The organism is Desulfosporosinus acidiphilus SJ4, from assembly GCF_000255115.2.
GTDB classification, from domain to species: Bacteria; Bacillota; Desulfitobacteriia; order Desulfitobacteriales; family Desulfitobacteriaceae; genus Desulfosporosinus; species Desulfosporosinus acidiphilus.
The window spans coordinates 1,727,251-1,842,593 of sequence record NC_018068.1 but is presented as its reverse complement, the minus strand read 5'-3'; the positions used below and the strand labels follow the sequence as shown (position 1 = coordinate 1,842,593).

The 115,343-nt window shown below is 41.8% G+C and carries 105 protein-coding genes, 1 tRNA gene, 1 pseudogene and 3 riboswitches (1 of these 110 running past the window's edge); of the genes and pseudogenes, 22 read left to right on the top strand and 85 right to left on the bottom strand.

The genetic code is table 11. The features are described 5' to 3' along the window. The 3 genes from DESACI_RS08475 to DESACI_RS08465 form a co-directional block, all read left to right on the top strand. Positions 1 to 357, top strand: the 3' portion of a protein-coding gene (locus DESACI_RS08475; RefSeq protein ID WP_242833144.1) for a YgaP family membrane protein. It extends 54 nt beyond the left edge of the window; 357 of the gene's 411 nt are visible here — the last part of the coding sequence; the start codon falls outside the window, past its left edge; it ends in the stop codon at positions 355 to 357. A 44-nt stretch (positions 358 to 401) separates the two neighbouring features. Next, positions 402 to 552: riboswitch (FMN riboswitch) on the top strand. A 147-nt stretch (positions 553 to 699) separates the two neighbouring features. After that, on the top strand, positions 700 to 1,677 hold the full coding sequence (locus tag DESACI_RS08470; protein ID WP_041276016.1) for a DMT family transporter: 978 nt from the start codon (positions 700 to 702) through the stop codon (positions 1,675 to 1,677). Between the two features lie 363 nt (positions 1,678 to 2,040). Beyond that, on the top strand, positions 2,041 to 2,829 hold the full coding sequence (locus tag DESACI_RS08465) for a C40 family peptidase (protein WP_014826772.1): 789 nt from the start codon (positions 2,041 to 2,043) through the stop codon (positions 2,827 to 2,829). 45 nt (positions 2,830 to 2,874) lie between these two features. Here DESACI_RS08465 and DESACI_RS08460 read toward each other — a convergent pair whose 3' ends face one another. The 20 genes from DESACI_RS08460 to DESACI_RS23570 all read right to left on the bottom strand — a co-directional run bounded on the left by DESACI_RS08460 (position 2,875) and on the right by DESACI_RS23570 (position 22,813). Next, on the bottom strand, positions 2,875 to 3,732 hold the full coding sequence (locus DESACI_RS08460) for a pentapeptide repeat-containing protein (protein ID WP_014826771.1): 858 nt from the start codon (positions 3,730 to 3,732) through the stop codon (positions 2,875 to 2,877). A gap of 184 nt (positions 3,733 to 3,916) precedes the next feature. Continuing rightward, positions 3,917 to 4,738, bottom strand: a complete 822-nt coding sequence (gene mutM / locus DESACI_RS08455; protein WP_014826770.1) for a bifunctional DNA-formamidopyrimidine glycosylase/DNA-(apurinic or apyrimidinic site) lyase — start codon at positions 4,736 to 4,738, stop codon at positions 3,917 to 3,919. Positions 4,739 to 4,740: 2 nt separating this feature from the next. Then, the gene (polA, locus tag DESACI_RS08450; RefSeq protein WP_014826769.1) at positions 4,741 to 7,374 is read right to left on the bottom strand and encodes a DNA polymerase I; all 2,634 of its coding nucleotides are present in this window, start codon (positions 7,372 to 7,374) and stop codon (positions 4,741 to 4,743) included. Positions 7,375 to 7,450: 76 nt separating this feature from the next. Beyond that, positions 7,451 to 8,983, bottom strand: a complete 1,533-nt coding sequence (locus DESACI_RS08445; RefSeq protein ID WP_014826768.1) for a sensor histidine kinase — start codon at positions 8,981 to 8,983, stop codon at positions 7,451 to 7,453. Beyond that, positions 8,980 to 9,663 carry a response regulator transcription factor gene (locus DESACI_RS08440; protein ID WP_014826767.1) on the bottom strand — a complete coding sequence of 228 codons (684 nt, stop codon included), beginning with the start codon at positions 9,661 to 9,663 and terminating at the stop codon, positions 8,980 to 8,982. Before DESACI_RS08440 ends, DESACI_RS08445 begins: the two co-directional genes overlap by 4 nt. 376 nt (positions 9,664 to 10,039) lie before the next feature. After that, a tRNA-Leu gene (locus DESACI_RS08435) sits at positions 10,040 to 10,125 on the bottom strand. 91 nt (positions 10,126 to 10,216) lie between these two features. After that, entirely contained in the window at positions 10,217 to 11,185 is a 969-nt protein-coding gene (locus tag DESACI_RS08430) for an acetyl-CoA carboxylase carboxyltransferase subunit alpha (RefSeq protein WP_014826766.1), read from the bottom strand. Continuing rightward, positions 11,169 to 12,083, bottom strand: coding sequence for an acetyl-CoA carboxylase, carboxyltransferase subunit beta (accD, locus tag DESACI_RS08425; protein WP_014826765.1), 915 nt, complete (start codon positions 12,081 to 12,083; stop codon positions 11,169 to 11,171). The genes DESACI_RS08430 and accD overlap by 17 nt, the downstream gene beginning before the upstream one ends. Positions 12,084 to 12,085: 2 nt before the next feature. Then, positions 12,086 to 12,286, bottom strand: coding sequence for a putative signal transducing protein (locus DESACI_RS08420; RefSeq protein WP_014826764.1), 201 nt, complete (start codon positions 12,284 to 12,286; stop codon positions 12,086 to 12,088). Positions 12,287 to 12,355: 69 nt separating this feature from the next. Then, positions 12,356 to 12,865: a pantetheine-phosphate adenylyltransferase gene (gene coaD / locus DESACI_RS08415; protein ID WP_014826763.1), complete on the bottom strand. Its 510-nt coding sequence runs from the start codon at positions 12,863 to 12,865 to the stop codon at positions 12,356 to 12,358. A gap of 76 nt (positions 12,866 to 12,941) precedes the next feature. Beyond that, positions 12,942 to 16,421, bottom strand: a complete 3,480-nt coding sequence (locus DESACI_RS08410) for a DNA polymerase III subunit alpha (protein ID WP_014826762.1) — start codon at positions 16,419 to 16,421, stop codon at positions 12,942 to 12,944. Between the two features lie 138 nt (positions 16,422 to 16,559). Continuing rightward, on the bottom strand, positions 16,560 to 17,882 hold the full coding sequence (locus DESACI_RS08405; RefSeq protein ID WP_014826761.1) for a DRTGG domain-containing protein: 1,323 nt from the start codon (positions 17,880 to 17,882) through the stop codon (positions 16,560 to 16,562). 69 nt (positions 17,883 to 17,951) lie between these two features. Continuing rightward, positions 17,952 to 18,158, bottom strand: a complete 207-nt coding sequence (locus tag DESACI_RS08400) for an alpha/beta-type small acid-soluble spore protein (RefSeq protein ID WP_014826760.1) — start codon at positions 18,156 to 18,158, stop codon at positions 17,952 to 17,954. Position 18,159: 1 nt separating this feature from the next. Further along, on the bottom strand, positions 18,160 to 18,300 hold the full coding sequence (locus DESACI_RS08395) for a hypothetical protein (protein ID WP_014826759.1): 141 nt from the start codon (positions 18,298 to 18,300) through the stop codon (positions 18,160 to 18,162). Positions 18,301 to 18,470: 170 nt separating this feature from the next. After that, positions 18,471 to 19,172 carry a metal-dependent hydrolase gene (locus DESACI_RS08390; RefSeq protein WP_014826758.1) on the bottom strand — a complete coding sequence of 234 codons (702 nt, stop codon included), beginning with the start codon at positions 19,170 to 19,172 and terminating at the stop codon, positions 18,471 to 18,473. A 21-nt stretch (positions 19,173 to 19,193) separates the two neighbouring features. After that, a complete protein-coding gene (locus DESACI_RS08385) occupies positions 19,194 to 20,150 on the bottom strand; it encodes a glycosyl hydrolase family 18 protein (RefSeq protein WP_014826757.1) in 957 nt (318 codons plus the stop codon). A 68-nt stretch (positions 20,151 to 20,218) separates the two neighbouring features. Next, complete coding sequence (locus DESACI_RS08380) at positions 20,219 to 21,259, bottom strand: glycosyltransferase family 4 protein (RefSeq protein ID WP_014826756.1); 1,041 nt, start codon at positions 21,257 to 21,259, stop codon at positions 20,219 to 20,221. 2 nt (positions 21,260 to 21,261) lie between these two features. After that, on the bottom strand, positions 21,262 to 22,104 hold the full coding sequence (locus DESACI_RS08375) for an MTAP family purine nucleoside phosphorylase (protein WP_014826755.1): 843 nt from the start codon (positions 22,102 to 22,104) through the stop codon (positions 21,262 to 21,264). A 16-nt stretch (positions 22,105 to 22,120) separates the two neighbouring features. After that, entirely contained in the window at positions 22,121 to 22,567 is a 447-nt protein-coding gene (locus DESACI_RS08370) for a tRNA (cytidine(34)-2'-O)-methyltransferase (RefSeq protein WP_041276387.1), read from the bottom strand. Between the two features lie 39 nt (positions 22,568 to 22,606). Then, entirely contained in the window at positions 22,607 to 22,813 is a 207-nt protein-coding gene (locus DESACI_RS23570) for an FmdB family zinc ribbon protein (protein WP_242833180.1), read from the bottom strand. 283 nt (positions 22,814 to 23,096) lie between these two features. On the opposite strand from DESACI_RS23570, the gene DESACI_RS08365 reads away from it, so the two are divergent. The 3 genes from DESACI_RS08365 to DESACI_RS08355 all read left to right on the top strand — a co-directional run bounded on the left by DESACI_RS08365 (position 23,097) and on the right by DESACI_RS08355 (position 26,814). Beyond that, a complete protein-coding gene (locus DESACI_RS08365; RefSeq protein WP_014826752.1) occupies positions 23,097 to 25,046 on the top strand; it encodes an aconitate hydratase in 1,950 nt (649 codons plus the stop codon). Positions 25,047 to 25,156: 110 nt separating this feature from the next. After that, a complete protein-coding gene (locus DESACI_RS08360; RefSeq protein ID WP_014826751.1) occupies positions 25,157 to 25,654 on the top strand; it encodes an Lrp/AsnC family transcriptional regulator in 498 nt (165 codons plus the stop codon). Continuing rightward, positions 25,651 to 26,814: an aminotransferase class I/II-fold pyridoxal phosphate-dependent enzyme gene (locus DESACI_RS08355; RefSeq protein WP_014826750.1), complete on the top strand. Its 1,164-nt coding sequence runs from the start codon at positions 25,651 to 25,653 to the stop codon at positions 26,812 to 26,814. Before DESACI_RS08360 ends, DESACI_RS08355 begins: the two co-directional genes overlap by 4 nt. Positions 26,815 to 27,015: 201 nt before the next feature. Here DESACI_RS08355 and queG read toward each other — a convergent pair whose 3' ends face one another. The 10 genes from queG to DESACI_RS08305 form a co-directional block, all read right to left on the bottom strand. Continuing rightward, the gene (gene queG / locus DESACI_RS08350) at positions 27,016 to 28,068 is read right to left on the bottom strand and encodes a tRNA epoxyqueuosine(34) reductase QueG (RefSeq protein ID WP_014826749.1); all 1,053 of its coding nucleotides are present in this window, start codon (positions 28,066 to 28,068) and stop codon (positions 27,016 to 27,018) included. Between the two features lie 277 nt (positions 28,069 to 28,345). After that, on the bottom strand, positions 28,346 to 29,335 hold the full coding sequence (locus DESACI_RS08345; protein WP_014826748.1) for an NADP-dependent oxidoreductase: 990 nt from the start codon (positions 29,333 to 29,335) through the stop codon (positions 28,346 to 28,348). A gap of 364 nt (positions 29,336 to 29,699) precedes the next feature. Continuing rightward, entirely contained in the window at positions 29,700 to 30,287 is a 588-nt protein-coding gene (locus tag DESACI_RS08340; protein WP_049804046.1) for a TetR/AcrR family transcriptional regulator, read from the bottom strand. 363 nt (positions 30,288 to 30,650) lie between these two features. Then, positions 30,651 to 31,196 (bottom strand): NADH peroxidase, encoded by a 546-nt coding sequence (locus DESACI_RS08335; protein WP_041276384.1) that lies wholly within the window; start codon positions 31,194 to 31,196, stop codon positions 30,651 to 30,653. Positions 31,197 to 31,317: 121 nt separating this feature from the next. After that, a complete protein-coding gene (locus tag DESACI_RS08330; RefSeq protein WP_014826745.1) occupies positions 31,318 to 33,321 on the bottom strand; it encodes a molybdopterin-dependent oxidoreductase in 2,004 nt (667 codons plus the stop codon). A gap of 315 nt (positions 33,322 to 33,636) precedes the next feature. Further along, positions 33,637 to 34,287 carry a flavin reductase gene (locus DESACI_RS08325; protein WP_014826744.1) on the bottom strand — a complete coding sequence of 217 codons (651 nt, stop codon included), beginning with the start codon at positions 34,285 to 34,287 and terminating at the stop codon, positions 33,637 to 33,639. Between the two features lie 139 nt (positions 34,288 to 34,426). Beyond that, the gene (locus DESACI_RS08320; protein ID WP_014826743.1) at positions 34,427 to 35,803 is read right to left on the bottom strand and encodes a tRNA nucleotidyltransferase/poly(A) polymerase-related protein; all 1,377 of its coding nucleotides are present in this window, start codon (positions 35,801 to 35,803) and stop codon (positions 34,427 to 34,429) included. Positions 35,804 to 35,851: 48 nt separating this feature from the next. Then, the gene (locus DESACI_RS08315) at positions 35,852 to 36,733 is read right to left on the bottom strand and encodes a diacylglycerol/lipid kinase family protein (RefSeq protein ID WP_014826742.1); all 882 of its coding nucleotides are present in this window, start codon (positions 36,731 to 36,733) and stop codon (positions 35,852 to 35,854) included. Positions 36,734 to 36,815: 82 nt separating this feature from the next. Further along, entirely contained in the window at positions 36,816 to 37,220 is a 405-nt protein-coding gene (locus DESACI_RS08310; protein WP_014826741.1) for a hypothetical protein, read from the bottom strand. A gap of 76 nt (positions 37,221 to 37,296) precedes the next feature. Continuing rightward, the gene (locus tag DESACI_RS08305; RefSeq protein ID WP_014826740.1) at positions 37,297 to 38,412 is read right to left on the bottom strand and encodes an aminopeptidase; all 1,116 of its coding nucleotides are present in this window, start codon (positions 38,410 to 38,412) and stop codon (positions 37,297 to 37,299) included. A 294-nt stretch (positions 38,413 to 38,706) separates the two neighbouring features. On the opposite strand from DESACI_RS08305, the gene DESACI_RS08300 reads away from it, so the two are divergent. Continuing rightward, on the top strand, positions 38,707 to 39,612 hold the full coding sequence (locus tag DESACI_RS08300; protein WP_014826739.1) for an RluA family pseudouridine synthase: 906 nt from the start codon (positions 38,707 to 38,709) through the stop codon (positions 39,610 to 39,612). Between the two features lie 32 nt (positions 39,613 to 39,644). Here the strand turns inward: DESACI_RS08300 and mscL are convergent, their stop codons facing one another. Then, a complete protein-coding gene (gene mscL / locus DESACI_RS08295) occupies positions 39,645 to 40,070 on the bottom strand; it encodes a large-conductance mechanosensitive channel protein MscL (protein ID WP_014826738.1) in 426 nt (141 codons plus the stop codon). A gap of 155 nt (positions 40,071 to 40,225) precedes the next feature. Between mscL and DESACI_RS08290 the strand changes: the two genes are divergently transcribed. After that, complete coding sequence (locus DESACI_RS08290; RefSeq protein WP_014826737.1) at positions 40,226 to 41,377, top strand: DUF2087 domain-containing protein; 1,152 nt, start codon at positions 40,226 to 40,228, stop codon at positions 41,375 to 41,377. 184 nt (positions 41,378 to 41,561) lie between these two features. Here the strand turns inward: DESACI_RS08290 and DESACI_RS08285 are convergent, their stop codons facing one another. The 21 genes from DESACI_RS08285 to DESACI_RS08185 all read right to left on the bottom strand — a co-directional run bounded on the left by DESACI_RS08285 (position 41,562) and on the right by DESACI_RS08185 (position 63,835). Beyond that, entirely contained in the window at positions 41,562 to 42,872 is a 1,311-nt protein-coding gene (locus DESACI_RS08285; RefSeq protein WP_014826736.1) for a cell wall-binding repeat-containing protein, read from the bottom strand. Positions 42,873 to 43,266: 394 nt separating this feature from the next. Then, the gene (locus DESACI_RS08280; RefSeq protein ID WP_014826735.1) at positions 43,267 to 44,121 is read right to left on the bottom strand and encodes a PHP domain-containing protein; all 855 of its coding nucleotides are present in this window, start codon (positions 44,119 to 44,121) and stop codon (positions 43,267 to 43,269) included. Positions 44,122 to 44,211: 90 nt separating this feature from the next. Further along, positions 44,212 to 44,442 (bottom strand): hypothetical protein, encoded by a 231-nt coding sequence (locus DESACI_RS08275; RefSeq protein ID WP_041276014.1) that lies wholly within the window; start codon positions 44,440 to 44,442, stop codon positions 44,212 to 44,214. A 135-nt stretch (positions 44,443 to 44,577) separates the two neighbouring features. Beyond that, entirely contained in the window at positions 44,578 to 45,015 is a 438-nt protein-coding gene (locus tag DESACI_RS08270) for a GNAT family N-acetyltransferase (RefSeq protein WP_014826734.1), read from the bottom strand. Then, on the bottom strand, positions 45,009 to 46,211 hold the full coding sequence (locus tag DESACI_RS08265; protein ID WP_041276013.1) for an alpha-D-ribose 1-methylphosphonate 5-triphosphate diphosphatase: 1,203 nt from the start codon (positions 46,209 to 46,211) through the stop codon (positions 45,009 to 45,011). The genes DESACI_RS08270 and DESACI_RS08265 overlap by 7 nt, the downstream gene beginning before the upstream one ends. 138 nt (positions 46,212 to 46,349) lie before the next feature. Beyond that, positions 46,350 to 47,168 carry a PhnE/PtxC family ABC transporter permease gene (locus DESACI_RS08260; RefSeq protein ID WP_014826732.1) on the bottom strand — a complete coding sequence of 273 codons (819 nt, stop codon included), beginning with the start codon at positions 47,166 to 47,168 and terminating at the stop codon, positions 46,350 to 46,352. Then, on the bottom strand, positions 47,168 to 47,953 hold the full coding sequence (locus DESACI_RS08255; RefSeq protein ID WP_014826731.1) for a PhnE/PtxC family ABC transporter permease: 786 nt from the start codon (positions 47,951 to 47,953) through the stop codon (positions 47,168 to 47,170). Before DESACI_RS08255 ends, DESACI_RS08260 begins: the two co-directional genes overlap by 1 nt. Beyond that, positions 47,943 to 48,728 (bottom strand): phosphonate ABC transporter ATP-binding protein, encoded by a 786-nt coding sequence (gene phnC / locus DESACI_RS08250; protein WP_041276381.1) that lies wholly within the window; start codon positions 48,726 to 48,728, stop codon positions 47,943 to 47,945. Before phnC ends, DESACI_RS08255 begins: the two co-directional genes overlap by 11 nt. Before the next feature lie 141 nt (positions 48,729 to 48,869). Continuing rightward, positions 48,870 to 49,937, bottom strand: coding sequence for a phosphate/phosphite/phosphonate ABC transporter substrate-binding protein (locus DESACI_RS08245; RefSeq protein WP_014826729.1), 1,068 nt, complete (start codon positions 49,935 to 49,937; stop codon positions 48,870 to 48,872). Between the two features lie 108 nt (positions 49,938 to 50,045). Beyond that, a complete protein-coding gene (locus DESACI_RS08240) occupies positions 50,046 to 50,753 on the bottom strand; it encodes a phosphonate C-P lyase system protein PhnL (RefSeq protein WP_014826728.1) in 708 nt (235 codons plus the stop codon). Further along, complete coding sequence (locus DESACI_RS08235) at positions 50,754 to 51,377, bottom strand: DapH/DapD/GlmU-related protein (RefSeq protein WP_014826727.1); 624 nt, start codon at positions 51,375 to 51,377, stop codon at positions 50,754 to 50,756. 149 nt (positions 51,378 to 51,526) lie between these two features. Further along, on the bottom strand, positions 51,527 to 52,744 hold the full coding sequence (gene phnM / locus DESACI_RS08230; protein WP_014826726.1) for a phosphonate metabolism protein PhnM: 1,218 nt from the start codon (positions 52,742 to 52,744) through the stop codon (positions 51,527 to 51,529). 188 nt (positions 52,745 to 52,932) lie between these two features. Then, positions 52,933 to 53,778, bottom strand: coding sequence for an ATP-binding cassette domain-containing protein (locus tag DESACI_RS08225; RefSeq protein ID WP_014826725.1), 846 nt, complete (start codon positions 53,776 to 53,778; stop codon positions 52,933 to 52,935). 13 nt (positions 53,779 to 53,791) lie between these two features. After that, complete coding sequence (locus DESACI_RS08220) at positions 53,792 to 54,637, bottom strand: alpha-D-ribose 1-methylphosphonate 5-phosphate C-P-lyase PhnJ (RefSeq protein ID WP_014826724.1); 846 nt, start codon at positions 54,635 to 54,637, stop codon at positions 53,792 to 53,794. A 5-nt stretch (positions 54,638 to 54,642) separates the two neighbouring features. Further along, positions 54,643 to 55,797, bottom strand: a complete 1,155-nt coding sequence (locus DESACI_RS08215) for a carbon-phosphorus lyase complex subunit PhnI (protein ID WP_014826723.1) — start codon at positions 55,795 to 55,797, stop codon at positions 54,643 to 54,645. After that, complete coding sequence (gene phnH / locus DESACI_RS08210) at positions 55,798 to 56,394, bottom strand: phosphonate C-P lyase system protein PhnH (RefSeq protein WP_014826722.1); 597 nt, start codon at positions 56,392 to 56,394, stop codon at positions 55,798 to 55,800. An 18-nt stretch (positions 56,395 to 56,412) separates the two neighbouring features. Next, entirely contained in the window at positions 56,413 to 56,835 is a 423-nt protein-coding gene (phnG, locus tag DESACI_RS08205; RefSeq protein ID WP_014826721.1) for a phosphonate C-P lyase system protein PhnG, read from the bottom strand. A gap of 489 nt (positions 56,836 to 57,324) precedes the next feature. Beyond that, a complete protein-coding gene (locus DESACI_RS08200) occupies positions 57,325 to 57,516 on the bottom strand; it encodes a hypothetical protein (protein ID WP_014826720.1) in 192 nt (63 codons plus the stop codon). Between the two features lie 18 nt (positions 57,517 to 57,534). Beyond that, on the bottom strand, positions 57,535 to 58,239 hold the full coding sequence (locus DESACI_RS08195) for a GntR family transcriptional regulator (RefSeq protein ID WP_014826719.1): 705 nt from the start codon (positions 58,237 to 58,239) through the stop codon (positions 57,535 to 57,537). A 268-nt stretch (positions 58,240 to 58,507) separates the two neighbouring features. Next, a complete protein-coding gene (locus DESACI_RS08190) occupies positions 58,508 to 61,180 on the bottom strand; it encodes a calcium-translocating P-type ATPase, PMCA-type (protein WP_014826718.1) in 2,673 nt (890 codons plus the stop codon). A 387-nt stretch (positions 61,181 to 61,567) separates the two neighbouring features. After that, on the bottom strand, positions 61,568 to 63,835 hold the full coding sequence (locus DESACI_RS08185; RefSeq protein WP_014826717.1) for a PAS domain S-box protein: 2,268 nt from the start codon (positions 63,833 to 63,835) through the stop codon (positions 61,568 to 61,570). A 250-nt stretch (positions 63,836 to 64,085) separates the two neighbouring features. Here DESACI_RS08185 and DESACI_RS08180 point away from each other — a divergent pair, with 250 nt between their 5' ends. Next, positions 64,086 to 64,820, top strand: a complete 735-nt coding sequence (locus tag DESACI_RS08180) for a lysophospholipid acyltransferase family protein (protein ID WP_014826716.1) — start codon at positions 64,086 to 64,088, stop codon at positions 64,818 to 64,820. Positions 64,821 to 65,040: 220 nt separating this feature from the next. Here the strand turns inward: DESACI_RS08180 and DESACI_RS08175 are convergent, their stop codons facing one another. Next, positions 65,041 to 65,469, bottom strand: coding sequence for an Hsp20/alpha crystallin family protein (locus DESACI_RS08175; RefSeq protein WP_014826715.1), 429 nt, complete (start codon positions 65,467 to 65,469; stop codon positions 65,041 to 65,043). 260 nt (positions 65,470 to 65,729) lie between these two features. Here DESACI_RS08175 and DESACI_RS08170 point away from each other — a divergent pair, with 260 nt between their 5' ends. After that, positions 65,730 to 66,407: a C40 family peptidase gene (locus tag DESACI_RS08170; RefSeq protein WP_014826714.1), complete on the top strand. Its 678-nt coding sequence runs from the start codon at positions 65,730 to 65,732 to the stop codon at positions 66,405 to 66,407. Between the two features lie 381 nt (positions 66,408 to 66,788). Here the strand turns inward: DESACI_RS08170 and DESACI_RS08165 are convergent, their stop codons facing one another. Continuing rightward, positions 66,789 to 67,418, bottom strand: a complete 630-nt coding sequence (locus tag DESACI_RS08165; RefSeq protein ID WP_014826713.1) for a hypothetical protein — start codon at positions 67,416 to 67,418, stop codon at positions 66,789 to 66,791. 320 nt (positions 67,419 to 67,738) lie between these two features. Here DESACI_RS08165 and DESACI_RS08160 point away from each other — a divergent pair, with 320 nt between their 5' ends. Both DESACI_RS08160 and DESACI_RS08155 read left to right on the top strand, forming a co-directional pair. Continuing rightward, positions 67,739 to 69,301 (top strand): ATP-binding protein, encoded by a 1,563-nt coding sequence (locus tag DESACI_RS08160; RefSeq protein ID WP_014826712.1) that lies wholly within the window; start codon positions 67,739 to 67,741, stop codon positions 69,299 to 69,301. Next, positions 69,276 to 70,622 carry a sigma-54-dependent transcriptional regulator gene (locus DESACI_RS08155; RefSeq protein WP_014826711.1) on the top strand — a complete coding sequence of 449 codons (1,347 nt, stop codon included), beginning with the start codon at positions 69,276 to 69,278 and terminating at the stop codon, positions 70,620 to 70,622. Before DESACI_RS08160 ends, DESACI_RS08155 begins: the two co-directional genes overlap by 26 nt. Before the next feature lie 22 nt (positions 70,623 to 70,644). Here the strand turns inward: DESACI_RS08155 and DESACI_RS08150 are convergent, their stop codons facing one another. Next, the gene (locus tag DESACI_RS08150; RefSeq protein ID WP_014826710.1) at positions 70,645 to 70,950 is read right to left on the bottom strand and encodes a hypothetical protein; all 306 of its coding nucleotides are present in this window, start codon (positions 70,948 to 70,950) and stop codon (positions 70,645 to 70,647) included. Between the two features lie 212 nt (positions 70,951 to 71,162). Continuing rightward, a riboswitch (cyclic di-AMP (ydaO/yuaA leader) is annotated at positions 71,163 to 71,297 on the top strand. Positions 71,298 to 71,300: 3 nt separating this feature from the next. Between DESACI_RS08150 and DESACI_RS08145 the strand changes: the two genes are divergently transcribed. After that, on the top strand, positions 71,301 to 72,746 hold the full coding sequence (locus DESACI_RS08145) for a C40 family peptidase (RefSeq protein WP_014826709.1): 1,446 nt from the start codon (positions 71,301 to 71,303) through the stop codon (positions 72,744 to 72,746). Between the two features lie 181 nt (positions 72,747 to 72,927). On the opposite strand, the gene DESACI_RS08140 is transcribed toward DESACI_RS08145, so the two are convergent. Both DESACI_RS08140 and DESACI_RS08135 read right to left on the bottom strand, forming a co-directional pair. Continuing rightward, the gene (locus DESACI_RS08140; RefSeq protein WP_014826708.1) at positions 72,928 to 73,779 is read right to left on the bottom strand and encodes a hypothetical protein; all 852 of its coding nucleotides are present in this window, start codon (positions 73,777 to 73,779) and stop codon (positions 72,928 to 72,930) included. Positions 73,780 to 73,949: 170 nt separating this feature from the next. After that, entirely contained in the window at positions 73,950 to 74,786 is an 837-nt protein-coding gene (locus DESACI_RS08135) for an ATP-binding protein (protein ID WP_014826707.1), read from the bottom strand. A gap of 189 nt (positions 74,787 to 74,975) precedes the next feature. Here DESACI_RS08135 and DESACI_RS25450 point away from each other — a divergent pair, with 189 nt between their 5' ends. Beyond that, a complete protein-coding gene (locus DESACI_RS25450; protein WP_282434162.1) occupies positions 74,976 to 75,107 on the top strand; it encodes a hypothetical protein in 132 nt (43 codons plus the stop codon). A 6-nt stretch (positions 75,108 to 75,113) separates the two neighbouring features. Here the strand turns inward: DESACI_RS25450 and dmpI are convergent, their stop codons facing one another. Next, complete coding sequence (gene dmpI, locus DESACI_RS08130) at positions 75,114 to 75,317, bottom strand: 4-oxalocrotonate tautomerase DmpI (protein ID WP_014826706.1); 204 nt, start codon at positions 75,315 to 75,317, stop codon at positions 75,114 to 75,116. A gap of 263 nt (positions 75,318 to 75,580) precedes the next feature. Between dmpI and DESACI_RS08125 the strand changes: the two genes are divergently transcribed. Next, positions 75,581 to 76,321, top strand: coding sequence for a zinc dependent phospholipase C family protein (locus tag DESACI_RS08125; protein WP_014826705.1), 741 nt, complete (start codon positions 75,581 to 75,583; stop codon positions 76,319 to 76,321). Positions 76,322 to 76,405: 84 nt separating this feature from the next. Here DESACI_RS08125 and DESACI_RS25755 read toward each other — a convergent pair whose 3' ends face one another. The 4 genes from DESACI_RS25755 to DESACI_RS08115 all read right to left on the bottom strand — a co-directional run bounded on the left by DESACI_RS25755 (position 76,406) and on the right by DESACI_RS08115 (position 78,454). Then, the gene (locus tag DESACI_RS25755; protein WP_427846742.1) at positions 76,406 to 76,534 is read right to left on the bottom strand and encodes a hypothetical protein; all 129 of its coding nucleotides are present in this window, start codon (positions 76,532 to 76,534) and stop codon (positions 76,406 to 76,408) included. 13 nt (positions 76,535 to 76,547) lie between these two features. Next, positions 76,548 to 77,015, bottom strand: coding sequence for a DUF7884 domain-containing protein (locus tag DESACI_RS08120; protein ID WP_049804044.1), 468 nt, complete (start codon positions 77,013 to 77,015; stop codon positions 76,548 to 76,550). A gap of 109 nt (positions 77,016 to 77,124) precedes the next feature. Beyond that, positions 77,125 to 77,277 carry a hypothetical protein gene (locus tag DESACI_RS24495; protein ID WP_014826704.1) on the bottom strand — a complete coding sequence of 51 codons (153 nt, stop codon included), beginning with the start codon at positions 77,275 to 77,277 and terminating at the stop codon, positions 77,125 to 77,127. A 28-nt stretch (positions 77,278 to 77,305) separates the two neighbouring features. Continuing rightward, positions 77,306 to 78,454 (bottom strand): methyl-accepting chemotaxis protein, encoded by a 1,149-nt coding sequence (locus DESACI_RS08115; RefSeq protein WP_014826703.1) that lies wholly within the window; start codon positions 78,452 to 78,454, stop codon positions 77,306 to 77,308. 118 nt (positions 78,455 to 78,572) lie between these two features. Further along, positions 78,573 to 78,655: riboswitch (cyclic di-GMP riboswitch) on the bottom strand. Between the two features lie 303 nt (positions 78,656 to 78,958). Between DESACI_RS08115 and DESACI_RS08110 the strand changes: the two genes are divergently transcribed. Continuing rightward, positions 78,959 to 79,831, top strand: coding sequence for a DMT family transporter (locus DESACI_RS08110; protein WP_014826702.1), 873 nt, complete (start codon positions 78,959 to 78,961; stop codon positions 79,829 to 79,831). 181 nt (positions 79,832 to 80,012) lie between these two features. Here the strand turns inward: DESACI_RS08110 and DESACI_RS08105 are convergent, their stop codons facing one another. The 6 genes from DESACI_RS08105 to DESACI_RS08080 form a co-directional block, all read right to left on the bottom strand. Further along, on the bottom strand, positions 80,013 to 81,842 hold the full coding sequence (locus tag DESACI_RS08105) for an ABC transporter ATP-binding protein (RefSeq protein WP_085939247.1): 1,830 nt from the start codon (positions 81,840 to 81,842) through the stop codon (positions 80,013 to 80,015). Positions 81,843 to 81,880: 38 nt separating this feature from the next. Beyond that, positions 81,881 to 84,106 (bottom strand): ABC transporter ATP-binding protein, encoded by a 2,226-nt coding sequence (locus tag DESACI_RS08100; protein ID WP_014826700.1) that lies wholly within the window; start codon positions 84,104 to 84,106, stop codon positions 81,881 to 81,883. A gap of 193 nt (positions 84,107 to 84,299) precedes the next feature. Continuing rightward, the gene (locus DESACI_RS08095) at positions 84,300 to 84,902 is read right to left on the bottom strand and encodes a DUF1003 domain-containing protein (RefSeq protein WP_014826699.1); all 603 of its coding nucleotides are present in this window, start codon (positions 84,900 to 84,902) and stop codon (positions 84,300 to 84,302) included. Positions 84,903 to 85,016: 114 nt separating this feature from the next. Then, complete coding sequence (locus tag DESACI_RS08090) at positions 85,017 to 85,481, bottom strand: ribonuclease H-like YkuK family protein (RefSeq protein ID WP_242833179.1); 465 nt, start codon at positions 85,479 to 85,481, stop codon at positions 85,017 to 85,019. 130 nt (positions 85,482 to 85,611) lie between these two features. Next, complete coding sequence (locus DESACI_RS08085; RefSeq protein ID WP_014826697.1) at positions 85,612 to 87,540, bottom strand: methyl-accepting chemotaxis protein; 1,929 nt, start codon at positions 87,538 to 87,540, stop codon at positions 85,612 to 85,614. A gap of 67 nt (positions 87,541 to 87,607) precedes the next feature. After that, a complete protein-coding gene (locus tag DESACI_RS08080; protein WP_014826696.1) occupies positions 87,608 to 89,767 on the bottom strand; it encodes a GGDEF domain-containing protein in 2,160 nt (719 codons plus the stop codon). A gap of 178 nt (positions 89,768 to 89,945) precedes the next feature. Between DESACI_RS08080 and DESACI_RS08075 the strand changes: the two are divergent. Next, positions 89,946 to 91,456: pseudogene (locus DESACI_RS08075) on the top strand (IS5 family transposase). 293 nt (positions 91,457 to 91,749) lie between these two features. Here the strand turns inward: DESACI_RS08075 and DESACI_RS23045 are convergent. The 4 genes from DESACI_RS23045 to DESACI_RS08055 all read right to left on the bottom strand — a co-directional run bounded on the left by DESACI_RS23045 (position 91,750) and on the right by DESACI_RS08055 (position 98,428). After that, a complete protein-coding gene (locus tag DESACI_RS23045; protein ID WP_014826695.1) occupies positions 91,750 to 94,182 on the bottom strand; it encodes a hybrid sensor histidine kinase/response regulator in 2,433 nt (810 codons plus the stop codon). Between the two features lie 402 nt (positions 94,183 to 94,584). Continuing rightward, the gene (locus tag DESACI_RS23565; RefSeq protein ID WP_014826694.1) at positions 94,585 to 97,302 is read right to left on the bottom strand and encodes an ATP-binding protein; all 2,718 of its coding nucleotides are present in this window, start codon (positions 97,300 to 97,302) and stop codon (positions 94,585 to 94,587) included. Between the two features lie 53 nt (positions 97,303 to 97,355). Then, positions 97,356 to 97,718, bottom strand: coding sequence for a response regulator (locus DESACI_RS08060; protein ID WP_014826693.1), 363 nt, complete (start codon positions 97,716 to 97,718; stop codon positions 97,356 to 97,358). A 446-nt stretch (positions 97,719 to 98,164) separates the two neighbouring features. Beyond that, positions 98,165 to 98,428 carry a hypothetical protein gene (locus DESACI_RS08055; RefSeq protein ID WP_148271284.1) on the bottom strand — a complete coding sequence of 88 codons (264 nt, stop codon included), beginning with the start codon at positions 98,426 to 98,428 and terminating at the stop codon, positions 98,165 to 98,167. 597 nt (positions 98,429 to 99,025) lie between these two features. On the opposite strand from DESACI_RS08055, the gene DESACI_RS08050 reads away from it, so the two are divergent. Beyond that, positions 99,026 to 99,343, top strand: a complete 318-nt coding sequence (locus DESACI_RS08050) for a hypothetical protein (protein WP_014826691.1) — start codon at positions 99,026 to 99,028, stop codon at positions 99,341 to 99,343. Positions 99,344 to 99,382: 39 nt separating this feature from the next. Here the strand turns inward: DESACI_RS08050 and DESACI_RS08045 are convergent, their stop codons facing one another. From DESACI_RS08045 to DESACI_RS08035, 3 genes are all read right to left on the bottom strand, one after another. Continuing rightward, the gene (locus DESACI_RS08045) at positions 99,383 to 100,792 is read right to left on the bottom strand and encodes an amino acid permease (RefSeq protein ID WP_014826690.1); all 1,410 of its coding nucleotides are present in this window, start codon (positions 100,790 to 100,792) and stop codon (positions 99,383 to 99,385) included. Between the two features lie 260 nt (positions 100,793 to 101,052). Next, positions 101,053 to 101,301: a hypothetical protein gene (locus tag DESACI_RS08040; protein WP_041276371.1), complete on the bottom strand. Its 249-nt coding sequence runs from the start codon at positions 101,299 to 101,301 to the stop codon at positions 101,053 to 101,055. Positions 101,302 to 101,737: 436 nt separating this feature from the next. Then, positions 101,738 to 102,346 carry an RraA family protein gene (locus DESACI_RS08035; protein ID WP_014826688.1) on the bottom strand — a complete coding sequence of 203 codons (609 nt, stop codon included), beginning with the start codon at positions 102,344 to 102,346 and terminating at the stop codon, positions 101,738 to 101,740. A gap of 92 nt (positions 102,347 to 102,438) precedes the next feature. Between DESACI_RS08035 and DESACI_RS08030 the strand changes: the two genes are divergently transcribed. Next, on the top strand, positions 102,439 to 103,347 hold the full coding sequence (locus tag DESACI_RS08030; RefSeq protein ID WP_014826687.1) for a phosphatidylserine decarboxylase: 909 nt from the start codon (positions 102,439 to 102,441) through the stop codon (positions 103,345 to 103,347). A gap of 300 nt (positions 103,348 to 103,647) precedes the next feature. Here DESACI_RS08030 and DESACI_RS08025 read toward each other — a convergent pair whose 3' ends face one another. Further along, positions 103,648 to 104,022, bottom strand: a complete 375-nt coding sequence (locus DESACI_RS08025; RefSeq protein ID WP_014826686.1) for a hypothetical protein — start codon at positions 104,020 to 104,022, stop codon at positions 103,648 to 103,650. Between the two features lie 262 nt (positions 104,023 to 104,284). Further along, complete coding sequence (locus tag DESACI_RS08020) at positions 104,285 to 104,860, bottom strand: nitroreductase family protein (RefSeq protein WP_014826685.1); 576 nt, start codon at positions 104,858 to 104,860, stop codon at positions 104,285 to 104,287. Positions 104,861 to 105,343: 483 nt separating this feature from the next. Between DESACI_RS08020 and DESACI_RS08015 the strand changes: the two genes are divergently transcribed. Continuing rightward, the gene (locus DESACI_RS08015) at positions 105,344 to 106,306 is read left to right on the top strand and encodes a DMT family transporter (protein ID WP_014826684.1); all 963 of its coding nucleotides are present in this window, start codon (positions 105,344 to 105,346) and stop codon (positions 106,304 to 106,306) included. 24 nt (positions 106,307 to 106,330) lie between these two features. Here the strand turns inward: DESACI_RS08015 and DESACI_RS08010 are convergent, their stop codons facing one another. The 7 genes from DESACI_RS08010 to DESACI_RS07980 form a co-directional block, all read right to left on the bottom strand. Further along, entirely contained in the window at positions 106,331 to 106,669 is a 339-nt protein-coding gene (locus DESACI_RS08010) for a P-II family nitrogen regulator (RefSeq protein ID WP_014826683.1), read from the bottom strand. Positions 106,670 to 107,072: 403 nt separating this feature from the next. Continuing rightward, on the bottom strand, positions 107,073 to 107,531 hold the full coding sequence (locus DESACI_RS08005) for a DUF6773 family protein (protein WP_014826682.1): 459 nt from the start codon (positions 107,529 to 107,531) through the stop codon (positions 107,073 to 107,075). Continuing rightward, positions 107,528 to 107,728, bottom strand: coding sequence for a helix-turn-helix transcriptional regulator (locus tag DESACI_RS08000; RefSeq protein WP_014826681.1), 201 nt, complete (start codon positions 107,726 to 107,728; stop codon positions 107,528 to 107,530). Before DESACI_RS08000 ends, DESACI_RS08005 begins: the two co-directional genes overlap by 4 nt. Positions 107,729 to 107,955: 227 nt before the next feature. Then, on the bottom strand, positions 107,956 to 108,216 hold the full coding sequence (locus DESACI_RS07995; RefSeq protein WP_014826680.1) for a hypothetical protein: 261 nt from the start codon (positions 108,214 to 108,216) through the stop codon (positions 107,956 to 107,958). A 158-nt stretch (positions 108,217 to 108,374) separates the two neighbouring features. Then, positions 108,375 to 109,832 carry a 4-hydroxyphenylacetate 3-hydroxylase family protein gene (locus tag DESACI_RS07990; protein WP_014826679.1) on the bottom strand — a complete coding sequence of 486 codons (1,458 nt, stop codon included), beginning with the start codon at positions 109,830 to 109,832 and terminating at the stop codon, positions 108,375 to 108,377. Positions 109,833 to 109,904: 72 nt separating this feature from the next. Further along, complete coding sequence (locus tag DESACI_RS07985; RefSeq protein ID WP_014826678.1) at positions 109,905 to 111,203, bottom strand: acetyl-CoA hydrolase/transferase family protein; 1,299 nt, start codon at positions 111,201 to 111,203, stop codon at positions 109,905 to 109,907. Between the two features lie 529 nt (positions 111,204 to 111,732). After that, positions 111,733 to 113,169, bottom strand: coding sequence for a sigma-54 interaction domain-containing protein (locus DESACI_RS07980; protein ID WP_014826677.1), 1,437 nt, complete (start codon positions 113,167 to 113,169; stop codon positions 111,733 to 111,735). A gap of 362 nt (positions 113,170 to 113,531) precedes the next feature. Here DESACI_RS07980 and DESACI_RS07975 point away from each other — a divergent pair, with 362 nt between their 5' ends. Together DESACI_RS07975 and DESACI_RS07970 are read left to right on the top strand one after the other, a co-directional pair. Beyond that, positions 113,532 to 114,335 carry an N-acyl homoserine lactonase family protein gene (locus DESACI_RS07975; protein ID WP_014826676.1) on the top strand — a complete coding sequence of 268 codons (804 nt, stop codon included), beginning with the start codon at positions 113,532 to 113,534 and terminating at the stop codon, positions 114,333 to 114,335. A gap of 279 nt (positions 114,336 to 114,614) precedes the next feature. Continuing rightward, positions 114,615 to 114,983, top strand: coding sequence for a hypothetical protein (locus DESACI_RS07970; RefSeq protein ID WP_014826675.1), 369 nt, complete (start codon positions 114,615 to 114,617; stop codon positions 114,981 to 114,983). 148 nt (positions 114,984 to 115,131) lie between these two features. Here the strand turns inward: DESACI_RS07970 and DESACI_RS24490 are convergent, their stop codons facing one another. After that, positions 115,132 to 115,290 carry an NADPH-dependent FMN reductase family protein gene (locus tag DESACI_RS24490; RefSeq protein ID WP_158310163.1) on the bottom strand — a complete coding sequence of 53 codons (159 nt, stop codon included), beginning with the start codon at positions 115,288 to 115,290 and terminating at the stop codon, positions 115,132 to 115,134. Positions 115,291 to 115,343: the final 53 nt, after the last annotated feature.

Below are 115,343 nucleotides of genomic sequence, written 5' to 3'. Positions count from 1 at the left end.
TACTTCGCTGCTGTTGCAGGAATCCCTTCAAAGCGAAAGCTTAACTATGCAGTTGTATTGAGCGGCCTTATTATGAATTTAGTGGCTCTCCCCCTGAATTGCTTACACCTGAATTGCGTTACATTCGAAGATATTGGACAAACTAATTCAGAGGTGATTGAAATGAAATGTAACGTTGGAAAAACTGAGCAATTTGTGAGAATTGTCATTGGAACAGTTATTATCCTGCTAGGTATATCCTTAAAGAGCTGGTGGGGGCTTATTGGGCTCCTAGGGATCATAACAGGTCTTATACGTTATTGTCCAGCTAATGATATTTTAGGGATCTCAACCTGCGAAGTTCCGAAAAAAAAATAGCTACCAAGGAACATTAAATTCTGTTATACTTTTCTTAACTGAATATGAACCTTCGGGGCAGGGTGAAATTCCCTACCGGCGGTGATAATTGCCCGTGCAATTTAGCCCGCGACTCGGTGCAGTCTCAAACGATGCATCGACTGACTTGGTGAGATTCCAAGGCCGACGGTAAAGTCCGGACGAGAGAAGGTAAAAACTGGGTTAAACAAGCCGTTTCCTAGTCTTCTAAGTGCCTCGTGAAAGGAATTATTTTCTCGAGGTATTTTTCATGTGCAACTTATTCTTTCTTGTAACATGAGAAGGTTCAATTCAGATAAAATCTTAGGATATGGAGGGTTTGCTTTGAATCAAAAAAAACAGCCATCTCCTTGGGGTATCTGGTGGATCGCCCTGGGAGCAGCAATGTGGGGACTCGACGGCGTCTTTATCGTGACCTTACTCCACTATGTGACATCCTCTCAGATTGTCTGGATGGAACATGTCTTACTGTTTCTCTTCGCTTTTCCGGTTCTTATCCGGAAACGCAGAGAACTCACTAATCTAAAACTCAATGACTGGCTGGCAGTCATCTTCATAGGATGGGGCGGATCAGCTCTGGCCTCAATCTTATTTACCGCCGGATTTACTTACGGGAATCCAAATGTCGTGCTTATCTTGCAAAAACTCCAGCCCATTTTTGCCGTACTCCTCGCCGCCGTAATACTAAAGGAGCGTTTACGGAAAAACTACTGGAAATTACTGATCTCCGCACTGATCGGAGCCTATTTGCTGACCTTCGGTTTGCACATTCCTTCAACTTCCGGGAACACTTCACAACTTATTGGCTCATTGTTTGCCATTGGAGCTGCAGCACTTTGGGGAGGGTCCACCGTTATGGGAAAACATTTGGCCGGCAAAGTGTCTTTTACTACTTTAACCGCTCTTCGCTTCGCAGTTGCCCTGCCTCTTCTGACCGTCATCGTCTTAGCTCAACACCCTAACTGGCAGATCATCGGCAAAGCCCTCAGCATAGCACCTGTTTGGGCCAACCTCTTATTCCAAACCTTAGTACCAAGCCTCATGAGCTTGCTCCTTTATTACCATGGGTTGGATGGAGTAAAGGCCTCACATGCCACGATTGCGGAACTTGCCTTTCCTGCATCAGGCTTGCTTCTTAACTGGCTGGTATTGCACCAGACCATTAACCTTGGACAATGGCTTGGCTTTGCAATTGTCTGGCTAGCTGTACTCCAGTTATCAAGAATGAGCAGCGAACCGGATGCCCTGGCACCATCTCTTGAAGCATCTTCTTCCCAACAAGCAGATTTAGCAAGCAAGTAAGCAAGTAAGTATGTTAGTTAGTTAGTTAGTTAATCAATATAAGTTAGTTAATGCAACGATAAGGTAAGATAAATTATTCTATACTTTATGATATTAAACTAAATAAGTATTTTAAACCGTAAGTTGAGATGAGCTATACTAAGTTATGCTCATCTCAACTTTTTATCGTTAAATTCTCTTTAAATTATTGCAAATTTATTTAAAAAACAAATAGCGTTCATCCATGAGGATAATTATGGTTATTAAGCCAACAACCTTTACTTTAACTATAAGTTTTTAGATGGTAAGCTTAAGAACATAACTTGTCCTGTCCGTGAACTTAAACTTCAAACTATAATGTGATAATAGTAATTTGGAGGAAATATGAAACTAAATTTTAGATTAAAACAATGGAATGGAAAGTTTAAACTTGCCGCAGCCAGTACATTAGTATTCACGAGTCTAGTAACATTTGTTCCGGTTGTCCAAGCAGCGACCCTCATGAAATTAGGCTCACGAGGGAATGATGTCATAACCTTGCAAAAGGAATTAAATAACTTAAATTATAGTGTAGGAACAGCAGACGGAATTTTTGGTTCGAAAACATTGTCGGCCGTGGAGGCTTTCCAACAAAACGATCATCTCCAAGTCGATGGAATTGCCGGGCCTATAACCCAAGACGCCTTAGAGAAAGCCCAATCTCAATCTGCTCAAGCTACTCAAGCTACTCAGGCTATTCAGTCAACCGCTCAAGCAACTCAAGCTGCTCAATCTGCTCAAGCAACTCAAACCTCGAATACCAACCCTATAGTTTCCAGGATCATTTCTGAAGCCAATAGTTTGCTGGGAACACCTTATCTTTGGGGGGGAACTACTCCCAAAGGCTTTGATTGTTCAGGTTTTACTCAATATGTTTATGCTTCTCAAGGTATCGTACTGCCGCGTACCAGCCAGGAACAAGGAAAGACCGGCACCGCCGTTACCTACCATGACCTGAAATCTGGAGATTTAGTCTTCTTCTCTATAGCAGGCAACGGAACCATTGACCATGTCGGAATTTATCTCGGCAACTCGCAATTTATCAGTGCTACAACCCATAAAGGAGTGGCGGTCTACCCCTTAACTTCGTCCTATTGGTTAAACACCTTCATAGGCGCTCAAAGGGTCTTATAATAAACCATCCTTGCCGATAGAGCACACCCGGTCTATAGAAATGATTCAAGATTCTTCTGAACTCCAAAATACTGGGCGAAGTAGTGCGGGTGGCAACTTGGTGTATTCATCGCCCTTCGCTGAATTGATTTGTCCTTGGGTAAGAAAAATACTCTTACTTAAGTCGGTTCCTCGCAAATCTGTATCTCGAAAATCGGCACCGATAAAATCTGCACCGCTAAGGTCCATTCCTCTCAGGTCGGCAGCAATAAGATAAGCTCCCCTCAGGTTGGCTCCTCTGAGATCATATCTTCTTAGATCTTTAGCAATCAGATCCGCTCCTCGCCCAAATGACCTTTGGTGTTTTAGATGAGCCTTTTGCCCAGAGCGAGCATCTGCTCGTACCAACTCACTGGTCTTAAGAAGGACTCTGTTAACCTCTGCCCGATGCGAGGCAACATCTAATACCGTGACTGCCTCGGGACTCAAGTAAGTTTGTTTTTCCGTTTTCTCAAGCATGGATTTTATTAAGTTACGGATAGCAAAAGCCGGCTTCAATGTCAGTGCTTCGGTCAAATACCAGAGCAATTCATGAATTTGACGCATGTTTAAAAACACTTCAAACATCTGCTTAACTGATTGCGGTTCTGTCCGCCAATCTTTGCCTAAATAACTGACCTGTGAAACTTTTTGACCTGCTCCAAAACAGTCATAGGCTATACATCCCTTTAGACCGCGTTCCTGAAGGTTTTGGTGAATACTGCAGCGAAAATCGGACTGCAGGTTAAGGCAAGGCTGACCTGCCTCTTTGTCCATTGGAAACCCTTCTGAGGCAGAAAAATAAAGGGCAACACAGCACAAACCGAAACAATTATTACAGTCGGCTCGCAGATGAAAATTTGGAATTTTACTTTCTTTACTCATTACGTACCTCGGATTTCGTATCTATCCCCTCATCATGAAAGCATTTAACCGAAAGTTATACTTTCAGACAATATAAAGAAACTCCCTCAGTATAATTTCAATATCCCCTAAATACTCGCTTATTCACAGAAATCCATTTTTCCTGGATTAAGTAATGATGTGAACTATACCGACGCTGAGCTTCTTACTTCTGACATTTTGGACAGTAAACCGTTGTACGGCCGGCCAAACGCAAGCGCTCTAAAGTTTCGCCGCAAATCCGACAGGGATGCCCCCCTCTGCCATAAACCTGAAGAGCTTGTTCAAACTGCCCCTTTTCCCCATTAGCATCCCTATAGTCTCTAAAAGAGGTCCCCCGGGCATCAATGCCGGCTTGTAAGACAGCTTGAATGGCTCGATGCAGATGCTTAATTTCCTCATCCGTAAGCGAATTAGCTGGGCGCTGGGGGGATATTCCCGCTCGAAAAAGTGATTCATCAGCATAGATGTTTCCCAATCCGGCAAGAACATGCTGATCCAGCAAAGCTCCCTTGATATTAACTTTTTTCTTGGCTAAACGATCTCGCAGCATATTCGCGGTAAACTGTGGATCTAAGGGTTCCGGACCAAGTTTGCTCAGCGAGGACTCTTGGATGCACAAAGAGGTTGGAATCGCTTGAATTCGGCCAAATTTTCGGACGTCAGAAAAGTGCACTTCCCCGCGTTCCAAAGTGAGGACTACATGCGTGTGTTTATCCGGTTCCTTCGGTTCCGGATAATAATTCAATCGCCCCGTCATGCGCATGTGGGCGATTAAAGTTATCTCCTCATCCAAGTGGATGAGGAGATATTTTCCCCGCCGGTCGAGAGCTAGAATTTGCCTTCCCAGGACAAGTTCCTTAAAATCCTTGTCCCGCCAGCCGCTGACAGCAGAGGGCCACTTAAGGGAGATATCTTTTATTCTTAAATCAGTAATGTGTACAGCTAAGGTTCGTCGAATTGTTTCAACTTCTGGTAATTCTGGCATAATTACTCCTTTTTAACCTTAGGCAAATAGGATTTCAGATCATACCAATTGGGGCCGACTTTGCAGTCAACCGTCATAGGAACAGACAGCGGAAAGGCATTTTCCATGGTATCTTTTAAGATGTGGGCTACTTGCCACAGATCTTCCGGCGCGACTTGGAGCAAAAGCTCATCATGTACCTGCAATAAAACAGCCGCTTGATAGGATTTTATCCCTTCAGCAACTTGGATCATGGCTATTTTCATAATATCTGCCGCTGTTCCCTGAACCGGCGTATTCATGGCAATCCTTTCTCCCAGCTGCCTTTGGACCCTATTGGCGTGATAAAGTTCTGGAATTCGCCGCAGACGATTTAATAAGGTGCGGACTTGTCCTTCTTGTTTGGCTTGAGCAACGACATTTTCTAAATACTGTTTCACGCCGCTATAGCGTTTAAAATATTGTTCGATGTAAAACTTGGATTCTTTGCGGGGAATACCTAAATCCCTCGACAACCCAAACTCTGTTAAACCATAGACAAGCCCAAAATTTACAGCCTTGGCACTTCTGCGCATACCTGAGGTCACTGCTTCAAGGGAAACGCCAAAAACTTCGGCAGCAGTTCTGGTATGAACATCCTGACCTAAGGCAAAAGATTCACAGAGCAAGGGATCTTGAGAATAGTGGGCTAAAATACGCAGTTCGATCTGAGAAAAATCCGCCGATAGAAGCAGATAACCAGGCTCCGTTGGATGGAAGACTTTTCTTAACTGCCGCCCTTGTTCTAAACGAATGGGTATATTTTGCAAGTTGGGTTCCGTACTGGAAAGCCGCCCCGTTGCCGTCACAGTTTGCTGGAAGGTCGTATGAATTCTGCCGTCTTTCTCCTGAGCCAGCAACCCATTGACATAAGTAGACATGAGCTTATTTAACTGGCGATAATCTAAAATCTTCTCAATAATCGGATGAGCCGAACGCAGCTCTTCCAAGGTCTCGGCATCGGTGGAATAGCCTGTTTTCGTTTTTTTAGCAGCGGCTAATCCCAGTTTTTCGAACAATATCGTTCCTAGCTGTTTCGGAGAATTTATATTAAAGGACGTTTCGGCTAAAGCATAGATTTCCTGTTCTAATTGTTTTAATGTGGTACTGATTCCTTCACCGAAGTGTTGCAACTGTTGAATATCAATACCAATCCCCTGACGCTCCATTTGAACTAAAACAAAACTCAAGGGTTCTTCAATCTTATGCAGTAAATCTCCCAGTCCTAAAGCCTCAATTTCTGCTTGGTATTTCGGAGCCACTTGAGCCAGCGCCGCAGCCTCATCAGTAACACTGTCAAAGGCGTCCAGTGCAGGAACATATTCTTTAACTAAATCCAGAGGAGCGAACTTCGTACGGGAGGACTGAATCAAATAAGACGCCAGGCTGAGATCAAAGGCCACTCCTTTTAATGTCTTGTTCTCATTCCCGAGCAGCAAGGCCGTCATTTTTGTATCGGCCAAAATCTTAGGAACCTCTTCACTTTCCAATAACCCCAGCCAGGCCTCGACAACTCTGGGATCTCCTTCTTCTCGGGGCAGTTTAAAGGTCTCCCCCGAAACGGCGATCCCCCATTCAAGCCAATGGCCGCCCTGCAGCCCGGTTCCTTCATAACGGCAAGCCAAAGTAAGGGGAACTTTAGAGGTACGCCATTGTTCGATCTGAGCCAGCCATCCTTCTTCGGAAAGCTCACGAACCGGCCACTGCTCCAACGCTACTTCCGGGATATCTTTTTTAGCCTCCCCATCCCTAGCATAACGCTCTTGCCATATCCGTGCTACATTTCTCAAATCATATTTGTTTAAAGCAGGAAGTACCTTAGATGCTTGAGGCCGGCGATAAATAAAGTTCTCTAAGGAGAACGGCAAAGGCACCTCCGTCAACATCGTAGCTAAGGTTTTGCTCAGTCTTGCCTGATCTGCATATTCCTTTAAATTACTTTGCAGTTTCTTTCCGGAGACTTTCTCTGCGTTTGCCAAGACTCCCTCAACGGTTTCATATTCCCAAAGCAATTTGAGAGCAGTTTTCTCTCCAATACCCGGAACACCAGGAATATTATCAGAAGTGTCTCCCATCAAACCTTTTAAATCTATAATTTGCAGAGGACGCAGTTGGTAACGCTCCCACAATGCATGCTCATCATAGCATTCAACTTCGCTGATTCCCTTCTTCGTTAAATAGATATGGGTCTTTGGCGAGATCAGCTGCAAAGCATCTCTGTCACCGGTGTAGACCTGGACCTCCATTCCCTGTGCTTCTGCTTGCTTGGTCACCGCAGCAATAAGATCATCAGCTTCATAACCGGCAAGTTCCAGCATCGGCACATCCAGTTCGGCAAGAATTTCTTTGAGAAAGTCAAATTGCGGACGCAAACCTTCCGGAGTTTCTTTTCTTTGCGCTTTATATCCGGCATACTGTTCGATGCGGATCGTTGCCTTTGTTTTATCGAAAGCCACCACCCAGTAATCCGGATGTTGTTCTTGTTCTAAACGAAAAAGCATCGTCAGAAAACCCTGCAGCACATTCGTCGGACGCCCATCAGATGTTGTCAGCAAGGGTAAGGCATAGAAAGCGCGATTCGCAAGGCTGTTTCCGTCTAATATTACCATTTTCGGCATCGTAAAACCCCTTTCTCTTCGCACTTAACTATATCATACCCATAGGGTTCTAACAAACATATGATCCCTTCCTGCATTATGCCTCTTCAGCGAGAGGGAGCCAGACATAAAAGGTTGTTCCTTCGTCGACAGCACTCTCAACCCTTATGGTGCCGCCGTGAAGTTCTACAATTGATTTTGTAATTGATAAACCGAGGCCTGAGCCCCCATACTTCCTTGTCCTTGAAGAATCACTGCGATAAAAACGGTCGAACAACTTTGACAAATGTTTCTCCGAAATCCCAGAACCATTATCGTGAACTGAGAGTTCCACGCCGCCTCTAACCTTGGTTAAGGAAATTTGGATTTCTCCCTGTTCAGCATCCGTATGCTGAACCGCATTGTGAAAAAGATTCAGGATCACTTGTTTAAGTCGGTCGACATCAAACCACCCTTTTAAATCAGAAGTAAGTTTAAGGACAACCTTACGCTCCCCGGCCAATAGTCTCAGCTGCGGTGCCATCTCTTTGATCACTTCATCCAACATGATTTCATTTCGTTGAATTTTAGGAGATCGATCAAGTTTAGCAAGTAAAAGAAGGTCCTCCACCAACTTTTTCATACGTTCTGATTCTGCATACATACTTTTTAACGACCGGTCCAGCATATCCGGCTGATTCACGGCGCCGCGCAAAAGGACCTCTAAAAACCCATGGATAGCTGTCAATGGAGTACGCAGTTCGTGAGACGCGTCAGCAACAAAACGGCGCATTTGCTCTTTCGACTCTATTTCCGCATCAAAAGACGATTCAAGTCTCTGCAGCATCCCATTAAAGGAATTAGCGAGATGATCAATCTCCACTTGGCCCTGATCGACTGGGATACGTTCAGCAAGATTTCCGGCATCAATTTGTTCCACCTTATCAACCATGTTCGATAAAGGAACAAGAGTTTTGCGCAGCACGGGAATAAAGGCTAATATCCCAATGACTAAAGCACCCAGCGAAACTCCGAGAAAAACAAGAAGTTGATGCAGCATCATATCCTTCAACGGCTTGGTACTGAGACTCACCTGAACTAATTCTTGAGTATGATCCTTTGTCCGAATTGTCTCGAGAACGATAAGTTGCTCATTTTTCCCTGTTGAATTAACAATTTTATAGGATAAATGGTGATCATTGCTTTGTAACGCATATTGATAGTCTTGCTCAGCTAATCGCGGTGAGGTTTCCCCATTGATTGATCCACTAGTTGATCCATTGGTAAGCTCCGTAAAAGTTCCGTCCTGATCAATGAGGGCAATGTTGGTATCCGGAAGAAAGAAAAAGGGTCCATGGTGGTGTGGAAAAAACAAACCCGAATCAGGCGGAGCTGCCGAATTATTCGCGGTAGCACTGCTGTTGCCTTGATCGTTAGAAGCCATCAGAACCCAAGCGTCAGGCGGAACAGACTGAATCTGGGTCTGAATACTTTTAGCCTGATTCTGATAAAGAAACCCCTGCATGAAAATATACTGTAAGCCTCCGATAACAATCAATAATCCTGCCAACAGCAAAAGAGAACGTGACAAGAGTTGAAACCGCAATGAATTTGGCGCTAAATAGCTTTTTAGCCGCGATTTTAACTTCATGATATGTCAACTCTGTATCCCGCTCCGCGCAAGGTCCGAATTAGGCGGTGTTCTTTGTCATTAAGTTTATCTCGTAGCGACCGAATGTAAACCTCAACAATATTTTCGTCTCCCCCGAAATCATAACCCCATACTTTATCCAAAATTTTTGCTTTACTTAATACGATGCCCTGGTTCAGAACCATAAATTTGAGCAGCTCATATTCCGTCGTGGAAAGTTCGAGTACACGCTGCTGGTATTGAATTTCTTTGCGCCGGTCATCAATTCGGAAGTCTCCGAGAACTACCTCACCCATTAGATTGGGAAACTGGTTGCGAATGCGCGCATGAATACGTGCTAAAAGTTCCTCAAAACTAAAAGGTTTAACCATATAGTCGTCTGCTCCCAAGGTCAGCCCTTTCACTCGATCGTCAACTTCATCTTTAGCAGTCAGCATAATGATCGCCACATTTTCCGTTTTTTTCAGCATCCGGCACACTTCAAAACCATCCATCCCAGGCATCATGACGTCGAGAATGACGATATGAGGATGAAATTGCTGGGCGAGATTAACCCCTGTCATTCCGTCCGGGGCCGTTTGGACCTCAAACCCTTCATTAAGCAGTCCCATCTCCAAAAACTGTATGATGTTGGGCTCATCATCAACAAGCAAGATTTTGATACCCTTTAAATTCTGCATACTATGCCCTCCAATAAATTATATAACGCAATATTTTGACCTAATCCAAGAGATTTGAGTCTATTTTCCTATAACCAGCTGAATTGGTACTGAAGAGTTCCTGAAAGTTTGCTGAAGGAATAAGAAATCAGTTGTTTGGATTGTTTAACTATGTAATTGTGTAAAATACACACATTTATTTACAAAAATTATAGTTTATTTAGGTTTAATTTAATCTTTTTACAGATTAAGTATAACTAATAATACTGACAATGAAAAGAGACGCGATATTTAGTCATAATGTATCGGTCACGCTTACCTCTGAATACAACAAAAGGAGCCGGTAATTTCTTACCAACTCCGTTAAACCCTTGATATAACTTTGTTTCATTAAGTGTGGTGGGCGAGGTGGGACTTGAACCCACACATACTCACATATATCGGTTTTTGAGACCGACGCGTCTGCCATTCCGCCACTCGCCCTAGCTGATATTCTTAATGTCTTAGTCCGACTTAGCTATAATACATTATTCCATGGTTTAAGTCAAGTCTTTTATTAAAAAGTCGTTTTTTCTCAAAGTCCTTTTTCTTTTTCTTGGAATACCCCAATCGCTCTAATCTTCTGATACCGTTTTTCCAGTAAGGCTTCCGGAGATTCGAGGCGCAGGCGAATAAGATATTTGGAAATGACTTGAGACAATTCGTCAGCTGTTTGCCTTAAGTTATAATGGGCACCGCCCTGAGGTTCCCTTACAACTTCATCCGCAACCCCCAGCTTCAAAAGATCCTGAGCCGTAAATTTCAAGGCAGCAGCAGCTTCTTTAGCCTTCGATGTGTCTTTCCAAAGAATTGAAGCACAGCTTTCCGGCGCAATGACTGAGTAAAAGGAGTTTTCAAGCATTAAGACCACATTGCCAACCCCTAAGGCTAGTGCTCCCCCGCTTCCTCCCTCTCCAATAACAGTGCTGATAATCGGAACACGGTAACCGGACATGGCAGATAAGCATCTCGCAATAGCCTCACCTTGTCCTCGTTCTTCTGCGGCTAAATCACAGGCAGCTCCGGGAGTATCAATAAAGGTTAAAATCGGACGATTGAACTTGTCTGCTTGGTCCATTAAACGCAAAGCTTTGCGATAGCCTTCCGGATGAGGCATCCCAAAATTACGTTTAATATTCTCCTTAGTGTCTTTACCTTTAACATGAGCAACCACGGTCACAGGAACACCGCGAAAAAGGGCTATCCCACCGGCAATAGCCTGATCATCGGCATAAAGCCGGTCACCTTTAAGTTCGATGAAATCATCAAACAACAGCGGCACATAGTCATAGAAGTTTGGCCTCTCCGAATGTCGTGCAATTTGAACCTTTTGCCAGGGTTCTAAATTACCATAGATTTGCTTTTTAAGAAAAGCAATTTTTTTCTCTAATGTCTCTACTTCACTGGAAAGATCAATATCCTTTTCGGCAGAAAACTTCTGTAGTTCCGTTATTTTCTGTTCAAGTTCCAAAATAGGTTTTTCAAAATCAAACAGTTGCGCCATGCTGAACCCCTTCCTGATGGTACCGCAACAAACGTGCCAATGTGGATCGCATTTCAGCACGTCCTACAATAAGATCGATCAAGCCATGTATTTGATTAAATTCGGACGTTTGTGCACCCGCCGGAAGTTCTTGTCTCATGGTCTGCTTAATAACTCGCGGCCCGGTAAATCCAATTAAAGCATTCGGCTCAGCAACTAAAATATCGCCGAGTGAAGCATAACTGGCGGTAATACCGCCAAAGGTCGGATCTGTCAATACAGAAATATATAGCAAATGATTGGCGGCTAAGCGCCCCAGAGCAGCACTCGTCTTGGCCATTTGATAGAGAGAAAGAATACCCTCCTGCATACGCGCTCCGCCGGAAGTGGAGAATATAATAACAGGCAGGCGGAGATCAATCGCTCTCTCAACAGCCCGAGTAATCTTTTCCCCTACTGCCGAACCCATACTGCCCATCATAAAATTAGCTTCATTAAATGCCAATACCGCAGGAATTCCTTCAATTAAGGCTCGGCCTGTAAGAACTCCTTCGATCATGCCTGATTTTTCCTGAGCTTCAAGAAGTTTTTCCTCATACTCAGGAAATTCCAAAGGGTTAAAAGAGAGAATTTCCGAATCCCACTCTTCAAAACTATTCTCATCTGCAAGCAAGGATAAACGAGCTCGTGCAGAAATTCGAAAATGATATTTACAGTTTGTACAAACTCGAGCATTTTCTTCCAGATCTTTAATAAAGAGAACGCCGCCGCATTTTGGACATTTCACCCACAGACCATCCGGTAATTCTTTTTTAATAGTCTTGGATTCCTCGTGATCACTATCCACCGCCCGACGCTTTGGAGCGGGAGCCGATTGAATCGTAACATATTTTGTTTTTCGAAAGATATCTTTGAACATGATTAGCTCCCTATTACGCCGGTAATAATTTCGTGCGCTTCTTCCGCTTCAGATTCCGGTACGAGTATTTCTACAGAAGCATGGTCACCCAAGTGCGCGGAACCAATAGGTCTTAGTTGAACGAGCATTCCTTCATCTGTAAGAATTGTTTTGTATTTTTCGGCAATTAACTTGTTGGGTGCGATATAAATGACAGTCCACACAGCAAAAGCCCCCTTATTAAATCCGTATTATGATACCATAGCCGAATTGATTGTGCAACAAAGGTCCAATTACGAATCTTCATCACGGACGTCTGAGCGGAGATTGGAAAACTTGGCCATTAATGCTTTTTCTACATGGGGTGTCACAAAATCCGAAACTCCGGCATGCAGGCTGGAAGCCCATTTAATTGCACTGGAACTAATAAAAGAAAATTCACTTTGGGTCATCAAGAAAACAGTCTCGATATCAGGAGCAATTTTTTTATTCATAAGCGCCAGTTGAAATTCATATTCAAAGTCAGATAAGGCCCTCAGCCCTCTCAATATTGCTACGGCGCCGCATTTCCGAGCAAATTCCACAGTTAGCCCTTCAAAGACACGTACATCTACATTGGGCATGTCTTTCGTAGCTTCTAAAAGCAGTTCCATTCTCTCTCCGAGAGAAAATAAAGGTGTCTTCTGATTATCAGCTGCTATGGCAATGGTTACTCCGTCAAAAAGTTCTTTCCCGCGGGTTAATATGTCAAGATGCCCCTTAGTAACCGGGTCAAACGTTCCCGGATAAATTGCTGTACGCACAGTCGATCTCCTTTGTAGTCAGGATATTTCCATGGGTTTCGCTTTGAAATCCAGGAATTCCTGCTAATAAAATCATCTAAATGAAATTTTTCCCTGGTTTCCAGACCACATTATTATTTCCCAGCACCCTAAATAACGTCTTCTTCAATTCTTCATCTTCTTTTACCCAATATTCACGGTGTCCTTCAATTGTCTTACGATTATCTTCAAAGTAAAAGTATACAGGTTGATCCCCCTGATAATCTTTTAAAATACTCAGGACCTCCGGCATGAGGTTACTCTGAGCGCTGGGAAATCGCAGAAAAAGCCGCTGACCGGAAGCCTTCACTGAGGTTTTGGGGGGTTTAACTTCAAAAACAGGCTCTTCGGCCGGCTTAAGTTCTTCCAGTCTGGTAATTTTCTCTGCAAATACTTTCTTTTCATCCTCTCGAATATTATACCTTCCCGCAATGACAACGACTTGGTCGTTGGTCAAAGCACGACTTTGGGCAAAAACACGCGGAAATACCAAAACCTCAATGCCGCTTGTCAAATCTTCTAATATAAAGCTCGCCATCATTTCGCCCTTTTTCGTAACCGTTTGCCTGAAGCCGGTAACCAATCCTCCGAGAATAACCTTTCCTTCTTCTTCCCCCTCTAGGCAAGTCAAAATATCCGAAGATAGGTAAGGCTTTAGCTGAGGCAAGACTGAGGAAAGGGGATGGCCGCTCAAATAGAGTCCCAAATACTCTCGTTCCATCTCGAGAATCTCCCGTTCACTATACTCGGGCAGATCAGGAAGGACAATTCCCTCATCTAAATCGTCCGTTTGATCAAAAAGGGAAAACTGACCACTATTGCGATCTCTTTGTATCCGCTGAGCGGTGTCTAAAACTTGATCTAGAACTGCCAAGGCCTGAACACGAGTACAAAAGGAACTCATGGCTCCCGAACGGATCAAGCTTTCCAGAACACGCCGGTTTAGAACCTTTTGGTCCACGCGCAGGCAAAAATCGTAAAGAGATAGGAAAAGGCCATCTTGCCTGGCCTCCAAGATTTTCTCCACCACATTGATGCCGACATTGCGTATAGCACCTAAGCCAAAGCGAATGGCCTGTTTTTCAGTTGAAAATCCAACTTGGCTGTACTGAACATCCGGAGGAAGCACTTCAATTCCATTTTGTTTGGCATCCTGAATGTAAAAAGATATTTTATCTGAGGAACCCATAACGGTACTTAAGAGAGCGGCCATAAACTCTAAAGGATAGTTTGCCTTTAAATAGGCTGTCTGATACGAAATTACGGCATAAGCTGTTGCATGCCCTTTATTAAAACCGTATTCCGCAAATTTAGCCATCAAATCAAAAATTTCTTCTGCCTTTTCCTGGGTTAAACCACGACGAAGAGCCCCAGGGATAACCCACTGTCCCTGTTCATCCTGAAGCCCAAAGATAAAGTTTTGACGTTCCTCTGCCATGATTTCTTTTTTCTTTTTTCCCATGGCCCGCCTGAGTAAGTCTGCTCGTCCCAGGGAATATCCGGCCAGATCTCTGGCGATCTGCATAACCTGTTCCTGATAAACGATAATTCCGTAAGTTGATTTGAGAATCGGTTCTAACTTGGGGTCTAAGTAAGTGGTTTGTCCTCCATGCTTGCGGCGGATAAACTCAGGAATCTGATCCATTGGACCCGGACGGTACAATGCTCCAACGGCGATAATATCTTCAAAACACGTTGGCTTGACTTCTTTGAGAACGGCCCTCATTCCGCCGCTTTCAAATTGAAAAATCCCAGTGCTGTCCCCGGAAGCAAGAAGTTGATAGGTTTTTTCATCGTCAAAAGGAAGATCTCTTAATGCAAGCTTGATCCCATGGGTTTCCTCAATCCGTTTCACAGCCTCTTGGAGGATGGTTAAATTCCTCAAACCGAGGAAATCCATTTTCAATAACCCAATTTCTTCAACGATTTTCATAGGAAATTGAGTCATGACAAAATCCTCGGAAGTTCTTTGCAACGGAAGATGATTCATCAGAGGATCCTTGGAGATCACGACCCCTGCGGCGTGGGTAGAAGCGTGTCTCGTCATCCCTTCCAGAGATTGGGCCAGCTTATACAGACGTTTAATTTCTTCATCCTCTTCAATCATCCGGGCCAGATCCAGCGACACTTGCAAAGCCTTGTCTAACGTCATTCCCGGATCTGAAGGAATAGCCTTGGCAACCTTGTCCACGCGAGCCAAAGGAATCCCCAAGACCCTTCCCCCGTCGCGGATGGCCGCTTTGGCACCCATAGTTCCAAAGGTAATGATTTGACAAACCTTGTCTGAACCATATTTTTCGGTGACATAGCGTATGACTTGCTCTCGGCCCTCCGGGTCAAAATCTATATCGATATCCGGCATGGAAATCCGTTCCGGATTTAAAAAACGTTCAAAAAGGAGATCATGGCTAAGAGGCTCAACAGAGGTGATTCCTAATAAGTAAGCTACCATGCTGGCGGCGGCCGACCCCCGTCCCGGGCCGACGGCAACTCCATTCTCTCGGGCAAAGCGGCAAAAGTCTGCAACAATCAGAAAGTATCCTGAAAAACCGGTTTGGGAAATCACTTGAAGTTCATAGTCTAATCGTTCACGCTCAATCTCAGTCATCCGGGGATAAAAGCGTGGAAATGCCTCGCGGCATTGGGCTTCAAGATAACCGTCTAAGGTATACTCGGGAGGAACATCAAAAACCGGCAGGTAATTTTCTCCAAACTTAAAATCCACCTGACATCGTTCGGCAATCTTGGCTGTATTGTCTAAAACTTCAGGATGTTCGCCAAAAAGCAAGGCCATTTCTTGTTCGGATTTCAGAAAAAATTCCTGACTGGAAAAGCTCATCCTCGAGGTATCATTTAACGTCTTGCCGGTTTGAATACTCAATAGTGCGTCTTGAACAAGAGCATCGTCACGATTCACATAATGCACGTCATTGGTGGCTACGATAGGAATCCCTGTGCGTTCATGAATCTTCCATATTCCCTGGATAACCTTGAGCTGCTTATCGATTCCATGGTCCTGAATTTCAAGATAAAAATTGCCTTTGCCAAAAATCCTCTCATAGTCCAGAGCACTTTGAACTGCCATTTCCAACTGATCGTTAACGATATAATCAGCAACTTCCCCTGCTAAACAAGCACTGAGGGCTATAATTCCACCGGAGTATTTGTGCAGAATTTCTTTATCTACCCGGGGCTTATAGTAGAAACCTTCAATATGAGCCATCGACACTAAACGGATAAGGTTGCGATAACCCGTTTCATTCTCCGCCAAAAGAACTAAATGATAATTTTTATCATCTTTTCCCGGCACCTTATCTGTTCGTCTATGTGGCGCAACATAAACTTCGCAGCCAATAATCGGCTTAACGCCGGCTTTATGACATGCTTTATAAAAATCAATGACTCCATACATAACCCCATGATCAGTAATTGCCAAGGCAGGCATATTCAATTCTGCCGCACGCGTGACTAACTTATTAATTCTGGCAGCTCCGTCAAGCAGACTGTACTCTGTATGGTTATGGAGATGAACAAACATCACGTATCTCTCCTCAAGATATATAGCAAAGGTCTTGAAAAATTCAAGACCTTATAGCTTCATGATTGCCTTTTGCTTCATGATTATGTCTATTCAATTGTATCATATATGCCTTCTAAATAAGAAGAAATCCTCGAATTAAAGAACGGCATCACTTACGAGCTTTTTATCGCCAATTCGTGCGGTCATTAGACCTTTAGCGACTATTTCATTCTCGACTTTTACTTCTACTTCAATATTGCAATGTTTCTTAGCCACAAGGAGAAGTTTAGCGGTTACTGTGATTTCCGTCCCTACGGGTATGGGCTGCAGTTGATATAAAGTAAAGTTTTCCGTAATGGCATTTAGCCTGTATTTCTTACGAAGACTGATATATCCAGCCATATTCATGACTGTGACAATAACACCGCAGCTGGCCGACCCATAGTCATCCACCATGGCGTTGGTTATTTCCCCTTCAATTGAAAGGTGTTCTGAATCATCAACGAAGCGGAATCCGCTCAGCACCAGATTGTCAACAGTTTCTCCAAACTGAGGCTGTTTCTGAACTTGCTGGTAGGCTTCAATAACATCCTGCAAACTAACGATTCCGATTAACTTACCCTGATCTGCTACAACAGCAATTTCCCATCCTTCCCAAACCATAATTCGAGAAATATGGGTGACAGGATCATCCCGTCCCACCATGAACGGATTAGAATTCATGACATCTTTAATGGGAGTTTTAAGATCCTCTCCGGCAACATCCACCGCAGTGACAATCCCAACAAGATTCATTTCATTATCAACCACCGGAAAGCGGCTGTGATCTGTACTTTGGGAAAGATTTCGCCAATCTTCCACTGTTGCATCTCCCTTAAGATACTTGACATCTTTGACCATGATATCTTCAACTAAGATAAGTTCTTTTTGAATTAATCGATCATAGAGAGCACGATTAATCATAGAAGTCACGGCAAATGTATCATAAGGAGATTGAATGATCACTAGTTCCCGCTGCCGAGCTAAAGCAACAACGTCTTCGTCGGGTTCCAGTCCGCCGGTGATTAATAGGGAAGCATTGTGTTCCAGGGCAAAAATCTGAGCATTACGCCGATTTCCCACAATACACAAGGCATTCTCTTCCAAATAACGGCCCATAGCATCAATTTCCATCGAAGCAATTACAAATTTATGCGGGCAACGATCAAGATGCTCAAAGCCACAGATAACAACCCCTTCAGCGATCTGTGAAACTTCACGCAACGTCAAGTCTTCAATTTGACGTTCTTTGACCCCCTCAATTCGTATGGTTCCAACTTTGGGAATTGAGCGAACTAATCCCTTAGCCTCAGCTTCTTTAATGGCTCGATAAGCCGTCCCTTCACTTACATCCAGGGCTTTAGCAATAAAACGGACAGAAACCTTGCTGCCAATAGCCAAATCTTCAATGAATGTTAAAATTTGTTGATGTTTTGTCAAGTGAATAACGCTCCCCACTTATTACTATACGATCAATAATTATACCATATGATTGAAGATCAAACTAGCTTATTCGTTTTTATCATTTATATTTTGGAGATTCTCTCGTTTACGCCGTTGAGTCATCAATCCTCCAATTTTGCCGGCATCTTTAGCATTTAAGGAATGCCAGCCATTGGTCTTAACTTGCTCTAAAAGTCCTAATTCTGCGGCTATTTCCATTTTCAGAGGTTCTAAAGGGTCTGTTCGTTTCACTCTGGGTTTCGATGATTTCATCTCAAATCCTCCCCCTGCTCATGGTAAAACCATCTTCCTCATAATGGGGACAATTTGGCCCTCTCTCTCCTATAAGATGTTCTAAGCGGCAGCGTCCGTCAACTCCATAGAGACAACGAAAGGCACATAATTTTCTTGTCATAGTTCTCAACTCCTTTCTAAAAGTTTTACCCTTTTCAATAAAAAATATCCCGCCGGATACATCGGCGGGATATTTAACGATAACATTGTAGTTAATAATACTTTTATTTAAGTTATTAATACTATTTTGGGTTATTAATACTATAATTTCGTATTTATTTACGGATAAGTTTAAACTAACTCAAAAGATTCTCCAGCTTTAAGTACAACGCCCTTTGTTTCCGGAACTCTGCGCTGCAGCATGCGCAGGAACTCGCCGGCATCCTGGTTTATAAGCGGGAAGGTATTATAATGCATGGGGATCACGACTTTAGAGCGCAACAATTGAGACGCATGGGCTGCTTCTTCTACACCCATGACAAAGTTGTCTCCGATAGGCAGCATAGCAACCTCTAAGGGATGGCGCAGGCCAATCAGTTCCATGTCACCAAACAATCCGGTATCTCCGGCATGATAGATCCATTTTCCTTCTATTTGCATAAGAAATCCACAGGGGGGGCCACCGTAAATCATAGGGCCTCCTTCTTTTTCTTCAATGCCGGAGCCATGTAACGCCAAGGTGAGTTTAACCCAGCCAAAAGAAAACTGATGTTTACCCCCAAGATGCATAGCATGAGTTGCTGCGCCTTTACTTTGGCAATAGGCTGCCAGCTCATAAACTGCAATAATAGGAGCACCTGTCTTTTTCGACAACTCCACAGCGTCACCCAGATGATCATGATGCCCGTGAGTTACTAAAATGGCGTCGAGCTGGTTAAAATCTTCAGGCTTCGTAGTGGTACTCGGGTTCCCACGCAAAAAGGGGTCAATTAAGATTCTTCCTGCTTCACTTGCAATTTCAAAACAAGCGTGTCCGTGAAAACGAATATTCATGCTTTAACCTCCGTTTGCTGTTTATCTTGCCGAATATACTTGAAGCACCTCCCAGAAAGCAGGATAACTCAAGTTCATTTCCCAAAGGGCGACTCCCCGAATGCCTTTGCTTAGAGCAAGGTCCAGTTTGTCTTTCGTGCTGCGGGGATCTTCAAAATAAACGGTATGTCTTATACCCATAGCTTCATAGCGGAAATGCAAACCGTGCTGCCTCGGATCCCAAAGGATTGGAGCACCATGACGTTGAGCAAGGTCAACGGCTCTTTGATAGCTGATGCTTTGGGCTCCCCCGCGTTCCGACCAATCATACCCATAAAGAGGAATGCCCATTAAGATTTTACGAGCGGGGATATTGGCCAAAGCATAGTTCAAATTCTCATTGACCCACGGAAGAGAGGCTACTGACCCGGGAGGGCTTGCCGGCCAATGTTCTTCATAAGTCATAAGGATTACCTCATCAACGACCCGACCGATCGCTTGATAGTCAAAGGCCCCTTTCCACGGATCAAGAGGTTCACTAGAAGACTTTGCCGGTACATCAATGGTAACGATATAGTTTGCCTGATGGAACTGAGCTGACCAGGCTTGAATAAGCTGTGTAAAGAGATGACGATCTGTCGGACTTACTTTTTCTAAATCCAGATTGACTCCGTCAAATTGATACTCAGCCAGAAGATTGTTTATGTTCCCCCAAACATAGTTAGCAAATTGCCGATCACGTACTAACCGGGATATTAATCCTGTAGAAAAGCGTCCTCCCGGGTTTAAGTTGCTCACCGTTAAATAAACCTTAATTCCTTTGGCATGAGCTTCATTAATCATCTTGCGGCTGGGCCGGCCTTGGACAGTTCCGTCATTCTGGATCGGTGTTTGAAAGATATCTAACTGATTGATTATGTTTTCGTTTCTTACTAAATAGGGATAACCCTTTGCTTGTTCAGTAAGGCCGCTATAAAAAGCAAAGATATTCAATGGCATACTTATACCCCCTTTCCGATCATCATATGCATTACCGGGGGTAGAGGTGTTAAGAATAACTAAGGCTTCTATTTTGAGTGACGTCTGCTGAACACTGCCAGCATTGCCGTTCTTCGCATTAAAATAATCACCAATACAGCAAAGACAAGGAGGAGAAGGACTAAGGCTAATATCCACAGTCCTTCAGCTCCCAAGACTGCAGAAATTCCAAAGCAGGCACTGATTCCATACATTGACAAAACGGCTTGACGCTGAGTAAGCCCCGCGTCTAGCAGACGATGATGTAAATGTCCGCGATCGGCGGCAGCCATGGATTGCCCTCGAAGTTTGCGGCGAATAATGGCAAAGGTTAAGTCCGTCACAGGCATACCCATGACGAGAAGCGGGAAAACTACGCCTAAAACTGTCGCTGTTTTTAGGAGTCCGTAAATGGAAAGGCCGCCAATAATATATCCGAGAAACATACTGCCGGAATCTCCCATAAAAACCCGGGCCGGGGGGAAATTAAACAATAAAAAACCAAGCAGCGAACCGGCTAAAGCCAAGGTCAGATGCGCTGCAGGACTATTAATTCGATTTGCCGACCAGAACAGCAATAGTGCCGCCATAAAACATATTCCTGCAGCCAGTCCGTCTAAGCCATCCGAGATATTAACTGTATTTACCAGACCGACAATCCAAAAGAGCATTAAAGCAAAACCTATAACACCAAGCCAAGACCCCGACAAATTAATGGACGGAATCAAAGGAAGGGAAAACTTATCCATAGAAAAATTAAAACCAAAGAGCAAAGCCGCCGAAGCAATTTGCCAAAAAAGCTTCACCATCGGACGAATTTCCCAAATGTCATCACATACACCGACCAACATAATTAACGTGCTGCCTAAAAATAGCCCCCAGTATGATAGATCCCACTGTTGGGTTATTGCCGCCGCCAGCCAAAACCCAGCGTACAAAGCCAATCCGCCCAAGCGGGGAATGGGTTTTTTATGGACATGACGGCCTCCCGGGTAAGCAATAGCCCCCCATTTATGGGCCAGTTTCATGGTCAATGGGGTACAGACGGCTGCAATAACTAAGGCCAAGGCAAAGGTTAATATATAGGCCATGACTATTCCTCCGTTGACTTAGGTTCGAGCTTGTCCCGCAGCATTGTCGGTTGGCGCAGCTCCAAACAAGAACAGGAAAAGGTTTGGGGAAGCAATGCCATAGCGCTTAACAAAATTCTGCCTGCAAAACCGGACTGATTATAGAAAATATCTGCCAATTCCTCGTGCTCCCAATCCTTAACAATTCCTTCAGCATAGTTGACAACAAGCTGAACCGTAGCATAATGGGCTCCGATTTCCCGGGCCATATAGACTTCAGGGCACATGGATTGCCCGATGACGTCGCCGCCCATTTGTTTAAACATCTGTACTTCCGAAGGACTTTCAAAATGCCGCCCGTCAGTACAAACGTAAACCCCGCGGTCAAATACATAGCGCGGAGGCTGGTTTTGCATAACGGTCTCCTGCAAAACCTTAATCAAGTCAGGGCAAACGGCATTGCGCATGGTCAGTAAATAGGGGAGCCCGATAGACACATCTTTCCGCATTGAGAAGTCCAAGTAATCGTGAGGAATGACAATATCGCGTGGTTTCAGCAGGTGATTTACTCCCCCTACCCCGCCTTCAGTTAAAACTACGTGAACTCCCGCTTGATGAAACACCCAAAAAATTTGCTGAGAAGCCTGGGCTCTCGTAACTCCCTGCCTCCAGCCATGCATCCTGCAGGTTAAAGCCTCTTTGCCTGCATAGGAAAAATGAGTAAATTCCGGGGAAGGTCCATAAGGGGTATTAAATATCAAAGCGTTACCCAGTACTTTTGTGCCGGGAATTTTTAAATCCTCAAGGAAGGAAATTGAATTCGTACTCGACCCGCATATTAACCCAACGTCAACCTTGGGTATCATAGTTTCTCCTCCTTTTTTAAACAAGACTCGGGAAGCCCCATTGACGCAAAACTTCATAGACAACAACAGCTACTGAATTTGACAAGTTTAAGGAACGCGCTTCAGCACGCATGGGCAATCTGATGGTCTTGTCCGGATAACGAGCCAAAATTTCGGGCGAAAGTCCTTTCGTTTCCTTGCCGAAAATTAAATATCCTCCCGGTTCATAGACTATGTCGCTGTAGGAACGGCCACCTTTTGTCGTTGCTAAGTAACGAAGTCCGTGAGGATTCTTCTCTTCAAATTCGTTAAAATTCTCATAATAATAAATATCCAGAAGATGCCAATAATCTAAACCGGCACGCTTTAAGTGCTTATCATCAATACTGAAACCAAGGGGTTTTACTAAATGGAGTGCAGCTCCCGTTGCAGCACAAAGCCGAGCCACATTTCCCGTATTAGGCGGGATTTCCGGCTCAACCATCACTATATTAAGTCGATTGTTCAAAACTCGGATCCCCTTTCAATGACACCCGGAACAGTTGCCGTGGCACCCGGGAGAACAAGTCCCACCGCTGCTTCCTTTTACTCCGGGACTTGAAAACTTAGATATCTTTTTGGCAAGCCCTTTATGCCCGCATCCGGGACAGGATAAGGACTCTCCATTTTCACCCAGCTTGCATAATTCTGTGGTCAGTGAACCACAACTTGGACACCTGAATTCATACATAGGCAATTCAACGCTACCTCCCAACCTCTTAGAGCTTTTGAAGCTCAGATCAAGGGTTTTGCTTATGATTTACTATTATAACCTTAATTTATTGCAAACCCAAACTTTTGTCTACTTTTTTCCCTATATAAAAGGAATTATCTATTAATCATACTATACTTTCCTTATATATATCGTCAATATATCCGACTCAGCTCAGATATTCTGTATACCTTTCGAGAAACCCTAGAACTTCCCTCCGGTTTTTGATAAAGTAAATAGCAACGTCAAAGGAGGTATCACCATGGGACAGAACTTAACTCAAAAAATAATTGCATCCCATTTAGCAGCCGGTGACTTGAATGAAAGTCATGAAATCGCTCTGCGGATTGACCAGACATTAACCCAGGATGCCACAGGCACAATGGCTTACTTGCAATTCGAAGCCATGAATCTTGCGAGGGTCCGAACTGAATGCTCGGTTAGCTATATAGATCACAATACGCTGCAAACCGGCTTTGAAAACGCAGATGACCATGCCTTTCTCCAAAGTGCCGCCGCGCGTTTCGGAACCTATTTTTCCCGTCCAGGCAACGGAATTTGCCACCAAGTACATCTGGAACGCTTTGCCAAGCCCGGCAAAACTCTTCTCGGTTCAGACAGTCATACCCCGACAGCCGGAGGTATGGGAATGCTGGCCATCGGCGCCGGCGGCCTCGATGTGGCTGTTGCCATGGGAGGCGGACCTTTCTATCTTCCCAACCCCAAAGTTCTGTGCGTCTGGCTGACCGGAAAGCTGTCCGACTGGGTTTCAGCGAAAGACATCATCTTAGAAGTATTACGCAGCCTCTCAGTCAAAGGAGGCGTGGGCAAGATCATTGAATATGCCGGACCCGGAGTTAAAACTCTGACGGTTCCTGAGCGGGCAACCATCACCAATATGGGCGCTGAGTTGGGTGCTTCTTCTTCAATTTTCCCCAGTGATGAACAAACCCTGCGCTTTTTGGAAGCACAAGGACGAGCAGAAGATTGGGTCCCGCTCACTGCAGATGAGGACGCGTCTTATGATGAAACACTGGAAATTGATCTTTCGCGCCTGGTGCCGATGATTGCTCAACCTCACAGCCCTGACAATGTGGTTCCTGTCAGTGAAATTGCCGGCAAGCCTGTCGATCAGGTAGCCATCGGGAGTTGTACCAACTCTTCTTATCAAGATTTAATGCGGGTAAGTCAAATCCTTAAAGGGAAGCACGTGCATCCCAAAGTAAGCCTGGTCATTTCTCCGGGGTCCCGCCAAGTCTTAACTATGCTTGCCGACAACGGAGCTCTTACGGATCTACTGGACAGCGGTGCTCGTCTCCTAGAATCGACTTGCGGACCCTGTATCGGAATGGGTCAATCCCCAATTTCCAAAGCTGTCTCTGTCCGCACCTTCAACCGGAATTTCATGGGACGAAGCGGAACCCAAGATGCCTCAGTCTTTTTAGCAGGTCCGGAAGTCGCCGCAGCTTGTGCCTTAACAGGTTCTTTAACAGACCCGCGAACACTGGACTTGCCGCCGGCCATTGAAATGCCCCGGGAATTCCGGATTGATGACAGCATGATACTACCGCCGGGAGACCCCGAAACCCCCATTCAACGCGGCCCCAATATTCAACCCCTGCCCCTTGCTCCTAAGCTTGAAGACAACTTAAGCTTACCGATTGTTCTCAAACTCGGAAACAATATTACCACGGACGACATTATGCCTGCAGGCTCAAAGATCCTCCCGCTCCGTTCCAACATCCCAGCCATTTCAGAATTCGTCTTCCATAAAATTGATCCTCAGTTTGCTGCCAGAGCAAAATCCTTTAAACAAAGCGCCATCGTGGCGGGACACAATTATGGTCAAGGCTCAAGTCGTGAACACGCTGCCCTGGCTCCCATGTATTTAGGTCTGCGTGTCGTTTTGGCTCAAAGTTTCGCTCGAATCCATCGTGCTAACTTAATCAATTTCGGCATCCTTCCCCTAACGTTTGTCCATGAGGAAGATCTGGCCCGGCTGCAGCCTGAGACAGTTCTTAATTTTACCGGTCTTCATCAGGCTATCCGCTCCTCTGAACCCTTTGCTCTCACTCTGAATAATGACCCAAACCCCATTTGGGTTAAACACGATCTTTCAGAACGACAAGCAAATATTCTTTTAGCAGGTGGTCTGCTTAACGCAACAAAAGCGGCAGCAAACTCCGAAGCCAAATATTCCACTGTTATATAGAACATCATTATAATTATCATTGTTCTATTAAAACATTCTTGTAATTCCCATTGTTCTAAGTTATGATTATGTTTATACCCTTAGAAAGAATGTTAAAGAGGTGAAACAGGATGCTCACGCCGGAAGACCGTAAATTGCTGAAAATTATTGCGGAAGACTGCCGCTTAGGACCGGAAGAACTCTCCCTGCAAACCGGTTTGTCAGCGGAATACATCAAACAGCGCATTAATGATTGGGAGAAAGAAAAAGTCATTGCCGGCTACCAGCCCATTATAAATTGGGAACGAACCGGGGATGAAAAAGTTCGTGCTCTCATCGAAGTTAAAGTCCTGCCGCAGCGCGGTTATGGTTTTGACAAAATCGCCAAACGGCTGCAAAAGTTCCCAGAAATCAAATCGTTAATGCTTATGTCCGGAGGATATGACCTCGCTCTGCTCATCGAAGGCAAGACCATGCAGGATGTTGCTCTTTTTGTGGCCGAAAAATTAGCGCCTCTCGAACATATTCAGAGTACTGCTACTCATTTCGTACTGCGCCGCTATAAGCAGGACGGAGTGGAACTTTTAGGTGAGGAAGAGACGCTTCAACGTCTTGTGATCTCGCCATGAACCAATACCTAGCCAGCCATGTCGCAAATCTGCCGCCCTCAGGAATCCGCAAGTTTTTCGATTTGGTAGCAACCATGAAGGACGTTATATCTCTGGGGGTAGGCGAACCTGACTTTGTTACCCCTTGGACTGTGCGTGAAAGCGGCATTTTCTCCCTTGAACAGGGGCAGACCATGTACACCAGCAACGCCGGACTCTTTGAACTGAGGGAAGAACTCGCCCACCATTTAAACGTAACTTTGGGCCTTTCTTATGACCCGTTAAAGGAAATTCTGATTACAACGGGAGCCAGTGAGGCAGTAGACTTAGTTATGCGCGCTGTCCTTGAACCGGGAAATATTGTCTTAGTTCCCGACCCTTCTTATGTATCTTACGGCCCCTGCGCAACCTTAGCCGGCGCCAGTGTGCGCTATGTCCCAACTCACGCCGAGGAAAACTTTCGTCTGCGGGTTAAGGATTTGGAGCAATCCTATTCGCCGGAAGTAAAACTCTTGGTATTATCCTATCCCAATAATCCTACCGGGGCTATTATGCAGTACGAAGACCTTCTTCCCATTGCCGAATTTGTAAAAGAGCATGATCTGCTCGTACTGGCTGATGATATTTATTCCGATCTTACCTACGAAGGCACTCATACGTCATTTGCCAGTCTGCCCGGAATGCATGACCGTACTCTTTTCGTCAGCGGTTTCTCAAAATCTTACGCCATGACAGGCTGGCGAATCGGTTACGTTGCCGGACACCCCGACCTGATCAGCGGAATGACGAAAATCCATCAATACACCATGCTTTGTGCCCCAATTACCGGTCAAGTCGCCGCTCTTGAAGCCTTGCGTTCCGCTTCCGAGGCAAAAGACGAAATGGTAGCAGCTTATGACCGCAGGCGCCGCCTTATGGTCCATGGTTTTCGAGCCATGGGACTGGAGTGTTTCGAACCCTTAGGTGCCTTTTACGTATTCCCGGATATATCAAGAACGAAGTTATCCTCCGAAACCTTTGCTGAAGAACTCTTAAAGGAGGAAAAGGTCGCAGTTGTCCCCGGGACCGCCTTCGGTCCGTCTGGCGAAGGGTTTATCCGCTGTTCCTACGCCTATTCCCTTGAACAGCTTGAAGAAGCCTTGGAACGAATCGCTCGTTTTGTTAAGCAGAGATTATCTTAGGGTGGAACCTCCCCTACCCACACTTCGTTAAGAGGCAGGGGCTTCCGGCAAGCCCGAAAGGCATGCCTCACTTGATAGGCGTGATTCCATCATCTCGTTAAGGCCGGCAACTCTATGCATTTGCTGCATACAGGCCAGGTTCGGCACGGAGACCTTGTTAAACGTCGTGAAAAAAAATTAGGGACGATTATGACCTTTAAGTTAGGTTATAATCGTCCCTTTTACACTCCCTTTATGTTCTTGTTCTCCCACGGCTTCTTCCAGATACGGAGTTAATATCGGCGGCAGTGATTTTTCCCTTTGGGCCAGCCAAGAGTTGAGCCGCGGGTCCTGCATATTGCGCAAGGCCAAAAAAGCATTCCGCTGCAGAACTCCTTTCCCCCGCCATCCTGCTGCCGTGTGAAGAAAACGTTCCCGAAACTCTCCCTTAGTTAAGTTCAAAATACCCAGCAAATCCGCTCCCCGCTTCTTCCCGGGTATCGATAATTCCCTCAGCTCTTCCCTAACCCTTTTTTGATTGTGAGGACATACTTCCTGGCAGGTATCACAACCGAATATCCGGTTTCCCAGTCCGATCCTCTCTGCTGGGGTGAGAACTTCTTTACTCTGCGTAATATATGAATAACAGTTCTTAGCCGCGAAGATGTCTTTACCAAGAATTTGAGCAGGACAAGCTTCTATACATTTCCGACAAGAACCACAATGGTTCTGAACCAGCTCGTCACTGGGAAGCTCATGATCCAGCAATAACAGCGCCAGCCCTGCAAAGGAACCATAGCCGGGAATAATCAGCTGCTGGTTTCGCCCAATCCAGCCAATACCTGCTCGTACTGCAAATGCTCTCTCAACCAAAGGCCCCGTGTCAACCTGCCACCGCAAAGCTCCCGGCCAATGGCTGCCGGTCATTCTCTCGCTCAACTCGTGCAATTTCTTCTGAATGACACGGTGATAATCTTCACCAATTGCCGAGCGAGCTAAGATGCCCTCCCCTTGATTCGGAACAGCCGTTGAAGGGTGCGGATAAGCTAAAGCAACGACTCCCTGACAGTCCGGCCAAACAACCCTGGGATCAACCCTCTCCCGGATTTCTCGGCTTTCAAAAGGCGTGGACACACCTTGATCAAGGCGAACCTCCAACAAACTATCAAGTCCCTCAACCGGTTCGGCAGTGGTAAATCCGACAGCCGCGAAACCTAAATCAAAAGCCCATTCCCGCAGCTTCCTTTTCCAATCCTGCCATTCGTTTACACTCAAACTAACTGTCCTCCTAAATAAAGACACTAATATCACCCTGTATCGGCTGATGATCCGCAGGTCAACTTTTTCTATCTGATTATTTGCGCCATCAAGCAGCAATTACTATTGAATTGATTCATTTTCGTATAATAACATTCTAACTCAATTGATAAAAACTAAACACCCTTAAAAATTTCTATACATAACTCACTTTAATAGCGAAACGCACCCTCGCCTGCCGCGGGCAGATGATCTGACCATCCGAGCTAACGACGACAAGGTCGTGGAACAACACCTAGATGTCGATGACGATCTTGCCGTGCACGTGCCGGCCGGCTTGAAGCTCGACCGCCGCGCGGATCTGCTCCATCGGGAAACTTGCTGCGATGGGCACACGGAGCCGGCCCGCTGCGACCAGGCGAGCAATCTCTTCTATGGCTCCAGGGGCGGCGTTAGCACCGTTTGCCGGCGTGATCCCGTCGACCTGTGCTGCGATGGTGGTGATGCGCTCGTCGGGAACGCCAAGTTCTCGTGCCGCCTGCATCGTGTCTGTCCCGTACAGGTCGATCGCCGCAGTGACGCCGGCGGGAGCCAGGGCGCGGATCCGTTCAACCATGCCTTCGCCATAGGGGACCGGCTCGGCTCCAAGGGCACGCAGGGCATCGGCCGAGATCGCCGATCCCGTTCCGATCACTCGCGCGCCCGCGAGCCGAGCGAGTTGGACGGTGAACACGCCGACCCCGCCTCCCGCGCCGCCAATGAGCACCGTGTCGTCTGGGCCGAGGTTGACCACGGCGAGAGCGGCGGAGGCCGTGCAGCCCGCGATAGTAAGGGTGGCGGCGGTGCGGTCGTCGACACCGTCGGGGGTGTGGTGCGCGTCGCTGCCTGCCGCGATGGTCACAGCCACATCTACTACTACGTAGTCGGCTACTGCGCGGGAGAGAGCGCCGCCGAACACTCGGTCGCCAACCGCGAACTCGGTCACACCGTCACCGACCTGGTCCACAATCCCGGCATAATCGGTTCCGAACCCGGACGGCAGGCTCAAGCCGAAACGAGTGGCGGTGTCTGCGTCGGAGGTCATGAACCAGTCCATCGGGTTCAGTCCGGCCGCAGTGACGCGCACGCGAATCTGCCCCGAGCCGGCCTGCGGAGCCGGTACTTCGCGGACGTTGAGGACCTCAGGACCGCCGAATGACTCGAGCAAGACCGCTCTGCTCGTGGCCGCCGATGTGTCGACGCTCGGTTCGTGCAAATCTGTTGCTCCTGTTACAGAAATACGCATAATAAATCCTCCTTTAAACTTTAAAATTAATGTTACAAATTACATTCTTACGATATTGTAATCTACGAAATTAATTATATCATATCGCGCTACAGAATACGACATGTTTAACTTGTAACTCGTCGCAAAATATATTAAAGAGTATTGCTTCCGCTCTCAATTTGACCCTGTTTTTATAAAGTATGGTGAAATTCTTGAAATACCAATAACTAACGCCCTCGACAATCCTATTTGGAAAGCCAAGGGCGAAAAAATTTTATCTTATCTTTTTGGGAGCTTTATCGAACTTCGAGAAAAACCCAGTCCCATCTCATAAACAAGGTGTTGCGAGAGGATGAAGCCCAGCCGCCCTCTCCTGCTTGATTCAGTTATTAGGATTTTTAAGTCCTCTTATCAGGAGATTTATAACAGATTCTATGTTCTGTTTTCGATTCGGATCTTCAAATGAGTTTGGGTTGATAAAAACACCGGTTGAAAGATATACGGATCTTGCCGCTTGATCAGGAGATTCCGTAAAAAAGATACCTTCCGAAATTCCTTGATCTATAATCTCCTTGATACGATTAATACCTTCTTCTATACTTTTTTCAATTACTTCCATTGAGCTGTGTGCTAGTTTAATATAATTTGCAAACATTTCCGGGTCATTAATAGCACTGCGGCGTTTAGCTTCCGCAAAGTCTTCGAGTAAATGAAAAAGTTTAATATCAGCAGGATTATCTTCTTTCAAAATATCATTTGAAGGAGCATGCAAACTTGTGAGCCAACGATCTGTAACAGCGTTCCAAAGGTCAGTTTTTCCATTATAATATCTATAAAGGGCAGCATGGCTAACCTTTAATAGCTTTGCTACGTCAGTGATATTCGCTTTGTCTGGTCCGAAACGGCGAATAACTTCTTCTGTTGCATTGAGGATTATTTCTTTATCTAACGAGATCTTATCCAAATTCATTACCTCTAGTATTATACAGTAGTAGTTTTTAGTGTCCCTCTCCAAGGACATTTATTTTTGAAGCACCAGCAAATAGATTCAATTTGGAATCCAGTTTAAAGCTGGAATATTTTTGAAATAAATTTCAGAGCTTTATCCATAAACATCAAATTATCTTTTAACTTTTAATAGTCTGTTCCTCTTATTTCCTTTTCAAGTATATCACTTATAATTCTAGGTTCCAAGTTACACAGACTGTAACTATATTATACGAAAAAATACAATTTCCAAAATCGGTTTCGTGAACTACAAGCTTGAAGCCCTGATATTCAACGAACTTACGATAATGAAAATTGTATTTTAACGACTTATTTGTATCAAATTTTATTTAAAATATCTCTCCAAAAGTCCTTTAAAAGCCTTGCCATGTCGGGCTTCGTCCTTGCACATTTCGTGAACCGTATCATGAATAGCATCGTAGTTCAGTTGTTTAGCCTTAGTGGCGATGTCCTTTTTACCTTGGCAAGCACCGTATTCGGCTTCAACTCTTGCTTCCAAATTCTTTTTCGTATCAGGAAACACCACTTCGCCCAGCATTTCTGCAAATCTAGCAGCATGTTCTGCTTCTTCAAAGGCGATTCTCTTATAGGCTTCAGCAACTTCAGGGTAACCTTCTCGATCTGCCTGCCTGCTCATAGCTAGGTACATACCAACTTCAGTGCATTCTCCGGTAAAATTAGCTCTTAATCCTTCAAGGATTTCCGGATCAACGCCCTGGGCTACTCCAATTTTATGCTCATCAGCCCATGCAAGCTGCCCTTCTTTTTTCTCTGAGAATTTGTCTTTCGATGCTCCACACTGCGGACATTTTTCTGGTGCCTCATTTCCTTCAAATACATATCCACATACTGAACATACAAATTTCTTAATCATCTTAAGTTTGCCTCCTCAATAATTACTAAATAATTTATGTTCTTATTTTACAATTACTTTAAATAAAAATCAACCCTTTTTTAAAACTTTTTTAGTATTTTCCTTAAGCTCCTATTTGTTAGCTTCCAGACCGTACGTCGACTTTTACATCGTAAAGGGTGCTGGCCGAGGCACGATCTGTCAATCTTTGAGAAGTTAAAGCATTAACTGATGAAGTGTCGGAATCCTTATTCCAAAACAACCCTTCTGTGACAACGACTCCGCGGGGAACCTTAGGCGTCGTTTTAAGAATGAAATTGACTTCGCCTCGTTCGTTAAAAGCGACGACTGGCTGAAGATCCTGCAAATTTCTTTCAGCCGCATCATCAACATTCATCAAAAGATAGGCCGCCTTTTTCTTAGATACCAAATCCTTTCGCTCATTAAAGGATGAGTTTAAAGAGAATAAATTAGGGGTGCTCATCAAAAAGAATGGGGCATTATCGCCATGAGGTGCGAAATAGTAGGGCAATGGTGCAGGCTCTTTGGGATTATATAGTTCAATTTTCCCTGAGGGAGTCTGAAATCTCATCTTATAATCAAGAGGCAAATTGACTTCCACAGGATGGCCTTCTGAAAGTTTCTTCTTCTCGGACTCTGACAGCCCGGAAGATGACGGAATAATAAATTGGTCAATAAGGTCATCCGCAGATTGCTTAAAGAAGGACTCACCAAACTTCATAGCCTCAGCCAGCAACTGAAAAACTTCCCAATTTGATTTTGCTTGGCCAAGGGGCGGAATCACTGCCGCAGCCCTCTGTACAACATAAGAACCATAGGAACGATAAAGATCCGAATGCTCCAAGGAGCTTGTGGCAGGTAATATAATATCGGCATAGCGAGCAGTATCTGTCATGAACCGTTCATGGACTACTGTAAACAGGTCCTCCCGCCGCAGCCCCTTGAGTATCTGATTCTGGTCCGGGGCAATCACCGCAGGATTGGAATGATAAACATATAAACTCTTGATCGGGGGATCTTTTAATTCTGTCAGGGCAAAACCAAGCTGATTCATATTAACAAGGCGCGTGGGAGTTCGCAGGAAATCTTCGCGGATGACCGTCGCTGTGGAAATGGTCTTTAAAGAGATACTTGTCAGCAACCCGCCTCCCGGCTTGTTCCAAGCGCCAACTACTGCGGGCAGGCACGTAATGAGACGAACAGTCATCGCTCCGTTTCCATAACGAGAAATCCCTGAACCTAAGGAAATGAAAGGGGCTCGAGCCCGGGCATAGCCAAGTGCTAGTTCTTCGATTTGATTGATTTCAAGACCTGTAATTTGACTGACTTTAGCGGGAGGAAAATCATGGAGACTCTCCTGACGAAAGGCCTCAAACCCCTGGACGTATTCATTAAGAAACATTTGATCCTGCAATCCCTCTTGAACCAGGATATGCATGATACCGAGAGCAAGAGCACCATCACTGCCTGGCCTGACACAAAAAATCTTATCCGCAATTTTAGCTGTCGGTGTTTCGTAAGTGTCTATTAACCAGACTTTCGCACCTCGTTTTTTTGCTTCCCGCACATTATGGATAAAATGGATGTTGGTGGCCAGGGCGTTAGTTCCCCAGAGAATTATCAAATCACTCTTCATAACCTCATTAGGATGCGGAGCTAAAGTTTCACCCATCACCGAGGTCCAGCCATAACCTTTGGCCGAAGAGCAAATCGTCCGCGCTAAACGCGAGGCGCCCAAGCGATTAAAAAAGCTTTCCCCGCAATTACGCTGAACCACTCCCATAGTTCCCGCATAGGAGTATGGTAAAATTGTCTCAGCCCCAAATTGACTAATCAAGTCTTGCCAACGGTTCGTAATATGGGCAATGGCCTCATCCCAGGTAATTGCTTGAAACTGTCCTGTGCCTTTCTTCCCGGAACGCAGGAGAGGGGAAGTCAATCTTTCCTCTGAATAAACCGTTCTTTCATAATGAGCCATTTTAGGGCATAAGGTCCCTTTTGTGAATGGGTGTTCGGGATCACCGGTTACTCTTACCACTTTGCCTTCCTGCAGCTCGACCTTAAGCCCACAGGTATCAGGACAATCATAAGGGCATACCGATCTTCTAAACTCTGACTTCATTTATTGCCTCCTAACGTCGCTAGAAATACACCATAGCCTAAGTCACATTGGTCCGTGAATAGAATTAAGGCTAATTCTATGCAATATGAATTAGCCTCAGCGCTTTTCTTTTTCCCACATCTATGACCCTGACTTTCATAAGGAGGGTTACTCTTTTGATTTCTTCGGCGGAGGTAGAATCCATCCTTCAGCGCGATAGCATCTGTTATCGCCTAGGCGCTTTCGGCGAAACTGTCCACAGGATACTTTCGTTAACGAAGTCCTAGGTTCAGCTTAAGCCGAAGAAGTTTACCTGCAAATTTAAGGGAATACAGTTTATTTACCGGATCTGAAAAAAGCATAGGTCATAGGCTCGCCTTCCTGAAGGAGCTCGGCTGCAATCACATCTGCAAGAAATAGAGTATGAGTTCCCGCATCAAGTTGACCAATTACCTTAGCTTCCATGGTAGTCAATACATCATCAAGCAAGAGAACACCTAACTCCCCGCGATGAACTGCTACCCCCTCAAACTTATCAACCTCACGACCTGAACGATATCCGAATTTCCGAGCATAGTCGTGACCTGTCTGACTTAATACCGATACACCGAATATGCTGCTTTTTTGGATTAGTTCATGGGTATAGTTCCCTTTATTAATTCCAATGGCTATTCTCGCCGGGTCCGAAGTCACTTGAAAACAAGTGTTGGCACATTGCCCATTGTCTCTTCCCTCAGCTTGAGCCGTGATAATATAGAGTCCATAGGAAATTTTATAGAGAGCTTGACGAATTGCCTGAGGACGATCAGGCTGGGCTGTTGTAATCTTTACGGAAGCAGGTTTAACCTCCTGTGCCGCATTTGTTCCTGACTCTTCAGTGACTAATTGAAAATGGCTAGCATCCACACCACAAATGGGACAAACTTCCGGCGGGTTTTCGCCGGTATGTATATAACCACAGACGTCACAGCGCCAACGTTTTTCCATAAAAGCACCTCTTTTTATAAAAATTATAAACACAGAGTAAATTTAGGTCAAGGAATTTTTTCCTTTTACCTCCATGACTTATTGCTTTTGTCTAAATTACATTCATTTAATCATTACTTTTTAACTATAAAAAGCAAATTTATATTGTCTCAGTTCGCTCTAATTTCTGACCAATTGCTTTATCGTACTCTCTTTCCAGAAAATTAACGTCATTCAAAGATTGTTCTGGCTCCAGCATCAATACTCTGCGAACTTGTTCTTTAAATCGTCCAAGCGGCTTTCCCTCTAAACCCTTTTCCTGCACAAAGTCCCAGAACATTTGCCAATTCAGAGTCTTTAGCCGCCCGCTTATCCATATGCAAGCATTTTTAATCTCTTCTTGTAGGTTCCCCAGGCGCATAAGATCATCCCCACTATGATCTCCGCTTTGAAAATCCGCCTGCCAGAGGCCCAGCAAACTCTCTACGCGGAGCGAATCAAAAACTTGACCGTTCCATCCCATATCCCAGGCAAAACCACGTGCCTTTAAGGATACTTCTCTCCAATCATTCGCGCCCTGCAATTCCTCCCCGAAGATAATATTCCCCAGCATATGATGTTTTACCAGGAATTCAACCTCTTGCTCCCCCTTAATTCCTCCGGCAAGAACCATACTCCAACGAAAACGGCTGAATATTTCTCGCGTTAGCCAAGCACTTTCCTCACCATTCCCCGCCAAACTTTCTTCGCTGCTTATCTCCCCTATTCCCAGCTCATGAAACAAGGCCGCCAAACGCAAAATAAGCTTATTAGGGGTATTCTGAACAACCCGCCTGGTATGATTCCACCCATCGTCTGGATTAAAACGATGGTTTGCCAAACCCTTAAGTCTTGATAATTCCGGAATAAATCTTTGAAAAAATCCCAGCTCATCCAAAAGGGAAAAACTCCGGGCCATGTTATCTAAGACCAAGATTTTCCCTAATTCTTCAGTGACTCGTTCCCTGGAAACCATAGAAAGTTTAGGCATAGAAACGATTGCGGACTGCCAAGTCTCGGCCTCAATACTTAATCCGTAAGAAACCGCAAATCGTACCAGGCGCAAGACCCTCAGCGGATCTTCCTGAAAGCGTTCGGAAGCCTTGCCACAAGCCCTTAAATGATGATCTTTCAAATCTCTTAGTCCCTGAAAAGGATCTACAATTTCCCCAGTCTTTACATCTTGATAAATGGCATTGATGGTAAAGTCACGCCGCGAAGCATCCCTTTCCAATTCTCCTGAAAAAGAGACCAAATCTAAGCGATCAGTTTCTCGAAACAAGCTCACCGTTTGAACGTTTGCTCCAAGTAAGTGAGGCGTATAACCCCAACACCGCAGGTTTTCACAAATTTGTTCCTGGGAAAGAGCCGCGATAGCATCCACATCTTTGGAGGAGATACCCAATTGTGCATCCCTCACAGATCCCCCCACCCGATATACAGGGCATATCTGGCTAAGGCGTTCTAATACTTCCTGCTGAAACGATGTACTAAGCATAAAAACCCCCTGTTTTACACAATAGCTTTCATACTTCTATAACGTCACTCAGCAAAACACAGAGATTTTCGGCCCTATATGAATGTGCCAAGGACTTCCCGGACCTAATTCCCCATCCAAATCCGAGTTAAGCGGTCGATCCGTATGAATTGTCAGTTCTGAGACCTGAAATTCTTTCATTTTAGGGCTGCTTACCTGCTCTCCGCGTAATACCCTCAGTAAAATTCGGAGAGTTTCCGGCCAGCCAACTAGAGGAACCATTAAGATATCTAATTTGCCGTCTGACAATGAAGCTCTTGGCACAAGACTTCGAATTCCTCCTACTGAGAGACCGTTAACTGCCATAAAGAGGATTACTTCCTCCGTGCAATGCTGCCCTTCATGCTCAAATTCTACCTTGAATGGTCTGTATGAAGGAAGTGTCTCAATCCCCTTCAAGAAATAAGCTAACTGCCCTAAAGAGTTCTTAACCCGCAGATCCACCTTTAGAGAAACATCTGTTAATAGTCCGGCACAGGCAACGTTCACAAAATATCGGTTATTAACCATTCCTATATCCATATTGAAAACATTTCCTCGTCCGATCACCTTACAGGCTTCAGGGATACTTTTAGGCAAATGAAGAGCATAGGCCAAATCATTGGCAGTCCCTACCGGCAAAATCCCCAAGGACGGACGTTGAGATGAAGAGATTTGCGCCAAACCGTTGACCGCTTGATGAATACTTCCGTCTCCCCCGGCAATTACCAAACAGTCAACATCACTGCTCCGCCCAGCAGTCTCTTCAATGTCTTGAGTAGAACATGCCCGGTGAACGCACACTTCATGCCCGCTCTCTTGAAAAATTCGAATCACCGCATCCAGTTGATTTGTAAATTTACACCTTCCGGCGTAAGGATTATAGATCAAACGTAAGCGTTTACTCGTCATCCTTATAAAATCGACTCCTCCATAGTTATCGTTTCACATCTTTTGCGAAGATTTCTCGCAAATCTTTAAGTGTTGATCTTGTTCAGTCTTTCTCCGAACCCATTTGGCGCCGGCGAACTTTCTTATTTAATAGATGCGCATTAAAGAAAAATACGCCGGCTAAAATGACAGCAATTAAACCGCTTTCAATTAACACTGCTCTAGTTATCTCAAAAGGGAATCCTTTAGTCAGCATAAAAACCATGATAAGATTGGCAGCGGGAAACAGAAGAGCTTCAACCGCTAATCCCCGAAGAATAATAACCCATAAATCCAAACTCGCTTTTTTGTCCAGAAAAGCCTTGCTAATCAGGAGACCCAAAGCAAGGAGAACTCCAGCCAAAAAAGCCGGCAACCCATACTTGCCGATGGCTACCGCAACATCAATGGTTAAGCCCAGTCCCCACAAAACCGCACCAAAGACAATTGAAAGCAACTTATTAATCATAGAACCCCTCCAGTTGAATCCACTCGTTTCTTTTCAATATCCCTTATGCGGATTAAGATTTATACCCATGGTAACATTATTTTAGGTTCTCCGGGTTTAGGCATTCTAGTTCAGCTAAAACAAAACGACCATTTTTACGAATTAATTTCCCGTCAAAATAGATCTCACCGCCGCCGTAATCCGGTCTTTGAATAGATACCAAGTCCCAATGAATCGCCGATTTGTTGCCATTATTGCAGTCATCATAGCAGGAACCTGGCGTAAAATGAAAACTGCCGTCGATTTTCTCATCAAAGAGAGTATCTTTCATGGGTTTCATAATATATGGATTCATTCCAATGGCAAATTCTCCGACATAGCGTGCCCCTTCATCGGTATTGAAAATTTCCTCAATCCGCTGGGTATCATTAGCCGTGGCTTTGATAATTTTACCCTTTTTGAATTCTAAGACAATAGTTTCATAGGTAAATCCTTGATATAAAGAAGGGGTATTATAACTGATCCGCCCATTGACAGACTCCTTAATAGGTGCCGTATAGATTTCTCCATCGGGAATGTTCATCAGCCCATCACATTTAATTGCCGGCATATCTTTGATTGAGAATACCAAATCAGTACCCGGTCCTAAAATTCGGACCTGGTCAGTTTTCTCCATCAGATTTTTCAGGGGTTCCATGGCCTGTGACATCTTAGCATAATCGAGATTACAAACATCGAAGTAAAAGTCTTCAAAGCCTTCCACACTCATCGCTGCCAGCTGAGCCATAGAAGCCGTGGGATATCTTAAAACACACCAGCGAGTATGGGGAACACGTTGTTCACTATGCACCTTCTTTTGATAAAACGATGAATATAGTTTCAGAGAGCCGCTGGGAATATCTGACCATTCAGAAGCATTTTCTCCCGCGCGGATTCCGATATACGCCTGCATTTCTTTCATTCTGGCCAGATCCCAACGAGTCATAGCCTCAGCTTGTTCTAGGGTGAATTCTTTTAATAATTCCCGCATTAAGGTATTATTAATAACGGACACAAAAGGCATTCCTCCGGCTTGATAAGCGTGACGTACCAATGCTTGAGCAAGAGGAATTTCTGATCCAATGACTTCAATGAGAATTTTCTCGCCTGGTTTCAAAGCAATCGAATAATTAATTAAAGAATCGGCGAGCTTTTCAATACGTTGATCCTTCACTTCAGGGCCTCCTTAGACTCTATCGTATTTGTTTGATCCTTAAACCTTAACCTATAACCTTTAAACATACGGCACTTAAAAGAATACGCTGTTATACTTTCTTGCTGAATACATATTCATCCTGCTGAATCTCAAACGAGGAACCCACTCTCACCTATAGAAGCGGGTAAATGTTTAGAGGCTTGCCGCGTATTTCGTATATTCTTCATTCCTTAGCTTATTCCTTTTTCTTAGCAGATATCCGAGATGCAGTTAATATATACCTGCATTTAATTTGAAAATATGGAGGTCATCATGAGCTCAGACAAAACATTATGGGAATATCGTTTAAAGCCCGAGGATTCCGGTCAAAAATATCTTTCCATTTTAAAACATAAATTTCATTTTTCGCTCAAAGTATTACAGCATTTGAAACTGGGAGAAAGAGTCTGGGTGGACGGCCGCTTCACCTACCTGACTGCCAGAGGAAAAGAGGGGGAACTTCTCTCCATTCAACTGTTTTCTGAAGAAGACTCTCCGATTCAAGGTGAAAATCTGCCGTTAGCTATTCTTTATGAGGATGAATACCTCTTGGCCGTCAATAAACCTGTCGGGCAAGTCGTCCATCCCAATCGCCGTTATCCTGCCAATACCTTGGGAAATGCGGTTATTGGGTATTGGCAGCGCAAAGGCGAACAAAGACTTTATCGCCCTATACACCGGATCGATCGCAATACCTCCGGGGTAGTGATTATCGCCAAAAATCAGTTTGCCCACCAGCAGCTGGCTTATCAATTAGAACGCGGTCACATTCACAAACGTTACTATGGCTTTGTTCAGGGCTGCCTTCAGCAGAACAACGGAACCATAGATTCCCCCATTGGTCTTGCTCCCCATAGTTTTATCAAACGCCAGATTCAAGCAGAAGGAGAACCTGCCCGTACTGATTATCGAGTGATTTGCCGGTATTCTGAGGCCAGTCTCCTCGAATTTATCTTAGAAACGGGAAGAACTCACCAGATCAGAGTCCATTGTGAAGGTATCGGTCATCCTTTGCTGGGAGACGATCTTTATGGAGGAGAAACCTCACTGATTAACCGGCAAGCCTTGCATTCTGCGGTCTACGCCTTTCTCCATCCTGTGACTGGTCTCCCTCTCGTGATTCGAGCCCCCTTTCCCGAGGATTTCAAACATTTGCTGAAAGTCTTAAGGAAAATTTGATGTCTATGATTAAACGTTTCATATTATTTAACTTACCGTTGAGAATATTTTAAAAGATCTCTTATTTCCGTAAGAAGCTCTACTTCCTCCCTTGGGGCAGGAGGTGCAGCAGATTCTGCGGATTTTTTTCTGTTTAGGCGATTCATTAATTTGACCAATAAAAAAATCGAACCAGCTATGATTAGGAAGTCAAAAACAGACTGAATAAAATTCCCGATATTAATCGTCACGGCCTCTTTTATGATGTTCCCTCTGCTATCCGTGACAGCATTTCGCAACCAAAACTTAAGATCGGTAAATCGCACGCCGCCGACCAGCAGTCCAATAGGCGGCATGATAATATCTGCTACCAATGATGATACTATTTTGCCGAATGCGCCTCCGACAATAATACCTACCGCTAGGTCTACAACATTTCCCCGTGTTGCAAACTCTTTGAATTCATTAAGTAATCCCATGACAATCCCTCCATTTGAAAACTCAACGACAAAATTCTACCAAATATTCCCTAGAAAAACAACTTGGCAGATATGTTTAAGTTAGTTTGATTTTTAATAGACAAATTGCTATAATATCTATATATTAAACTATATTACAAGGATGTGTCTATTAAATGATTGTTTCCGAATTGTTTTGGAATGCTGCTCTGGATGATTTAAAACAGGGTTATCTTCAAGAGCCTGAAGACTATGTCTGTTTATTATGCGGCAAAAAAGTCGAAAGAGGAATTGTCTATCAGGAAGACGGGGTTTTCTATGAAGCCGCCCGCTATATGAGACTTCACATTGAACAAGCCCACGGTTCGGTTTTTGAATACCTCTGCAATCTGGATAAAAAGATTACGGGACTTACTGACCACCAGAAAACACTTTTAGGATATTTTTATTCGAGGAAAACCGATCCCGAGATTCAAAAAGAAATGGGCATTAAAAGCGCCTCCACCATCCGTAATCACCGGTTTTCTCTTAAGGAGAAAGAACGGCAGTCAAAGGTCTTTCTCGTCATGATGGAGCTTCTCAAAGAAAAAAGTCAACCAGAAACCTTTCTTACCCCACCTAAAACAGCAAGGATGGTCGATGACCGCTATAAAGTTACTCAAACCGAAAACGATAAAATCTTGCATAAACTTTTCCCTGAAGGTCTTGAGGGGCATCTGGAAACCTTTTCAGTTAAGGAAAAATACAAACTAATTGTTTTGCAGCAAATCGCTAAACGCTTCCAGGCCAATAACGTTTATACAGAAAAGGATATTAATCAAATTCTTAAAAATGTTTATCCGGATTTTGCTACACTCAGGCGATATTTAATTGAATATGGCTTTTTGCAGCGGACACCTGACGGCAGCCGGTATTGGCTTAACCAAGATTTTGATGAAAAAGGAGATAAAACCATGGACCGCAAGCAGGAACTAAAACGTCTCTACAAAGAAACTAAGACCGAAGCCGGTGTATATCAGATTAGGAACCTCGAAAACCAAAAAGTATATATTGAAAGTACTCTCAATCTGAAAACCATCAACGGCAAACGATTTAATTTGGATACGGGAACTTTTCCGAACCAGGCCCTGCAAAAGGAATGGAAAGAATTTGGGGAAAAGGCCTTCGCCATCGAGGTTCTGGAGATTTTAGAAATCCCTGAAGAAGGATATTTCGATGTTAAAGACGCACTTAAAAAGCTCAAAGAAAAATGGCTGAATAAACTTCAGCCATACGGAGAACGGGGCTATAACAGCCATAAACCTCTCGCTCGAGATGTAAAACTATAACCCGCCTTATATCTCAAGGAAAGCAGCCTTTGTTTATGTTTCGTTTATCTAAAGAAAGTATGCAACTGACAGTTAACCTTTCTGACAGCAGAACAAAATTTCATGAACAAAGGCTGCCTAAGAATCTTGTACTTATACCTTAATGATTACCCAAAATACTCCTTCATGGATAGCTCGTAGCCTGTTAACTTTCATAAGAAGGATCAACGGATTTTAAAAATTGATCCATGGTTTGGGTATCGAGGTCGCCTTTTATGATGTCATAATAGGTTTGATTAATAATAATGGGGTTCGTGAAAACTATATCCATGACTTCTTTATCATGGTCATAAAATACCGCTTTATGAATCCAGCCAACAGATGGTAAGGGATTTTTATCTTTCTTGATAATATAGTTATCCAAATAGCCCATAAACTGATTGATCTTTTGTTTGTTTTCTACCGATATAGGCTTGTTCAGTCCACCTCTCCCGTCATAGACTATTATTTTCGTTATATCGGTGGATTTTACATTCGTTACTTCACTTATGGTTTTTTCCTCAAAGTCAACGTTCGGCGAAAAGATGATCGCCTGTTCTTTAACCAGACCTCCAAGGACTACAATATTAAACTTATTGATGGCGTTATTTTCTAGGTAATTCTTTTGCGAGCTGCAATTGTCACCCACTAAAAGAAGAGGGTTACAATTGAGAGCTGCTAAAGCAGACCCGGATAGGCCATCATCAAAAGATTCCCCTGACGTTAAATAAATTGTCGTTAGATCCATTTCATTCTTGAATTTATCAATAACAGCTAGATTTCTCTGATATTTATCCTCCCCGTTTATTTGCTCAACATTAGGCAGTTCACTAACTAAGGATTCGCTTAATGAAGAACCTGCTCCGATAACATAGATTTGGGAAATTGGATTAAGTTTGATGTATTCCTTAACGAGATCTGGGATCACATTATGTGGAACCAATAATATGGGCATGTTTCTCTTAGCTGCAATAGGGGCTATGGACAGAGCGTCAGTAAAGTCTTCTCCTGTGACAACAGCAATTTCATGAACAGCATCTAGTTGATTAGCAACTATGACACTGGTTTCATATCTGTCCCGCCCGCATAATCTTTCGGTTTTAATGCCAATTAAAGACAATTGGTTTTCTACCGAAGAGGAAATTACACCTGTACCACCGATAATAATCATGTTAGTAATCTTCAATCGCCGAACAGTATTTAAGGTATCTTCCGGGATAATATCGGTCTCAGTTAAGAGTATTGGTGCCTTATATTTTTCAGCCAAAGGCGCGGCAATGATAGCGTCCGGATAATTTTTGCCATAGGTTAGTACACCATAATTTGATTGTTGCCAACCATCTTCCGCAATTGCAGCCGAAGTTGCATACCTGTCAAGACCTGATAATTTTTTTGTAGCTGCGTGTGCGTTCTTAGGGATAAAAAATGATAAGATCACCGCTAATATAATGATAAACGATACTTTTTTATTAAGCATATTAGTTAACTCTCCTTTCCGGAATACTCGATAATTTCTTGGTTTAGTGTCTGTATTCAATTATATCTTAAAAAAGACACAATTAGGAAAACTCTATCGTTAATATTTATAAAGAACACTTAGCCGATTCCCGAAGACACTGCCTTCGCAAAAGGGAGTATAACCTTTTGCGTTATACTTTCTTCTAGCATAAGTGCAACTAGGCAGCCGCCTGTATCAGAGACTGAAATAGGCTAATTCGTTCTAGCATAAAAAGGCGAAATGGTTTTACAAATTTTTGTTACCATTTCGCCTTTTCGGGTACCCCGTTTAGCCTAAAACTTTATTCACACATTGCAACTACAGGATTACTTGTTTGAAAACTCGTTTAATACACCATGGTTATATAGTGATATTAAATTCGCGAATTCTCTTGTTTTCTTAACAATAACTCATCAATACATTCTTGCCCTAATTCCGAGCAGCCTAATTCAACCGGTTCCTCACCGTAAAAGCCGTGATAATCCGACCCTCCCGTAATGGCAAGATGGTGTTTTTGCGCGTATTGTAGGGATTTTAACCGATTCTCTTCATTATGACTTGGGTGAAACACTTCAATCCCTCCAAGACCATATTCCGCCCATTCATCGATAGCGTCAAAATTACTGAGTTGACCGGGATGGGCCAAAACAGGGATTCCTCCTGCTTCTCTGACTGCCCGAATCGCGTCCAGAGCATCAACGTATTTCAACTGGATAAAGGCTAAACCTCGGGGATGGGTGTCGCTGCCCCGGTGGAAAAGCTTTTTATAGAGATCACCATAAATAGTCTTACAATACCCTTTGTCCAATAAAGCATGCATTAAATGTTGTTTATAAACACCTGTGCCCCCCTCATATTTCAGGACATCTTCCCAGGATATATCGAACCCTGCTGCTAAGATCTTCTGAAACATGTCATAGGATGCTTGCTTTCTGCTTTCCATGAGGGGATTACACAGACTAGCCAGCGAAGGATGCCCTGGTTTAATATAGAAGCCCAAGATATGCGCCCTCTTATTCCTCCGGTAATCATAAGCCGATATTTCAATCCCCGGAACAATAGTAACTCCCATCTTGGCTCCCAGATGCAAAGCATCCTGTAAGCCTTTGGTGGTATCATGGTCCGTAATGGCGAGATGGGAAATCCCCTTATCCTTAGCCTGACGGATAACCTCGCTTATACTCAGGGAATTATCGGAGATATTTGTATGTACATGTAAGTCAATCATTTTATCATCCTTCAAATCGGCTTAATTTATAAATTCCTTGTTAATTAATTCAAACACCTTAGACTATACTCCCCCGAAATCAGTTTAATCCTAAATAATTCGCGGCATAAAGCAATAATAAAATACCAGGGCCATGAGGATCAACAGTACGGTCCGAACAGCGCTGATCACCCGTCTAAGATGTGACCTGCCATCCAGGCTATCCCGGGATGAGATCGATAACTCGCCTGTGATCTGTTCCCCGTTCTTTGCCATATAGCAGTTTAAGACATCACAAATGCTCTCGGATTCTTCCCTTATCAGTTCTTCAAAGCGTGTCACAAAATCACCTTTTTTCTTGCTTTAAGCCATTTCTTTCTCAAGTCTAAACTTCAAATTTATCTCTAAGGCAAAGGGAAAGATATTCGCGGGCTTCATCCCAAATCAGCGGCGACCGAATGGCAGCCGCTGAAACTATTATGGATCAAACTCTACCATGAAACTGATTCCGTGCTGCTGAAAACCTAACTTCTGATAAAAATCATGAGCCGGCAGCCTTTTTTTATTGCTGGAAAGCATAAGTTTATAACATTTTTCCTCTTTTGCCTCGTCCATAACAAATTGCATCAGCATCGTTCCGATACCGCATCCTCTATACTCCTGACTGACGATCATATTTTCAGCAATAGCAAGTTTGGCACCTCTATGGCCCAAGTTATCAATAATGATCAAACTGCAAGCCGCGATGATTCGATAATTTTCCTCAACCACAAAAGCCTTATAATAAGGATATTCCTGCATCTTCCGCCATATCTTCGCGGCTTCGCCATCATCGATCGTCACCTCACCGTCCATGGCTTGTAAAAGATCTGTGATATCTGATAGATCTTGTTCACTCGCTTGTCGAATCAACATACGTTATCAACTCTTTCGCTATAGACATTAAAATCTGACTGAAACACAAGATTACCACCTACAAAAGATTTACGAAGGATAGGATAGTCCTGATGCATTTCCACAACGATTAAATCGGCACATTTTCCAACCTCGATGCTTCCTGCTTCCTTCTCAATTCCTAAAGCCTTAGCGGGATTGAAAGTTACCATTTTAACGGCATCTGTCAGTCTGATTCCTTCCTTCGATAAATAAAAAACAGCCGGAAGCATGGCGCTGGGCAAATAGTCGGAGCAGATGATGTCTGCAGCGTGATTAAGAATGGCATCAAGGGCTCGCATATTGTTGCTGTGGGACTTCCCGCGAATGATGTTGGGAGCACCCACACAAACATGAATACCTTTAGAGGCTGCATAGGCTGCTGTTTCCAAATTGATGGGGAATTCGCTGATGATCCCTTCGCATTCCAGGAGAGCGTTAATTTTCTCTTGGTTATCGTCATCATGAAAAGCCAAAGGAATTCCTTCCTGCTTGGCCATTTTAGATAATTCTCTTAGTTTAGTCCAACTGATTAGGGCCTGATTCTCCAGCGTTTTATCGAGAAACTCTTCGAATTCCTGTCCCTTTGGTCCATATGATTGAACTGTAAAGTCTTTTAGAGCTTCGGCATCTCTAAACTGCCCCTGGCCCGGTGTATGATCCATGTAAGACATCAAATCAATGCTCTTCGATTTAATGAGTCCCTCCAAAGCTTTAAGTCCTTCGAGAAACGTTAATTCATAGCGAAGGTGGATCTTGTGGTTAATCATCGAACGTGCTTTTTTTAGGGTATTAATGCTATTGATAATTTCCACAACCATCTCCTGATTTCGCACTCCCCACTCATCACTCAAGCTAAGGGAGTGAAACATCGTGGTAATACCGCTGACTGTGAGCTTTTTTTCCAGCTCATAAAAGGCCATGCGGGTAGGAAATAAAGTATTGGGCCTCGGTTGTATCTCCTTTTCAATAGCATCGCTGTGCAAATCAATCATCCCCGGCATGATAAAACAACCTTCCGCATCAATCATGGTAAGGTCTGAATAACATTTAACTCTGGGGAAATCCCTTTCCACTACCTCAACGATTCTATTTCCTTCAACTATAATATGGCCCTTGCAAACCTTCTCAGGCAAAATCATATTGGCGTTGTATAGGCAAATCCTATTTGTTCTCACGTTCAAATTTGCTCCCTTTGCTCTTTATTTCAAACGTTAAACTCTCCAAACCTTTTCCATTCCGCAAATGTTTGATAATAGCAACTCATTACGATACCTGCAGGTGGATTAGCCAAGTGTCTCTGAAGCCATGGCCGGCTAAGCTTTCTTTAATATCTTGCTTTTTAAGTTTGTAGAGATGGCTTCCAGCACGATGGCAAAAGCGATGATAAAGTAGGTTACCAAACCGATTTCTCTCAAGTCAAAATAGAAACCGCTGTCCATAAACAGATCGAAGCCAATTCCAGCCGCACCCGCTGCGGCGCCCATGGCAACTGCATTGGCGAAATTGATTTCAAATCGCATAAAAGTCCAGGATAGTAGGGAAGAAACAGAGGAAGGTATAACCGCTTGAAAAATAATTTGCCACCAATTTGCTCCGCTGGCCATCAAAGCTTCAATTACGCTTCTGTCCAATTCCTCAAAAGACTCGGAATAGGCCTTAGTCAAATAACTAACGGAGTGAAAGGTTAAACCAATAACCGCTGCCGCGCTGCCCAGACCGGCTGCCACGGCGAATATGAGAACCCAAAGAATCGTGGGAACAGCCCGGATAAAGGCAACAAAGCCTTTGATTATATTGGTAACTTGTTTAGGAGCTAAATTCTGAGCAGCCAGCAGCCCTAAAAACATAGCAATGATGCCACCAAATAACGTGGTCAAAAATGCTAAACCCATGGTGATTAACACTTCATAGAAAGCTCCCCATAAACTGAGCCGGTGAGCCGCAGGATGAAGAAATATAGTTTTAAAATTGTTTAATGTATCGCCGATGGCCTTCGCCATATCGACACTTTTATAATCAATGGTGAGCAAGGCATAGACAGTCAGTAACGATAAGACGGCCAATAATATCCACATAGTCAGAGACTCTTTACTCAGGGGCTTTGCTGGCAGGATCGCTTCCTCCATCTTCATCACATAATCACCCTTCTGATATTATTGGAAATCATTTCGATAAGGATTACAGTAATTACTATGAGAATTACCACAAGACTTGCGGCATGAAAATTAAAACTCTTATAGTACAAATCAAAGGAAAAACCGATCCCAGTCCCCGTCAGAAGCCCAACCAAAGTGGCATCGCGAATATTCGTGTCGATCATAAATAATACCCAACTGATCATTTGCGGGAGACTGGAAGGCAGGACGGATTGAAAGATAATATGAAAATAACCGGCACCCGTGGCTGACAAAGCTTCAACGGAGTCGTTAGACACTTCATCAATCGTCTCAATAAAGGCTCGTGTCAGGAAGCCGAAGGACCCCAAAAACAGTGCCAAGTAGCCTGTGATTGCACTCTGACTAAAAGCCAGCATTAAAACCATGGCCCAAGCGACGAGAGGTATGTTGCGGAATAGTGAAGCGATGCCCCTTGCTGCAAGACTAAAAAAACTGTTCATTCTGGTGGTTCGAGAGCCCACTAAAGCCAAGAGAACAGCAAAAACCGTGGCTGCCGTAGTCGCTGCGATGGAAATCAGAATCGTATCCCATAATTTCCCTAAAACATCCGGCAATATAGCCAGGGACTTGGCATCGGGATAAAAATTGGAGCCTCCCCAGATGAAGGCTTTGAGGAGACTGGTAAAACCCTTCGTCACATCATACTGGGTAATGACGATGGAACCGGCGGTAAGCAGCGTCAATAAGGCGAAAAATATCAGACTGTCTCTTCTGCGTTTGGCAAAAATATCAGATTGCATATTTTTCTCCTAATTCAACCATAAGATCATTGGACTCCGAACCATATATTTCCGCGATGATTTCGCCGGTTAGGGCGTTAGGGGAGCCGTCGAAGACTATTTTTCCTTGATTGACACCGATAATTCGGTCCGAATATTTCAAGGCCATACTGACTTGGTGCAAATTGACAATGACCGTTATGCCCATCGTGGCGGAAACATCTCTCAGGTAATCCATAATAATCTTGGCGGCATTAGGATCTAAGGAAGCAATGGGTTCATCACATAAAATCAGTTTAGGATCTTGAATTAACGCCCTGGCAATTCCCACCCGCTGCTTCTGACCGCCGCTAAGTTGGTCACAGCGTTTGTAAACCTGCTCACGCAGACCTAATAAGTCAATTATCTTGATGGCTTGTTGTTTTTCTTCTCGGTTATACCGCCCCATCACCCCGGCAAGGGTGGACTTATAACCCAGCCTGCCATGAAGAACATTCTCGATGACCGATAACCTATCTACCAGATTGTAATGTTGGAAGATCATGCCGATCTTTGTTCTAAGCTTTCTCAGCTCTCTTTTCCTCAGTTTGGAGACAAGAACCCCATCAAAGGTTATTTCTCCGCTGGTTGCTTCAATCATTCGGTTTATGCAGCGGAGGAGCGTTGATTTCCCAGCGCCGGATGGACCTATCACCGAGATAAACTCTCCTTCTGCAACAGAAAAGCTGATGTCTTCCAAGGCAGGCGTGGTACCGTGATAATACTTGGTAACGTTCCTCAGTTCCAACAAAGGCATACTCAATTCCCGTTTTACACCTAATTCACGTTTCACTCATAATCCCCCTCTCCATTGATACACTGAGAGAGAGGCGTCAAAGGCAACGCCTCTCACACAATCCTTAAGGTTTCCGCATTCGCTGCACTGGGTTTCGTGAGCTTACTTTGAATAACCCAGGACTTTTCTCATGGGATCATACCAGGAATCATCAACTTTCAAAAAGCGGTGGGGCTGAACAAAGACAGAGCCTTGTGCGCCTTTCGGAGCAAAAATCTTGGTGTCTTTTGTAGTTTCGTCAGCAGTCAGGGCGTTCGTTATGGCATCAAGGGTCTTTTGACTTAAGACGGAACTGTTGGCCTCAAGAGGAGTGTTGAAAACCGGTATAGACTTAATAATTTCAAATTGAGAACCTGCAAGAGTGTTGAATGGAGCATCGGCCCCCTGCTTCACCGTATAGACTGCTCCTGCCTCGTTGTCTTTTCCTTGACTAAGGGTTACATACTGAGCAACATCAAGATCATCCACGGCTGAGACATCGGATTTGCCCGTAAGTACATTGACTAAAGACAACTGGTGGGACCCGGCAAAGAGAACTTGACTGAAGAATTTTCCGCTCCCGCCTTGAGCTAAGTTGTCTTTAGTTAGGTTTTTCCATTTATCCTGACTGGTGAATTTTCCCAAAATCGCAGCGGCAGGCATATTAAAACCTGATGTTGAGCTGGTGGAAACGAAGGACATTCTTTTTCCTGTTATGTTATCAATGTCAAAACTGTCACCGGATTTATATTGATCTTCATTGCCTTTTTTAACCAGAAAACGGCTGTGATAAAGAGCATCGTTCAAAGTCCCTGAATCTCCGCTTTCCACCACCAGAGGTATAACCTTGGGGTCTTTAGCATGTGAAACAATGTACTCATTAGGTCCGAAATATCCCAACTGAGCATCGCCGCTTTCCAGAGCTGAAATAGCAATCGCATAATCTGTGGTCAATTTGTTCTCAACCTTTTTACCAGTGGCTTTTTCGATAACCTTGTCGAATTCGTCACGGAAGGCTTTCTCATTATCTCCTGAATTATTGGGCAGCCAAGCAATAGTGATGGTTGACGGTTCTTTAACACTCGATCCTGAATTTGAATTTGCAGAATCTGCCGTAGTGGTCGTACCGCATCCGGCAAGTAAGGAGGACATCATAATGACTGCCATAACCGATAATGTGGTTTTTTTCACGTTGTATTCTCCTCTCAATATCTGAAGTATTATTTGGCGTTGAATAACCCATATCCGTATTGTACCTAAGAATAGTTATGCTCCTATTAAACTACTGTAATATTTAGGTTAAAATTCAATATCTTTCAACTTACCTTGACTCATTGTGTAAACTCGGCTGCAGAGGTTTTCCATAAACTCAAGATCATGAAAAATTCCCATCATGGTGGTGCCTTCTCGTTTTAATTGTTCGATCAGTTCCCGTACTTTTAATTTTGAGGCCTGGTCCAAACTGGCGGTAGGTTCATCCAATAACAATAGCCTAGGACGCTTTACCATGGCTCTGGCAATATTCAAGCGCAGCTTTTCACCGCCGGAAAAGGTTCCCGGATAGCAATCCCATAATTCTCTGTCCAATTCGAAATGCTCCAGCATTCGCTTGGCTTCCTGATCGGCATAGCCCTCTCCATGTCCCATTTCCCAAACAGCTTGTTTTACCAATTCCCGAGCGGTTGTCCGAGGCATGGTGTTTAAAAACTGCGAGACATAGCCGATCTCATGTTTTCTGAGATAAACCATTTGTCGTTCCGAAAGCTCGGCCAAATTGACTAAGCCATACTTTCTTGAGTTATACAAGATGCGTCCTTTCTGAGGTACATAGGTACGATAGATGCACTTAAAGACTGTTGATTTGCCACTGCCGCTTTTGCCAGTTATGCCGACAAACTCACCTCCTTTTAAATCAAGACAGATATCATGGAGTGCTTCAATATGCTTATCTAAATTGTGAATAACGAATGATTTTGTTAAATGCTCAATAGCCAGCATCTCTTCCATTTACACACCTGCTTTATCATACTTCTCGATAAATTCGTTAATCGGAAGGCAAAAGTCATTAAGCCTTTCTTTAATAACTTCATAGGGCCAGTCCCACCACTTAATCGTCTCCAGTTTTTCAATGATATCGTCCTTAAATCGTTTCTTAATCGGTTTGGCGGTGACCCCAACTACAACAGCGTAAGGCTCCACATCTTTTGTTACCACGGCACCGCTGCCTACCACAGCCCCATTGCCTATAGTCACACCGGGCATGACGATAGCTCCATGTCCGATCCAAGTATCATGACCAATATAGACTTTTTGCTCCTGCCGCCATTGAAAAAACATTTCATCATCAGTTTCCGCAAAACCATACTTCCTCCGGCGGTAGGTAAAGTGATGCAAAGTTGGCCTGCCCATAGGATGGTCCGTAGGCCCGATTCTCACCATAGCTGCAATGTTGACGAACTTGCCGATCTGGGCATTTTGGACAATACAAAATTGTCCTGTATAAGAAAAATCGTCAAGTTTAGAATTCTCAAGAACGTTATGAATCCCAATCTCTGTATATTGGCCTAAGTCGACATTATTCAACTGACAATTCTCATGAATACACGGTTCATTACCCAGCCTTGTGATCATGATTTACTCAACCGACCTTTCGCAATTTGCTATCTCTTCAGTCCATCATTGAAAGCCTAGAGAAGAACAAGAGTTTTCTTAGGTAATGAATACCCAATGGAGATTTTTTTTACGTATTAGCCATACTAAAATTCTTATAATTCGGAAACTTATTTATCTGCAGAATCATGTAAGACATAAGCAGAGTCCGCGGTTTGATAATATGTCTTTTGCTTTAATCTCCCATCAATCATTACCAAGGTAATAACAGGATAGTTTTCCTCAATCTTTTCAATAATCAATAGATCTGCTTTCTTACCTTCCCTGATTGAGCCAATTTCTTGATCAAGGGCCACCGCTTTGGCAGGATTAAGAGTTACTAGCTTAATGACATCAACGAGATTTAACTCATACTTCTCATGGAGCATAAATACAGCTTGCAGCAGCGCCGGCGGATAATAGTCACTGCATAAAATATCGATGTTATTAGACATGATTGCTTCTGCCGCGGACAAATTCCCACTGTGAGAGCCTCCTAAGAGAATGTTCGGGGCACCCGCCATAGTGAATAATCCCTTCTCCCTAGCTTTCCGGGCTATTTCCATAGTGATGGGAAATTCACTGATGGTCACACCGAAACTTTGTACCAAGTCCAGCTTTTCCACAGCATCATCATCATGAGAGGCAACAGCAATGCCATTGCTCAGAGCCAATTCTGCTATTTCCTTAATCCCCTCAATAGTTAGCTTTTCTTTGCTTTGATGCTTGGTGATAATTTGATCAATCAGCTCGTCATTCAAATCGTTATAGCTTTTGACCATTTTTCTATAAACCTGTAAATCCCGATATTGCCCCTGTCCCGGTGAATGGTCCATGAAGGAGACAAGATGAACTTTTTTCTCTGCCATATAACCTTTTAACGTTTCAACTTCCTTAAAGTTATCGATTTCGAAGCGAGCGTGGAATTTATGCCTTATCAAGTATCGGCCGGTTTTGGTCTTATCAACCAAATCTATAAATTTCCTGACATTATCAGGGTTACGGATTGGCTTGCTTTTATATTCTGTATCTTTAAAGAGTGACAGCGAGTGGAACATTGTGGTGATTCCGTGTGAGACTAATTGCCTTTCCGTTTCGCGAATACTCATTTGAAAGTCCATTAAACAAGTCGGTCTTGGAGCTGCCATCGTTTCAATGTAATCCGAGTGAATATCGATAAATCCGGGTGAAACATAACCTCCTGCCCCGTCAATGACGTCTATATCACCGGTTATTTCTGTCTCACCCCGGGGCACTATCCTGAAAATCCTATCATCTTTGATAAGCAAGTCATGCCCTGCTAAGACTGCTTCTTCGGTAATAATTTGAACGTTTGTGATCAAATACATGTACTTTTCTCCTTTGTTCACTATCAGAAAGTTTAACCTTCGGTTCTATACTTTCCTCTGCATAAGTACAGCTAATATCCCAGACATGACGATAAAGGACGAGCCTTTCGCGGCACTACAGCTCATTACAAATACTACTGTTGTGTATATTGACCAAGTATCTCTGCAACCATGGATAGCGAAGGTGATTATAACAAGGATTGCACTAACGTCTGTGTATAGCCATGCTGCGGATCTTCAAGAATCTGATCTGTTAAGCCCTGCTCGATCACCTGGCCATCCAACATAACGAGGGTTCTGTCAGCCAGCATTCTTATAACACCCAAATCATGAGATACGATAATCATAGAAATTTGCAGTTCCCGCTGGATTGTCTTAATTAAATCGAGGACACTGGCTTGAACGGATAAATCCAACCCTGTGGTGACTTCATCGAGGAGAAGAAGCGGGGGATTGTTCGAGAGAGCCTTAGCAATTTGCACCCTCTGCTGCATGCCGCCGGAAAAGTTTTTAGGAGCTTCTTTCATGCGATAAACGGGTATGTTTACATGCTCCAAAAGTTCTCTTCCTCTGGCTTCCATGGCCCCTACATTCCTATTCCCGGCGGAAATCAACTTCTCTGCAATATTACCAATGGAAGAGAAATTCATTTTCAAACTTAACAGTGGATTCTGATAGACCTTCCCCATCAGGTGATTCCGAATGTATCGTTTCTGCTGGGATGATTCCGTAAATAAGTTCTCTTTCCCGCTTTTGTAGAAATGGATAAAAGCCTCGCCGCTGCTGACCTCCCGGTCAAAATACAGACATTCCATCATCGTGGACTTGCCGCTGCCGCTTTCACCCACAACTCCTAATATCTCTCCCGCATAGACATCAAAGGTAATGTCCCTGCAGGCATACACCGTACCGCAAATGGGGCAGTAATTTTTCAGCAGACGCTCTGCACTCATCCCAGAGCAATTTGCACATCCCTGACCATATTGTTTATTGAGATGCCTGACCGATAAAACAGGCTGTTCAAAATCTTCCATATCGCAATCCCTCTCATCCTCTTGATTTTTCATTCAACCTTTGCAAACAATAGCTGGTATCATTGCATTGATAAGAGGCTTCCCCTGTTATATCATTGAGTATTTCGTCTAAAAATACGCCTTCAGCCCCACACAATCTGCAGCATTTATTGGCAAACGATTCAACCCTAAAGGGGTAGTCATCAAAATCGAGAGACACAACCTTTGTATAGGGAGGCACTGCGTAAACCTTTTTTTCGCGGCCTGCCCCCAGAAGGATCAAGGCTCTGGAATTATTCAGTTTGGGATTGTCGAATCGCGGAATGGGACTGGGTGCCATGACATACCTGCCGTGAACCATCACAGGATGATCGGCCCCCGTCGACATAGTTCGATAGTTCATAATCTGTTCAAACAGCATGAGCCAGGCACCGCTGTATTCAACTTCGGCGTGGAGTTTTTTCGTCTCATATTCACTGGGCTCATAATATCTCAAAGGTTCCGGCAAAGGCACTTGAAGAACCAAGATCTGGCCCTCTTGCAGGGGAACTTCTGGAATCCTATGTCTCGATTGGATAATAATGGCTTTCGCGGTTTCCTCCGTAACGGTAATACCCGTGGTCATTGCGATAAGCTTTTTTATGTTGACTGCGTTTACCGATTCGTCGGAGCCTTGGTCAATGACCTTCAGAATGTCCTCTTTTCCCACCAGGGAAAGTGTCAACTGCAGTCCTCCTGTTCCCCATCCTCTGGCGATGGGCATCTCCCTGGAAGCAAAAGGCACCTGGTATCCCGGGATGGCTACCGCCTTTAACGTTGCTCTTCTGATTTCTCGTTTAGAGCCTTCATCAAAAAAGGCAAAATTATAGTCGATTCTCATGAATTTTACTCCTCATTGTTTTCCTCGTTGTTTTTCTCGTTGTTTTCCTCTTTCTGCTTCGTTCTCTTCTTTTTTGAACTTCGCACACTGTCTAACTTGGACTGAAATGTCACGTAATGAGGCAGCTTAAGATGTGACATAAAACCTGAAGATTCCACGGCGTCAATATGGAGAAGAACAAACTCTTCGTTATAGATGGGATGCTCCGGTTTACCCTCTTCTAGACATCGGTCTAAAATGCTCATAGCAATGGCTTTCGTTTCGTTTTGTCCATAGCAAAGTCCATAACCCAGTTTGAATTCAATTTCTTTTTCTCCATTGGGTTTCTGAATATCTTCCGGAAAGAGTGTCTCGACTTCCGTGACTTTTATTTCGCCAATATAATAGGCATCATCTTCCGCATTTTCTTCATTAAAGGGATTATCCACAAAGAGGGGCAGATTTCCGATGCGAAGTTCACCCACTGTAGGATGGAGGGCGCCAAAACTTCGCAAGGCAACATAGCCAAGAGAACTGACAGCTCCCGTCTGTCCTCTGGTTAAAATCTGCAGCCGTTCACTTCTGCTGGCGGGAAACTGAAGACTCTCTTTAGTTACATCCTCCGGCTCATTGTCATCATTGTTACAAGTTGGAATCAATCCGCCCTCCCGTAAATAGTCCAGAACTTTAGGAAGATTAGTTAAGTCCGTCAGGTCGCTATCAGCTCCATTTTCCAGGGCGTAATCGCGTACCCAATTGCCAGCATCTTCATCCGTTTCCTCACACAAATTGAAATCAATGAGACGATGAGTATAATCATTGGCGGCCCCTAAAATCTGCCCGCCGGGAATATCTTTAAAGCTTGCCGATATTCTTCGTTCCACCATCATATCCGTAGGCTCAACGGTCCGAGAATAATGTCTGCGCGGCAAGGTTGAACGGTAGGCTCGCATTAAAAACACCGCTTCTTCAGGACTTCCTTCTGCTTGCTTAATTGCTATAGCTGCCAGATTTTCGTTATAGAGGCTGCTTTCCGACATCACTTGGTCAATTAAGCAGCGCATGCCGCTTTCAATTCTGTGACAATCCAAGACGACTCCCTTTTTTAACCGTTCATATTTCAGTCGTTTAATAGATTCTTCAATGGCACGAGTCCCGCCTTTTACTGCTACATACCCCATTTAGCCAACCACCTGTTTCCTTATTTGAGTTGTTCGCGGCAAACATAAAACATTGTCCTGACGATCTGTAAAGATCAAATCAATTCCCATAGGATACTCAGAGTTTTTTTCCTCTCGTATTTCAACCCATTGATTACTTAGCTTTACGTCAATATAGTTTTCCTTATAGATTCCCGGACCCGTTAAGGTGAGATTTCGATCATTGCTTAATAGGTCTGTTTCGATGATCAAGGTTGCCGCTTTATGAGGATCCAGTAAATCTCCCGGATAAGCCATATGTAATGCTTTCTCCAAGTCAGCCGGTTTGCAGTCATGCAAAACGAGAATATAATCCGCGCTCTCCAGTTCTGTGGCTTTGGCATAGGTCAGCTGATTAATAAGTTTCGCCATTTCCGCTTCATGCTCTGAACAGATCTTGAACTTAACTTCCGTATCTAAGAGCATCAACGTTAATACTAAGGTAGAATTAAAACACCAGATATCCATATCGATGGTACTTGCCTGTTCACGAATATTGTTAATTAAACCCGGCCGAGACATCGAATCCAACGTTTTACGGTAAGCTGCCTGTATATCATGAACCAAATCAAGTTTCATTTGCTTATACCCCTCTTATTAAACATCCATGGTGTCAAAATTGACTTTTGTCTTTAAAACTTTCTTCTTTAAGGCTTCATATTTTTCTTTGATGAGAACTTCCTCAAGCAATAAGACATCTGTCCATTCTTTGGTCTCAGGCAGCCCGGCATTATAGGCAGCATCAATGATTGCCAAGTTATAGGCTAAGGTTGGTTCATATCCTTTGACAATGCCAATTCCTAAGGATTCCGCGACCATTACCTTACATTCGGTAATAAGTACTTCACCCAAATAAAACAGGCTTTTTTGGGCACTTTCCCGAACCTTAACCATGACTAAGCTATTGTTGCTTTCTTCAATGGTCTTGACATCATAGGCCTTGACAATTTCTTGGGCTAATTTCGCAGAAACCTTAGCCGAGCCTTCAATTAAGGTCTTAGTTCTCCGTTTTCTAATCATAAAGCAGCCTTCCTTTTTGATAGTTATCTTTACGTCATCAGCATAACTTGTTGCCAAGTTCGGTGCGTTAAAGCTCGGTTGGGAATCCGTTAATTCTTTGTAAACAAAATTGCCGGGGAAACTTTCTCAGAAATGAAAATGGCAATTTCCAATATTCATTTGCACCAAGCAAATAACTATGGAAATTGCCATTCATTTTATAAATTGTAGTCAGGGTGAACTAGTCTAGTTAAAAGCCGACCTAGGACTCCGGTGGGGGTTCTACTCCACCAAAAAATCGAAGTAGTTACCCCACTTATAGAAGTGGGCTTAGATTAAGATAAACATTAGCAGATACAACTCAAATACTAACAGGTAAATTAATCTGACTGCTGCCGAGAGATTACGATTCGATCTTGCTCCTTAACATAGTTTCTATACGCTGTTGGAGTCTTTTCATTTTTTATAGCCGTCATTTCTCCGATTTTAACGATCTCCTTTAACTTTCCGTTAATAAAGGACAAAGGACTGAAAACAGGCCGGAACATGATCTTGATGATATCTATGTAAGGCAACACATTCCCTGCATCGTCCATGCCATTCACAAAGCACCTCGGTACATGTGCATTTAAGGTTTTCAGGATCGCCGGCAATCTTTCGGTTATTTAATACTAGCTGATAATATTCTTCTTTTGTTCTCATTAAGTCCCCTCCAACCTGTTATTGAATGACATAGGAAAAGCAATCGCTTCGATAATAAATCTTTAGATATTCCAAAACTTTACCTGTTTCCTTATCCATACATCCCGATTCCAAGACTAAGAGAGGAATTAGAAATGGGCAATTGAACAGTTTTCGTTGGGACTCAGTAGGAAAAGAAACACTTAAAATGCTGGGCTTTGAGATGAATTCGGTATACCCTTTACTGTGATAATATTGGAACATCGAAGTAATATCTTTTCCTACTTCATCAATATCATGGAAGACTGATTTTGCAACATAGGAGATATGAAGAGCAATGGGTTGGTGGTCAATATACCTCAGTCTCCCTACTTTGAAAATCTTATCTTCTTTAGCCGTTTCTAAGTAATTGTAAATTTTTTCGTTGTACTTGATTTCTTTGCAAAAGATAGTCTTCGATTGAAAGTTATACCCTTTCTCGGTCATTTTTTGGCTAAAGCTTACATCTCCAGTAAGAACAAGCTCAATTTGCTGATATCTGTCTTTAACATAGCTCCCTTTTCCGTGTTTTTTATAGATATATCCTAACTCTTCAAGTCTTTCATAGGCTTTCCGTGCCGTGATCCGGGGAACATTGTATTGATCGGCAATTTCATTTTCCGAGGGCAGCCTGTCATGAGCGTTGTATTTCCCTGAACCGATGGAAGACATTAACTTATTCACTATCTCCATTTCCTGGGACATTTTTACACCTCACTTTTAAGATTATTATACTAAAAGAACTGCCCGGCAAAGTTATGAGTATGTAAATTATTCTTTAAGAGCAACTTTCTGCTCCTGAAAACAGATAGAAGTGGAGGTCTTAAAAACCGGATAAACAGCATGAACTTCTTCAGTTCACGAGGTAAGGCAAAAACGTAAAAAAACAGGAAATAGCGCTCAAAACAGCGATATTTCCTGTTTAAATATACAGTAGCCTTTTAAGAGTTGTACGTTCTACTGGGAAGAGTTCCTAGTTAAAGCTAAACCTCTTATAAATTCTCATAAACAGTTTCACTATTTCACCAAAAACAATAATACTCAACGTAAAACCAATAATTCTCAGCCATAAATACCACTCAAGCGGGACAGTTTTAAATACCTGACCACCAAACTGGGTTACGATAATTTGGACCAAAAATGTCAAAAATACGATACCGACCATCACCATATTTCTGTGAATATTAGGGAAGATACTTTTCGTGCCAAATTCCCTGCAGTTAAAAGCATTCCATAATTGAAAGAGAACAAAGGCAGTAAACACGATAGTTGTTTGCTGTGCATCCCTTCCTCCAAGAATTTGAGTTTTCATGAGTAAAATCAAGGCCCCTACAATAAACAAGCCATTGGAAACTATTTTAAAAAGCATATCCTTGGTAACAATGGACGCATTCCGTTTAATTGGCTGTTTCTCGAGCAAGTGCTCTCTGGGAGGCTCTAAACCCAAGGATAAAGCAGGGGGGCCGTCCATAATAATATTCACCCAAAGCAACTGCAGTGTTGTAAAAGGCATTTTATAGCCAATGATTTCTGCCAGAATAACCGTAATGAAGGCTACAACATTTACAGTAAGCTGAAATTGAATAAATCGCTGGAAGTTCTCATAAATACCCCTACCCCATTTAATGGCCTTAACGATGGTAGAAAACGAATCATCCAATAAGACAATATCTGATGCTTCCTTAGAAACTTCTGTTCCTGTAATTCCCATCGCAACCCCGACATCAGCGGCTTTAAGAGCCGGTGCATCATTAATGCCATCGCCAGTAACGACCACAGATGCATTATTTTCCCGTAAAAGCTTAACAACTCTCATTTTGGCAGTGGGATTTGAGCGAGCAATGACAACAATTTTGTCGAGTTTACTCCTTAACTCTTGATCACTCATCGCTTCAATTTCTGTAACTTCAAAAACCAAGGAATCGCTTTCAATGATCCCCAGTTGATCGGCGATTGCTTTAGCTGTATTGAGATTGTCCCCGGTTAGGATTTTAACTTTAATACCCGCTCGACGACATTGATCGATGGCTTCTTTTACATCCCCGCGCAGAGGGTCTTCGATTCCAACAAAGCCGGTAAAAATAAGATTCTTTTCTACTTTGTAGATATCTTCCCATTGAGGCTCGTTTGTGAAATCTGTATAAGCAAAAGCTAAGACTCTCAAGGCCTTATCCTGAAGCTCTTTTATTGCGGCTTCAATTTTATCTTTGTCATCCTGGGTCATCGGCACAACCCCATGATTCAGTAAAATCCTATCGCAAATATCAAGGACCTTTTCAGGTGAACCTTTTGTATAGAATCGATACCCGTCTCCCATTTCATAGGCTGTGGACATCATTTTCCTTGCTGACGTAAAATTATACTCGGCAACCGGCTCACCGTACTTTTTGCGATACTCTCGATAATTAATGTCGTTCGTTTCGCTGCAGACAAGCAGTGAACATTCTGTCGGATTGCCTAAAAAGATCAATTGATGATCCTTATGGGCAATATCTGCCGTGGTGTTGAGGCAGAAGTTCTCCAGCAGTTCGGGACAATTAAGCTGATTAACGGAGGTTTCACTGCCTGTACACCAAGCTTCAACCACTGTCATCTTGTTCTCGGTTAAGGTTCCGGTTTTATCGGAACATATAACATTCACTGAACCTATTGTTTCACATGCAATCAGTTTACGTACAAGAGCATTGTTATTGGCCATTTTTTGCATGTTGAAGGCCAGAGTTATGGCCACCATCGTCGGTAAACCTTCGGGAACCGCTGCAACAATCAGAGCCACTGAAGTAACAAAGGCATCTTTGATTCCCGGAAGGGCCGAGCCAAGATTGTTCAGAACAAGTAATCCCTGCCGATACATAAGATACAGTTCGAAGACAAAGATACCTGCAGCTACAATCGATCCGATAATAGAGATTTTCTTACCCAGATCCGCCAACTTTTGTTGCAGCGGAGTTTGGGACGTTAACTCCTCCTTTAATTCTTCAGCAATTTTGCCCATTTCTGTTTGATCGCCGATGGCAGTTACAACAGCGATGGCTCTTCCTTCAATAACCATAGTCCCTGAAAAAAGCATATTCGTGCGTTCGGCCAGCGGACAATTCTCTCTGTCAATACGATTTGATTTCTTAGTAACAGATTCGGCTTCCCCGGTTAACATCGATTCATTGATTCCAAGATTTGAACAATGGACAATCCTGGAATCTGCCGGTACCTTTTCCCCCGTCTCTAAATGGATGATATCACCAATTGTAAGCTCACTCTGAGGAACATGAATGATTTGATGGTCTCGGACCACCTTCACCCGAACATCCTCACTTAATTTTGCCAGGGCTTCAAAAGCTTTATCAGATTTACCTTCTTGAATAACTGATATCGACGTGGCAATGAGAACAGCGGCAAAGATTCCCAACCCATCCGGCAAATGACCCATCATTAAAGATATGACCCCGGAGATCAAGAGGATAATAATTAATGGTTCTTTTAAATTCTCCAAAACTTTGATGAAAAGACGTTCTTTGGGTTTGGGAGTAAAGACGTTCTTTCCATAGCTCTGAGTTCTTTTAATATGTTCCGAGGAAGATAACCCTCTGTCTTCGTCGGTCATTAATTCAGCAATAACCTCTTGGGCTTCTTTTTGATAAAAGTCCACGACGTTGATCCTCCTTATAATAATACTAATACCTTTTTACTTTTTTACTTTTATGCCTTTCTACCTTTTACCCTTTCTCGTAATCTCCCCTTATTTCGATTTACCTAATGAATATAACCACTCCTTACTTTAATAAAACTGTAGGTGGTAATAAAAAAAGACTTTCGACATAGCCATATAGGCCATGTCAAAAGTCTTGTTACCTCTCGGTTTACAAAGCCAGGCAAGAATCTTGCCGGGTTTGTTGACTTTGTAATTTGAAACTACTCCCTTTTAACGACTTCAGTATAAATGAAAAAAACCGGCTTGTCAATGGGGTCTGCTCGCTTCCCTATATCAGCTAACTTCTTTCACTTCGAAGATAGGAGATAATTAGCTTTACTTAAGCTAAGCTAAGTTGCGTTCTACCTTTTTAATAAATACCTCAACCAGTTCAGGATCAAACTGTATCCCGGCATTGCCCTGCAATTCTTCTAAGGCAATCTTTTCAGACAGAGCCTTGCGATAACTTCGTTCACTGGTCATGGCATCATAGGTATCTGCAATGGCGATAATTCTGGACTGCAAGGGAATTGCTATCCCTTTTAATCCTTTGGGATACCCCCCTCCATCCCAACGTTCATGGTGAGATAAGACATAATCCGCCATCTCTGACATTTCATGCACCGAGTTAAGAATTCTATAGCCGATTTCCGGATGCCTTTTGATTTTTTCCCATTCTCCTTCTGTCAATTTTCCCGGCTTATTTAAGATCGTTTCTTCGATGGCAATTTTACCGATATCATGAAGCAATCCGACGGTTTTTAATTCTTCAAGCTGCCCTTCCGGAAGATCCAGAGCCATCCCGATCCGTTCACAAAGCGCTGATACCCGATGAGAATGCTGATCCTCTCTTCTATTTTTTTCATGCAGAGTATTAATGATCGCACTTATGGTTTTTCCCCTCATACTAGGACGTTCATATAGCTTTTTCTTATACATGTAATCCTCTGCCTTTTTAAGGATTTCATGTATATTTTCACCTTCATAATTTTTAGTTTCGTAGCCAAAGGAAACGGATAAGGCAATGTTACCCACTTTTTCCTGGGAAGCCAACGCTTTAATACGCTTAAGAATTAGCTCAGCATCACAAGCTTTAGTATTGGGCAGGAGCAGAACGAATTCATCTCCGCCGAGCCGGGCAATGATGTCATCGGATCGGCAAGCGCCTTTAATCACTTCGGCCACCGTTTTAAGAAGATCATCTCCCATACTATGTCCGAAGGAATCGTTGATAAGTTTAAGTCCATTCACATCAACATAAACAACCGTCAGAGGGTAATTTCTCTTAACATCCAAGCGCCTAAGTTCTTCTTCAAAAAATCTGCGGTTATATAATCCTGTAAGAAAGTCATGATAGCTCAAGTATTCAAATCGCTGCTCCATTTTTTTCCGCTCACTGATATCCCGCAAGAGTACGTGAAATACTTTTTTTTCGTTGAGCAGTATAGAAGTTAGCATTGCCTCGACCGGAACGATCGTCCCATCCTTCTTTTCCAACAGCCACTCAAATTTTTTATTTCGATCAGTGGTTCTAATAATTTCCAAGGCATTTTCTTTGGAAGACAGTCCTTTTGCTTGGAATTCGGGAGATAACTCCCATATATATCTGTCAATAATATTTTCTTTAGAATCATAGCCCAATAATTCCATGGTAGCCGGGTTACAATCTACAAATTTATTGTCATCTAAGATTAGAATAGCATCTGAAGAGCCTTCGAATAGAGTTCTGAATGTATGCTCACTCTCTTTAAGAGCTTCTTCAGCTCTTTTCTGTTCCGTAATGTCTTTGTAAATTCCAAAAACGCCAATTTTTTTATCTTCAAAAATCAAGGGATAACCAAGAATATGTACATTGACATAACTCCCGTCCTTACGTGACCTGAGAGTTTCATAATCAACAATATTTCCCTTAATGACATTTTCTGAAAGCTCGGTTGCTTCTGCTTTTAACCTTGCAGAAACGATCGCATCATTAATCGAACTGTTGATAAGCTCCTCTTTTGTATAGCCAAACACTTGTTCAAAAGCATGATTGACATCGACAAACCGATCCTCAGTATCTAAGATACAAATAGCTTCTGGTGAATTTTCAAAGAGTTGACGAAAATATACTTTTTGTAACTCTAAATCTTTCAAGGAACTATTCGTATAAGCAAGGGCATTAAATACTAAACAAATTCTCATTTCACCCATTTCGAGTTTAACCGGAAAAGCCAATAAGCGAACTTCGGTAGATAAGCCATTTCTTTCAAGACACAATGTATTGGACATTATTGCCTTCCCCTGGATAACTTTATTCCTTATGTCAAGAAATTCATTTCTTTCCGAACCAAAAATCACATCGCCAACATTCAAACCCACAATTTCTGATTCCTTGAACTCAAAAATTCTTTCAAAGGGTTTATTGAAATTAAGGATTGTTCCTTTCTGATCCACAATCAAAATTCCATTTTGAGAGTTATTAAATATTTCAATAAAAATCTCTTGTTTGAATTTCAATTGAGAATTTAAAAAACTAGTTTCTTTCTTTTTTTCTTTATATAAGTATAAGAATATCAGCGAGGATATGGTTATTATCATTATGGCAACTATTGCGAGATATAAATTCTGCATATAGACCCCTCTTTCGTATGACAGAACCTATTATATGACAATAGGGTCATATTTTCTACATCTTAATTCATGATGGACACTTGAGGCTGTAATGATGCCTATGCGTCAGGCGAACCATAAATCTCCTTGTGAAATCTCCTTGCATTTTATAAAAAGAATGGCAAGGGGTAACCTTTCATAATAAACTGTTTCAACAATCTGTTTCCTAAGCTATAATATCTTTAAAACAAACAACGAGGAGAAAATAATAATGATCCGTACAATTATCTGGTTTGCTTACTTTTGGCTTTATCTTATCGCTATTGAGCCCGTACTCATGAGGATAAATCACTTGTCCAAAATGGGGCGAATCTCTGAGCGGGACAAGCTCACCTCGGAAATTGCTAAAAAATGGGCTCGGTCCTTGTTAAAGTGTGCCGGCGTGACGGTTACAATCTCCGGTGAAGAAAAGATCCCTTCCGGCCCGGTCTTATTTGTTAGTAATCACCAAGGAAACTTCGACATCCCCCTGCTCTTAGGTTACATAAATAAGCCTAAAGCCTTTATCGCTAAAATCGAACTGCTTAAAATACCGCTGATTCGCACTTGGATGACTCATATGCAATGTGTTTTTATGGACCGTTCTGACATTAGGCAATCACTCAAAGTCATTAATCAAGCCGCTATCAATTTAAAAGAAGGTTATTCCATGGTTATCTTCCCGGAAGGAACGCGAAGCAAGTGCGAGACCTTAGGTGACTTTAAACCAGGAAGCCTCAAATTAGCATTAAAGGCCGGAGTTCCCATTGTCCCCCTTACCATTCGTGGTTCTTATAAGATTATGGAAGAAAACGGTTTCCTGATCAAACCAGCGCATGTTGAAATTATTATCTCCGACCCTATCCCAACCAGCAACCTCACGAAGGATCAGGCTAATGAATTGCCGGACAGAGTTTATGCTATAATTGACCATAGTTTAACTCAAGTTAGTTCCACCGTGGCCTAGAAATACCTTTTCCAAACACTAAAAACCGCTCAATGGCGGTTTTTTTAGTACTCTTGGAAAGTATAGCCTGCGGTTGCATACTGCAAGAAGACTTAATACGTGTGAAGACAGTGTCTTCATCTTCTAACATAAGTGCAACTAACCTGCCGCTTTCGCCGGAGGCTCAGCGCCAGCTAAGTTTTCTTTATACGGAATACATTTTGGCCACGGATGGCTGTCTTCAACTAAATTCAACATCGATTCTTCGTGCTGCAGGGTGTTGATCCTTTAAGAAGGTTAACTCTAAAACCCCATTTCGATAGCTGGCGTGGGCCCCATCGGTCTTAACCAGAGCAGGAAGGGTAATCCTCCGAGAAAAAGTACCATAGTATCTCTCTGAATGTCTTGACGAACGGTCATCATCCACTTGCAATCGTTTAACCTCGCCAAGAATCGTTAAAACGTTCTCGTCTACTTGAATATTCAGGTCATCTTTATTTTCGATACCCGGTATTTCTGCTGTGACGATGACCTTAGTTGGGGTTTCATCAACATCAACTCGATATAACCATTCTGAGACATCTTCTTTTCCTCTTCGCATGAGCATCCTATCCATATCGTGCCATAATGGATCAAACAGCCGGAAAGGTTCATAAGGAATCAAGGCCATATTCTATCACCTCGCTAGTTTTGTCAAAAACTAGTATGGCTGATTAAACATTAGATTATTTATGATCTATTTATCTATTTATCTATTTAAGATTAAACTGCAAAATTATAACAAAATTATCTAAATGCTCTGAAATATATACTTTATCTTAGGTATATTTTTGGAATATTTTATACATAGACTTGTCCCAAAACTTTAAAATATAATGAAACTGTACACAAGATTCTTGTTGCATTCATTTTATTGAGAGGAGATGTTATATGTTAAAGAAACTGACTGGTCTCTTTTTGTTAGCGTTTCTTTTAGTTTTTGGCCTGGCACAAACAGCCCAAGCCTCATTAGGAGACCCTCTGCTTAAGTATGGTTCAACAGGTTCCGACGTTGTTCAGTTACAGACTGAACTTAACTATCTAGGATATAATGTTGGCACTGCAGATGGTATTTTCGGTTCGAAAACAAAAGCGGGAGTCATGGCTTTTCAGACTGCTGAATCTTTAAGTGTCGACGGTATCGTTGGCCCAATAACAGCAAGTTCCTTGAACAAAGCTTATACGGAAAAACAACAGTCAAGCAAAACAACTGCTATTATTGCTACGGCCGAAAAATATCTCGGGGTCCCCTATCAATGGGGCGGAGAGTCTCCCACGACAGGCTTTGATTGTTCAGGCTTCGTCCAGTATGTCTTTTCTCAAAACGGAATTACTTTACCACGGGTATCACAGGATCAATACACGGTGGGAACACCCGTAAGTTTTAGTGATTTACAGCCTGGCGATCTGATCTTCTTCTCAATTGCCAAGAACGGTGTAGAAGACCACGATGGTATCTATATTGGAAACGATCAATTCATTAATGCTTCCAGTTCTAAAGGGGTTACGATTTATACCATTGGCCCTTATTGGACGTCTGTATATTTGGGAGCCAGAAGAGTTTTATAATTATTCAGACCTTACAGAGTCACTACTTTACCAAGCTAAATCCTTCAAGGTATAGAGTTTTATGTAGGACACAAATAATATGAGTATAAAGTTTAGCCTCTCTGTTACGATATACCCAATGTCATAACCCGGAGGCTCTTTTTATGGACTTTTATTTTCATCCCTGGGGCTGCATCGCATAAGCCAACCTCCTGCCCCGAAATCTCTGTTCATTAAGAGTGGTAGAAAAACTTGGATTTTATGACGAAGGCTTAGCTGAAAAATATCTCATAATTAACGGTTAGTGGGAAGATCCTATACATATGGTCCTTTTAAATAAATCTCTTGACTAAAAGACTAAATAGTTCAAGTCCCCACTTTATGGATAAGTGGGGACTTGAACTAATCAATCCAAATATTAAGATGATCCTTATTTTCAATAATTCTATCGGCAATCATGGTTCCAACATCCCTGAAATAATTGTCACGCTCTTCCCAATAGGAATCATATTTTTCCATCGACGTACTTTTAGCCGTAATTTGGCGAGGCAGGGGAATCCGATTGATCTTGTTGATATCAAAGTTGGCTATGGATTGCACGAATTCATATTCTAAATTCGAACTATTCCAATACTTCGGCCCTTCTTCAGATCGTATTTCACAGATACGGTTCACTAGTTCATAGGTTAGATTGCCAAATGTAACTATCATTTTGGGTCGATATTCGAAAATACTTTCCCTCAATGACCCTATATCTTCAGCAATTTCAGCCGACCCAAGTAATGAACCGTTTGAGACTAATCCAATGTCGCTGATTGTATTTTTTATATAAATATTCCGAGTGTTGATTCTATTTTTTAATGTTCGATATACTTTGTCTTGAATCACTTCTAAAATGGGTATCCAAATATCATTATTGACAGAAGGATATTTAGGATTGACTAAGAGCCAAATATGAGATGATTTATCCCCAGACTCTGTTTTTATCTCTTCAATTAAAGGTGAATACTTATTAAGTAATAAGCTGGACAAGATGAATTCCACCTTTCGATTCATGGTAATAAGCCTTATGCAGAAAAAGCTTATTGATTTGCAGTTTAATTACGATGTAGTTTTGTTATTGCAAACTCCATGCCAGACTCCAAAACCCGCAATATACCATTCCTCCAGCTCTTAACGGCAATGAAAGTGTAGCATATGCTACACTTCGAAAATGGCCGTTTTTCTATCATTTCATCTATGTACATCGTGAAATCTCTTGTTTTCATTAGTTTAAATCATTTGCTAAAAAATATATTATATTCAATAATAATTGTAGCATATGCTACAATTAAATAAAGGAAGTGAATTTAGTGCTGAAGGAAAATAAACTGTTCACTACATTTAAAAGCAGCAGTTTGACAAACCAAATTGTGATTATTATAGCGGTCATCATGCTTGTTCCATCTGTAGCCCTGATGTATGATATTTTCTTTGCTTCAAAGACTGATGAAGTAGTATTTTTAGACAAAGAGCAGCGACTGGAGGCTTTGGTCAACAGCATCAATAAGGATTTCACTCAACATCTTCAGTCTATATCGCCGTCAGCGCAAGATATCTCTTCAACCCTTCTCCAGGACGAATTTACCAAGGTTGTCAACCCTCAGATACAAGCTAATTTAGGAATTCGCTTCGGATTATATTTACCTAAACAAGATAAGATAACTGTACTTGGTTTCCTACATAATTATCGTAACCTCTCACCCGCTGAAGAGGCTCAGCGAGAAAAGGATATCTTTGATAATACGAAACCTGGATTAATTGCCACTGAGATGAGCAATACACAACTCTTTCGTATTAGTGGTGTGTGGAATGATCAAGTTGTGGAATATATATCTCCCGTTGCCCTTAACCAAAAAGTGGTTGCGGTAATGTGGGTTGAGGAACGTCTTAATCCCTTCTTTTACCAAAGTAGTTTGTTTCGAAATCTGCTCAGATATTTTATCCTTGGTGTTCTAGCCATTGTTATGATAGGCGCCCTTATCGTAATCAGAAACTTAACTACCGGAGTAAACCGTCTAAAGCAGGGATTAAACAGCATGGAAAAGGATATCCATCATTTATTGCCCGAGATGCCTGGGGAACTCGGGCAGGTGGCAATGGCCGTGAATCGCCTGGCGGTGGGCCTGAGTGAAAAGGAACGCTTGGAAGATCAATTGAGGCAATCCGAACATTTAATTGCCCTTGGCCGTTTGGCAACCGGAGTAGCTCATGAGTTACGCAATCCAATTGCTATCATTAAAACTTTAGTGGAGCTCATGAAAGAAGAATACTCTCAAGTGAGCGGTATTGAAGAATTCACACGGGCAATTGAAGAACAAATCGACCGTCAGGATTTTGAGATCCAAGAGCTTTTGGATTTTGGACGACCTACAAAAGTTGCTACGAAAGAGTGCTCGGTCAATGATCTAATTAAAGGAGTCCTCTCTTTCTCTGCCGCAATGTTACGTAAGCAAAAGATCAACGTTAAATTGCATCTAAGCAAAAAATTATCCGGAATATTGGCCGATACAGAAAAGCTGAAACAAGTTTTTGTCAATATCATCGTCAATGCCGCCGAAGCTATGCCTGAAGGCGGCGAGTTGACAATAACAACTGAAGAAGGAAAAAACGCAATTGCCGTAAGTTTTTCCGATACCGGTGAGGGTATCCAAACCAGCGATAAATCAAGAATATTTGACCCCTTTTATACGACAAAAAAGACAGGTACCGGTCTTGGCCTGTCAATTTCCTATCAAAGTATTAAACTACATGGCGGAACTATTGAGGTGGACAGCGAACCGGGAAAAGGAACAACCTTTAAAGTTAATCTTCCTGTAATGCCCAACTTCGGCGAAAGGAGTGATTTTGATGACACCGAAAATTCTGGTCGTTGACGACGAAGAAAGAATGTGCTGGGCCCTCGAAAGAGCACTAAGCCACGAGGGCTATCAGGTGATGACTGCCACAAGAGGCTTAGACGGAATTCGTTTGGCCCAGACAAATGAACCCTCACTGGTGATTTTGGATTTAAAAATGCCCGATATTGACGGCATTGAGGTTTTAAAAGAGCTAAAAGCATTAAACTCAAAGATCCCTGTTATAATGATAACGGCCCACGGAACCATTGACACTGCCATCGAAGCCATGAAACTTGGGGCTACCGATTACATTACCAAACCATTTAAACTTGAAAAAATTAAAGTTCAAGTTCAACAGGCCTTACACCTTTCCAACTTAGAAAGCCAAGTCAATTTTCTGCAACAGGAATTAGGGAAACAATATGGTAAACTCATTGGGCAGAGCGAACCTATGAAAGAAGTTACTCTCTTAATCCGACAGGTTGCGAAAACCGGTACCACCGTCCTGATCACCGGTGAAAGTGGAACAGGTAAAGAGGTCGCCGCAGTGGAAATTCATAAAGCCAGTAATCGTTTTGACAAACCCTTTGTGGCCGTAAACTGTGCCGCCCTTCCTGAACACCTGTTGGAAAGTGAATTGTTCGGGCATGAAAAAGGGGCCTTTACCGGCGCCACCGGCAAAAAGAAGGGGCGCTTCGAGGTAGCTGATAAGGGAACCATTCTCCTCGACGAAATTGGCGAAATGCCCATAAGCATGCAGGTTAAATTACTTAGAGTATTACAAGAAAGGTGTTTCCAAAGAGTAGGCGGGACTGAAACAATTCATGTAGATGTGAGAGTTATTGCCACCACTAATCGAGATCTTACCACGGCAATTGCTAATGGAACCTTCCGTGAAGATCTTTACTATCGTTTAAATGTTATGCGTATCGTTATGCCGCCGCTGCGTTCAAGGAAAGAAGACATCCCCCTCCTGGTCAATCATTTCCTGGAGAAATTTGATCCTACGAAAAGCAAGAAAATTTCTTCTGAGGCAATGAAAACCCTGACGCAATATAACTGGCCCGGAAACATCAGAGAGTTGCAGAATGTCATTGAAAGAGCACTTATTGTTTGTCAGGGTTCAGAGATTCAATCAATACATTTTCCCAGAGAATTACTAACCCATCTAGAAGTATCAACAACCCCTGAGATAAATCTTTCAGAAGATGGCTTCTCCTTAGGAGAATTGGAGAAGCACCTCATCATCAAGGCTTTGGAAAAACATAACTATAATCAAACCAAAGTCGCTAAATATTTGGGAATTACCCGCCCCACTCTGCTTTATCGTCTGCAGAAATATGGCATAAAAATCTAAATTTAACCGGTTAATACTTTTACTAGATATGAGAACTTGCATAATCGGCCAGAGTTTGATTTAAGTCCCTAAATTCGCAGCTGATTTCCGGCGCATCAAGCCATTGACTTTGCGGGGAATGATGATTAAAAGAATCTACAAACTCCTGGAAATGTTCCCCGCTATACGAGTCTCGAAAACCTGCCAAACTAAAATGAGAAGGGAAATTACAATTTAAGTTCAAGTGATTATACAAGTCCTCACTGATTAATTCTGAATTTCCAGTATCCACAACCTTACAAAAAGAATCAACTATTTCTTCCCGTTGAATTGAATTGAGTTTATACAAAATAGCACCTCCCTTAGATAATTCAATGCTTGAACTATACTTTTACCTTGCTCAGTATGCTTAGTCTACCCATTAACTAAGAGAGATTACGCGGAATCCATTTAAAAAAACTTCCTTTTTTAGAACTTGTTAAAACATTAACAAGTTTTTCAAGAATAAAATTAGAGGACATTTGCATATAGTGTCGAATAATTAATGATATGTCAATGAAAGGAGAAGGAAAGCCGAATCTAGTGTCGTCTAGAGCGGGGGATTTTTTTATGGGGTTAATCGCAAATATTGCGAAGGGCTTACACCTTCTTGCCCGAATCCGTCAACTAACCTCGTAGGCTGAAAAAGGTGAAGAAAATATGCAATGGTCTCGTAAACTGTCTCAGATTCAAGGCGAAGTACTTAACCGAATCAAAGATTTCGATTGGTCTCATACCTTGAAAAGAATATCCTGGAAGTCACCAAAAGTTATCGGAACCTTATCTGTTTCCCTCATTTTATTAGGCGGGGTCACCTATAATCTTACGACTACGACGGCAGCGGCTGCTGTACTCATTAACGGCCATCAAGTTGGCCTGGTAAGAGATGCAGCTACAGCTCAAAGCCTCGTTAATTCGATTTTAGAAGAAAAAGGGCAGCCCTATGGAATCGTTGCCAAAACTCATGATGTTATTACTTATGAGAACCTTAGAGTTAGGCCGGCGGTCTATCTTGAATCTGCTTTAGATGAAACAAGCCTGGCGAATGACATCACCTGTTATGTTGATGGTTATAAATTAGAAGCAGATGGGTCAGTTATCGCAGTGTTACCCACAAAAGAAGATGCAGATAAAGTTCTCAAAGAATATCAAGATCATTATTCTAAACCGAGTTCGGAAAACAAAGTCACTTCCATAAGTTTTGCCGAGAAAGTTAATGTTGAAAAAGCTGAAGTCTCTCCGGATCAAATAAAACCGGTAGATCAAGCTTATAAAGTATTGTTGGATGGCAAAATAACGACAAAAAGTTACACCGTTCAACCCAATGATTCCTGGTGGCTAATTGCTCGTAAAAATAACATGTTGACCGATGAAGTATTAGCCGGCAATCCTGGAGCAACTAAGAATTCGACATTGAAACCCGGCGAAGTTATAAAACTTGTGGATTCGACACCCTTTCTTACAGTCGTCAGTGAGGGAACCTATTCGGGATCTGAAGCTATTCCTTACGATGTTGTCGCTAAACTTGATCCCAATCTGGGATACGGCAGTACAAAGGTTATTACCCAAGGAAGCAACGGCTCCAAATTAGTGACCTATTCCTATGTTCGAAAAAATGGCATTGATGTAACAAAGAAAGTATTAGCCGAAAATGTCACTAAAGAACCTGTTGATCAAGTTATCGCTAAAGGGCCAGGTAATGTGACTGTTGCTTATGCAGTTTCACGCGGAAGCAGCAATGGCGATTCCTCTTTAGTAGGTCGCGCACTCAGTCTGGAAGGAACTCCCTATGTGTTCGGCGGATCATCTCGCAGCGGCTTTGACTGCTCGGGATTTACGAAATATGTATACGCAAATTCCGGAATATCCCTGCCCCGTACCTCCTATGCTCAGTTTGCTTCGGGAAATCCGGTCAGTAAAAATGACCTTCGTCCAGGAGATTTAGTGTTTTTCACCACCTATACAAGTGGTGCTTCACACGTGGGTATTTATATGGGGGGAGGACGTTTTATTCATGCCAGCAACCCCAATAGCGGCATTGAAGTCTCCAGTCTCAGTGATAGCTTTTACGCTTCTCGTTATCTAGGAGCACGCAGATACAATTAGTGATGCTAAGCAAATGGGCAACAACTTAAGGTTGTTGCTCTTTTTTTGCCCATTAACCTCCGCTGACCATGACGATAATATGACAAGGTTATTGCTGCACTGAAGCACATTATGCATATTCTCGGAGCGTGAATTGATAGAGTGTCTCTGAAACCAAGGATTGCGACTACAGATAAATAGTTCACTCTGTGGGGGATTCTTCGGGAAGGAAATTCTTTTCGATAACAATAAAAGCGGTGATACTTAAATAATAAACGAGCACGGTATAAAGAAAACTCCATCCGTCGCACACAACAAGAACCTTAATGCTTAAAAGTACACTCTGCCCAATCAGAGCGACGAGGTAAGGAACGATCTTCCAATACCAGTTATTAAGAACACAAACAAAGAAGACATAAATCAGGCTTTCTACTAATTGATAGGAAAATATAAATAAAGTGCTTGATAAATACAAATCTGATACCCAATGTACGTTGTAGTATTGTTTCCCCCACAACAACAGGATGGGGGCAGGATAATGCAGAAGGACAAAACCCACCAAGTAAAAAGTAATATACTTTAGCCATCCATGCTGCATTTTGTCCATTTTTTTAAACCATATCTTAGAAAAAAACTGATAGACAAGAATTATAATTCCCGTCATATAATATTTCCACCAATGGTGTACATAGATTCCCAATTTCAAAAACAAATACTCAAAAAATAAATATAATATGGTAATTAAAGAAATCCATCCTAATCCTAACGAATACGCACCAACAAGTATTGCTGTACCGGGATAAAACGTGGAATTAAGAATAAGATGCCCCAAGAGATTCTGGGCCCATGGGCTTGGAAAAATGCCGGTTCTGTATGCGTAACTGTTAAATAATCCAAGCACAACAAATTCGCCGATCCAAGTGACTCCTGTACTGAAAAGATAGAATACGATAAAGGTTGATAGTTTATAAACTTTTCTCTTCGTAAAAATTGTATATACTGTTGCACTCAAGCCAATCAATGCCGGAATACAATACCAAGTTATGTTTGGCATACTTCCTCCAATATTACAGTTATTAACAAATATTATCATTTCAAAAGCAAAAAATAATATTCAGCAACTTGCAAAAACCTAAGAGAATAAACTACGAGAGTAGTTAAGGTAAAAAGAAAACTAGTCTTAGATTATTAATCAAAGGCTAGTTTATTGATAAATAAGTTCAGTTAGTTCTCAGAAAGCTTAGGAAAGCGAACTAAAAAGGTCGTTCCATCTTTCCCGGTGAAAACTTCAATTATAGCACGGTGTCTCTTGGCAATCCTATAACACAATGGCAGGCCCAATCCAGTTCCATTTTCTTTTGTTGTGAAGAATGGATCACCCAGTTTCTTTAAATTTTCTTCATTGATACCCTTACCTTCGTCTCTAACACTAAGAACAATACTATAGTCATCCATATACGTTTGAATCGTAAGGCAACCATTTGGAGCCATCGCTTCAAGTCCGTTTCGCGCCAAATTTAATACCATTTGGGTTATTTCATTGGAATCAATATCTATTTCTTCAATATTCCCCGGTTGAAAAAAATATTTTTTATCCTGACTATAAGCATCGGCAATCAGCAGCGGTGACAGATTATCTAATAAGTTGTTTAAATTTAAGCGCTTAACCTCACTTTTGTTATTCTTAGCCAGCGACAAGAAGTTAGTGATAATCAAATTAGCTCGATCAAGTTCCTCAATCATTAATTCGAAATAATTTTTGTAGGCAAGCAGATCAGTCTTGCTCTGAAGCATTTGGAGAAATCCTCGGATGGTTGTCATCGGATTTCGAACTTCGTGACCAAGGCTGGCCGCCAGTTGACCAACAATATTTAAACGCCCAAGTTTCGATATTTCGCCTTCAAGATATTCCCTATTCTCAACTTCTTTCCTTAGACTCTTTCGCAATTCGAAAACACCGGATTGAAGATTAAACCGTTCCTCTTTAAGCTCAATTAATTCTCTCTTTAAATCGACATATCGTTCCCAATCTTTAATACTATAGAACTTTGCAACAAACAATGTGAATATCCCCCAACTATTTATAATCCTCAGATACTCAGTTTTCTGACTCTGACCGTGTCCGGACTCTTATCATTATTCCATGCGTATCATTGGATATTTATGTAAGGATAATAATTTAATGACATATTATTTTAATTCGAGCAGAACAGTGGAAAATCCTTCTAGGGATTAATTCATAAATATTTTATGTCAAAAGAAATTTATACAATTTTAAGCATTCCAATGATCCTCCATATCTTTAGCCTGATGTTCCTTTCAGAGGAGCAAATAAGCGAAAAAAATCCTACCGAAGCATTAACCCTGGTAGGATTTTTGTAATTCCAACTATTTATTTCCTCTCTCTGCTAATATCTTACTAAGTACTTTTCCCCCAGTACCCCAGTTATCCATTTCGTTTTCTTTGATCAGAACAACAAATGCTTCTTCAGGAATCCCAAGCGTTTCACTCGCAATTCTTGTGAACTCACTGATCAGTCTTTCTTTTTTCTCCTTATCAATTTTACCACCTTCAAGTTTAATAAAAGGCATAAATCGAACCCCCTTATTTTAATAAAAGATCATTTATTATGCGTATCACTAACAGAACATATCAACTTTTTATTCTCAAGAAATTAAATTTCTTCAAATTTACGATGTTTTAACACATTTGCAATATGGCTTTTACGTTCATGTTTTAGAATAATATGGGATAAAGATGGGCAGTGCCGGTACCATGATACTTATTCAGGCAGGCGGCAGTAAAGCAAATTGGGCTTTCCGGCAAGAATACTTTAGGATGAGGTGATAAACGAATGAATGCAAACGTCTACACATACACCCTGGGAAAAATGACCAAAATGATTCTTGCCCCAGTCGGACCCTTGCAATATTTCTTAAACTCTCCGGGGCTTCCTCACATCTACAGCCTGGAACAGGCTTATCGCCTCTTAGAACAGGACAATAAGCATCAAGTGACTCAGCTTTTCGAAGATTATCATACCTATCTAAAAAAAGGTCTTCTATGGGCAGACCGTGGCTGGAAAAACGTTTGTCACTATTACAGCATAAACGAAAAACAGGGTAGTGTCCGATGGCCGGATGCAGCAGCTGAGTGTCAATATTACTTTAACAAGGCCATGTCTCTCTTCACCAAAGAGACGGTAAAGGGCATGTTCTATCTAGGAGCGGCCTTGCACCTAGTCCAAGACATGTGTGTACCTCATCATTCTAACGGAGTTGTTTTTGATGGACATCTCGAATTCGAAAAATGGGCGGCAAATAACTGGTACAGATTCCCGTCACAATTCGGTTTGTATCCCCGGTTTAACCATCCCGTGCAATGGATTGATCATAATGCCAAACTATCGGCTTCTCTTTATCCTTTGGTTTCATTGGAAAATGGTTGTACCAACGAAACATACACTAAAGCCGCAGAAACGCTAATTCCTTTATCAATTGCTACAACTGCCGGCTTTTTAGATTTTACTTACCAAAAGTTAGCCGAGACGTTTCCACATCACAGTTCAATCGGTATCATTCCTAAGTCGGTATAAAATTTATACAGTAATTACTTTCGTGCTATCATCTTTTAATGAATATGTCAGGACAATGCCAATATTAGATTTATCTGAACGAGCTCATTCATACATATATGTTCTTGTTAAAGGCAAGTTATTATTTACTCCCTTAGTAAAAAGGAACTGATGAACATCGATGTTGCCACAATGGAATGAAGCCGCACAGGAATTTAGGTACAAACGCCACATTCTAATAAACGTTTCATCTTTTATTTTTTTGAGCCTGATATAAACTGTCTTCGGGCGACTCAAAATAAGCACAAGAATAGCTCATAGTATCATCTAACCAGAGACGGTAAAAATTGTTACCAATATCGTAGTGGTGTTGAACATCCTCTTTGCTTTTTCGCAGTGTATTGGAAAGCTTCTTAGCTAACTTTACATAACTATGTTTCTCATAAAGAAAACTGTTTTGATTCTTGAAAATCGATTCGATGACTTTTTCAAAAGCCCCATCAATATCAATTTTGTTATGCATATAACCCTCACCGAAGGCAAGGGATGGATCGCCAATAATTTCTGATTTCGGAAGAGGTTCATTAAAGTGAATTCGGAACCGAATCTCTCCTTCTCCATATCGCTTAATCTCCCCATCCCAATAGGTCACTTCGCAAGGATCGGCAAACATGTTTTTTAGAACATTATGATAAAAAGCTTTGTCAATACTCATTTTATATACCTCCTAACCAGCAGCTCCTTTTTCTCCTTCCCCACTAATCCTGCTTTTAGTCTCGAATATCTCGACCACGGCTGAAGAGATACATTTAGAAGAGACATATCTAATCCTTAATTTCTTCTCTGGTCATTGTTTCGAATAGTGCCTGGGCCCGCTTCTTTAAGTCAAGAATATCTTGCCGGACAAGTTCAATTTTGGAGATTTTTTGCTCAACCAAGGCAAGTTCTGCATCAAGGTTATCTATATGTACTATCATTCCGCCACCGAAGCCCCTGGGTTCAATGTTATAAAGACCTCGCTAATTTATTTAATTCCATCGACATGGACGTAATTTCTTCAATACTTGCAGAAATTTCTTCAGAAGCGGCAGCTTGTCCTTGACTGGCATCCAGGGACATCGTACTTTTACGGCTTGCTTCTTCAACGTTCTGTTTTATAGTATCTGTCAATTGTTTGATTCTGGGAACCGTGCTCTTGGATTGAGCGGAAAGCTTTCTAATCTCTTCGGCAACAACGCCAAATCCCCTGCCTGCATCGCCCGCTCGAGCTGCTTCGATAGAAGCGTTCAAACCTAACATTTGTGTTTCATCGGCAATCTTCTTAATAAAAGCCGATACTTTGTTAATCTCCTCCGATATATTAATTATTCCTTTAATATCCGCATTAAGTGCTCCTTCATTGGAGTGAATTTCCGAAGCAGAAGCCGAAAGTTCCTCTATTGCTGCAGCGATGCCTTCCAAGCTGCTTTCAAGATTATGCGACACCTCACGCAAGGTAACCGCTGTTTTCTTCGGAGTTACAATTCCTAAGGTAGCCACGAGATTTTTCTTTTCATCATCATACAGTGGGAAATTAGCAATCGTAAGCGGTTGCCCATATTTCGTGGCATCAATCTCTTCAATAATAGGTTTTTTGGTCTTAAGCGCCCGATAGGCAATATCCGTTTCTTTTAGTTCATAACCTACGGTGATAGACGGCATATCAAATTTCTGCGAGGCCTGGGTGTAAGCGATTTTTGTCAAATCCGACATGTATATAAAAGCCCCTTCCGGGAACATTTCTGATAAAATCGGGGCAAAATCTCCAAAAGCAGCAGCGACTGGGTGCAATTTAGGCAATGCGATAGAAAAAGCTCCCCAAATATTGCCGTTCTCTTCGATGATAGGAATTGAGACGATGAAAACTCTCATGCCATAAACAGTACGAGGAACATTCTGTGTTACAACCTTTTTTTCTCGTATTGCTTGCATTGTCGTGGTATCCTCGTTTAGCTTGTTGCCAACTTTAAAAATGTCTAAGGAAAATGAGTCCGATGTTTTTACCCAAACAAACGTATCATGTTCCACAACGCCAAACAATGCGCCGCCGGGAATTAAATTGGCTAATAATTCAGCCATGATCTTACATGCCTCAACGCCTGCAAAAGCTATCATCTCATATCTCTCCTATTCTTGTTACCAAATCAGCGTTTTGGTTCAAGCTATTCAGCGCTAGGCAAAAGCAATGCCGCCAAGGTTTATATTCTTGACGACAAAGACATTCAAAACACTATTGTGCAACCCGGCTATCTTTCGTTAATAGAAAGACCCGTGGCTTTGCGTCCTTAGCTTTCACCAAGTTTGCCTTTGTCTTTTATTGTATATTATAGCACAAGAATGTAATCGAATGTTGATATTAATAAAAATATAGGGAATATTTCAATTTATAGTAATACTTTAGGGCAACGTTCTTTTCGCATTCAATAATCTCAATTCCTTAGAGGAGAATCCTTTTCTAATCGCGAACATATTTAAATCACTATGGAGGTGACTTAATAATGTATTTTACACCACTATTTGAAAATGATGTGCCGGCGGAACTTCTTTCCTGACGGATTGATGATGATATGCTCTTCCGTCTGGAATACCGATGCAATTTTAAAGACGGAGGGAACTACTGTGTCAAATAACAAACTAGGCTCATTATACCTAGCTTTAGCAGCAACTATTTGGGGCGGCATGTATGTTATAAGTAAAGTCGTGCTAAGTTTTATATCACCCTTAGAATTAGTCTGGCTCCGTTATGTCATTGCCCTGGTGGTCCTTACAGCGATGTCTGTCTTAACGCATCAATCCTGGCATATACGAAGGCGAGACATTCCATTGATACTGGCTATTGGCCTAACCGGCTATGCTATATCGATCTGGACTCAATTTCTAGGAACAAAGCTATCAACTGCGCAGATGGGTGCCGTGATTACATCTGCAACTCCAGCATTTATGGTAGTATTTGCTCGATTTTTACTCAAAGAAAAAATTACTTTTCGCAAATGGGTCTCTGTCATTTTGGCAACCATCGGAGTATTGTGCATTGTCGGGATCGGTGATGTCAATATAAATTATCAGCTCGGAGGACTAATTTTAGGAATTGCCGCCTTAACTTGGGCCTTAATGTCTGTACTCATAAAACGAGTCCCCAGTGACTACTCTCAGCTTGTTGTTACAACTTACGCTATTTTTGCAGCGACCGTAATCATTACCCCTTTTGCAGCAACGCAGTTGAACCAGAGCACAATCGACGTTCTGACGCATCCAGCCATCTGGGAAGGGATCTTATATCTTGGTGTTGTGTCTACTGCCTTAGCGTTCTTTCTTTGGAATAAAGGTTTGCAAATGGTTGAAGCAGCCAGCGGAAGCCTCTTTTTCTTCTTTCAGCCTCTGAGCGGAACTTTACTAGGCTGGCTGTTTCTCGGTGAACAAGTCGGAATCACATTCTTAATAGGTTCTCTTTTAATTCTTGGCGGGGTTTTATTAGTTGTAAAAGAAAGCTGATTCAATCAATTGCTCTTAGCTGAAGGAGTTCACTATGTCAGATACCCTAACATTTAACACGGAGCCGTGTTAAAACTCGGCTCTAAAAATCCAAATGAGTGCCAATAGCCAAAGGTGTTCTCACTTCACTAGTACAGTGGAGTGAGAACACCTTTATTTAATGACTAGGTAAACAAACTTCTTAACCGGCTTCGGCGGCTTCAAACTGACTGTTATAAAGATTAGCGTAGAAACCACCTTTCGCAAGAAGCTCTCGATGATGTCCCTGTTCTACAATATCACCGTGATTCATGACCAGGATTAAATCCGCGTCACGAATTGTCGATAAACGATGGGCAATAATGAAACTCGTTCTGTTTGCCATAAGGTGATCCATAGCCTTTTGTATTTCTACTTCCGTACGAGTATCCACAGAACTGGTAGCCTCGTCAAGAATAAGAATTTTAGGGTCAGCCAATATGGCACGGGCTATGGTCAAAAGCTGTTTCTGTCCTTGGGATACATTGGAAGCTTCTTCATTCAAAATCATATTATACCCGTTAGGTAGTGTATGAACGAAACTGTCGACACGGGCAGCCTTAGCCGCCGCCAATACTTCTTGATCACTTGCCTCAAGACGTCCATAGCGAATGTTTTCCATAATGCTGCCATTGTAAAGCCAGGTGTCCTGCAGAACCATGCCAAACATCGAACGCAAATCATACCTGCTGAACTCTCTGATATCGTGTCCGTCTACCAGGATTGAACCGTCATTGACATCGTAAAAGCGCATTAAGAGTTTAACCATCGTCGTTTTTCCCGCCCCGGTTGGACCGACAATAGCCACCTTCTGACCGGGTTTTATTGCAGCAGAGAAGCTATTGATAATAATTTTTTCAGGGTCATAACCAAAATGAACATCTTTGAACTCCACACTACCCTGTACACGCTCCAATTTCACAGGGTTGGGGTTCTCTGGAATTTCATCTTCTTCATTTAAAAACTCAAAAACCCGTTCAGCCGAAGCAGCCGTTTGCTGAAGTATATTTGAAATATTGGCTAATTGCGTAATCGGCTGGGTAAATGACCGTACGTATTGAATAAAAGCCTGGATATCTCCTACCTGCATCGACTTCTTGATAACAAGCCATCCGCCTAAAACGCTGACAGCAACGAAGCTTAAATTCCCCACAAAACTCATAATGGGCATGATTAAACCCGATAAAAACTGGGACTTCCAAGCAACGTTATATAAACTGTTATTAAATCCTTCGAAGGTTTTGATGCTCTTTTCTTCGCCATTAAAGGCTTTGATAATGATGTGGCCGCTGTACATTTCTTCCACATGGCCGTTGACATTTCCTAAATAGTCTTGCTGCAATTTAAAATATCTCTGCGAGAATTTGATGATGACCATTATGATGATCATTGACAAGGGAATCACGAGAAAAGCCACCAACGTTAAAAGCCAGCTTATGCTTAGCATCATTACTAAAACACCGAGAACTGTTGTTATCGAGGTAATTACTTGAGTTAAACTTTGATTCAGAGTTTGGCTGAGGGTATCTACATCGTTAGTTACACGGGACAACACTTCACCATGATTGGTCTGTTCAAAATATCCCAAAGGCATGCGGTTGATTTTCTCTGAAATATCCTTGCGAAACTGGTAGCTGACCTTCATGGCTACCCCCGACATAACCCAGCCCTGAATATAACTGAAAAGGGCACTTAACAAATATAAACCGACTAGAAGAAGGATCGTATTTCCAATATAATGAAAGTCTATCCCGCCGCCGCTGCCGGAAAGCTTGTTCATAGCTCCTTCAAAAAGATGGGTCGTTACATTTCCTAATATTTTAGGGCCCACAATCGCGAAAACTGCACTGGCTGCAGCAAAAGCAATGACAACAACCATGGCTGCCTGATAGGCCTGCAAGTAGTGCAGCAGTTTTTTCATGGTACCTCGGAAGTCTCGAGCCTTTTCGCCCCCTTGCATCATTCCTCCGGGTCCACGTCCCATTCCGCCCATAGGACCTCTCTGGGGTGATTTTTCCCTGGTCTCCTCACTCACGCCAATTCCTCCTTGGAGAACTGAGATAAAGCAATTTCTTGATAGGCCTTGCAAGTTTCCATGAGTTCCTCGTGGGTACCTATTCCTACTACTTTTCCTTCCTCAAGTACGATAATTTGCTCGGCATTCATGATGGTAGAAATACGCTGGGCTACAATAATAACCGTACATCCTTCTGTTTCAGCCTTAAGAGCCTTGCGGAGTGCAGCATCGGTCTTAAAGTCCAAAGCTGAAAAGCTGTCATCAAAAATGTAAATTTCCGGCTTCTTAACTAGAGCCCGGGCAATGGATAACCTCTGCTTCTGACCGCCGGAGACATTGGTCCCTCCTTGGGAAATCCCAGTCAATAGGCCATCCGGTTTTTCCTTGATAAACTCTACAGCTTGAGCAATTTCCGCTGCTTTCATTATCTCTTCGTTTGAAGCAGAGTCATCAGCAAAACGCAAGTTGGATTCAATTGTACCGCTGAACAAGATGCCTCTCTGCGGCACGTAGCCAATCTTTTCATGAAGTTCATGTTGAGTTACCTCCCGGACATCCACTCCATCGAGCAATATGGCACCCCCTGTGACATCATAATAGCGAGGAATTAGATTAATAAGGGTCGTTTTACCTGCACCTGTCGACCCGATAATAGCTGTCGTTTGATTCGGTAAGGCTCTGAGACATATACCATGTAACGCATCTTCCTCGGCACCGGGATATCTGAAGGAGACATCCTTAAAGACTAATTCTCCTTTAATTTGAGATGTAAAGGATTTAGGGTTCTTCGGATCAGCAATAACAGGTTTTACTTCTAAAACCTCTGCGATCCGCTGAGCGGAAACGGAAGCCCTGGGAATCATGATAAACATGACTGACAACATTAAAAAGGCCATGATAATTTGAATAGCATATTGCATAAATGCCATCATATCTCCTACCTGCATCCCGGAATTGGCAATTTGAGAGGCTCCTACCCAGACAATAAGCAACGTTGTCCCGTTCATTATCACAGTCATAGCAGGCATCATGATCACCATGACACGATTGACGAAAAGATTAGTCTTCGTCAGATCAGAATTTGCCCTGTCAAAACGGTTTTCTTCAAATTTCTGAGTATTAAACGCCCTGATAACCATCATACCGGACAGGTTCTCCCGTGTTACCAAATTGAGCCGGTCAACAAGTTTTTGGACAAGCTTAAACTTGGGCATTGCCACTGAAAAAACGATTAATATCAGACCTAACAGCACTATAACTGCTAAAGCAATGATCCAAGACATTGAGTTACTCTTTCCTAATGCCCTGATTACACCGCCCACTCCCATAATGGGTGCATAAAAAACCATTCTGATCATAATGACCATTAAGGTCTGAATTTGGGTGATGTCATTGGTTGTTCTTGTAATCAGCGAGGCTGTAGAGAATTGATCGAACTCCGTATTGGAAAAGCTCTCTACCTTAGAAAAAATACCTTTCCTCAGGTCTCGAGCCAAACCCGCTGCAATTATCGCCGAGGTAAGACCAACCATGATTGTGCAGGCAGCGCTGAATAAGGCGATTAACAGCATAATGATACCTGTATGGCCAATATAATTAGTTTGGATTTTATTAGTATTCATACCCAAAGCGGCATATTCTGCTTTAATTGAGCTTATGGCACTCTGGGTAATCAGAGTGTCGTTCAAAGCAGAGAATTGTTTATTGATATCTTGATTGATCTGGGTAAGCTGCCCTGGGGGAAGTCTCGACATCATCGCAAACAGATCTGTATTAGCCGGAATTGTCCTTCCATTAAAAGAAATAACTCCTCCTTTGGCATCTGCCTTCATCTTCTCAAGACCCGATACAGTTAAGAATGCCCTGCCAAGTACCGGATTCAGCTTGCTAATTTCCGCTTGATCTGTCGTAGTTAAAACTTCAATAGGTTCATTCTTCAACGTCGGATAAGCCTGAACATAGCTTGCATAAGCCTCACTGGATTTATCAATTAAGGTATAATCTTTCAAAACCTCAGCTTTTTCAGAGGATGTCATGAAAAGAGTAAGCTTGGAAAACTCACTTTTCCTAACTGCAACAGGTACGGCATTAAGAATACCCCCTTGCTGAATCCCTTGATTGATGATATTCGCCATATAATCTGGCAGCGACAGATCAGCCATAGCCTGACAAAAAATTAAAATAACTGCTGTAACAATTAATGTAGTATAGGATTTCATATATCTCCATAATCTCAGCAAAAGGTATCACAGCTCCTTAATCCCTTACTTTTCATTGATGGAGTTTTCAATGCATCTCCATTTTTCAAGCAGCTATTAGTATGTATTTAAATTTCTATCTATATGCGTCCGCAGCCAGCAGCTTGCAAAACGTCCTCCAAACTCTGTCGAGAAAGGAAGCCGTTGCAGCACATAAAGAAGCAATTGAAACTTATTATTCCAGCCTAGCTTCGATAGATTCAAGAAGCTCCCGGAGCTTTAAAAATTCAGATTTCACCTCCTGCATGTCTCTCTTTTCGTTACTTTCAATATGATGCAAATGACTTTGAATATCATCGATTTCCAGCTCTGCTTTATAATTAATGGCGAAGTCTATAACTGACTCATGTTTATCTCGGGCCGCTTGTCGATTTTGACTCATCATAATCACAGGAGCTTGAAATGCAGCAAGGAATGATAAGCATAAGTTCAAAAGGATAAACGGCGGTTCATCAAAATGAAACGCCTTCGTCAAAAGAAGAACATTCCACACCATCCAAGCAAATAGAAAAATCCCAAAACAAGTTATAAACCTCCAGCTCCCGCCAAATTGAGCGATTCGATCGGCTAAACGGTCGGGATAGGTCGTTTTGTTTGTATACTCTTCCTCTAAACGATTCAAGATACCCTTTTCGTAGTCATCGACTAACCGGTCAATTCTCTGAACATCTCTTTTATGAAGTTCAATGTCAAAACCTTCAAAGAGAGATGCATCCTCTAAAGATTCATCCTCTGGACTATTCAAAATCCTTTCGGCGGCATTATTTTCTTCTTTCATCTTGAACTCCCTCGAATAGTATTTCAAAATAATTATTCCCGATTGTTTCTACTTAATTCCTTACGCAACAAAGCCGAGGCCACCAACGCCCCGGCTTTGTCACTAGTTTAAATTTTATTTTGACAACCGATTTGCTACACTGGAAGCCATGTAAGAGTCCGGTTTGATCACGCATTGAAAGCCACAAGATTTAACCCAGCCCATGATCTCAGCTATGTATTTTCCGGTCGGTCCATTATAACCTGCATCAACATGAATCGCTATCTTATTGGGAATTTTATCGTATCTGAATCTTTCTTCCAGTTTTTCTGCTAATTCCAAGCTTAAGTTCGTCTCATAGAAGATCTTTTGACGAATATTACTTATTTTTTTAACTCTGCGAATTTCCGAGAAAAAAATCCCCCCTTTACCAATGGAGTTTTCAATTTTATGAATACCGATTGTAATGGGTATTTTAGTATCATCGAAATTTTGGCTGTCAGTACCGATAGATACTCTATATTCACCGTGTCTGTCCTGCGATAAATATGCTTTGATAATTGAGTACATTTTCTCGTAAGAAATCTCACCATACATCATACTGTACACAGTACCATCTCCGTTCTATTTATCGCTATAATTAAATTACGATACTAAGTAATACTCAATAATAGATAAACTATACCTTTTAGTCCCTCATGAACTAAGTAAATAAATATTGTAAACTAAATTAACTTACTCTGAATTCTTCGATAGCTGTCAGGAGTTCTTGAGCTGTTCTTGTTAGATCTTGGCAGGCAGTGGTCAGATGACTTATTGTGGTCACTTGTTCTTTAATATTATCTGTTACAGATTGAACGCGTTCCGCAGTATCCTCACTGATAGTTCGTATATTGAAAATTGAGTGCACAACCTGCTGATTGCCAACGGCAACTTGCTGGATAGAGGTAGAAATTTCTCTAACTTGAGTGGATACTTCAGTAATTTGTTCATAGTTTGCAGAGAATGCTTCTCCTGCAACTTCAACGACTTTTATCCCCTCATTTACGTCATGGGAAGCATCATTCATAGCAGAAACCACCAAGGTTATATTATCATGATTTTTATTAAGCAAAGAGCTAATTTGCTTCGAGGCATCGCGAGATTGTTCTGCTAGTTTCCGGACTTCATCAGCCACTACCGCAAAACTGCGTCCATGTTCACCTGCCCTTGCTGCTTCAATGGCAGCATTAAGGGCTAATAAATTGGTTTGAGCAGCAATTTCACTAATGAATTTCGAAATATCTTCAATTTGACTATTACTCACTGTAAGTTTATCAATGGTATTCTGGATTTGGTCTGTTCTGCTGCCTATCACAGACATTTGTTTGACAACCTTATCAATCGTTTCTTTCCCTGATTTCGTGGTAACAGATGTTTTCTCTGTTAAATCGGCAACAAGAAGACTTGTAGCCGCAATTTGCTGGGCGCTGGCAGATACCTGCTGGATAGCAGCGGAAGCTTCGTTAATAGAAATTGCTTGTTGTTCCGTATCGGAGGCAGCCGCAACCATCGTCTCAGCTATTTGTTCCGAAGCGCTGGAGTTATCCTTCGTGATGGATTGAATAGTTTGAGCACACCCTGATACTAAGTGACCGGAGCGTGAAACTTCACCGACCAACTTGCGTAAAGTATTTCGCATAGTATCGAAGGCAAGGCCTAATTGTCCAATTTCATCTGTTGAGTAAATAATTTCCTCGTTGCTGACTAGGTTCCCCTTTTCAACTTCCTTCACACTTTTTAACATAACCTGCAGGGGTTTTGCAAAATGACGTGCCACGAATAAGCCCAGGAATAAACTCATGACAACTGCCGCAATTGGGAACATAAGTAAAATTCCTCCCGCCTGAAGAAAGTCTTGATTATTACGGGCTAAAGTCTTTTCCACAGACTCTTGATTATAGGAAATAAGATTAGACAACAAAATATGTATTGCATCGTCATAGGTTAAAGCATTATTGGTATAGTCGAAATAGGCCTGCTGCTTTGTACCCTGTTCACTAAGATCAAAGGCTTTTTGCCTTTCATTTCGGTAACTGGCGATAGCCTTCTTTAAGCTGGTTAACTTTGCCGTTTCATCTGAGCTTTTACTGATGGAAGCATAGGCTTTGAGAGAGGCATCAATAGTATTGTCTGCATTTTTAAGATTCTTAAGAATTTCTTGTTTACGAATTTCATCAATGGGAGCTATAATCATCTCCATGGATAAAGCTTCTGTCACTCCGTTATTAGCTCTTACTTCATTCAAATACTTAACAGCCGATAAAGAGCTGGCATACATTTTATTAAAATCTTGATTCTGTCTTTGGTAATATGTATAACCTGTACAACCGACGAACCCGATTAGGATCGACATGATCAGTACTAAAGAATTAATTTTATAAGCTATTTTGAGATTGCCAAAACGCTTAAAGCACTTTGTAAAGATTTTGCTCTTTGCAATTTTATTAGTTATTACAAGTAAACTATCAAGACGTTTAAACACCTTAGGTTCTTTTTGGGGCTTATTTTTTTTTATCTGGACCAATCTCCATTGTTTGCTAGCATTTATATCTTTGATAGATTCTTTATTTTGGAGTTTGATAATACTGCTTAGAATTTTAGAAATTTTACTTAACAACCTAATTCCCCCATCCTTTTAATCTTATAATCTTTAAAGGAAGTGTTTATTTAATGGTGGATTGCCTTTATCGTAATAAAAATGAGTTTCCTCCTAGTGCCTTGGCTTCTTTTTTAATCTTGGCCGCCCGCTCGGAAACTAAGAGCGGGGTCCAGTTTTGCTCAGTGGTGTTAATCACGAGACCGGCTAAAGCGACGCTTAAATTTTCTTTTCCTGGTAACTGTTCACAAGCCTGCTCAAATCGCTTGATAATATTTGCTGCTAAGACTTCCAAGTTTTCAGAGGAAGTAATTGCTATAAAATCATCACCACCAATATGTCCAACAAAAGTTTCTTCCGCCGAAGAATTAATGATAGTCTGCAAAACCTCACTTAACATCTTGATAGCCTGATCACCTTGCTGAAACCCATAAAGATCGTTGTAGTACTTAAATTTATTCAAGTCTATGTAAATAAGGCCAAAGATCAAATCTCTTTCTATGTGCTGGCGAATCTCCTGATCAATCCGCAGATTGCCGGGCAGACCTGTCAGAGGATTGGCTCCTTGAGCAAGTTGAATCTGCCTCTCGGACATGGCTTTCATGAGATTGGCCACAGAAACCATCCCAATGGGCTTTCGTTGATTGGCTACTATAATCCCGTCATAAAGTTGGGCATCCGATCGCTGCATTGCTAAACTAGACACCACTTCCAAGGGGGTAGTGTCTTCGACAATCAGGGGATTAGTATCCATTAAAATAGGAACTGTTCGTTCTAAGTAAAGAGGGACCCCATAACGCGTACCTAAAGCAGCAAATAACCTATCCCGATGCAAAACTCCTACTATTCGAGAATCTTCAGTAATCCCTACCAGCCATTGATGCGGGTGATCTCGAAAGTAAGATTCTACAGCACTTACGAGTACCTTTGTTTCGAAAAGTGGTAAGGGCTCAATCATGGAAATAATCGGCTTGTTTTCAATGTATTTTAATCGCCGTTTAGGATTAAGAATTTCCATCACAATGGGATTGATGCTCTTGCGTTTAAAATCAGGTTTAGCTGCAAAAAAACCTTGTACATAATCAACACCCAACTGAACGACGGTGCGCATTTCTTCATCAGTTTCCACCCCTTCGGCGATGATACTGCAGCCGATTCGCTTGGAAAATGTCACAAAGGTCTCCAGTAAAGCCCATTTTGTTGGATCGGCATGGACTCCCGAAATTAAAGAGCGGTCTACTTTCAAAAAATCCGGATGAAGCTCAGCAACCGACTGAAGGGAGGAGTAGCCTGCTCCCAAATCATCCAGAGCAATCAAATAGCCCTGACCACGATAATGGTCTAAGGCTTCTCGAAATATTGCATAATTTTCTATAGCACTTCGTTCCGTAATTTCAAGCACAACCTGAGAAGGAGCGATCCCTTTTTCATTAAGCATTTTTCTAGTTTGTCCTGAGGCAAATTCGGGGTCTAGTAGAATCTGAGGGTTAATATTAAGAAAGAGAAGTTCCTTGTCTTGCCGCACATCCGGATATGCTTTGATTGCTTGACGCCGGCATAGTGTTTCGATTGGATAGAGCTGACCTATTTTTTCGGCAAAGGGGAAGAGATCAGAAATATTATTAAAACAGGTGGATTCCGGTATGCGTGTCAATGCTTCAAAACCGAAAATCTCGCCGTTTCGAGTTTCGATAATGGGCTGAAAGGCAGTTTTAATATACTTTTCGGGTTCTTCAATTAAATAAGTAATCTCCTCGCGGCGGGCAAAAAATTGGGGATCTGGCTCAGATTTGTTAAGAAGAAAAGCTTCTTTCACCGCCGCATAGAGCAAATAATCAGCACTTCTGCTGACTACGTTAACACACCGAGCGATTCCGGTTCGCAATCGGATCTTTTCTTTAACGAGTTTGCTCAACCTGCGGTTGAACCGCTCTTCCATAGGCCGAACCCATCGGTCAAGTAGCTGGGACATGTCCCAGTCGGTATTTTCACCAGGAACAAAATAAACAACGAAGTCGTCCCCTCCTCTGCTTTCTGAATGTGAGAACAGGAAAAGATTACGTTGTTTCTTAAGGGTAAAGAATATCTCATTTTCAATCTCAGTTAAAATTTCCTGACAAACTTTGTAGCCATAGCGAAATTCGACTTCATGGAAATTAACTATATCGAGATACACTACCCAGATTGTTTTGTTATCCTTAAGAAACCGATATAGTCTTTGTAAGCCCTTTACTTTAGATGCAAACATCTGAAAACTCCTTCTTGAGGCACTTGATGTCGATTTATCAAGAAATTATTCGTTACTTAGGGATTACTGAATAACCTCGAAACCTGCATGGGAGTAGGAACTAAGGCCATTTTCGTGGTATAATAAAGCAAGATAAAGGATGAATATGGTCGAAAAACCTTGCAGATGGGGGACGAAAATGTACCGAAAACCTACAGGTCAAATTAGCTTACTCGAAGACTTCAGATTTTTTGCAGGCGGCAAACTTGATGCGAATAACCGTTGGGTCAAGATGGCCGATTTGATTCCCTGGAACGTTGTTGAAGAGCGATATGCTTCTCATTTCCCAAAGCATACTGGAAATGTTGCGAAACCAGTTCGTGTCGCATTGGGTGCCCTCATCATCAAAGAAAAGTGTGGATTTTCCGACGAAGAAACCGTCCAACAAATCATGGAAAACCCCTATTTGCAATACTTCATCGGGCTGGAGGAATTTCAAACCACTCCACCGTTCGATTCATCGAGTATGGTCCATTTTCGGAAACGCCTCGACGCTAAGGTAATTGCTGAACTGAACGAAGCCTTATGTAAGGGAGAAACAAAGACGGAAACTGAAGATCATAAAGATCAAAACACTCCCCCACCAAGTTCAGGTTGTACAGACGACAATCGTCGTGAAGATCAAGCAAGCAGTGAGCAACCACCCCAACAAAACCACGGAAAACTCATTTTGGATGCCACATGCACCCCGGCCGATGTGAAATATCCCACGGATTTTTCTCTACTAAATGACGCACGGGAAAAGTTAGAGGCCATGGTGGACACCTTGCATGAGAATCAAATAGGGAAAGAGCTCAAGCCAAGAACCTATCGACAAAAGGCACGTAAACTCTATCTGAAGTTAGAAAAGAATCGGAAACCCAGAAGTCGTGAAATCCGCAAGGCCATTCGGAAACAGCTGAGCTTCGTTACAAGAGACCTTCAGATCGTCTTGAAACTATCAGCCAAGTACCCAGAAGGACTCAGTAAACGGCAGCAAAAAGACTTAGAAACCATACAAACACTCTTTGAACAGCAAAAAACCATGTATGACAAACGAGTCCACACTATAGAAGAGCGTATCGTGAGCATTAGCCAACCGCATGTTCGCCCGATTGTGAGGGGTAAAAAACAGCAGCCACAGAATTTGGAGCGAAAGTTGCCATAAGTATCGTCAACGGATTTGCTTGGATCGAGAAGTTGAGTTGGGAAGCCTTTAATGAGGGCACCACCCTGATTGATTCGGTAGAAACCTATAAGGAGCGCCATGGAAACTATCCTGAATCCGTGATTGCCGATAAAATATATCGGAACCGAGACAACCTGCAGTACTGCAAGTTACATGGCATTCGGCTTAACGGGCCCAAACTAGGTCGACCCTCGAAGGATAAAAAAGAGCATTTAGAACAAAGGCGGCTAGAGAAACAAGAGGCAGGCCTAAGAAATGCAGTCGAGGCGAAATTCGGTGAAGGAAAACGTCGTTATGGACTAGGTCGAATAATGGTACGTCTCAAAGAAACGAGTGAGACGGTCATTGGCTTACAGTTCATCATCATGAACCTGGGGAAGCGCCTCCGGGATCTTTTGTACCTTTTTTGGGAAACGCCTTTTTTCGAGTTGGGAGATTTTGTTTGTTGCCTAGAAACTAAAAATATGGGGACTGTTCAGTAATCCCTACTTACATATTAGTCGCCATATGTAAAAATCTAATGTATTGAATGTAAAATTAGCGTTAAGAGTGAGTGAATAATTATTTAACCTTTTGCATCAGAGGCTTTTCCGTCATCCTTAGCTCGATAAAAAGGGACCGTTGCGTAATGAGTGCTTATACGTTTTTATAAATAAAACCCTGCATATAAGCGGATGATTTAAACCACTTTTTATGCAGGGTTTTGTTTATTGGGGGGCTTATGCATTTTGCGACAACCTCTTTTTCAAAACTCCATTCGAAGAAGGAGAACGTACTACTCCAACAAAAGACTTCTATAGGTCTGGAATTCTTCATTCAGTTTTAGAATACTTTCAATCGCAGCCTGGATATCACCGCGTCTTGCAGCCAGTTCAACCTTGAAAGCTAAATTTTTTAATTTATCAGCCTCATATTGATTAGCCAATTTCTTCAATTGATGAGCTGTTCTCTCTATAGCCTCTAAATCATTCACTGAGATCAAATCTATTAACTGAGTAATTAAGGCGATAAGTTCGTCGAGGTTTTTATTTTGCTGTTGATCGTTATTCTCCAAGTCAGTCATAGTTTTTCGACATTTTGGATTGGATTTAATAACTTTTTGAACGGTATTTAGCAATTCTTCAATCAGCACCGGCTTTGACAAATATTCGTCCATACCGCGGGCAAGAAAACGCTCTCTGTCTCCTTTCAGGGCATAGGCTGTCAAGGCTATTATCGGTGTACGTTTTTTGTTTCTTTCGTTTTCTCTTATCAGTTTTGTTGCTTCAATACCATTCATTTCCGGCATATAGATATCCATGATGATAAGGTCAAAGTCTTGCTGCTCCAAGGCGTCCAAAGCCTCCAAGCCATTACAGGCTTTATGAACTTTGTGCCCGCCTATCTGAAGCATCTTCGTCAGAACATCCTGATTTACTAAATTGTCTTCTACCAAAAGAATAGTTACTGAGAGCTGTTCTTTCTCCATAGGCTCAGAAGAAGGTTCGACTTCACCGGCACTTTCTCCTTGCCGTAACTCAAGAATAAAAGAGAACGTGCTTCCCTTCCCTTTCTGGCTTTCAACCCACATTCTACCTCCCATTAACTCGGTTAATTGCTTGGAGATAATCAGTCCCAATCCTGTGCCGCCATATTTTCTGGTATGGGAACCGTCTACCTGGCTAAAGCTTTTAAACAGCTTCTCCATTTCGTCTTCAGCTATACCAATTCCAGTATCGGAAACGGAGAATTCTAAGGCGCACGCCATTGTTTCCGACTCATTAATGGGCTTGGTATTTCGAACTTGAACAACAATATTGCCACTGTGAGTGAATTTTACAGCATTGCTGACAAGATTATTAAGAACCTGTCTAATCCGGTTAGGGTCTCCCTTCAGATACGCGGGGACATCTGCAGAACATGTACAAATCAATCCTAAACCCTTGCCCGCTGCATTGACAGTATGTACTTTAACCAGTTCTTCAAGAAGATCTTTAAGGTTGAAGTTAATAGTTTCGGTGAGCATTTTTCCTGCCTCTATTTTAGAAAAGTCCAGAACATCATTGATAATGTTTAAAAGAGAATAGGCGCAATTCTTGGCAACTTGCAGGTAGTTATGCTGGTCAGGCTTCAGCGATGATTGAAGGACCAAATCAATCATTCCCATCGTACCGTTCAGGGGAGTCCTGATTTCATGGCTCATATTCGCTAAAAATTCACTTTTGGCAATACTCGCCTTTTCAGCTTCCTCCTTGGCCTTTCTCAGCTCTATTTCATAGTTTTTTGCTTCGGTGATATCCGTAATAATTGCTGCAAAACAATCATCGCTTAATGAATAAAAGGAGTGGAAATACCAATGTCCAGTCTTTTCGTTGTGAAATTCACCCTCATACTTCTTTTCACTGGACTTAAGAAAAGTTTCTATCTGTTTTAATAAAAGCTTTTGGTCATGATGATTTAAGTTGTTAATTTTCGTGAATCTTTGACCAATTATTTTAGTTCTTTCTAAGCCAATCAACTTTGCATAAATATCATTAACTTCTCTGAATTTATAATCTTCAAGCTCACCCTTTGCATCCCAAATTGCTTTACAATAAGCAAAACTACTTGTCATATTCATAAATAAGGAACGGTACTTATGCTCACTCTCGCGCAAGGCAAGTTCCGCTATTTTGGGCTGAGTTACATCGGTGATAATTAGCGCAAGATGCCCCGACAAGGGAACAAACGCTGAGATAGACAACCATAGCCTGTAACGTTCCGAGTAAAAATTAATATCATCAAAGTAAATCTCTTGTTCCTCAGATCTGGTATTGATGATTTTTAAATGTTTCAGGACAATTTGACTAATCTGCGGGAATATTTCAAAGATACTCTTTCCTGCAAGTTCAGCAGGTTTCTTCCCAAACTTACTTTCAAACGTATTATTAACCTCTACGAATTCCAAATCCTGAGGCTCTTCAGCTCGATTATAGATTATCTTCATCAGTGCAAAACTTTCCTTCATATTCATAAACAAGCTTTGATACTTTTTCTGGCTTTCTTTAATAACCTGTTCCGCTTTTAGACGGGGACTGATAAAGGCATTTTCTATAGTCTTACGTTCTGAAATATCCCTTATCTCCCTATGCAAACTTCGTTTTTCACCGATACCGGTTCCTTGCGTCGAGACACTGCCTACGAATGAAGTCCCCTTTTTTCGATTATGCACATCCTTAAAGAATTTCATTTGCAAAGTCACCTTCTTGCTTTGGTTTACAAGCACATTCTATTTATCGGATTATTCTTTCCTCTTAGCGAATGTAAAATTATCTTTTAGAGCCATATTCTTATTTCTTTGCATACTTTTGGATAATGTCGTAAATTTAAAAAATCAAATATATCAATTATTAAAGTTTTGTAGGATGAATAAAATTTATAACTATTAATAGCTTCTTTATAATTATTAATAATTGTACTAATTCTATTTATGTTAAATATTCTATATTATTCGCGTTTTTTCTCTACAATTACTTATATAACACAAAAAACAACGAATTTCGATTAAATCCGTTGTTTTATACTTGCTCTGCTTTCATATTATGCAAGGGTTAACATTTAATATCAAATCTCCTAAATGAATAACCAGATTCTAAGAGCAAGTTGACTCGAATTCACGTTTAACCCCTTGGATATATTTTATGACATCTTTAATATTTTCTTTTCTGGCAGCCAATTCAATTTTAAAGGCTAAGGTTTTGAGGTTATCAGCGTCAATTTGCTGAGAAGCATTTTTAATTTTATGAGCTATTTGCTCAATGAGAGAAAAATCATTTAAGGCTATCCCAGTATTAAGGTCCATAATATCTTGAGAGATCTCTTGAATGATATAATTTTTGTCAATGGAAGTTTTGTCATCTCTTAAAGATAGATCAGGATTATAATTCACGATTTTTCCTGATTCACTGATTTTAATCTGTGCATTAAACTGCTTATTTTCCGGATCACTTCGGTTTACCACCGAATCTAAAACCCTGAATAATTCATCCATCTTAATAGGTTTAGGAATATATTCATCCAAGCCATAAGACAGGAATTTCTCTCTGTCCCCCACTAAGGCATAGGCAGTTATGGCAATAATCGGGGTATGGCGGTCATTGCCCTCTCTTTCCCGAATCTTCTTAGTAACCTCTATGCCATCCATGACCGGCATTTGAATATCCATAAAGATCACATCATATTGACTTCTTGCATGGGATTCCAGAGCTTCTACCCCATTCATAGCCGCTTCAATAAAATGACCTTTTTCTTTAAGCATGATAGTTAAGACCATCAAATTAACCCGGTCATCTTCTGCAATGAGAATTCTTAACGGTTTAACTATATTAGCCTGACTAAGGACAATATCATCGTGATCTGGTAAGTCTGGTTCTCTGTTTAATTTAAACTTCAAATTAAAGCTAAATGTGCTCCCCGCTCCTTTTTGGCTTTCTAGGGTTATATCCCCACCCATAATCTGAACTAATTTCTTAGAAATAGCCAACCCCAAACCCGTTCCGCCATATTTTCGCCTTATGGAGCCATCCACTTGACTGAAATTTCTAAAGAGCTTTGCTTGTTCTCGCTCAGATATTCCTATACCTGTATCTGAAATTGAGAACGCCAACTCCACAGTTTCATCGATCCTGCTTAATTCTTCAACTGTAAGGGTGACTTCTCCAAGTTCCGTGAATTTCAAGGCATTATTTAAAAGATTGCTTATGATCTGCCTTAACCTATTAGGATCACCTATCAAATTCTGAGGCAGTGAGGACGAACAGCTATAATTTAGCCTTAAACTTTTATTTAAAGCCATAGGCTGATGCGCCTTAAAAATTGAATCTAAAAGCTCCTTAATATTAAAGCCAATAGTTTCAATGACTAATTTTCCGGCTTCTATCTTTGAAAAATCTAAGATATCATTGATGATCTTCATAAGAGAATCGGCGCAAGTTTTAGCGATCTCCAAGTATTCACGCTGCTCACGACTCATGCCTGTTAACAGAGTCAAATCGATCATCCCGATCATCCCATTGATAGGAGTCCTAATTTCATGACTCATATTCGCTAAGAATTCACTTTTAGCCTGATTTGCGGCTTCAGCATTTTCCTTCGCCAAATTCAATTCATATTCCGCATGCAATCGTTCGGTCATATCTGTTAGTAGGGAAACAAAATAGCCGGGTTCAGGACCATACAGTTTGACTGAAAACCAACGCTTACTCCACTTAGAATAGTAGACCGGTAGATTAAGCCCAGTCCCTTTGGCCGCAACCTCCCCGTATTGAGCCATATCTTGCCTATAAGATTCCGGATCGTCATCGCCAAAAATATCCGAAAATTTCCTTCCTATAATTTCTTGACGTGAAACATTAAAGATTTTTTCATAGGACCCATTGATTTCAAGAATTTCATAGTCTATGGGATTTCCTGCTTCATCATAGATAACTCTATTATAGGCAAAGCTGTCCGGCATATTCATAATTAATGATCGATAACGCTCGTATAAAATTCGTAGGCTCTCTTCATTTTTTTGCAATTGAATTTGGGCTCTCTTGCGCTCAGATATATCTCTAACGAAATTTACCAATACTCTTTGATTTTCAATCCAAGTCACATAAGCACTGACCTCAACAGGAAATGTGCTGCCATCTTTTCTTTTATGCAGTGTTTCGAAGAGAACTCCCTGTTCATCCATTTCATTGATTTCTATTGTTTCGGAAGATTCGTCTATGCGAAGATGGTTGATTTTTAAGTTTACCAATTCCTCTTTAGCGTAACCGTAAGCAAGAACAGCCGCTTTATTAGCTTCTAATATGTTTCCTTCCAGGTCAATAATCATGATAACGTCACGGGCATTTTCCAAGAGAACTTGATACTTTCTGGAAGAATCCTCAACTAATCTGCTGTCCGTAATGTTTTGGAGGGCAACGGCCGCATGACGTTCGCCTCGGATCATAACAGGCGAAACACTTGCCGAAAACCAATACTTCTTCTCTTTCCTTTGAGCAGTTAGTATTTTGCTAAACTTTATAGCGGTGGTAGTTTTCCCCACCTTAATCGCCGAATCTATGGCCGACCGCAATTCGCAGAATTGACATTTTTGCCCAAAGCCACATCCCCGGGCAGTTTCGATACTTCCTTGGCAGCCTATCCCGTCGCCCAAACGTTTACCTAAAGCTATCTCAGGCTTAGTAATGAGCAGCTCAAAGGCAGAAACATTCATTTTTTCAACCAATGAATTCTCATCAAGCAAAAACATTATAACGGGGCTGGTATTAAATAGTATTTCGAAATTATTTAAATCGGCTTGTTCCCCATTTACAGCCATCCCAGTACCCCTCTTTAAAAAAATAATAACAGTTCCAAATCTTTGAACTGCTGTTAAATACCGAGTGTCTTGCTAAGGGTCTGATAAAGAACGTCTTCTGTAAATGGTTTAACTATAAATGTTTTGGCACCACTGAGAATAGACTGTTTGACCATACTCTCCTGACCCATGGAAGAAACCATAATGACCAAAGCTTTAGGGTCAAAGGCTTTAATTTCCTTTAGAGCCTCAATCCCCGTCATTTCAGGCATCGTAATATCCATCGTCACAACATCAGGTCGCAATTGTTTGTACATCTCAACTGCCATAATTCCATTGGTTGCTTCGCCAACAATTTCAATATCATAGTTAAGCAACATGTTTCGAATAGAAAGTCGCATGAAGGCCGCATCATCCACAATAAGCAATCTTTTCATCGTAGTTCACCCCTCTATTAGCTTAAACTATATATACTTAATTTCAAACTCTTGCGCTGCCTATCATCGTCATTCATTTCAACTTGATTTTTTGATCTTAACTTCCCAATCGCTCGAGTCTGATGCAAGCAATAAGGTTTCATATGAGAAGTAATTGAAGTAATTACTTCAATTACTTCATATTGTAGTAACTGCTGTTATTTCCGACTGTTTAATAATATGTAATTGTAATTGCCTCAAAAGAGATTGGGTAGTAATCATTCACTCACATAATCTTATCATAAAAGCAGTTGTTCGACAATATTCTGTTAATTGCTTTCAAATGCCATAAATTATTTGACTTCAAGGCTTTTTTCCACCAAGATATAGGGCGGCAAAGGTTAAAAAACAGACCTGCTGCATACAGGCCTGTCATATTAAACTTTCGCAGAAAACCGGATTAAAAATTATCCCTTACCATTTTTATAGGGTTTTGATACAGTCACAGGATAATAGCCTACATGAAAATAATTATATCCGCCTCCAACAGAATCATAACCCGGGTGCAAACCCACTCCATAACCTTGCAAATGCCCGTAACTACCATAATTACCATAAGCACCGCAAGCACCATAAGCACCGAAACCCGGCCTTATTCCGCACCCGAAGCCAAATTGATTTCCATATGCTGTACCAAAAAACGGCATGCCACACATATTCGATTCCTCCATCCTGGGGCAAAATATCAATCCCTCACTACCATATTATGGAATTTCATGAAAGTCGAAACTTGCCCCCCTTAGTCCGAATTAATTTTCAGAACAACTGCCCAGAATTCAATCGCCACCTCATTTCCGAGTCACACAGACCTCTCAATAAAGGCAGGCTGATTGATTTTCAGATTTTCTGAGAATCCTCTTTGCAAAGACAAGCGATCTCTAGACTTAAACTCTCCTTTGTGTCACATATGAGGGTTAAGAATAATATGTAATATATTGGCAAAAAGGAGGGTGCTCTCTTATGATTTTATGTGGAGTTGGTGTCGCAATTGTAGTGGTTGCAATTCTCACACTTATAGCGATGGGCATTGTATTTTAAGATATCTTAAAAATAGCAGATGACCAGGCGAAAAATGCCTGGTCTCGTCAATTCTGACGTGATTGTAAATTTAAATAGCCTATTAGATGATGGGCGTATGAGATTAGGATTATTGACAAACCATAGTAATAACCTTTATTCCATATTAAATGAATGTTTCTAATATAAATGAACCCGCATAAAGAAAACACCCGTTAGTTGCTTGGCTAATTGAGGGAGGTTAGACTATAATGGCTGAAGGATTAGGTACTCATATACAAGAACCTCATGGTTCATTTGCCTCCGAAGAGAACAATTCAGGAAAAACCGTTACATTAAGCGATATATTTAGGTCAGAGTTTATGAAACTATATACTCAGTATGAATCCATCGAAGAATTATTGACAGCAGGTGGATTCGAGGTGAATACAGAAGATGACTACGATGCTATCCCTGATGAGGCGATTAATGCTCATGTTGCAAAAACCACCAATTTTAGGTCTTGGAAAGAAATGCTGACCGAAGCGGCAGAGGATTACCTAAATAGCACTAAGTCTTTTTCAGGATAATTAACAAGCTTTAGTAATGGTTATAAACCTTGTTGGATATTAATGCTTCTTAACAAAAATGATATACAAACCAGAAAAAAACATCAAGATAAGTACACCTGCAACCAATCCAACGAGTTGGCTCCCGTTAAAAGCCGAAGTTGCCAGAGCCAAGGACAGCAACAAGCTAGCAGCGATGGTGGTGCCAGGAAAACCTGGATAGGTTGGTTGTCCTTTACCTGGGCGCAAGTTTGCCCTTTGCCGGAAACGATAGTATGTTAAGGCTATGATCAACCAGTTCAAAATTAAGGCCGCGCCGGCTGTACTGGCTATATACACAAAAATTTTCTCTGGCAGAAGGTATGAAATGCCTACCACTACCAGCAAAATTGCACTGGATATTAACAATGCGGCCACTGGTACTCCTTGCCGGTTTTCTCCAGTTAAGAACGATGGAGCGTCTTTGCGTTCGGCCAGTGATTTAAGCATACGAGGTACTCCATACATATTTGAATTCATTGCTGATAAGATAGCACTCAAAATGACTGCGTTCATAATACTGCTGATTCCGCTTAGTCCCAAGTCTTTGGCTAATGGTACAAAACCGCTTCCGTTTTGAGGCACTTGATTCCAGGGAACTATTCCGACAAGAGTCGTGATTGCTCCTAAATAAATCACTATCAGAGTAATTGTAATAATGCTTACTGCTCGAGGTACAGTTTTCAGGGGATCCTTCGTTTCTCCCGTTGCCGGCCCAATGACTTGTTCTCCCGCATAAGTATATAACACCAAAAGCAATGAAGCTAAAAATCCTCTCCATCCATGGGGAAAGAAGCCTCCATGACCTAAGTAGTTTATTGTTCCAGGCGATCTTAATCCCGGCCATATCCCAGTAAACATGACTATTCCTGAACAAATTACTAAAAGTAAGATAGCCACTTTAACAAAGGATAAGGTTTCTTCCACCCGAGCAAAAGCCCGTATGTCTAAAAAACTGATACCAACAATCACCATAGCGATAATTAAGCTGATCAGCCAGATAGGCCAGGAGGGCAGCCAATAGCGGACGATTAAAGCTGCAGCTACCATCTCTGTGGCAAGAGTCAAAATCCCCGCTATCCAATACATCCAACCTGTAATGAATCCCATGGCAGGACCCAGGTATTCCCCCGCATAAACGCTAAAGGAACCGCATGTCGGTTCATAGACACTCATTTCGGCAAGCATAAACATTATCAAGGCGGAAACGAGGCCGCCCACAGCAAAGGCAAGAATAATTGACGGCCCCGCCTGATTAATCGCAATACCACTCGCTACGAAAATCCCTGAACCAATCGCCCCACCCAATCCCAGCATGGTTAATCCTAACAAGTCCAACTGGTTCTTAGGATTCGACCCAAGGGTTATGTTTTTATTGTCAATCTGATGAGATGATCCCTTAATATCTTTATCACTTTCCATTTTCCTCATTTAATACTCTCCAAGATTCAAATCCTAAATTTAATTGCCTAGAGCATTATAATTATTCCATAGCTATTTCCACATTTCCTCTTAAAATTCGTGAAAATATAACAAAACTAAAAATTTTACTTTTGATCCCCTTTATATTATCACTATTAAATTAAATTGTACCCGATTAAAACAAAGAGCAGTTACCACTTTGAATGACTGCTCCATCTCTCTCGCTTAAAAATGACAATCTGAGATACCTGTTGACTTTTTGGGGACATTTATATTTTATATAAAAACCATTTACAGGTACCTAGTTCATATTTAAGCTCATACCGCTTTAGTTGACCGTTAACATTACTCTGACACTCATAAATCTTCATACGGTTGCCCGCAAGTTTTTCTTCAGACAACCTAATAATCTGCTCTATCTTGACAACATTTCCATCATGCCGAAAGCGAATGGGACGAGGTGTCCCGGGAATGTCAAACCAAGCAATCATTTCGATTGGCTGCATTACGACTTTCATGTCAACCACACTTTGCCCAATCCCCTGTGATACACTCGGTACATCCTCCTAAATGTATCAGTTTATTATGACATACAGGGCATTGCTCATGAACTATCAACCACTCTTCGCAAGGCTCTGTACAATTTGTTTTTTGGGCACATTCAACGCAAATATCTCTCATTTTAATCCGCCTTTCAGCACGTATATTTGGTATCATCAGAACTTATGTTCTATTATAACCACGCTTTAACGAAATATCAATGGAAAAATCCACCTCGCAATAAAGTATATCAGCCCTCTCCGACAAATCGTTGAGGGCCGCTTAATAAAGATCCTACACCCCGTTATTTCTAGGTGCAGGATCTTCATATCCGTTAACCAATCAATTCATACCCCTTAGCTCGATGATACGATTCAATATACCTTAAATTTGTGCCAAGTTGGCTAATCTTAATCAGACTAAGTTATCAAGGTATCTCCTTACTTTATCCGGATCTCCCAAGATGCTTTCCGAGCGTTCCTGGTCAGCATTAACTTTGGCAAGGGATTTTCTAAAAACCTCATCTATTTTGTTCTGAGGAATGACAACAACACCATCAACATCACCTACAACAATATCCCCGGGATAAATTGTTGTTCCGCCACAGGAGATAGGAACGTTAATTTCTCCTTGATCATGTTTACTGCTGGCAGCTACCGTGGTTCCTTTACAAAATACCGGAAAATCTAACTGTTTAATTCCCAAAATATCTCTGATCACCCCGTCTACCACGATTCCGCCTAAACCCAATGTCTTTGCCATTCCAACAATAAAATCCCCTGCTATGGCTCGATAAGTATCGCCTTTCGCATCAATGACTAAAATATCGCCAATCCCTGCGTTTCTTATCGCTCTTAGTACAGCAAGGTTTTCTCCTACCGGTATCTTTACAGTAAAGGCTCTCCCTGAAATTTTATAAGTTTCCTTTAGCGGTTTAATAGTTGAATCCAAGTTATTTAGTCCACTCGTTGCGTCAGAAATACTAGTTGTTGGGATGTTCATAAATTGATTCATAATAACCATACGATCTCTCCCCTATTTTGTAATTAATTTGCTTACAACTTGATTAATCGCTAAACAATAACTTACAATGTCCTCAATAGGAGTTGATATAATTGATTAAATATTATAATCGGAACAATAAATCTTATGAAATTGAACAGGTAGCCGGAGATAAAGTTCTGAATTGGACCTACTCCTCCCCTATAGGTTTAAGTCTGTTAGAACTTATTATTAAAAGAAGAATATTTTCCAGCTTATATGGTTGGTACTTAACCAGAAGAATCAGCAGGAGAAAAATCAGTTCTTTCGTTTCTAATTTTAACATAGATTTATCGCTAACCGAAAAAGGACTTCGTGATTTTTCGTCCTTTAATGACTTTTTTTATCGCAAATTGAAGCCTCAAGCCCGTCCAATAGATAAGGATGACCTATCGCTTATTTCTTTTGGAGATGGGAAGCTCTTAGCTTACGAAACTATAGATCTAGAGAAACTGGTTCAGGTCAAAGGTTTTACCTATAGCCTCAGAGAATTGATCAATAACGATCAAATCGCCGAGAAATTCACCAATGGTACTTGTTTGATTTTAAGACTCTGTCCCACCGATTATCACCGTTTTCACTTTATAGACAGCGGCACTTGTGAGAACACAATTAAAATAAAAGGTGCCTACTACTCTGTCAATCCGATTGCCCTCCAAAAGGTTAAAAAGCTCTTTTGTGAAAACAAAAGAGAGTGGACCATTTTCCACTCAAACAATTTTGCTGATGTATTATATGTAGAAGTTGGCGCAACCTGTGTGGGTTCAATTGTTCAAACCTACACCCCCCAAACAACGGTAAACCGCGGAGATGAAAAGGGCTATTTCAAATTTGGGGGTTCCACGGTAATCCTATTTTTCGAGTCAGATCAAGTAAGCATCGATGAGGATATCATTGAACAAACTAAGCGGGGTATCGAAAGCTCTGTCTTACTGGGAGAAAGAATCGGATATAAAAAAATCCCCCTCTCAAGGAGGGGTTAAGAAGAGGGAGAGGAAATGAAAGACGTTGTTACGTAATCGTAACGAACGAAATTTCATATATATTCATTATAATCGTTATCTAAAAATGCTTCCATAGACTGTCTATGAAGAATTTGTTAAACAATATTTTACTTGTTTTTACAAAAATAACCGATATTCTGACAAAAATATATACTTCCCTGGCCAGTGTCTCCCTCAGCCGCACAGCAGCAGAGAAGCAGATAGCACCAAAGGCTGATACTACTTGAGAAACAAGTAACCCCCACTTAGAGAAGTGGGAGCCTTTACTGAGGATAACTTTTAGACAAGAATTAATTTTATCGCTTCAAATAGAGCATCTATAAGATCTCGTTTTATAATTGTCTCCGACTTATTGTCAATTTTTATTTCTAAAGTCCATAAATCTTCTTGAACATGATCCTTTTGAAGGTTCGGTCTATAGGGTTCCAATAAACTAAAACATTGACCAATCGTAAGTAAGGGGAGACTATAGGGTTTGATCTTTGCATTGAAAAAATTTATGTTGATTTCATCCTCGGAATCAAATAAATTCTCATCGCAATATTCTTCGAAAACAAATAAATCTCCAAACGACGGCATCCACCATTCTTTGAGTTTGTTTCGCTGTTCCATACTGAGTTGCTGAAGTTGATCAGTAGTAATTCGCTGTTTCATATTACACCTTCCCTATAATTTGCTCTTGTGCTTTTAACCTTGTGATATCTACGTCTGCCATCCTTGCTGCCACTTTATGTCATATAATTAAATTATTCTCATAAATCAAGATTATCACAATATTCAAATATAGTACAGAGGAAATTAAATTCTAACGAAAAAAGCCAGGCAGCTGAAAAATAAGGACTGCGTGGCTTTTCTATCGAAATATCCGCTAAATTATAAGAATCAAATTGAAACATACGTTAGTTTGTTTAAGAAGCTATTTTGCAGAATTCAAATTATCTTCCAATATAAGTCTGGAGATTTTCATTCTATCTTCAGGATGTTCTCGACTTTGCAAATCCTCACTCAAGTCACCTTTTTGTCCGTAATATCCTAATGCTATAACTGTAATAATTGTGTAATCATCTGGTACATTAAATTCTTCCCGGGCCTTTTCGCGATTAAAACCACCCATAGCATGAGTAATAAGCCCACGTCTTTGGGCTTCCAGGGAGAAATATCCCCATGCAGTTCCAGCATCAAACATATGCCAGTAATTTTCTTTCCCGTTTAAAGTAAAAGTCCTTTTCGATGCAATGAGAATTAACACCGGAGCTTTATTGGCCCATTCCTGATTCGTCGGTGCTAAAATGCTTAGCATTTTTTGCAGTGTTTTTTCCTCATCGGCAATAATAAATCGCCATGGCTGTTCATTAAAACAAGAAGGTGCAAATCTTGCTGCCTCAAGCAGCGACATGATCTCATCTCTGGAAACCTTCTTACTATCAAATGCCCTGGGCGACCATCGTTCTTTTATCTCAGACATAATTTCATAATCAAATTTTCTTGACATTCGTATCCTCCCCTTAACGACTTTCTTCCGGTTGAGTTTATTAGTTTATTAACGGCTAATTAGTCTTAGTTTGCCTTAGCCTTTCTTGGGCAATTCATGGAGATAGTTGTAGTTTTGCCTAAAAGCGCATTTACTGGATTGGCTGATAATATGTATCGGGCATTTGGGCATTTACTTCGTATTTCTTATTTCGTTTTCCCTATTTTAATTTCTATACTATTTAATAATTATTATATCATTATATTAGCTTTTTACAATATAAAGGGTCTCCTTTTTACCTAATTATCATACTCAGGTCTATGACTGCATTTGTTTTATTTAGGAACTTTTACAAGCTCAAAAAGTGAAAGGCCCCCAGCCCATCTTTTACACACGTACTCATACCATTGATTATTGCCCCAGTATCTAATATTATGTATAATAGACGATAAATTTCCGAATATAATCCTCAACAGTTATTATCTGAAGAACAGGGGAATTGCTATGAAATGTGATTTAAGTAACGAAGTAACGGTAAGAAGGAGATTGCCCTCTGTTCTTTATAGTGAACAGTTTTATGCCAATTTGGCCATGTTGGCCGTAATTATTTTTTGGGGCATTTCTTATGTAAGCATCAAGATAACCGTTGTTGAAATCCCTCCCATAACGATGGCACTTATCCGTTTTGCACTGGCTTCCATAATACTTGGGATTATTCTCCGTAGAGTTGAACCCCAGGCAAGGCTGGATAAATCCGATCTGCCAAAAATGTTTTTGGGCGGAGTTTTCGGCATTACTATTTATTTCCTGTTTGAAAATTATGGAGTCAAATTATCCTCTGCAACAAATGCATCACTGATAGTCTCAGTGGTACCCATTATTACAATCATGCTCGACATTTTGTTTTTTCACAGTAAGCTATCCATCATGAAAATAGCGGGAGTTTTTATTGCCATAGGAGGATCCTATCTTGCAGTTACAGCAAATGGAAAAGTTGATCTGAATTCCGGCCACTTCTTAGGCAACATTTTAATGCTTTGTGCGATGCTGTCTTGGGCCTTTTTTACTTTAGTCAATAAGTCCCTGCAAAAGAAATATTCAGGATTATTTTTAACAACATACCAAACTTTTTTTGGCACTTTATGTTTTATCCCATTGTCACTCTTTGAGTATAAAGAATGGAGGCCCTTTTCTCTGACGGTCTTAGGAAATCTCTTGTTTCTGGCAGTTTTTTGTTCCGTTGCAGGATACGTATTGTATACTTATGCCTTGAAACGCTTAGATGTCGCTCTGACTACGATCTATCTAAATCTGATCCCTGTGGTGGGAGTACTCAGTGGTTACCTCATATTAAGAGAAAGCGTTTTACCTATCCAACTTGTCGGCGGGGGAATAACTCTTCTTGCTATTGTTATCATTAATTTTGAATTGGTAGCTTATCAGCTCAGAAAGCAAAAGCAATTGTAAGAGCTAAAGACCGGCCGTTCTCCCTTATAATCCTCTTTCTCCCTTGTTGCCGGTTCTAATTGCTACTGCATCTTCAACAGCCGCTATTACTATTTTGCCATCACCAATTATCCCTGTTCTGCTCATTTCGGTAATTATTTCTACAACCCTGTCAACGTCCTCATCCCTGACCACAACCTCGACTTTCATTTTAGGAATAAAGTACGCATTAAACTCTACATTTCTATATACTTTAATATACCCTCTTTGATTACCGCTTCCAAAAACATGACTATTTGTCAAGCGATTAATCCAATTCTTGCTGAGTGCTTCCTTTACTTCATCTAACTTCTCCGGACGAATGATTGCTTCCACTTTTTTCATCTCTGTCGCCTCTTACTCTTCTTAATTTACCCCCAGCCAAGACCCCTACTTCTATAAGTGGGGGTTACTCCTTTTATTTCTTCCGTGGGGCTAGAGTCTCCCACCAAAGCCCCGAGATTTGGCTTTACGTGACCATGTTCACTCAGTTTTACCAGAATACTATATCTTTATATTGAACCTTCAAAAAGCAAAGGTGCTCGGAGAGAAAAATTCCCTCAAAGCACCTTTGCTTTGCTTACATAATGTTTAACGCGTTTACTTGTATATTATCAATTTGTATATATCAAGTAAACAGTTTCTAAACATGCATACAAGATTCATGAAATTAAATCTGCCTCCCTTTTAACCAGGCAATTATGAAAAATAGTATTACAAAAAACTGTCGCTCCCTTCAGAAAGGATATTATTCTTCAGGTTCATTATCATCAAATTCTTTTTCGTACTTAATGGCTCTGTCTTGATGATATTTCCTGGCAATTAAAGATATACCAACAAAAAAAACTAAAAAAATCATCACTGGAACTATTGAGCCATATGAAAACTTTACGGTTGACCCTTTTGTTAAAGGAAAAGCAAAGGCTGCCAATGCTACTATTAAAAACGCGACAATCATTACAATCATTAATTGCCGGTTTCCACGCTTAGGGTAAACATTGAAGAGACTTACCTTCAACATATTCATTCTTATGACTTCATACACCGAAAAAAAGATTAAAATCAAATATTCTGTAATGCATTCCTCCAAACTCATATTCAAATAGAATCTTTTTACTATAAATGATACAGCTATGGCGATATAGATAATGACTGCAATTTCACTTCTTATTTTATTTTTGGCTTGTTCAACTCTTTCATCTCTCATGATTCTACCTCCCAAAAAATATCATTTAGGGTTTTTCCCAATACTTTGCAAATTGCAATACACAACTGTAATGATGGATTGAATTTTCCAGCCTCGATCATACCGATGGTCTGCCTTGTTACCCCCACCGACTCGGCTAACTGTTCTTGGGACATATCCAATCCGGCTCTTGCGGCCTTCAATTTCAGATTCTTCAATTCTCATCCCCCCTATATTGCATATTATACAATATACTACTCCTAATGTAAACTATATTTTGCTTTTTGTTATTGATCCTATCCACACATTGGACAACTCGGGAAAAATTAAAAAAGAACACGTTAAGTATTTACGTCCGAGCAGCAAAACCGCTCAAAAGTCTCACTTAACATGTTCTTCTTTGATTTAAACTGATAGTGCAAAAAAAGCTTGTTCAAACTCTAGTTTACACCACTTCATAAAATCGTTTTATTCTGGTTATTATTTCTGTAACGATTTTATCTTCTTCGACGGCAATGGCATTGACACCGGCCGAAGTGACGATAATACAAGGCGAATTGACACTACTATACTTTTGAGCGCAATTCGAGGAGCACCCGCTTAAATAGATAATTAAATCGCTCTCAAAACTATTATAAATCACCTTAATGCCTAGAGGGGAAAGAAGACTTTCAACTTCTTGGGATATTACGAGGCGGTTGATCATTGGATTGCAACCGCCACAAAAATTAATGCTTATCTGCTTACTTAACATATTATTGACACCGATCTTTTCTATTTTAGGATATTTTTTGTAAATAATCGTATTAAAATAATCGCTTAAGAAACAAATTTACTTTTTACGATTGTTCTAATAGTACCTAATTAACCCTCCTTCTTCTTGCCAATTCCGGCAATTGCCTTAGCTAACTCCTTTTTTTGTTCCAGATTGCCCTGGCGAGATATCATAATACGCTGGGCCTGCGGAGAACCGGCCCCATGCATTGATTCCGTCCGATAACCGACTGCAGCCGTACCTAACGTAATATTTTCTATTAAACGCAAAATGCGCATTCGATTTTCAGTAGGTACAGAATTGGCTCCGCGTAGATATTTGTCAACGACCTTGCCAATTTCCGGATGACGCAAATCTTTTTCCGAAGGCATGGTCACCATTAACCCTCCGGCTATATCCTCAGCCAAGCGAGCTATTTCATAAGGATAACGTGTAACATTTTGTTTCGTCACATTAGCTAACAGCATATTAATCAAATAAGTACCTGAGGCAGTTTTGTGACCTTCAGCTGAACAAGCAATTCCACAGGCATACAAAGTTTCATTAAGATGCGTCATTTCTATGAGTTTATCCTTGACATGAGAAGCTTTGGAGGCTCCATTATAATCTGCTGCAAGCGCTGCAGCTCCAATAAGCACATCACCAACACCAACTTTACAGCCTCCATAGCTTTGGCGATGATACCCAGCAAAGCGTTCCACCAAGACTCCACTAAAATCATACTCACCGCACATGAAAACATTTTCCCAAGGAATAAATACATCATCAAAAACCATGAGGGCTTCATGTCCTCCGAACTGCTTATTCCCAACATCAATATCTCCGCCTTCCAGTTTGCGCGTATCACAAGACTGGCGGCCATAGATATAAAATATTCCTTCTGCATCCGCAGGAGCGGCAAAGGAAACGGCGTAGTCTGCGTCTTCTTTGCGCATTGTACTGGTAGGCATCACCAGGATCCAATGTGAATTCAAAGCTCCCGTTTGATGAGCTTTAGCCCCTCGAACGATAATCCCACGATCACTTTTTTCAACAACACGGACATAAAGATCAGGGTCTGCTTGTTGACTGGGGAATAAACCACGATCCCCTTTGGGATCAGTCATAGCTCCATCAACTGTCCAATCCTCTTCCTGCATTTTAGTTAAAAATTTAATAAATCGCTCATGATAGTTTGTACCCAACGTTTGATCTATTTCAAACGTTACACTGTCCACAGCATTAATGGCATCCATCCCCACACAGCGTTGGAAACACGCCGCCGTTTTTTGTCCCAAGAGACGCTGCATCTTGACCTTTTTGATCAGATCATCGGTATTTTGATGCAAATGGCAGAAGCGATTAATCTTCTTACCTGTAAGATGGGAGGCAGCAGTCATTAAATCCTGATACAATGGATCTTCAGCTAAAGCATAGGTTGCTTTGACTGAGTTCATCGAGGGTCTGATGATAGGGTGATCGACGGGATTTTCAACCAGTTCACCTTGCAGGTAAACCTTTAAATTAAGTTTCCTAAGGCTTTCTTCATACTCAGCGGCTGTTTTCATAAAAAACTCCTCCTTTTATAATAATTCATACTTAACGAGCGTGATATTTTGGAAAATTGAAATCGCCAGTTTCTAGAGAGGGATGCCATTTTTCTTAGCCTGGACTTTCAGCTCCTCATGGAATTGGGGATGTGCAATCTCAATTAAAGCGTTAGCCCTTTCACGAATTGTTTTTCCTCTTAGGCTCGCAATTCCGTATTCAGTGACGATGTAATCCACATCATTCCGACTGGTCGTCACGGCTGCCCCTTCATCCAGATGAATAGCGATTCTGGAGATCTTACCATTTGCAGCGGTTGATGGTAAAGCGATGATGGATTTCCCTCCACATGACAATCGTGCTCCCCTGACAAAGTCAACCTGTCCTCCTACTGCGCTGTATTGACGATAACCGATAGAATCTGCGCAGACCTGACCGCAGAGATCAACCTGAAGAGCAGAATTAATCGACGTAAGCCGCTCATTCCGGCCAATGATATAGGGATTATTTGTATAATCTACGGAATGCATTTCAACCACAGGATTATCATTCACAAAATCATATAAGACTCGAGTCCCCATGAGAAAAGTAGCCAGCATTTTTCCCGGGTGAAGTGTTTTGGCCTTGTTGTTAATAACCCCCATCTCATACAAATTCACTACTCCATCGGAAAACATTTCACTGTGAATACCTAAATCATTCTTGTTTGTCAAAAAACGCAAAACTGCATCCGGTATAGCACCGATCCCTAATTGTAACGTTGCTCCGTCCGGCACTAATCCGGCTACAAACCGGCCGATGTTTTCTTCGACTTGGCTAATTTGAGGCTTTGGTAATTCTATCAGCGGCTCGTCAAAAGGCACAATAATGTCCAATTCGCTGACATGGACAAAGGAATCCCCCAATGTTCTGGGCATGAAATGATTAACTTGGGCAATAACTGTATGGGCCGAACGAAGCGCTTGCAGGGTATAATCTACGGAAACACCTAGACTGCAAAAGCCGCTTTGATCGGGCGGTGACATCTGAACTAAAGCTACATCCGGCGGAAGGTATCCATCTCTAAACAGTGACGGTATTTCGGAAAAAAATACTGGGGTAAAATCAGCTCGTCCTTCATTAACTGCTTTGCGAGAGGTCCCTCCCACAAACAAGGAATTATGCCGAAAATGCCCCTCCATCTCCGGGAGGCAATACGAGGCTTTCCCCATAGCCACCATGTGAACGATTTCCACCGATTGAAGTTCACTTTTTCTTTCTGCCATAGCTTCCACAAGGGCCTGTGGTTCACCACAGGCATGACCTATAACCACTCTTTGACCTGATTTGATAATACGGACAGCTTCAGCCGCCTCCTTGATTCTCCCGTCGTAAACTGTCTGCCATTTCATGAATACCCTCCAATCTCCGGTTTATCTGCTGCCAATGAAATTACACTTAATTCGCATTAAGAGCCTCCCGTCTTAAACCGGTTTGACTTAAACTTTCTTATTTGATTTATTGCATAAACCGTGCCACCAGGCCAGCGGTCTCTTCTCGCCATCCTTGGCTCCAGAGACACTCGGTCGTCCATGACCAGCGGTCTCTTCTCGCCATCCTTGGCTCCAGAGACACTCGGTCAATCCACACTGCGGGAGTATGCGTCATGAGTCTCAGTGTGGCGATAAGCTCGTCCGCTTATCGTCTTGACCGGCGGCTGTTAAATTTCACTTACCCAGAGGAACATAACAACCGAAGTTTATATTATCTGATAGTACAAGCTGAAAATCCGTGCAAAGTTGCACACTTTACTTATCATGAGTGCAGCTTTGCACACTCTGAGCAATTTTCATTCATCAGTGATGCCGCTGAACGGCACGGATGTCTAATAGTAAAAAAATCCGCCTTTCAGCGGATTTGCTTTTTTATATAAACTGTTTCCTATAACAAACCATATCGTTGCATTTTTCGAGAAAGAGTCGTGCGATGAATTCCTAGGGCCTTAGCTGCCTCCGCTTTATCCCCGTTAGCCGCTTTAATAGCCTCTAAAATGAGTTTTCGTTCCAGATTGACAACACTTCTTTCCATTAAGGTTGTCAACGACATTCTATCAAGATTAATTCCCAAAAACTCTGAAATGTGTGTTTCTGAAATAAGGTTGCCAGGATGCAAAACGATCAGACGCTCAATTAGGTTCTGAAGTTCACGCACATTCCCAGGCCATGAATAACTAGTTAAGGCTCTTAAAGCTGAATTTGTCAGAGTCTTTGATACCTTTAACCGATTTCCCATTTCAGAAACGAAATGGGTTGCTAACGCTATAACATCCTCCGGTCGTTCGCTCAATCCCGGAATTCGTAAATAAATCACATTTAGCCGGTAAAAGAGATCCTCACGAAATGTCCCTTCCCTAACAGACTGCTGCAAATTTCTGTTTGTTGCTGCGATTACCCGGCAATCCACAGGAATGGGACGAGTAGACCCTAAAGGGGTTAATTCCCGTTCCTGTAACACCCTAAGGAGCTTAACTTGCAAGTTTTTAGGCATCTCCCCAATTTCGTCTAAAAACAATGTTCCGTGATGTGCAGCTTTTATGAGACCTTCTTTACCCTGCTTTTTCGCTCCTGTAAAGGCTCCGCCTTCGTAACCAAATAGCTCCGACTCAACTAAATCTTCCGGCAAAGCAGACATATTAACCTTAATGAAAGGACCGTTTTTTCGCAAACCTGAATAATGCAAGGTCTTAGCTATTACTTCTTTTCCGGCTCCGGTAGGGCCTTCAATTAAAATATTTGATTCAAAATTAGCTAAATGAATGGCTTTTTTCAACAAATCCCGCATTATTTGGCTTTGGGCTATTACTGATCCAACTCCTTCGATAAGGCAGGGATCATAATTTTCTGATTGAATTATGCCCTTTCCCAAAGGACGAACCGTTGTCATTACGTTAATAATTTCACCGAAATCATTGAAAATAGGGTTACCTGTTGCACAGACCATCTGATTCGTTCTTATAATCTGCTGACTTATGGTCTCTGCTTTACCGGATTGAAGTACCATTAAGGTTACCGAGCGGTCAAATAAACCATCTTTGACAAGTTTGCTCATGTGTTTGCCTTGTATTTCTGTTATCTTTATTCCCGTTAATTTCTCATATGTACTATTAACGCCTAAGGTATATCCTTGTCCGTCCGTTATATAGATTCCAATCTTATCATTGTGCTGAAAACCTTCCAGCCCATCCTTAAATGTTGAATAATCCCCTTTGTATTTCGGTACTGCCGAACCTTCAGTAACAGCAAAACGTTTTTCAGTAGACCGCAAGGGAAACACAACCACGTTATTACTGAGACTATCCCTAATACTTTCTTGTGGCAAGGCAATCCCTCCTATATCAATATGAATGGTGCAACCAGCTATGCTTTTGCACCAATACTTTAGTGTTCAATGGCTTACTACGTATAATTTTAATCTAAGTTTACTTAATTTTCAATTATTTCTGTAAATATATGTCTTTCTATAACTAGGAATTACTCCTTCGATTTCTTCGATAGAAGTTGAGTCCGCCGAAGATCCGAGATTCAGCTCGGACTGAACAAGTTCATTGGCATATTTCTTGCAATCAGTTAAAACTTAAGAAATATATTTAATCAAATTATTGGACAAGGAGGGAATATTTAGCCTATTTTATAAGTACTGAGCGGAGACTCCTTAATTTATTAGAATTGGAGGATGAAAAGATGAAAGTTTACGTTCTTAATACCGGATGGTTAGAATGCGATGAGAATTGGATGGTTGCTCAAACGGTTCTCGGTTCTTTAAGTAATAAAACTCCTCAGGTCAATTGGATCAAAATACCTGTTTACGCCGTTTTAATTGATCATCCGCAAGGTAAGATCTTGTACGACTTAGGATGCCACCCTGATGCCATGAATGGGTATTGGCCTACCGGTCTGGCCAGTGTTTTTCCGTTCTTTGCTGAAAAATCGCAGGACTTTGTTAAGCAACTTGCCTTGACGGGAACCAGGCCCGAAGATATTAAAACAGTCGTCGTTTCTCATCTCCATCTTGATCATGCCGGGAATATGCACTTATTTAAGCATGCAAACGTCTATGTTCACCGTCAGGATTTTGTGTATGGCCAAACACTGGTCCATTTAAGCCAAGACCCTGCGGCCCACGGGGCCTATGTAAAAGCCGATCTGGAAGTACCGGTAAAACAATATCATCTCGTTGAAGATGATTTCGAGTTGGTCCCTGGAGTCGAACTAATTTCACTGCCGGGACATACGCCTGGGATATTAGGATTGATAGTTCATCTGGAAAAGGAAGGAACTCTCATTTTCCCTCAAGATGCTTTGTATGACCGGCGGAATTATGGACCTCCTGCCAAAGCTTCCGGCATTGTCTATGACAGCATAGCATTCTTCAAATCTATCGAAAAAGTTCGAAGTTACGCCAAGAAATATAATGCGAAGGTCATGTTTTCTCATGATATGGAATTTTTTAATACTATGAAAAAAGCCCCTGAATTTTACGAATAAATTGTTCACCCTAAACCTCCACTGAGCCAACCTCCGATTTTGATAGGTTGGCTTAGTTTCCGATCAGTGCGGCGATAGCCCCTCAGGCATCATTCCAAAAACGCTTTGCGACCCAAAAATACATACTTTATTCTTCCTGTCCTTCCCGAGTTTCCCAAGCATAAGTATAATCAGCTATCGACACACGACAGCGCAGGCTGACATTCGGTGGTAAAGAATTAAAGAATAGAATATAAGATTGCTGGAAACTTTAAAACAGATGTCAAAGGAGGAATAAGTATGACTGAAAAAAACATTCTTGCCTTTTTTAAAACTTCGGAAGAGGCTAAAAAAGCTGCCGAACAAATTAAAGGTTTAGGAGTAACCGATATCCAGGTAGACCGGTTTAGTAAATATCCGCACGGCAGCGCTGATTTCATCAATGATCCTACAACCGGTGATCAACCCAGCCAAGCGGCATTAATTTTAGGGGCAAGTTCAGATCGGGATACCGGAGTATTAGCTTCTGCGGATGTCAGCGCCAGTGGGATGAGTGACGGAGGTCAAGATTCTGTATCCGGCCGGGATGTACTTGTTGCTGCTATTGTTGATGAATCGAAATTTGATAGGGCCATCCAATTTGTTAAAGATAACGGTGGTTTAGTTTAGAATTCCATCACAAAGTATTCATCCATGCACCTGCACAATTTCAGAGGCGGCGATTCATCTCGCCATCTATAGAGAATGAGAGTCTTCTCGCCGTAAAAGATAAAGAACCCCTTTCGGTATAAAATAACCCGTTACCGAAAGGGGTTCTTTAGTTTACCCTATCAAAGGTCTTAAGCCAATTGGCAACTTCATCCGCTGAAAATGTACCGTTTAGGGCAATACCAGGTAAAATTGTTGCTCCCAAGCACTCTTTGGCTATTTCATTTTCAATTTGCCCAAATCCGCCACCTCCATGTGTTTGCCTCAATACTCATTGCATTAAGTTTGATAATTTTTTATTGGATTCTCTCTCTTATGGTG

Bases quoted from the DNA above. Each gene is read 5' to 3' on its own strand.
- polA (WP_014826769.1), bottom strand. From the start codon at position 7,374: ATGCCGAAAATGGTAATATTAGACGGAAACAGCCTTGCGAATCGCGCT.
- DESACI_RS07975 (WP_014826676.1), top strand. From the start codon at position 113,532: ATGAAAGTTTACGTTCTTAATACCGGATGGTTAGAATGCGATGAGAAT.
- DESACI_RS08365 (WP_014826752.1), top strand. From the start codon at position 23,097: ATGGGACAGAACTTAACTCAAAAAATAATTGCATCCCATTTAGCAGCC.
- DESACI_RS08290 (WP_014826737.1), top strand. From the start codon at position 40,226: ATGATTGTTTCCGAATTGTTTTGGAATGCTGCTCTGGATGATTTAAAA.
- mscL (WP_014826738.1), bottom strand. From the start codon at position 40,070: ATGGGATTACTTAATGAATTCAAAGAGTTTGCAACACGGGGAAATGTT.
- DESACI_RS07985 (WP_014826678.1), bottom strand. From the start codon at position 111,203: ATGAAATGGCAGACAGTTTACGACGGGAGAATCAAGGAGGCGGCTGAA.
- DESACI_RS08300 (WP_014826739.1), top strand. From the start codon at position 38,707: ATGAGCTCAGACAAAACATTATGGGAATATCGTTTAAAGCCCGAGGAT.
- DESACI_RS08080 (WP_014826696.1), bottom strand. From the start codon at position 89,767: ATGTTTGCATCTAAAGTAAAGGGCTTACAAAGACTATATCGGTTTCTT.
- DESACI_RS08005 (WP_014826682.1), bottom strand. From the start codon at position 107,531: ATGAGAGATGAAAGAGTTGAACAAGCCAAAAATAAAATAAGAAGTGAA.
- DESACI_RS08280 (WP_014826735.1), bottom strand. From the start codon at position 44,121: ATGATTGACTTACATGTACATACAAATATCTCCGATAATTCCCTGAGT.
- DESACI_RS08055 (WP_148271284.1), bottom strand. From the start codon at position 98,428: ATGGAGGAATCGAATATGTGTGGCATGCCGTTTTTTGGTACAGCATAT.
- DESACI_RS25755 (WP_427846742.1), bottom strand. From the start codon at position 76,534: ATGTGGCGTTTGTACCTAAATTCCTGTGCGGCTTCATTCCATTGTGGC.
- DESACI_RS08225 (WP_014826725.1), bottom strand. From the start codon at position 53,778: ATGGAAGATTTTGAACAGCCTGTTTTATCGGTCAGGCATCTCAATAAA.
- DESACI_RS08050 (WP_014826691.1), top strand. From the start codon at position 99,026: ATGGCTGAAGGATTAGGTACTCATATACAAGAACCTCATGGTTCATTT.
- DESACI_RS07995 (WP_014826680.1), bottom strand. From the start codon at position 108,216: ATGATCAACCGCCTCGTAATATCCCAAGAAGTTGAAAGTCTTCTTTCC.
- DESACI_RS08270 (WP_014826734.1), bottom strand. From the start codon at position 45,015: ATGTTGATTCGACAAGCGAGTGAACAAGATCTATCAGATATCACAGAT.
- DESACI_RS07990 (WP_014826679.1), bottom strand. From the start codon at position 109,832: ATGAAAACAGCCGCTGAGTATGAAGAAAGCCTTAGGAAACTTAATTTA.
- DESACI_RS08380 (WP_014826756.1), bottom strand. From the start codon at position 21,259: ATGGCCTATATATTAACCTTTGCCTTGGCCTTAGTTATTGCAGCCGTC.
- DESACI_RS08445 (WP_014826768.1), bottom strand. From the start codon at position 8,983: ATGAAGTTAAAATCGCGGCTAAAAAGCTATTTAGCGCCAAATTCATTG.
- DESACI_RS08400 (WP_014826760.1), bottom strand. From the start codon at position 18,158: ATGAAATCATCGAAACCCAGAGTGAAACGAACAGACCCTTTAGAACCT.
- phnG (WP_014826721.1), bottom strand. From the start codon at position 56,835: ATGATTAGAAAACGGAGAACTAAGACCTTAATTGAAGGCTCGGCTAAG.
- DESACI_RS25450 (WP_282434162.1), top strand. From the start codon at position 74,976: ATGTCAAAAGAAATTTATACAATTTTAAGCATTCCAATGATCCTCCAT.
- DESACI_RS08240 (WP_014826728.1), bottom strand. From the start codon at position 50,753: ATGGAAGAGATGCTGGCTATTGAGCATTTAACAAAATCATTCGTTATT.
- DESACI_RS08175 (WP_014826715.1), bottom strand. From the start codon at position 65,469: ATGGCCTTGATTCCTTATGAACCTTTCCGGCTGTTTGATCCATTATGG.
- DESACI_RS08460 (WP_014826771.1), bottom strand. From the start codon at position 3,732: ATGAGTAAAGAAAGTAAAATTCCAAATTTTCATCTGCGAGCCGACTGT.
- DESACI_RS08020 (WP_014826685.1), bottom strand. From the start codon at position 104,860: ATGTCAAGAAAATTTGATTATGAAATTATGTCTGAGATAAAAGAACGA.
- DESACI_RS08330 (WP_014826745.1), bottom strand. From the start codon at position 33,321: ATGAAGTCAGAGTTTAGAAGATCGGTATGCCCTTATGATTGTCCTGAT.
- DESACI_RS08090 (WP_242833179.1), bottom strand. From the start codon at position 85,481: ATGATGTATGGTGAGATTTCTTACGAGAAAATGTACTCAATTATCAAA.
- DESACI_RS08220 (WP_014826724.1), bottom strand. From the start codon at position 54,637: ATGAGAATCGACTATAATTTTGCCTTTTTTGATGAAGGCTCTAAACGA.
- DESACI_RS08235 (WP_014826727.1), bottom strand. From the start codon at position 51,377: ATGATCACAAGGCTGGGTAATGAACCGTGTATTCATGAGAATTGTCAG.
- DESACI_RS08105 (WP_085939247.1), bottom strand. From the start codon at position 81,842: ATGGGCGGAATGGGACGTGGACCCGGAGGAATGATGCAAGGGGGCGAA.
- DESACI_RS07970 (WP_014826675.1), top strand. From the start codon at position 114,615: ATGACTGAAAAAAACATTCTTGCCTTTTTTAAAACTTCGGAAGAGGCT.
- DESACI_RS08260 (WP_014826732.1), bottom strand. From the start codon at position 47,168: ATGAAGATGGAGGAAGCGATCCTGCCAGCAAAGCCCCTGAGTAAAGAG.
- DESACI_RS08345 (WP_014826748.1), bottom strand. From the start codon at position 29,335: ATGCGTATTTCTGTAACAGGAGCAACAGATTTGCACGAACCGAGCGTC.
- DESACI_RS08360 (WP_014826751.1), top strand. From the start codon at position 25,157: ATGCTCACGCCGGAAGACCGTAAATTGCTGAAAATTATTGCGGAAGAC.
- DESACI_RS08040 (WP_041276371.1), bottom strand. From the start codon at position 101,301: ATGAAAGTCGTAATGCAGCCAATCGAAATGATTGCTTGGTTTGACATT.
- DESACI_RS08145 (WP_014826709.1), top strand. From the start codon at position 71,301: ATGCAATGGTCTCGTAAACTGTCTCAGATTCAAGGCGAAGTACTTAAC.
- phnH (WP_014826722.1), bottom strand. From the start codon at position 56,394: ATGAAACTTGATTTGGTTCATGATATACAGGCAGCTTACCGTAAAACG.
- DESACI_RS08310 (WP_014826741.1), bottom strand. From the start codon at position 37,220: ATGATTAATAAGTTGCTTTCAATTGTCTTTGGTGCGGTTTTGTGGGGA.
- DESACI_RS08170 (WP_014826714.1), top strand. From the start codon at position 65,730: ATGTTAAAGAAACTGACTGGTCTCTTTTTGTTAGCGTTTCTTTTAGTT.
- DESACI_RS08440 (WP_014826767.1), bottom strand. From the start codon at position 9,663: ATGCAGAATTTAAAGGGTATCAAAATCTTGCTTGTTGATGATGAGCCC.
- DESACI_RS08015 (WP_014826684.1), top strand. From the start codon at position 105,344: ATGAAATGTGATTTAAGTAACGAAGTAACGGTAAGAAGGAGATTGCCC.
- mutM (WP_014826770.1), bottom strand. From the start codon at position 4,738: ATGCCAGAATTACCAGAAGTTGAAACAATTCGACGAACCTTAGCTGTA.
- accD (WP_014826765.1), bottom strand. From the start codon at position 12,083: ATGTTCAAAGATATCTTTCGAAAAACAAAATATGTTACGATTCAATCG.
- dmpI (WP_014826706.1), bottom strand. From the start codon at position 75,317: ATGCCTTTTATTAAACTTGAAGGTGGTAAAATTGATAAGGAGAAAAAA.
- DESACI_RS08010 (WP_014826683.1), bottom strand. From the start codon at position 106,669: ATGAAAAAAGTGGAAGCAATCATTCGTCCGGAGAAGTTAGATGAAGTA.
- DESACI_RS24495 (WP_014826704.1), bottom strand. From the start codon at position 77,277: ATGATAGTACATATAGATAACCTTGATGCAGAACTTGCCTTGGTTGAG.
- DESACI_RS08095 (WP_014826699.1), bottom strand. From the start codon at position 84,902: ATGAAAGAAGAAAATAATGCCGCCGAAAGGATTTTGAATAGTCCAGAG.
- DESACI_RS08060 (WP_014826693.1), bottom strand. From the start codon at position 97,718: ATGAAAAGATTGCTTATTGTGGATGATGCGGCCTTCATGCGACTTTCT.
- DESACI_RS08200 (WP_014826720.1), bottom strand. From the start codon at position 57,516: ATGAGAACAAAAGAAGAATATTATCAGCTAGTATTAAATAACCGAAAG.
- DESACI_RS08385 (WP_014826757.1), bottom strand. From the start codon at position 20,150: ATGCCATTGAATATCTTTGCTTTTTATAGCGGCCTTACTGAACAAGCA.
- DESACI_RS08155 (WP_014826711.1), top strand. From the start codon at position 69,276: ATGACACCGAAAATTCTGGTCGTTGACGACGAAGAAAGAATGTGCTGG.
- DESACI_RS08375 (WP_014826755.1), bottom strand. From the start codon at position 22,104: ATGATACCCAAGGTTGACGTTGGGTTAATATGCGGGTCGAGTACGAAT.
- DESACI_RS08320 (WP_014826743.1), bottom strand. From the start codon at position 35,803: ATGCTTAGTACATCGTTTCAGCAGGAAGTATTAGAACGCCTTAGCCAG.
- DESACI_RS23565 (WP_014826694.1), bottom strand. From the start codon at position 97,302: ATGGCTGTAAATGGGGAACAAGCCGATTTAAATAATTTCGAAATACTA.
- DESACI_RS08370 (WP_041276387.1), bottom strand. From the start codon at position 22,567: ATGGTTGAGCCGGAAATCCCGCCTAATACGGGAAATGTGGCTCGGCTT.
- DESACI_RS08125 (WP_014826705.1), top strand. From the start codon at position 75,581: ATGAATGCAAACGTCTACACATACACCCTGGGAAAAATGACCAAAATG.
- DESACI_RS08355 (WP_014826750.1), top strand. From the start codon at position 25,651: ATGAACCAATACCTAGCCAGCCATGTCGCAAATCTGCCGCCCTCAGGA.
- DESACI_RS08430 (WP_014826766.1), bottom strand. From the start codon at position 11,185: ATGGCGCAACTGTTTGATTTTGAAAAACCTATTTTGGAACTTGAACAG.
- phnM (WP_014826726.1), bottom strand. From the start codon at position 52,744: ATGTATTTGATCACAAACGTTCAAATTATTACCGAAGAAGCAGTCTTA.
- DESACI_RS08215 (WP_014826723.1), bottom strand. From the start codon at position 55,797: ATGGGGTATGTAGCAGTAAAAGGCGGGACTCGTGCCATTGAAGAATCT.
- phnC (WP_041276381.1), bottom strand. From the start codon at position 48,728: ATGCCTTTGTTGGAACTGAGGAACGTTACCAAGTATTATCACGGTACC.
- DESACI_RS08325 (WP_014826744.1), bottom strand. From the start codon at position 34,287: ATGGAAAAACGTTGGCGCTGTGACGTCTGTGGTTATATACATACCGGC.
- DESACI_RS08180 (WP_014826716.1), top strand. From the start codon at position 64,086: ATGATCCGTACAATTATCTGGTTTGCTTACTTTTGGCTTTATCTTATC.
- DESACI_RS08255 (WP_014826731.1), bottom strand. From the start codon at position 47,953: ATGCAATCTGATATTTTTGCCAAACGCAGAAGAGACAGTCTGATATTT.
- DESACI_RS08315 (WP_014826742.1), bottom strand. From the start codon at position 36,733: ATGACGAGTAAACGCTTACGTTTGATCTATAATCCTTACGCCGGAAGG.
- DESACI_RS08025 (WP_014826686.1), bottom strand. From the start codon at position 104,022: ATGAAACAGCGAATTACTACTGATCAACTTCAGCAACTCAGTATGGAA.
- DESACI_RS08390 (WP_014826758.1), bottom strand. From the start codon at position 19,172: ATGAATATTCGTTTTCACGGACACGCTTGTTTTGAAATTGCAAGTGAA.
- DESACI_RS08465 (WP_014826772.1), top strand. From the start codon at position 2,041: ATGAAACTAAATTTTAGATTAAAACAATGGAATGGAAAGTTTAAACTT.
- DESACI_RS23045 (WP_014826695.1), bottom strand. From the start codon at position 94,182: ATGAAATTCTTTAAGGATGTGCATAATCGAAAAAAGGGGACTTCATTC.
- DESACI_RS08120 (WP_049804044.1), bottom strand. From the start codon at position 77,015: ATGAGTATTGACAAAGCTTTTTATCATAATGTTCTAAAAAACATGTTT.
- DESACI_RS08045 (WP_014826690.1), bottom strand. From the start codon at position 100,792: ATGAGGAAAATGGAAAGTGATAAAGATATTAAGGGATCATCTCATCAG.
- DESACI_RS08035 (WP_014826688.1), bottom strand. From the start codon at position 102,346: ATGGTTATTATGAATCAATTTATGAACATCCCAACAACTAGTATTTCT.
- DESACI_RS23570 (WP_242833180.1), bottom strand. From the start codon at position 22,813: ATGTATGAATTCAGGTGTCCAAGTTGTGGTTCACTGACCACAGAATTA.
- DESACI_RS08285 (WP_014826736.1), bottom strand. From the start codon at position 42,872: ATGCTTAATAAAAAAGTATCGTTTATCATTATATTAGCGGTGATCTTA.
- DESACI_RS08410 (WP_014826762.1), bottom strand. From the start codon at position 16,421: ATGTTTGTTCATCTCCATAACCATACAGAGTACAGTCTGCTTGACGGA.
- DESACI_RS08185 (WP_014826717.1), bottom strand. From the start codon at position 63,835: ATGCAGAATTTATATCTCGCAATAGTTGCCATAATGATAATAACCATA.
- DESACI_RS08340 (WP_049804046.1), bottom strand. From the start codon at position 30,287: ATGAATTTGGATAAGATCTCGTTAGATAAAGAAATAATCCTCAATGCA.
- DESACI_RS08195 (WP_014826719.1), bottom strand. From the start codon at position 58,239: ATGTCCCAGGAAATGGAGATAGTGAATAAGTTAATGTCTTCCATCGGT.
- DESACI_RS08115 (WP_014826703.1), bottom strand. From the start codon at position 78,454: ATGATAGCTTTTGCAGGCGTTGAGGCATGTAAGATCATGGCTGAATTA.
- DESACI_RS08395 (WP_014826759.1), bottom strand. From the start codon at position 18,300: ATGACAAGAAAATTATGTGCCTTTCGTTGTCTCTATGGAGTTGACGGA.
- DESACI_RS08140 (WP_014826708.1), bottom strand. From the start codon at position 73,779: ATGCCAAACATAACTTGGTATTGTATTCCGGCATTGATTGGCTTGAGT.